The following is a 114,967-nucleotide window of genomic DNA, read 5'->3' as shown; positions in this document are numbered from 1 at the left end:
CTTAAACCCCCTAAAAAAATAAACCAAATCTCAATGAACTAAACAAAACAATACCCCGTTTTGCGGGTGCAAATATAGAACCCTTTTTCTTTATGACAACAAAAAAAATCAACTATTTTTTAAAAAAAAATATAATATTCTAGAAACATTGACGTTACGAAGCAAAAAAAATCCTCACTCACATAAATACATTGCTACTTTCTTTAAATAACATTATAATTTTTACGTTTTATTTTTATCCTTCTCGCGTGAGGGATAGTCGTAAAATCCCACAGCCTGAGTTTACGAAGTGCGAGGAATTGAAACAAATAGCCCGACCGAAGTGTAACGAAGGGGACGCCAAAAACAAAAAAGAGTCTTTATTAAATAATTACTGGCTATATCTTTTCTATTTTAACCACAATAGATTTACTTATTGGCGTATGACTTTTATCTGCAAAATGATTATACGGAACCAGAACATTGGTTTCTGGAAAATATGAAGCTAAGTTTCCTTGAGGAATATTATAAGGTATTACCAAAAAATTAATTGCTTTTCTTTCTTTATCATTATAATTACTTATCAAATTAACTATATCAAGTTTCTTCAATCCATACTTTTTCATATCCTCTTCATTCATAAGTACAATTCTTCTTTCATTATATATTCCTCTGTACCGATCATCTAAACCATAAATTGTAGTATTAAACTGATCATGAGAACGAATAGTCATTAATATAAACTCGTTTTCATCAATCTTATGTTTTGGCATGGCACAAACACTAAATTGTGCTTTACCATTGGGTAATTTACTAAAATCTAAATCTCTTACATTATTAGGAAGATAAAACCCTGACCCTTTGGATCGGTTATTTATATCATCAAATCCATTAAGAACTGCTTCAATTTTCTCCCTGATCAGTTCATAATGTTCGCTTAATTTTTTCCAATTTACCACATGTCCTTTATGAAAATAGGCATCTGCAATCCCTCCAATGATTTCGGGTTCGCTTTTTAGACTTTCAGAAGCTGGCTGCAACAATCCTTTTGATTGATGTACCTTTCCCATACTATTCTCTACAGTGAAGTATCTTGGTTTTCCATCTTTACTATCTAACTCTGATCGCCCAAGTGTTGGTAGTATCACCCCTGTTTTACCAGTGACTAAATGTGTTCTATTTAATTTTGTACTTACAGACACTGTAAGATCACAATTCTGAAGCGCTTCTGCAGTATATTCTGTATCTGCGGCTGCAGACAAGAAATTACCTCCTAACGCAATAAACACCTTAGCTCTACCTTCATACATAGCCTCTATAGCATGTACCGTATCTAACCCTTCTTTATCTGGAGGCGTAAAACCAAAGGTATTTTCTATCGCCGTATTTAATGTCGGTGAAACATGGTGCATAATACCAACTGTTCTATCTCCTTGTACATTACTATGCCCTCTTACCGGACATGTTCCGGCCCCTGGCTTTCCTAAGCTTCCTTTAAGCAATAATAGATTTACACATTCTTTTATATTATCAACACCATTTTTGTGTTGCGTTAATCCCATAGCCCAACATATAATAATCTTATTATTATTAGCCAACAACTCCACTACTTCATCTATTTTACTTTCTTCTACTCCACATAATGCTAAAAGCTCTTCCTCAGAATATTTCTCTACATCTTTTATCAAGTTTTCATATCCCTGAGTATAGGTGTCTATAAATTTATGATCAAACACATCACCTCTTTCTTCATCTAATACTTTAAGTTTTTTAATGATTAGTTTTAAAAGAGAAACATCCTGATTTATTTTTACCTGGAGATGGATATCTGTCAATCTAGTTCCTGAAGATAAAACTCCTTTAATTTCTTGAGGGTTTTTAAATCGAATCAGACCGGCTTCTTCTAATGGATTAATACTAACAACCTTCCCTTTATTTTCTTTACATTTCTGTAAAGCAGACAACATTCTGGGATGGTTTGTCCCTGGATTCTGGCCTATAACTAGGATTACTTCTGCCTTATCAAAATCCTCGAGCTTGACTGATCCTTTTCCTATACCTAATGTTTCACTCAAGCCTACTCCACTTGATTCATGACACATATTTGAACAGTCTGGCATATTATTCGTTCCGAATGCTCTAATAAAAAGTCCATACAAAAAAGCCGCTTCGTTGCTAGATCTACCCGAAGTATAAAATACACCTTCGTCTGGCGAATCTAGTTTATGTAATTCATCTGCTATTAATCGATATGCTTCTTCCCAGGAAATGGGTTCATAATATACACTACCTGGTTTTAGAATCATTGGTTCTGTTAACCTTCCACTTTTACCAATTTGGTAGTCTGACCAATGTGATAATTCTTCTACTGAATATTTTTCAAAGAAACTTTTATCTACTCTTTTGTTTGTTGCTTCTTCTGCAATTGCTTTTGCTCCATTTTCGCAATATTCTCCCAATTTTGAAGGTGCATCTGGATCCGGCCAAGCACACCCAGGACAATCAAATCCGTCTTTTTGATTCATATGTGCCAGAGTATGTAGTGATTTTACCACCCCCATCTCTTTGAATGCGTGTTGAAGAGCGACTTTGACTGCTGGTATTCCTGCTGCATATTCTGCAGGTTCTTTAAGTTTAATCCCGGTGAATTCTGTGGGTCCGAGTATAGAAATATTTCTCTTTTTGATGGTGCTCATTGGTATATTTTAAAGTCAGCAATATTGGGTAATGCTGATCACTATCAAAGATACATCAAAATGTATAATCCTTATCAACAAGGATGCGTTCTACACTCTAAATTACGATTTTGGATTAGATTTTTAGCTATATGTTATACAAAGGGTAGTAGCTATAAAAGTATATAGCCTTCCTTAATGAAAGAGTTTCCTGAAAATTAGGTCGCAACTATATTGATTTTATTTATTTAGGCATAAACCTTGAAGGATCTTCCTTAACTTTTTCTTCTTCTGTGGAATAGTTTCTTCTATATTCTGGTTCTTTTTTCTGCAGTAAGGTTTCTTTGATATTGCTTTGCTCTTCTTTAAACAACAACATTTCCTTCTTCTTCTTAAATCTATAAATTATATAGCACAGCAATACACCTCCTCCAATAGACCATGTAAACACTGCTTCCTGGGTAAAAAAAGTAATTCCAAGAATAAGCAAAAGAAATCCCCAATACTCCATATTCATCCAAAATATAGTATGCTGATTTTGTAAAACTATTTGTTCTCCAGTTTTCGGGTCTATAGAAGGTTTTGGAGAACTATTCCATTTATGACCTAACACTATACTAAACAAACCTGACACGATTAGAGGCAAAGCAAAGCCATACTGAGCATAATCACTTGACAATGCAAAAAGCAAAATAAAAAAAGTAGCAGCTAAAACCAAAACCGTTAAAATCCCTCGTCCTTTCCAAATAAGAATCATAATTCAAAAATTAATTTCAACACAATTAGTATTTTAATTGACTAATTATACAATTACCTAAATATTAACACATATTACATTACTAATATAACAAATCCTAGAAGTCGATGGTTAATTTCTGAGTTTTAAAAAGACATTGCAACATTAAAAATTAAATAATGAATTACTTAATACCATGAATAGAATGTCTTTTAATTTTCTAAGGAATTGTTCCTATCTCTCTTAACTTCCAGTCTCCTTTTTTCTTTATAAATTGAAAACTATGCTGCCCTCCTTCATGCTCAGCACTGGGTTCTGTAGTAGTCACTAAAACTTCATACAATTCTACTTCTTCATTGTCATTTTTATAGAATATTGTCTTTTTCTCTTTGAGAATTGACACAAATTCTGGATTAAAAATCAAATCAAAATCTTCATTTATAAATCTATCTATTGGGATATATATATCTTTATCATATAGTTGATTATACCAATCTGGATCTGACTCTCTTTTAGCATCTAATTCTTTTTGATCTGCTAAAGTATTTTCTAAGCATAAATAACATCGTATTGTTTTACTTGATACCTCTTTAAATGCTGCTTTATCTTTTTCCTGAACTATTGTCAAAAAATTTTCCCAGGTTTTTTCTATTCCATTTTCAACCAAAGAGCTTTGATCTTCTTTTTTTAATTTCACACAAGAATAAAGTATAGTAACAAGAAGAAGTGTTGTAGTAATTTTCTTAATCTTCATAATCTTAAATACTAGTTAATACCATTTCTCATATGAAGTAACCGTATAAATTGTCTCTTTAGATCTCATGTTGTGTTGCAAAATTGATCGATAGCTATGGCTATCCATAAATTTTCTTCCTTACTTAAAATCAAAATAGTTCAATTTCGTATTTCAGTAATTTTATATAAGAATTGGTATAATTTCAAAACCTGAAATTATCGTATTCTATATTCTTATCCAAATTGGAAATATAATAGTATTGCCAAAATGATTTGATTAAAAATTGATTAAAGAAAGAAATTCCAAACAATACCAAAACGAAGTACAGCATCACGAGTTGCATATCCTGGTGTAGAAAACTCTTTATTTTGACTAAAGGCTTCTCCAAAATTTTCAACCTTGAAAAAAATGCGCGTCTGTCTCACTTTAGCATTAAAGAATAAGTCAACCTGTGGAAAATCTCCTATTTCCTGATCATTTTGAACATAAAATTCTGCCAGAACAGGATCGTAAGCATCTGCTGTATAACTGGTGAAATATTTAAAAGTGACTCCTGCCTGCAAGAAAAGTGCATTTTTCTTGAACCAATGATCTTGATAGTATAAACTATTTCTTGTAACGACCCTTGGGATGTTATATACCTGGTTTCCGCCTCCTACATTCTGATACATCACAGTATTGTCCAGACCAAGTTTCCATAATTTAATCCCTTGAGTAACTTTTACTTTTAGGATATCAAGAGTTTCTGAAGCTTGCAACGGAATAGTTGCCCCATCTGCATTTTTAGCAAAATATGTATAGTTATCTATCGTAGAGAAACTCCCTTCTACTTCTGCAATTTTTTTTGCTTTAATATTTACCTGTATTTTCTTCGTTTCTATATTAGAAAAATTATCATTTTGCCAGTTGTAATTTACATAATCACTTTGATAAAGAAGAAAGTTATAATTTGGAGCAACCTCACTAGCGCTTATCTTTGCCTGAATACCATATTTTTCATTCAGCTCATATCCTGCGCCTGCATTAAAATAGTTCCCTTTAAAACCTTCGTTATTACGTCCTTCGGCATTTTGAGATACAATTGTTTTTCCGTCTGCAAATATTTGAAAACCTTTATATGTATTATGATACTCACCACCAACAGTGAATATATCTCCTTTTATACGATTGGTAATATTAATTTGATTATTCGCGTCATCTACCTGATTTAAAATCGTATTATATCCATAATTATAATTAGAGTTTCCTCCCAGTACACGCAAATTACCCAACCAATCGTTTGTAAAATCAACAAACACATTATTTGTAAAATCTTCTAAAGCTACATTATCTGCAATAGCTCCTGACACATATGCCTCTCCTAGGAGGTTATTAGGTGCAATTGCAGCCTGATCAAAACGAAACCTTTTATCTGTAATATCTAAAATATGACCAAAAGACAATCCCGTAGATGTACTATCTGTTTTTTTAATTATTGCATACTCATGATTTAAGTAAAATCTTTTACCAAGAAGGATATTTTCTGCATCTTCATAATTGACACTTATTGAGCCTCGGTCTGCAAATTCACTTTCCTCACCTACAAATTCTCCTCGAGCTAAATATTGATCTAGCCCTTCTTCAGACAATCCTCCATTTTCTTCATTCAGTAAATCCTGAGTTACAAAATGTGTACGCACTTTATATCTATCATTCTTTGTAACATAACTTGCCGTTGCCCTAAAATTACCTGTACTGGTTAACGCATGTTGGTATTTCCCTAACGAACGCACTCCTTTATAAGCAATAGAAAGATTTAACCTAGGTGAAGTATTTACTGTAAAAAAAGCATCTAATTGTTGTCCTTGTTCAAAAGTAGTATTAAAATATAGTTCTGTAAGTGGCGTAGCTACCTGATAATATTTTATATCATCAGCTTCCATAAAATTAAAATGTCTTGATCTGGCTCCAAAGAGTGGCAATAAATGATCTCTCTCTTCTCGTTTTATAAGACTATTATAAGATTGGCCAATATTATGAATGGGTAACAATCCAAAATCATCTCTTCTAAGGTAATTAAATTTATAATCCTTTTGTATCGTCAAAGTAGTATCCACTAAGGTGGTATCATTATCTATTGTAATGATTTTGTATGATGTTATAGGCGGTTTCTCCTTTTCCTTCTTTGGTGCGAATTTCCTCTCAAGCCCATTAGAATTTTGATTTGGATCTTCTTCTTGATTCCTATCCTGTGCCCAAATCACTGAAACTGATAGTACTAAAAATATAAGTAGTATGTTTTTTCTCATTAGAATGCTGAACTGTGGCAAAAATATACTTTTTTAACGAAAGTAAATCATACTCATTGTTTGTTTAAGTTAACTTTTTCTTCAATTTTATCTGTTTACATTTATTGTTTTGATGTATCAGACAGAATTCGCTAATAATCATTTTGATTACTCATAAATACTTTATATTAATTCATTTCCAAAAATAGTTTTTAGGTATTCTATTCATACTGTATCTTCGCGTTATGCTTACTTTAAAACTAAATCCTGATATACTCGAGTGCGGAACAGATGAAGCCGGACGTGGATGCCTGGCAGGGCCTGTTACTGCAGCTGCAATTATATTACCTGACGATTTTAACAATACCATTCTAAATGACTCCAAACAACTTAGTGAGTCCAAAAGAAAACAATTAAAACCGCTATTAGAAGACTGCGCTTTGACCTATGGTGTGACACATATTTTTATGGAAAAGATTGACGAGATCAATATTCTAAATGCTTCTATCCTTGCAATGCAACAGGCTATAGAACAATTACAACCTCAGCCAGAACATATCATCATAGATGGAAATAGATTTAAACCATATCATAATATACCTCATACTTGCGTTATTAAAGGAGACGGAAAATATTTAAATATTGCGGCTGCCTCGGTACTCGCAAAAACATATCGTGATGAGTTTATGGAAAAAATACATGAGGAATTCCCAATGTATAACTGGAAAAAGAACAAAGGATATCCTACGGTAGAACATAGAAATGCAATTCGTAAGTATGGAATTACCAAATATCACAGAACCAGTTTTAGGTTATTACCAGAACAACTCACACTAGATCTCAAATAATTATATCTTTGAGATCTAAACAATAAGGAAACTAAAATATATTTGGATTATATTTCAATTATTAAATTTGGACTTTATATTTAACACATCAGAAAACTAAAAAATTTTATTTTGATCAATGAATTTAGGAACACAAAACTCACACATATAATGAAAAGAATAGTTGTCGTTCTTTTAGTTTTTATGGCTATTTCTTGTGATGATATTTCAAAAACATCAAATTCTTTAATCGATCACATTCCCAGAGATGCTCAGGTTATTATAAAGATTAATGATTTAGAAGGAGCTATGAGCAAGTTAAGAGATAATAATTTTATTAAAAACAACAATCAAATAGCTTTTTTTGAGTATTTCAAAAAACTCTCTATTCTAGATGAAACTAATCAGTCAGAAGGGCTCTTATGTTTTTCTCCTCTGGGTAAAAATGATTTTGAATATACTTATATTTCAAAATTTAATCCTGCAACTATCAATCAAGATTCATTAAAAACCAAAACGATTGAGACTATAAATTATGCTGAAAATACTATTTACAAAATTACATCAAAAGGACAACCATTCTTTGCTACCAGACAAGATAGCCTGTTAATTGCTTCTTCTTCTCAGTTATTTATAGAGAATGCAATTCGAATGAAGGCCACTCCAATTCCTATTGATAAAGATTTACAAAAAGTATATGAAGTCTCGAGTACAGACAATACTATGTCTGTACTTATAAATGGTAAGAAATTACAAAATATTCACAACTCTTTTCTTCCGAGTGCAACTTTAGAAAGCTTACAGAATTTTAGTGGTTGGATATCTGTAGATGCTTCTGTAGATCAAAATGCCATACGTCTTGATGGTATTGCCATAGAAAAAGATTCTTTATCAAGTACTATTGGCATCTTTGACAATACAATAGCACAAGAAAACAGAATCTCAAGAGTTACCCCGGTGACTGCAAAAGGTTTTGTATCTTTTACTTATGATGATTTTGATATCCTGAAAAAAAACCTCTCTATGGCTCAGGACAGGGCATTGGAAGATATTCCTGAAGATCTTGATGAATTATTATCTGGAGTTACCGAAATAGGCACTATTTTTCTAGAGAAAGAAAAAGTACTAGTCTTAAATTCTTTAAATGGAGAAACTGCTAAAGAGAGTTTGGCAGGTGACCGAGTAGAGACTTATAGAAACACTACGATATATAGCTATAAAAACAGTGCTTCTTTTTCTCAAATCCTTACCCCTTTAGTTAAAGATTTTGAGGCTAAATTTTATACCATTCACGGAAATTTTGTCATTTTTAGTTCTTCTATCAATTCTCTTAGAGATGTTATTTCTAATATTTTGAATCAAACATTACTTCATGATCAAAATTATTACAAAAATACTATTAAAGATTTATCTGATCATGCATCAATACTAATCGCTGGAACTGTCAAAAATATAAAACAATACATTTCAGAAAATGCAGAAGAAGAATATAGTACGCAATTAAAAGAGATAAAAGACAAGGGATATCAGATTGGTTTAATACAGGTTATAAAAGAAAATGATTTTGCTCATATCCATAGTATCTTGCAAAAGAATATGGTTAAAGGTGCAGCAACATCGGTTACACAAACGGCCTCTACATCCTTAGAACATAATCTTCTTAACAAGCCTATTCTTGTCAAAAACCATAGAACAAAAGGTATGGATGTTGCCGTACAGGATATTCAAAATAATCTTTATCTCATCTCTGACAAAGGTTCTATATTCTGGAAAAAACAAATTGACGGTGAAATCCTTGGTGATATTCAGCAAATCGATATTTTTAAAAATGGCAGATATCAATTACTATTCAACACTGCTAACACATTATACCTGGTTGATCGTGATGGTAAAGATGTCAAACCATACCCTAAAAAGTTTGATGATGAAATCACACAACCTCTAGCCTTATTTGATTACGACAAAAGCAAACGCTATCGTATTATTATAACTCAAGGCAATCAGATAAAAATGTTTAATGCCGAAGCTGAAGTGGTCACAGGGTTTGGATTCAAAAATACCGAAACGGATCTTATCATGAAACCGAAGCATATTAGAATTGGAACAAAAGATTATATCTTACTTTCTGAAAAGAATGGAAAATTAACTATTCTTGATCGATTAGGTAAACCAAGAGTCAATGTAAAGGAGAAAGTTGATTTTTCTAAAAATGAATGGTATCAATATCTCGATAAATTCACCTCAACTACGAAGAACGGAAAACTGATTCAGATACAAAATGACGGAAACGCTGTAGAGCAAAATTTAGGTTTGCAGGAAGATAACAGAATGGTGTCTACCAACAAAACGCTAGTAACATTTTCAGAAAATAAATTAACCATAAAAGGAAAAACTCTAGAATTAGATTTTGGAGTATACACCGAACCTAAACTCTATTTTATCAATAACAAGATCTATATAACTATAACAGATATACAAGCAAAAAAAGTATATCTCTATGATAGTAATGCAGAATTGTTTCCTAATTTCCCTGTATACGGAAATTCAGTACTAAGTCTTGGCAATATGGATAAAGATCCTAATCTGGAGTTTGCAGTGCAAGGTGAAGAAAACAGTATTTTGATCTATCAGATAAATTAGATCATACCTAAAATTATTACTAAAAACCGAAGGTGAAACTTCGGTTTTTAACTTTAATAGAATCCTTGTTACTTCCTGTTGACTAACACTTTCCTTTGTCAAAAACCTTAAAACAATTACTAACAAAAATTAACACTACGTTAAGATTTCATTTAGATTTTAGGCTCGTTGCGTTAAAAACGGGCTCCTAAGTACTAAATTTTAAGATTTTGAGTTGTACAAATCAACTAACACAAATCAACTAAATCATGAAATCCAGTATTTTACACAAAATACTGATATTCACTTTTTTATTAGTGAATATTAGTGTTAATGCTCAATTATGGAACCCCATATCTCCCAGCACCGTACAAGCCAAATCTCAAGAGCTTAGAAAAACAACCCCTAATCAATATCAACTATTTAACCTAAACACTACTGCTTTAACTTCTATTCTTAAAAACACACCTTCCAGAGTACAGCAAAAAAGTTCAAATATCATAATGGAACTTCCTACTAAAGATGGTATATTGAAAAAATTCAGAGTCCTTGAAGCTTCCATTTTTGAAGATGGTCTTGCTAAAAAGTTCCCCAACATACGATCCTTTATTGGCTATGGAATAGATGATCCTACATCTGTAGCGAGATTTAGTTTTTCAAAAATCGGACTCCACGCTATGATAACTTCTGGAAATCATGGCACTATATATATTGATCCATATAGTAAAGACAAAGAAAATTATATCTGCTATGCTAAAGCAGATTTACCCTCAAACCCCAACAGTTTTAAATGTTTGGTAGAAGACAATGTCAAATCTAATTTCTCTAACCAAAAAATCAATAGTATAAAAAATGCTAATGACAGTAAATTAAGAACATTTAGGCTTGCTGTTGCCTGTACCGGGGAATACTCTCAATTTCATCTCAATAATCAAGGAATACCTGCAAGTGCTTCTGATCAGGTAAAAAAACAAGCTGTTCTTTCTGCTATAAACACTACCATGACCAGAGTTAATGGTATTTTTGAAAGAGACTTGGCCTTGACCATGGTACTCGTAAATAACAATGAAGATATTATCTTTCTAAATGCAAGCACAGACAATCTTAGTAACAGCAATGCTAATGCATTAATAAATGAAAGTCAAACCGTTTGTGACAATTTTATCGGTTTTAATAATTATGATATTGGACACGCCTTTAGTACAGGAGGAGGAGGATTAGCACAACTTAGATCTCCATGCACCAATTCTAAAGCTAGAGGTATTACGGGAAGTCAACGTCCAATAGGAGATCCATATGATGTAGATTATGTAGCACATGAAATGGGGCATCAATATGGTGGTAATCATACTCAAAATAATAGTTGCCAGAGATCGAATGCTTCTGTAGAGCCAGGAAGCGCTTCTACAATTATGGGCTACGCCGGTATTTGTTCTCCAAATGTACAGAATAATAGTGATGCATATTTTCATGCTATCAGTATCCAGGAAATGTGGCAAAATATTTCTCAAGGAAATAGTAGATGTGGCTCACAAAGTAATACAGGAAATGCCGCTCCTACTGCCAATGCAGGACAAAACTATACTATCCCAGCATCAACACCATTTGTATTAAAAGGTATTGGATCAGATTCTAACACTGGAAATAGTCTTACATATTGTTGGGAGCAAATGGATTCGCAACCTGCAACTATGCCCCCATTAGCTACTTCGACTGGTGGGCCAGCTTTTAGATCATTGAATCCTACATCTTCTCCCGATCGATATATGCCTGCAATATCGACAGTAATTGCAGGACAAACTTCATCCACATGGGAAGTTATTCCTTCTGTAAGCAGAACAATGAATTTTAGGCTTACTGTAAGAGATAATGCTTCTGGTGGAGGTAGTACTGCAAGTGATGATACTCGAATCACTGTTACTGACGCTGCCGGGCCATTTGTTGTAAGTACTCCTAATACAAATGTTAGCTGGGCTTCAGGATCAACACAAACTGTGACATGGAATGTAGCAGGAACAACAACCAATGGCGTAAACGCTGCTAATGTTGATATCCTACTATCTACTGATGGTGGAAACACATACCCAATCACTATTGCTACTGCTGTAGCTAATGATGGTTCTCAAAGTATTACGGTCCCAAATGCAGTAGGAACGCAAAACAGAATTATGGTTAGAGGATCAGGACATATTTTTTATGATATTTCTAACGCAAACTTTGAAATAACTCCGGGTAGTGGTGGAGATACTCAAGCTCCAACAATACCTGACGGACTCAACACTTCTAATATCACACAAAACTCTGTTGATCTTAATTGGAATGCCGCTACAGATAATGTTGGAGTTACAGGATACGATATATATCAAGGAAATACTGTAATCACAACAGTGTCAACTACCTCATATCAAGTAACCGGACTAACTGCCAATACTGCATATAGCTTTAGAATAAAAGCTAAGGATGCAGCAGGTAATATATCTGATTTTAGTGCTACAGCCAATGCTACAACACTTTCTCAACCAGATACTCAAGCACCAACAGCTCCTACTAATTTAACTGCTTCTAACACTACACAAACCACTACTGATCTAAACTGGAATGCAGCTACAGATAATATAGCTGTTAGTGGTTATGACGTATATAGAGGAACTACTGTGATTTCAACAGTAACTACAACATCATATCAAGCCACAGGATTATCTCCAAATACAACATATAGTTTTAGTATTAAAGCAAAAGATGCTGCAGGTAATGAATCCAATGCAAGTAATAGTATAAATATTACTACACTGCCATCTGGAGGTACTACTTCTTGTACAGGTGAAATTTCATCATTCCCATACACTGAAGGATTCGAAAACACCTTAGGAGCTTGGACACAAGGGACAGGAAATGATTTTAATTGGGTTACAAATGCTGGAGGAACCCCATCAAGAAATACTGGACCTTCTAGTGCAGTGCAAGGAACAAATTATATATATATGGAGTCATCTTCTCCTAATTATCCAAACAAAAGATCTATTCTTAACTCTCCTTGTTTTGATTTGAGCGCTCTTACAGCAGCAAACTTTACATTTCAATATCATATGTATGGTGCTTCTGGTATGGGAAGCTTAACATTAGAGGCTAGTTCTGATAATGGTATTACCTGGAATTCGGTTTGGTCTAAATCAGGGAATCAAGGAAACTCATGGCAATCTGAGAATATTGATTTAACATCATATCTAGGCTCTACAGTACAATTAAGATTTAATGGTATTACAGGTAACACATGGCAGGGAGATATGGCAATAGATAATATAAACCTTACTGAAGGAGGTGGGCAAACAACTTGTACTGACGTACTTATCACTCTTAATTTTGACGATTATCCTCAGGAAACAAGTTGGCAAATCACCGATAGTAATAATCAAGTTGTCGCTTCTGGAGGAACATACGCTTCTCAGCCTGATGGTTCTACACTAACAATTACTGAATGCTTAGATCCTGGAACATATACTTTTACACTTAATGATAGTTATGGAGATGGTATTTGTTGTGCTTACGGTAGTGGTTCATACACCCTTACATCACAAGGAACAACAATAGCCTCGGGCGGATCTTTTGGAACTTCTGAATCAACTACATTTACCATTGGTAATCCTTCTGCCAGAACACTAGTTACTATTGATAATACAACAACTACAGATCCTTTAGAAGTTTTTGTATTTCCTAATCCCGTAGGAGACCAGAGCGTATTAAATGTTATCGTTTCTAAGAAAGATACAAAATATGAGATTGTTAATATTCTTGGAAAAATTGTAATGAGAGGCGCATTAATTAAAAAGACAATTAACACAAAATCATTACCGTCTGGAGTATATATCTTAAAGCTCAATCCAGGAGGAGAAGGTAAATACAAATCGATTCAATTTGTACAGGAATAGGATAGGTTTAGTAAAAAAACGAATTAAGCGATGTATTGAAAAATGCATCGCTTTTTTTAGCTTCACAGAAACTATGTTATGCGACACTCCCTAGACTTCTGTATTTTGTGATATGAATTGCGCTTCAAACAAAATGGCAAAATGTTTTAGTAGTTTTTCTTTTACTTCTTCTTCGTTTACTTTTTCCTGTCCAAGTTCAACATTAAGGGATGTAACTGCTTTACCTTTTATCCCACACGGAATAATATTATCAAAATATCCAAGATCAGCATTCACATTAAGCGCAAAACCATGCATGGTAACCCAACGACTAGCTCGAACTCCCATTGCGCAAATCTTACGTGCAAATGGCGTTCCTACATCTAACCACACTCCTGTTTCCCCTTCACTGCGAGTTGCATTAACGTCATATTCTTTTAGCGTAAGGATGACCATTTCTTCAAGAAAACGAAGGTATTTATGAATATCAGTAAAGAAATTATCAAGATCAAGAATAGGGTATCCTACGATTTGACCAGGCCCATGATATGTTATATCCCCTCCTCGATTAATTTTATAAAATGTAGCTCCTTTTTCTTTAAGCTGCTGTTCTGATAAGAGTAGGTTACTTATATCTCCGCTTTTACCTAAAGTGTATACATGCGGATGCTCTACAAAAATGAAGTAATTCGGCGTATCTAATCCAGCATCTTCTCTTCGGTTTTTTACTTTGATATCTAAAATTCCTTTAAAAAGATTTTCCTGATATTCCCAGGTTGCTTTAAAATCTCTGCTTCCGATATCCTGTATTTTAACTTTTTTATTCATAGTTATAAAAGAAAAGCAAAGATACGACGATAAAAAAGAGTGAAAAGAGAATCGACTACTTTTCTAACTCTACTTCTACGTCTAGTATTTTAGGATTTTCCATAAATTCAATGAATCCAACTTCGAGAGTAAAGCTCTTTGCATCTAGACTAAAAGTAGCTTTGTCTGATGACATTTTTATTATTTTTCTCGGAAAACTATATTTCAATTTATATTTAGAACTTGCCAAAAACATTCTCATTTGTTCTAAACTATCAACATTTTTTTTCACCTTCTCGGCATCAATAATCTCAGTAATTCTACTAAACTTATTATTCTTGAAGCTATATTTTACTCTAGTACCATCATCTTCTGATATTGTCATTCCTGCAGGAGTCTGAGCATTATTTTTCCCCAACTCTTTACCACTCATTGTCATTGCAATTTTAAGATCCCTGAGTACATCTCCTAATTCTGAAACATCCCCAAAATCTTTATACATATCCATATTCATCTTCCCTAACTCAGAGTTCACCACCATATGCATTTCAAAGTCTTTTAATCTGTGTAGTTTTTCTTGTTGATCTGTTGGTAATTTAGAAATACTATCTTTATGTTTTTCTAAAAAGTCTTTAAAAACTAATATCGAATCTATTTCCTCCTTTTTTCCTTCAGAAACTTTATCTCCTCCCATTTTCATCAATTCTGAACCATCAAAATTTATCGAAATTTTTCCGGTTCCGTCTTCATTTAAATCTAAATTCTCAGAAAAATGACATCCTACCAAAAGTAAGGCAGAAACCATAGTTAAAATACCGTAATAAAATCTTTTCATATTATATTCATATTTATTCAGGTTTCTAAATCGTATCAAAATTATGATCATCCTTGTCAAGAGATTTCTTAAAACCCTTAGCCATTTTCTTTGTTTATGAGTAGTTTGTTTATACTTACAAAAGCTCAACTAATATACAACGATTAAAAAAAGTGAACAACGAACCTTATTTTATTCTTAGGTAACACGATACAAAAACTTAAAAAAACACTAGTTAGATTCTTGTATATCTCTAATTACCCAATCCATTTTATTATCTTTTTCCTTTGAGATTTTTTCAATGTAAACATCAGGCTTAATTCCAAAACCATCGGGTTGGATAGTATGAGGAGCATTTATTTTCATCAGCCCTACTCTCATATTTATTTTTGAATTTGGAAGTTCAATTATCGCAAAAAAACCTGCAATAGTACCGTTGTAGGCTCCACCGGTTTCTTTTCCTACAAAAGTAGCACGTTTTGTAGCTTTTAAATGAGTCGATAATATACTACTTGCTGAAAAACTTTCTCCATCAATTAAAACATAAATTTTACCATCAAAAGAATTAGGTTTTGGTTCTCTAAGTCTACTATATTTAAAATTAAAATATGGATCTCCATTTTCTTTTTTAACTTTAAACATTTGATACACAGACAGCACAGGTAACAACAACGTTGTCCCTGTTTTTTGCAACCATGATTTACTATGAAATAATGGATATAGAAAGCTCATACGTTGTGTCATTTTTGCTTTTTCGATAAACACATATTTTTTATTGGTCAAATACGAATAAAGTTCATCTATCTCTGCAAGCCTTCCGCCTAAATTCCCTCTTAAGTCAATAACTAAGTTCTTACAATTTGCTGAATCAATTTTTGAAAAACTTTCCTTGTAAAAATCTTTATAATTGCCTTTGGTAAAGCGTCTGATTTTCATATACGCAATGCTAGAAGCAGTATCAGAAGCTATAAACCTAAAATTTCTATTGTATTCTTTTTTATACTTATCAAAACCATATTTATTATAATGCTTCCGTAATCTCTTATTCTCTTTTTTAATTATTTTTTTTTCTGATTTACTAATTTTTACAGCTGGGACTACCACTGTATCCTTGTTTAAAACCTTTTTCTCTTTACTATAATTGGCATACAAATAACGTGAATAAATACTATCATTAGTTTTTAATCTCATTAACACACTGTCTTTTTGTTGATGTGTTCGGGTATAAAGAAAGCCAAACCCTCTACTCGTATATTGAGGAATAAAAGTAGTATTATACCCATCTCCTGTATGTAACTTCTGAAAAGAATCTAATAAATCACTTATTTTTTCATTATCCACACTCAATAGCTCAGAACCTACCACAACAGTGCTGTCTTTACCATAAATCTTATTTACAAATAGCTTATTATCAATCCCACGAAATGCTAAAGATCTAAAAGGAGAACTTCTTTTTCCTCTAACTTTTTTTTCTTTTCTGGTTTGCTTAGTTCTTGGAGAATAAATAGCCGTATGCCCTTGCCTAATACTAGCCACTACCGGTGCAAATTGCTTATAAAACTCTAAACTGGATATAGGTTGTTGTACACTAGCTTTTAATTCATTTATTTTTTGATCTAATGAATCTTTACTAATATACCAATATAAATCAGGATGTAACCTTTGCAACTTATGATATGCAAAATCAATATCGCTACGTACTTGTTCTGGGCTATGTAATGTACTAATCTGTTGATTGTATTTTTTTACTGAAGAACAACTTGCCAATAGCACAATTAGCAAACATATAAGTACTTTTTTTATCATAAATCTTTGGTTTTTTATTTTATTCAGCGAAATGTGTGCCACATTTTAAGTCAATTAACTTAACTGCCACTGGTCATCCAAAGCTATGAAAGATTTATGGATTATTTTGGATTATTAAGTATTACCAATGCGGCAATTACACCAGGAACCCAACCGCAAATGGTTAATAATAAAACTATTAAAACTGACCCGCAACCTTTATCCAATATTGCTAAAGGAGGAAAAAAAATAGCCAACAAAACTCTCCAAATACTCATAATTAGTAGTCTAAATAAATTAAATGTTATAATTATATGTATTCAAGAATTTTATTATGTTACAATATTATTGTAAAATTAATCTCTATATTTTCAACTAGTTTTATGATTAACATGAAATTTCAATACCTTATTCTCTACTTTATTCTATTCGCGAGTCCCAAAATGCTATTCGCACAATACGAATTTTCTGGATATGTTGATAAGCAAAATTGGTCTGGAGATATCTATCTATCATTAATCGAAGATTACCGACAATTATCAGGAATATACCCTGAGCAAATTATTCAAAAAGTAACTAGTGACTCTTTGGGGTATTTTAGTTTTTCTGGTGACAATCTCCCATCAGAAAACCGTATGTATAGAATACACATGGAAAATTGCTCTGAGCATGAAAAAAAAGCAGTGCATTTTAATGGATTTTGTTCAGATAGTAAAGAAATCCTATTCATTGCTAACAATAATGATACGCTCACACTACCTTTTTCTTTTGACAAAGAAATGTTTTGTAAAATTATTTCGAATAATCAAAAGAGCAATGCTTTTATAAAAGTAGATTCGATTATTGGTGAAATGCGTTTTGCCTTTGCTTCCTATAGGAGTGAAACTAATCGAAAAATAAATACAAAAAAATGGTTCTCTACTTTACAACGTTATGCACGAGATCAAGGCGAACCACTTACAGAACTTTATATATATGCTTTTCTATCTGATAAGGCAAATAATTTACACGCTTACTATCTTGATGACCTAAAGCATAATTTGTACTATGATCAATTGTTAGAGCGACTTGAGGAAAAATACTCCAATAATACATATACAACTCAATATAAAGCAGAATTAGCTTCGGATAAGTTCTTAATTAGTTCTGGAAAAACTGCTCCTAAAAACTATTGGCTATGGTTAGTATTGATTCTATTAATTTCTTCGGTAACACTTAATATTTTTCAATTTGTAAAATCTCGAAGGAAAAATAATGTATATCCAAGCTTTGGAAAAAATCTTACACAGCAGGAGCAAAAAGTATTAGATTTCATTCTTGAAGATAAGACCAATAAGGAAATTGCCGCCTCTATGTTTGTAAGCATAAGTACAATAAAAACCCATATCAATAATTTATACAAAAAACTAGATGTTCGCTCCAGAGAAGAAGTTAAATCACTGTATATCAACAAATAAGTAAAATTCCACCCGGGATCTAGTCCCTATTTCAAACCCAGTTTTATTGATTTTACTCTCCCTTATCTTGAATTTTGATCACATATCTATTTATGAATTAAAAACAAGAATAATGAAAAGAGTCCTTTTAATTTTATCTGTAATTTCTATTAGTGTACTTACATCCTGTACCAATAATGCCTCTAGTAAAGTAAAACCTGAAAATGTGGCTGTGGCTAATGTTAGAGATGCAAAAGCCAAACTGTTACCGGTAATGACTTTTGATAAAACCAATCATGATTTTGGAATTATTGATGAAGGTGATATTGTAGAACATAAATTTACTTTTACTAATACCGGTAATGCTCCTTTGGTAATCATAAGTGCAAAAGGTAGCTGTGGATGTACTGTTTCTAAATGGTCAAAAGAACCTATTGCTCCGGGAGCAACAGGAGATATGCTGGTAACCTTCAATTCTAATGGTAAGCCTAATCTACAGAATAAGAAAGTTACCATAACTGCTAATACCACAACTGGTAAAGAAACTCTAAAAATTAAAGCCATGGTTACTCCTAAGAAAAAATCAGTTGCCAGTGGTATTCCTTTAAGCAAATAAAGGATTTAGAATCTTATACAAAGAAACCCTTCTGAATGGAAAGGGTTTCTTTAGATTAACAACCATAGTTTACAACCACTTAAACTTACTATAAATGAAAGCATTAGTATATTTTATTATATTCTTAATCTTATCCGCAAAAACACTCACAGCACAATCTTTTAATCGTGAAGTTAACATAGAAGAAAATTCCCCAATGCTCCTTGGTAAAATCAGCAATCATGGGCTTAATCAAAATCCATATAACCACTGGTTTTCAAAAAACTATACTGCATACACACCTAATCAGAATAGCATAGATTCATTAAAAACAGAGCTTCAACAGTATACCATCAAACTTTTTATGGGTACCTGGTGCGGAGATAGTAAGCGTGAGGTACCTCGTTTTTATAAAATATTAGAAAACAGCAATTTCCCTCTTGATCGTCTTACTACTATTGCTGTTGACCGAAGTCGAGAAGCCTACAAACAGAGTCCTGGCGGAGAACACGAAGGTCTTAATATACATAGAGTACCTACCTTTATTTTTTATAAAGATGGTAAAGAAATTAACCGAATTGTAGAATCTCCCATTGACACTTTGGAAGAAGATATGCTAGCCATAGTATCAGGCAACTACATTTCAAAATACAAATCTGTCCTATTATTAAATGATATTCTTGAAAAAAAGGGAGCTTTATACATATCCAAAAATGGAAAAAAGATAGCAAAACAATTTAAAGACAACGTCGAGAATCTATATGAATTAAACACCTATGCCAATGTTTTATTCTTTGCTAATAAAAAAAATGAGGCCATAACAATATTAAGCTTTAATACCATATTGTTTCCAAAAGAGAGTTATGTTTATGTTAGTCTTGCAAATAAGCATGTTCAAATGAAGAATAAAGCCAGTGCAATCAAGTATTATGAAAAATCATTAGAGTTTGATAATAACGAAGAAATACAAAACAAAATTAAAGAATTAAGAACGACTGTGAATCAGGGGTAAAAGTTTTTAAGCAGACTTTTCTTTAAATTCTTCAAATAGGCTACTTTTGTGCCTTTAAAATGAAGAATCCATGCAATTATCAGAACAAGAACTTGTAAGAAGAGAGAAATTAAACGCATTGCGTAATCTAGGTATTGATCCTTATCCGGCGCCATTATACCCGGTAGACCATACCTCTAAACAGATAAAGAACAAGTTCGAAGAGGGTAAAAAGGTAATTATTGCAGGTAGATTAATGTCCAGAAGGATTCAGGGAAAAGCTTCTTTTGCAGAATTACAAGATACAGATGGGCGAATTCAGGTCTATTTTAACAGAGATGAGATTTGCACAGGTGATGATAAAACCAAATACAATGAAGTCTATAAAAAGTTATTAGATATAGGTGATTTTATCGGTATCGAAGGAGAACTTTTTACTACTCAGGTAGGAGAGAAAACTGTATTGGTTAAAGATTTTACGTTATTAAGTAAATCTTTAAAACCTCTTCCTCTGCCTAAAACTGATAAAGACGGAAATATTTTCGATGAATTTAATGATCCTGAGTTACGATATCGTCAACGTTATGCTGATTTGGTTGTTAACCCTAAGGTTAGAGATACTTTTGTAAAGCGTACACAGATTGTAAATACCATTCGGGATTTTTATAATGAAATGGGGTTTTTGGAAGTTGAAACCCCTATTCTTCAGCCTATCCCTGGAGGAGCAGCTGCTCGGCCCTTTATGACGCATCACAATGCATTGGATATACCGCTTTACTTGCGTATCGCTAATGAACTATACTTAAAACGTCTTATTGTAGGAGGATTTGATGGAGTATATGAGTTTGCAAAAGATTTTCGTAATGAAGGTATGGATCGTACACACAATCCAGAATTTACGGTTATGGAAATGTATGCAGCTTACAAAGACTACCATTGGATGATGGATACCACAGAAAAATTACTGGAAAAAGTAGCCATCAAACTGCACGGAACTACTGAAGTACAGTTTGGAGAAAATGTAATTAATTATAAAGCTCCTTATAAGCGTATTGGTATTTTGGATGCCATAAAAGAGCATACTGGATATGATCTTTATCAAAAAAGCGAAACCGAAATTCGCGAAGCAGCAAAAGCTTTAGGCCTTGAGGTTGATGAAACTATGGGGATTGGAAAAATGATAGACGAAATTTTTGGTGAAAAATGTGAAGGAAATTATATCCAACCTACATTTATTATTGACTATCCTGTTGAGATGAGTCCTCTAACCAAAAAGCATAGATCTAAAGAAGGACTTACTGAGCGTTTCGAATTAATGGTTAATGGTAAGGAATTGGCAAATGCATATACAGAGCTTAATGATCCTATTGATCAACGTGAGCGTTTTGAAGATCAACTTCAACTCTCAGAAAAAGGAGATGATGAAGCTATGTTTATAGATCAGGATTTCTTACGTGCCTTAGAATATGGTATGCCTCCTACCTCTGGTATAGGTATAGGTATTGATCGATTGGCTATGTTTATGACTAATAATCAATCTATTCAGGAAGTACTATTCTTCCCGCAGATGCGTCCAGAGAAAAAGCAGGTAGAACTTAATGATAATGAAAAGGCAATCTTTGATATTCTTAAAAAAGAACAACGCATGGCCTTAACAGACCTTAAAAACGCTGCAGGTTTAAGTAATAAAGGCTGGGACAAAGGCTTAAAAGGACTTTCTAAATTAGGCTTAACAAAAGTCACAAAAACTGATGACAGCCTAATTATAGAAGTGACAGAATAAACAAAAACAACTAATTAAAGTGATAAAAAAACGCAACCTTACCGGTTGCGTTTTTCCCCCTATTAAAAACAAATTCTAAATATACGAAGCTGTATTCCCTACAGTTTCGTTATATCCTTCTTGAGCAATTGTGCTAATAATATTCCATTGTGCATTAGCCTCTCCTGCTGTAAATGTCACTTTTAGATACCCTCTACTAGATACATCTGTATATTGTAGATCATTAATTAACACTTCCAAAGACTGTTCAAAACCAGCCACTGCTGCTGTATCCAATCCTATATATTGTTCTAATCCAGGAGAAGTTACAGAGGATGTTGCAAACTCAACACCAACCTCATCTCCATTTATATCTTTTAAAACACTGTACCAGGCATTATGTGTATCTCCCGCCAGACATACCGTTTTCTTTCCTCCAAGTGCAGCAAAAAGCTGCTCTCTTTCTACAGAGTATCCATCCCACGCATCAAGGTTATACGGAACAACAGTATTTACTCTAGCCATTTCTGCTGTCGTAACCGTAGTATCTCCAGCTAATACCCTTCCCTTAATTGTTGTTAGTTCTGTTAATGCTGTCTGAAACGCTACTGATGTTGCACTAGATACAGTTCCTGTAGCGCTTACTTCTCCAATAATCCTACCTAATAGAATTAGTAATTCTGCAGGCATAAACATTTTGCCCATTAACACTTGTTGACCCAATACTTGCCAGGTAGCACTACTACCAGATATCACTCCCGATAACCAGGTTAACTGATCAGATCCTAATAAACTTCTGGTTGGATCTTGTAATGCAGCTTGAAAAGCCAAACCATCTAATTGTCCTGTAGTAGCATCAAAAAAGTCATTATATGATAATTGTTTATCTCTTCCTATAATCCTTGTATCCAACATATGAAGACTCACTATAGATCCAAAATCAAAAGACCTATATATTCTTGCCGGGTCTGTAGATATTATAGGTAAATATTCACTATAAACCTTTATTGCAGTCTGTTTTCTTGTTTCATATACCCCTTCATTATCCTGGTGATTTTCTGCTCCATCTTTATATGCATCATTTGTGATTTCATGATCATCCCATACACAAATAAAAGGTTTCTTCTGATGTGCTAACTGTAATTGCTTATCTCCCCTATATTGCTTGTATCGATTTCTATAATCCTCTAAGGTTATAATTTCATTTTTCGGACTATGTACTCTATCTAATGCTACTGTATTTTCATTTGTTCCGTATTCTCCTTCTCCATATTCATAAATATAATCTCCAAGGTGTACAATCACATCAACATCAGAATTTGCCATGGCTTCGTAAACATTAAAAAGTCCTGCTGCATAATTCGCGCATGAACATACTGCCAGTTTAACATCTGAAACAGCATCTCCTTTTGCTGGTAATGTTATCGTTTCTCCTGTAACTGATACTGTTTCTGTGGACAAATCAAAGAATCTATAATAAAACTTACTGTTTGATGTTAACTCCTGTACGTCAATAGCAATCGTATAATCCCGATCTGCAGAAGTCGAAAATTCACCACTTCTTATTACGTTTTCAAAATTTGCATTAGTAGCGACTTGCCAATTAATCTTAATCTCTGTTGATTGAGAAGCTTTAGGCGTAAATCTAGACCAAATAATAATACTAGTACTTTTGGGATCAAAACTCGCCACTCCTTCAAAGAAATTATCTGTAGTTAAATCTGGTATTTCAATATTGGGTTGATCATCATCATCATTGCAACTAATATATATTGATGCCAGCATCAAACCTCCAGTTGCCAAAAGTGATTTTTCAAAAAATTTTCTTCTATTCATTTTTACCTTTTTTGCTTTTCAAAGATATTTTTGCTTTCATATGTAAACGTTATCCTTGGATTAAATAAACCTTACTTTTATTATGTTTAAGTACTTATGGTTTTCTTGAAATAGGAATAAAAGGTTATCTAAGATTTATAAAATCTTAAAGTTTTATAAGAATCCACTATATTTGAGTCTCTAAATACGAATCAGATGCCTTTTATAACCGACGAAGAACTACAACAGTATAAAGATCAGATAGAAAATGCTGAAGAAGCTAAACGCTCTGCTGACTATACGCGTAATAAAGCTGTAAAAGACGAGCAGGAAAAATCTCAAAAATTTAAAATTGCAACAATCATACTTGGTATTATTGCATTACTCGGCGTTGCTGGAACCGTATATTTTATGAAGTTTAATACTCCTGCAAATATGGTATCTCAAAAAGAGCATAAATCAAAAATTACTCTTCAGGAGACCAAAATTGCTGAGTTACAAGAAACGATTCAAAATCTTTCTATGAACCAGGAATTGAATGGTTCTGATGGTGAAAATGCTAGTCAGGGTTCTATATCCGGTGAATTAATCTATGCTGTCCAGATTGGTGCTTTTGAGAGTAAAGATCTTTCTTTGTATTCTGATAATTTTGTGAATTTTAGAGAAATCAAGAGCGGAGGGTTTAACAAATACGCTTTAGGGAACTTTGAAACCCTTAATGAGGCTAAAAAATTTAGAAGAGAATTGGTTGGATTAGGATTTAGAAATGCTTTTATAGCTTCCTATCGAAACGGAGAGCGTATAAAGATAGAGGAGGCTTGGTAAACTGTAGTTTTGGCATCCTTTTCAAAAAGAAATAATGATACGAAGTCTATTTTTCATGATTACATTAATGACAATTACCTCTACTTGTCAAGATAAAAATGATTTTGATAAGAATTTTGTGCATACTGTCTATTTCTGGTTAAATAATCCTGGCAGTAAAGAGGATCGAATGGCTTTTGAAACGTCATTAAAAAAATTCCTGAATACTTCTAAATATGCCAAAACCAATTTTATTGGCACTCCTCCAAGTGCATCCAGAGATGTTGTAGATGGTTCTTTTACATATTCTTTACTTGTGACATTCTCTTCGGCAGAGGCACAAGAGCAATATCAAAAAGAAGAAGCTCATTTATTATTTATCAAGGAATCTTCAAATCTATGGAAGAAAGTAATTGTTTACGATTCTCAACCTTCAGAATAAAACTTCACTATACTTTTAACCTGTATCTCAAAACAAAAATCTCAGGACTCCATTGAACCCTGAGATTTATCAATCAATTAACTAACCAACTCAATTCAACTAAACGTTAACAACAATATACCTTTTACCAGATCTCTTATAGTATACTCCACCACACTTATAATACTGTACTCCTCTTACTCTTACTACTCTATACCCTCTTGGTAACGTAGTTACTCTAACTCCAACGGGAGCTGTAACCCTTCTATATGATCTGTTCTTTTTAACATACCACACACCATTACTTCTATAATAACGTACATTTTTATGCATTATAATTTTTGGATTGTGCACCTTCGTAACTACAACTCCACGTGTTGGACGAGTTGCTGCGGTAGTAGCACATGATGTCATTAAAAATCCAAATAATAAAACAGGTACAATAATTTTTAATATCCTTTTCATATTCATAGTATTTTGGTTTCTTACTACTTAAGACTTTATTATTAAAAAAAGGTTTAATTAAAAATCCAAAAAAAGTATAAAATTATTCTACATATTCCTGTATTGGCATATTATCAATAATCAAATTATCAAGAACCGATTGACCATTTTTAATATATACTAAGGCATACACATTATCGATTACACCATCCCTATTCGCCTTGGCATATGCTTTTTCTGCATCATAAGCTTTGGTCTCCTCCATATAAAATCTATTAAAAGGTAATTCGAAAGTTACACGGTCTGGATATACATAGGTAACCTGAGCCTTAACATAATCATTCTTGATATCTAGAGGTTCTTTACTTATTTGATAAATTTTGGCAAAACCATCTTCATCATTCTCAATATATACTCGTATTTTATCCCCTTTTACATAGGTAGAATCTGAGGTTGCAAAAGAATTTATTTGGAATTGAAGTGTGACATATTTCCCTCTAAATGGATCTGTAGGATCAATCGGACGAGTCTTGAACTTGTATACTGTGCCAGAAGTCAAAATATCTTCGTTATCATAAATCATCTTTAGCGGAGCAAAAATCTGCACTAATGCCAATGCTATAAACCCTATAAATATATATGTTGTTTTCATTTGTTTTTGTTTACTGTTTTTTAACCTTTTGTTTTTTTAACATGATATAATTCGTTAAAAAGAATCCTGCTCCTACCAAAACGAACAAAATTCCTCTAATCACAAAACTCATTCCTGTATCAAAAAATCTGCAAATGATAAGTATAGAGATAATAAGAAGTCCGTAATTAAGAATTCCGAAATTAAATTTATTTGCTCCAATTCTAATTGCAGACATTCCTAAAGCAAATACCAATAGATTCATGAGTATGACAGGTATAATCCCTGTAGAAGAAAGTAAAAAAAATACCAACCCAAAGATGATAAAAGCTATCTGAAAAAGATTAATTGAGCGTATTCCTTTTTTAAAAGTAGCATATCCCAAAACCGATAACGTTACTATTGCCAAAACGATCGTTGTATAAACTTCTTGTGCATCATAATTAAATTGATCAGGAACGTCTTCCCATATCCAACGGAATGTAAAGATCATAAGACATATAACCGATCCTAATGAACCAATAATTAGAAATCCGTTTCTAAGGGTTCTTAATTCTTTAAATACTGAAAGTCTTCCAATATTATACAGCAGTCCGAACATAATAATATACATCACAAATCCCAAAACATCTCCATTACCTACAAATGCACTCAATGCTACAACTACACTTATCGGTAATATCCAATTAAAAATAGTTACAGCATTACCCGACACATTTCTTTTTAAAACATTCCAATAATGAGGAATTACCCCCAAAAGGAAGATTAAATACAACCAAGGCGTTTTATGACTTCTGAAATCCCATACTCCAACTTGTACAGCATAATACGTACTTGTCACTATCACTAATAGTGTCACTGCATGTGACCGTAAAAGATATATTAAGGGTAAGCAAAGCACGACCCAGGTAAACAGGAAAGACCCTAATTCTCCTGGGATATTATAAATTTGACTTACCAAGGAGATACTTGCTCCCACAGAGAAAAACAGAAATGTACCTGACGCCTCTTTCCATGTGTTACTTTTATTTTTAAGAATAGAAAAACCTGCCATGACCTGACCTATTACCAGAGGAACAAACGCCAGAATGGTTTTTGTTAATCTGGAGAAATCATCCCAATTGTGTGCTAGCATTAAAATAATACCAGAACCTACCAATAATGCTCCAAAAACTCCAAAAACCATAAACAACGAATTTGGTTTTCCTTCAGCTTTATTCGCATAATATTTTTCAATCTTACTTGAAATCTCAGGAGAAATTACATTATCCCTGACTAAAATTTGCAGCTCTTTATTAAATTTTGAACTCATAATATAATATCATTTAGTTATGAAAATAACCTATAGTTTTAAATTGCGTTTTATCTATGACATATTATTACTATTTCTTTTTTGGCATCATAATACCATCACTTACATTTTCCTTTTTAATATTCACCAGAATTTCATGTAACGTCTCTGCTGCCAAGCCATGTAACACTAAGTTATACGCAGCAGAATATGTACTTCTAGGCACCATTGGATGTTTGTTATTCACTAATCCCAAATGTCCTGGGGTGCCTAATATTTGAGAAACATAAACCGCAATAGTTTCATCTAATTGTAAAGAATTAGAAGCTCTTACAAAATCATTTGCCGTTAGAAAAAGTTGATAAAATGGTGTAAAAAGTTCTATAGCAGATCTTAAATCCAAAATATTTGTCCATTTATTCGGAAACTTAATATGATCAAATTGATCTTCAGAAATCATTGAGGTATTCAACTTTTCTACAAAACCAATAGTTACATTCTTATCTTTTAATTCACTATTTAAATTAATAACAAAGTTGAATAAGTTTAAATCATGATTAAGAAACAGATCATCTTTCACATCATTAAAATCTTTTGGTTTTAACGGACTTGTTTTCACTTCCACACCTTCAATGTTACCTGCTATAAACTCTAAAATCTCACTCCCTACATGAAAATGTCTAAATATCAACAAATTAGCACTTGGACTCACAAAACGCTTAAGTCCCCAAGCCAAAATAATGTGCAAAAACCTTGATGAGTTAAACAATTTTGGAAAGAAAAACTTTAAGACATGGATAAAAAACATGGTGATTTTTGACCAAAATACAAGCAAGGGCCTTAAGTATCTTGCAGATCTAGAGTCATTATCAGACATCAATGCTCTTTTTGTTGTATCATTTATGGGGATACTATTATCCAGATATAGTGCTAACCATGGGTTAGGATCTCTGCTATCGTGTTCTGCGATTTCGAATATATCTTTTTTCATCGGTTTGTATTATTAATTAATAATTACCTAATTCGTTTAATTGCATTTCATACAAAAGTGCCGTTGTCTTAGCTGTCTTTACAATTTTTTTAGCTAGGCCAATATGCATCAAAGGATGATTTAAAGCTTTTTCCAAATTTTCAAAATGTTTTTCGTCTGCCACACCGTGGTAGGTAAAAAAAGAAACTTGATTGTCTTTAAGGTCAAGTTGATCTTTTATCATTGTTCCCCAATGCGCTGCCAATCTTTTGCCAATACCTTCTATGATAAACATAGCTCCTAAAAGATCTATCGGATTAGGTTTACTGGCTTGCTGAAACATAAAAGAAGATAGTCCTATACTCCCAATATTTTTTTCTCCAGAATGAATTTTGGTAACAGATTCTCCCAGGTTTTCAAAATTTAGTTCTAACATTTGATAATCCTTATGCTCTGCAGCGGTATGTTTTATAAAAGCAGAACGAAGATCAAATAATTCGACACCAATATTAGAAGCTGCTCTAGATATCCATTGCGAACCATCTATCACTTGCTGTCTTAAATCCATTAACAACAACTTATAATCGTCTATACTTAACGTTTTATTATGTATTTTTTGAACAATTGGCACTTTTAATAAATTAGCTTCAAAATCAATCCAAATCTGAGAAAGGTTTCTCACTAACCATTGTGATACATCATCAGAATTAAGGTTTAACTCTGGCGCTTCTATTTCTCTAATCGGGTAACTTTTCTGTGTCACATCATTATGCCCTACAACCGTAAGTTTCATAAATGAGGTGATAAAGCGACCGCTTTCGGGTACCATACACAATATAGATTGTCCTTCTTTTAACTTACCAGAATACATCAACTCTTCTAACATAATAAATATTGATGCTGCCCCGGTATTTCCTTTACTTACCAGGTTACTAAACCATTTCTCTTCTGCAATCTCCCCTCCGCCTTTTTCCATAAGATCCTTTATCGGTTTTTTAAAATATTCTGATGAATAATGACAGCATAACCAATCTATATCTTTGGGAGTAATCATCCCTTTATCGATAAGTTCAAAATAGTGACTCACTCCTGTTTGTACTACTTTATTAAGTAGTCGAACATCCTGTTTAAGATTTATTGCTCCATCTTTTGATGCCGATTCATAGTCAGCATAATCCAACCATGTTTTCTCTGCTTCGTTTTGGTTACTATTTTTCCCGGTATACATGCATACAGGAAAGGTATGTGCATGTGATTTTAAATCTATCCATTCGATCTTTAAGGATATTCCTTTTATACTTTTCTTATTCTCTAACACCAATGCGCCAGCTCCGTCTGAAAGCATCCATCTTAAAAATTCTGTATCAAAAGGAACTGATTTCATTTTTTGAGCTTCAAATCTGGAAGCTTTAAAAAGTCTGCTTGCAAATTCACTTCCCACACAAACTGCATTTTGTTTCTCTTCACTTTTTATTTGCACATAAGCATTCTTTAAAGCCATCATGCTACTTGCACATACACTTTGAAAACTTGCTACCTCACAAGCAGCTGAATTTAATCCTCCATGCACCATACTTGCAAATCCAGGAACAGGTAAATCTCCTTGTGTTGTTCCGGTTGACAAAAGCTCTATTTCTTTTTGACTCAAACTACTTTTCGCAATGGCTTGTTCTATTGCGTTTACTGCCAGTTGAGCATTAGAATGTGTACTTTCTTGTTTTGTATTTAGTGCAAAATATCGTTGTTTAATTCCGTTTTGCTTTAATATACGGTCTTTTACTGCGCTCTTTTCTCCATTAATTTCACCTAAATAATGTTCTATTTCATCATTTGAAATAGGCTTATTTGGTAAATAGACACCAGAACTTGTTATATATACATTTTTCATACGTTTAAATCTTTTTATTTTTTTGATTGCCTTAACCGGCTTATTTTATGATTTAATTGATCTAAGATATTAGATGCAAATCCGTAGTTTTTCCTGAATTCACTGTGATGTGCATTGTGTCTGGTTCCAAACAATTTCCAACCAGTTCCTTTTCCTGTTCCGAATCTGTAATTACAATGCCCAGAATAATTTAATAATATACTGGCTAAAGGATATAGAAAAACAGCAACTGGAGAAAATGGAATGAATGGAAGCAATGTAATAGGAACTGTACTTAGCAACAAAGCTTCAAACCAATGAAAGCTATACACAGAATACACAGTTGGTATTATAGATTTATGATGCACTTTATGCACATGTTTCATAAAAAAAGGAATGTGCATTATACGATGAATCACAAAAAAATGAATCTCATTCCATATCGTGAGCAATGCAACACCTAATATAATATTCAAAAATGTATCAGGTAGTAAGACTATCGTATTTGTTCTTATACAATACACCACAGGAAGTACAGAAAATCCAAAAACAAAAATTGATTTCAGAGCATGCAACTTCTCGACATTCTTTTGTCTTTTTGTGGCTTCTTTTTTTAGAATTCTATGGACAACTTTTTTACTTTCTAACCATAGACATGCCTTTTCAAATATGGGAGCAATCCCAAAATAAAGAAAAAAGAAATACAAAAACGTAAGTCCGTAAAGCCATATATAGGAATACTCATAAATTATTGTATGGATTAATTCTTTAGCCATGTCACACTCTTTTTTGTCTCATTCTCTCAGGAATTAATAGATAGAATATCAGCTATTTTATTTTTAATATTAAAAAATGTAATCGCTGTAAAATATGCTGCAATACTCATAGGCATAACTCCAAAAAGAATTACATCATCTATAGATCCTTGTATGCCTATAAAAAAGTATGCTACAACGATTCCCCAATATATAAGTAATCCTCTTCTGACTCTAAGACTATGTTTTTCCCATCTTATGAAGAAACCTAATCCCATTACAATTTGAATTACCCCCAAACAAAACTGAGATATTAATCCATACAACTCATATTTCATTGTTCCAAAACCGGATAACATATGTCCAATTAAAGTAATTGCAAAAGCTAATATGTTAATTATAAATACTACTTTTTTCATCTTTATGGCATTAAAAAATTATTATAATAGACCTTAATCTTTAAAAATTATTACAAAAAGGCAACCGTGCCTGCACGGCTGCCCTTTCTAATCATCAAAACAAGAAGCCCCAAGCCCCCCTAAGGCTCCTTCTTTTGATTCCTCTTTTTTGATTACTTCCCGCTGGTTTCGATAAATTTCTTATCTCGAGTATTCTTTTGCACTGCAATGGCCGCAAATAAACTCAAGGTAAAAGACATTCCATAAAATCCTTTTTCACTAAGTTCCAAGTCAGCGTTCCATAATCCGATAACCAATAGCAGAATAGAGGTTATTGTCGTAAACCAACTGATCCCATAATACATATCAGTTACAGGAATTCCCTCTAATCTATCCCTAACACTTTTTTGCACTGATACTGCAGAAAACAATCCAAATAATAGAATTGTAAAATAGTACCCCTTTTCATTAAGCGCCATGCTTGTTGCATTCCATAATCCAATGCAGTAGGAAACCATTCCTATAAATACTGCAGACCAAGATGCCGAAATAAATGCCGGAGTCGGCTTTTGATCATATACTTTTGTTTCTTTCTTTTCAACTTTTTCATTTACAGTATCCTCAGATACTTCATTACTAAATTTATACTCCATGATTATTGATTTTGATGATTAATTTAATGTTCAATTGTTTATTCGAACAGGACAAATGTGCGATGATTCGATCTAGAATAAAATTCAATTTTCAATAAAAACTTACGATATATATTATATTAAAATTTAATTTTATCATTATTTACAGTACTTTTATTAAAAATATACTTACTATATAATGAATACTATTTCTTCTATAATTCGTACTTTATCTAATGAAGAAAAGCGAAGTTTTATCTCATTACTCCGGCAAAAGAATAAGAGAAATGATACCAAAAACATTAAGTTATTTAAACTATTAGATAATACATCACCTCATCAGGATCTTGATATTCAGATTTATGGAAAAAGAGCTAAAGGTGCTTATCATGCATTAAGTAAAAGGTTACATGATACACTTATTGATTTTATTGCTTCCAAGAGCTTTGAAGGAGAAACCTCTGAAGAAATGGAAATTCTAAAGTTACTTACCGTAAGTAGAATTTTCTTCGAACAAAAACAATACAAAATTGCATTTAAGACTATTCATAAAGCAGAACAAAAGGCAAAAACTTATGACCTTTTCAGTATCTTAAATGAAATATATTATACACAGGTTCAATATGCTCATCTCAATTCTGGAATAGTAATAGAAGACTTATTCTCTAAGTTTAGAAATAACAAAAAATCACTTCAACAAGAAGAAAATTTAAATCTATTCTATGCTACTGTGCAGCATGAACTTCTAAAAAACCGAAGAGATGCCGTTCCTATTATAAAAAATACATTAACCAAATTTGGGCTATCTATAACACAAGATCTTACTTTTAGATCCTTATTTAAGATTCTTGAGATTACGAATCAAACTGCTCATATCACCCGAGATTATTATTCTATACTTCCTTTTGTAGAAGAAACTTATAATCAGATTGATGCCAAAGAAAATTTAATAGATAAACACTCCTTCTACCATATTCAGATTTTATATTATGTAGCCAATTCATACTTTCGGAATAAAAACTTTAAAACTTCTCAGGAGTATCTTTCTTTAATGCATCTTCAGATGGAAAAGCATCAAAAAAAATATTTCAGACGATTTTTCCCCCAGTATACTTTACTAGAAACCTTTAATCTTAATTATTTAAATCAAGCAGAACGCGCAATTCAAATCCTTGAAACCTTTGATTATGAAAAGCACAAAGATCAAATCACATATCTTTTAGACTTAAAATTGAGTCTTATTGTATGCTACTTCCAACAGCAACGATTCAAAGAAGCGTTGAGTACTCTTAATGATTTTTATCATAGTGATCATTGGTATACCGAAAAAGCGGGGATTTCGTGGGTAATCAAAAAAAACCTTATCGAAATCCTATTACACATAGAACTTGATCATATAGATGTAGTAGAATCTCGAGTAAATAGTTTTAAGAAGAAACATGGGGCACATCTTAAAAAAAATAATGAAAATCAAGTTCTAGAGTTTTTAAAACTTGCAACACTATGTTATCATACTCCAGAGGTATTGACTAATGAAGAGTTTAAATATAAAGTTCAAAATTCTCTAATTTCATCCACTAACCCAGAACAGGAAGATATTTTTGATATGAGTTTTTATGCCTGGATAAAATCAAAGGTAAACCATACTAATCTTTATGAAACGACATTGAATCTATTAAGATAGTAATATTCTCTTCATCTTTTTTTAATATTAACTATTAATCAAACATTGATTATATAGAAACTAATAAAGATGTCATGATTTTTTATAGTTTTTCATATCCCTAAGGCAATTAGGTAATTTGTTATACACTTTAGAACAATTACTCTCTAAACTAGATAATATGGCACTTCTTTTTTGACAAAATAAAAGTATCTTGATTGATCACACATTTAGTGTAAACCAACAATTAAATATATTATAAAGCATCATGAAAAATAAGTGCATCTTTATTTTTGCAGGGCTAATATCTCTATGTACATTTTCGCAAGTAAAAGTGTATGAAGGAACAGAAATTATTCCTACATATAAAATTCATGAAAAAGAACGTAGTCCAATTTTTTTTACAGGGAGAAGCGTACAAGGTGCAGAAGGACGAATGTATCCTTATCCTTCACAATCAAATTTGGGAGATTCTCTTGTAGATATGGATTACAACATGGTGTATTTAGAAAATGAATATATCAAAGTAAAGATATTACCTGAATTTGGAGGAAGGTTGTTTTCTGCAATAGACAAAACGAACGGGCATGAATTATTTCATACTAACAGCGTTATAAAGCCAAGTCTCATTGGTACTCTTGGCGCCTGGGTTTCTGGTGGTATTGAGTGGTGTTTTCCTCATCACCACAGAACTACCTCTATGCTGCCCAGTGATTATACAATAGTAAAAAATAAAGATGGAAGCGTTACCGTTTGGATTGGAGAAACTGAAAAAACCATGCGTCTTAGGGGCATTGTTGGGATTACTCTTCGTCCAGGGTGCTCTTTTATAGAAACCGATTATCGGATAAATAATACCAATACATTAACAAAGACATTTCTTTTCTGGGCTAATGTTGCAATAACAGCTAATGAAGATTTTCGCACATTCTGGCCTCCTAGTCAGGAAATAGGCGTGTATCACAACAATACAAGTTTTACAAGATGGCCTATATCTAACGAAAAATATCATCACACAGATTATACCGCTGGTGTTGACCTTACCTGGTGGAAAAACCATCCCAATCCAGAATCGTTCTTTTTCTGGAATGGTACAGAAGGTTTTATTGGTGGTTATGATTATAGTCAAAAAGCAGGAACAGTGCATGTTGGAGATCCTTATGAGAATAAAACTTCAAAATTATGGCAATTCGGACCTGGTCTTGCTGGTCAAAATGCTAGGCGCAAATTAACCGATGATAACAAAGCATATGTAGAACTTATGACAGGAACATTCTCTAACAATCAACCTGATTATAGTTGGATTGCTCCGCACTCAGTAAAAGACGCCAAAAATTACTGGTATCCTTTACGAGATATCGAAATTTCAAAAAACTCAACAGTTGATGCTTCTGTAACCCTTCAATTAAAAGGCCCAAAGACAGTATTTTATGGTTTTAATACCACCAAAGCTTTTCAACAAGCTTTAGTAACCTTAAAATATAATGATGAGATTATTATCAAAAAGGATATTGATATAGATCCTGCTACTCCTTTTACAACAAGCTATACAACCCAAAAAGAAATAGATGAACATAAATTATATGTAGAATTAAAAGATAAGGATGGGAATATTCTGGTTTCTTACGCACCATACAAATCAAAAAAAACTAAATTACCCAAGCCACAAGAAAAAACTAAAAGACCAGAAGACATAGAATCTGTTGAAGATTTATATTTAACAGGTAGGTTCGTTGAACAATTTTTTCGTCCTGGTCATAACCCTGATGATTATTACGTAAAAGGATTAAAAAAAGATCCTGAGAATTACAGGATAAATATTGCTATGGGTATACGCCGACTACATCAGTATAGATATCAGGAAGCCTTGCAATATTTACAAAAAGCAGCTAATAAACTACAAATACAATATTATCAACCCAAAGAAGGTGAACTTTACTATTATATGGCTATTGCTCAAAAAGAGCTTGGCAAAACTGATGAAGCCTATCGTAATTTCTCTCAAGCGACTTGGTACTATCAATGGTATTCAGCAGGATATTATCAATTAGCCTTGATGGAGAGTACTAAAAAAAACTATAAAAAAGCACTTGAATATATTCATAATGCATACACTACCAATATTATGGACGGGAGAATAGTTGTACTATATAGTGCTTTACTACGAAAACTCAATGCTCCTGAAAAAGCTTCCGAATTGATAGATAAATTAATCACATATGATCCCCTTAACTTTTCTGCTTACTACGAAAAAAGTCAATTACAAGGTGCTCCTTCATTGGCAAAATGGCATAAAAACATGCAAGATGTAAATAACAACTATTTAGAAGTTGCTACAAATTATATGAATGCTGGCTTAATCGATGATGGTATAACCCTTTTATCCTCATTAAAGAAACCACAAAATCCATTAATTTATTACTATCTGGCATGGTTTTATACTCAAGCTGATAAACTATCAGAGGCAAATACCATGTTGAAACTTGCCAAAAACACTTCTTTATCATACTGTTTTCCCTACCGACAAGAAACTGAAATTGTACTTAAAAATGCAATTAAAATTGATCCACTCAATGCTTCTGCTCATTATTTACTGGGAAATCTACTCTATGACAATCGACCAGATGATGCAATTTTGGCTTGGCAAAAGGCAAGCAAAATAGAAAATAAAATCCCTATGGTATGGCGTAACTTAGCATTTGCAGCATTTTATCATCAACATAGTACTGATAATGCAATTTCTTATATAACCAAAGCTATCAAGGCAGAGAGTGATATTCCTCTTTGGTTTACAGAATTAGCAAAATATTACGATGTCTCTAATATCGATTCTAGAGAATGTCTCGATATTCTTCAAAAGCATTTAGACATCGTTAAAAAAGATGTTTCTGGTTCTAAAACACTTATCAAACTCTACAACTTAAATGGGAATTATGATGAGGCCATACAATTACTTAAAAACCATCATTTTAGAACATGGGAAGGCGGTCGAGGCATTTATCATCACTATGTAGACACATATACACTAAAAGCTATTCAGCTCGCTAATAATCAAAAATTTAAAGAAGCTATTACTCATTTAGAAACTGCTTTGGTATACCCCAAAAACTTAGAAGTGGGAAAATCTTCTACTGATGAAAAAAATGCGCTCATTTATTATTATATGGGCTTAGCGTATGATAAGTTATCAATGAATGAAAAGGCAAAGGTGAATTATCAAAAAAGCACCGAATCCAAAAATGCGAGGTACATGTATGATTTACTTTATTTTCAGGCTAAATCTTTTGAAAAACTTGGCAACATTGATAAAGCAAACGAATTATTTAATAGCCTGTTAGACAAAGGTGAAGAACTTATAGAAAAAGGAACGCACATTACAGGTGTTGCAATCGAAGATGCTTCTTCAAGAAATAACAAATTACGATCTTCTGCTTACTATCTTAAAGCTTTAGGGAATAAAGGACTAAAAAACACCACTAAAGCTCAACAATTCTTTGAGCTTGCTATAAAAGAATATAAAAACAATTTATGGGCAAGAACTCTCATGAATCAATAATACCAAATAAGTCATTAATCAAACTTATAATTTCTAATTCAAACCTCTAACCTCATCAAAATAAAGCTTTAACCATACTTTCACATACCCGTTATGGTTATTTTACTACCTTCCGCGGATTAAAAAAATTGACACAATGCGCAAAAATACACTCAGGCTACTATTTTGTATAGTAGCTGTTATTACTACAGGTTGTTCTGTTCTTCAACCTCAAAAAGGAAAAACGGCTTCTACCGAAACCAAAAAGCCCTCTAAAAGCAAAGAATCTATTAAACCTTATAATGAGGTCATTACCAAAAAAGCTAAGACCGATGAAGGTCTATTTGCTGTACATAGTTTAGATGATAAATACTATTATGAAATTCCTGATTCTTTGCTAAACCGGGAGATGCTTATGGTCACTCGTATTGCCAAAACAGCTACCGGAATTGGATTTGGTGGTGGAAAACAAAATACACAGGTATTACGATGGCAACGAAAAAATAAGCAAATATTATTAAGAGTAGTTTCTCATCAAATCTTTGCTTCTGACTCTTTGCCGATTCATGAAGCCGTTGAGAATTCTAATTTCGAACCTGTATTATATGCTTTCCCGATTAAGGCCTTTCATAAAGATTCTTTGGATACATCAAAAAATGCTACCGTTATCGATGTCACTAATCTATACAAAAAAGATGTAAAAGCTCTTGGACTTCCTGACAGTCGACGCAAACAATTTAAAATCTCAAAATTAGATGATAGCAGATCATATATTGATACGCTTAGAAGTTACCCATTAAATATAGAGGCACGTCATGTAAAAACATATAATGCCGCTAACCCGCCATCTAATACAAGTACAGGTTCTATCTCTTTAGAAATGAGTAATTCTATGATTCTACTACCCAAAACCCCTATGAAGCGTAGATATTTTGATCAGCGTGTAGGATGGTTTGCTCGTGGACAAGTAGATTATGGGTTAGAAGCACAAGAAAGTAAGACGTTGCGCTATCTGGATCGATGGAGGCTTGAGGTGCGTGATGAAGATATGGATAAGTTTAAACGCGGAGAATTGGTAGTTCCGAAAAAACAAATCGTATATTATATTGACCGTGCTACACCAAAAAAATGGAGAACGTATATCAAACAGGGGATCGAAGACTGGCAAATAGCTTTTGAAGAAGCTGGGTTTAAAGATGCAATTATCGCCAAAGATCCTCCTACAGAAGAAGAAGATCCTGATTGGAGTCCGGAAGATGTGCGCTATTCTGTTGTGCGTTATCTCGCTTCTCCTATTCCAAATGCAAATGGGCCGCATGTAAGTGATCCAAGATCTGGTGAAATACTAGAAAGTGATATTAATTGGTATCACAATGTGATGAGCTTATTACGTAATTGGTTTTTTGTACAAACCGCTGCAATTAATCCAGAAGCGCAAGATGTCGCTTTTAAGGATGAAGTGATGGGGAGATTAATTCGATTTGTATCTGCTCATGAAGTGGGTCATACTTTGGGATTACCTCATAATATGGGTAGTAGTGTAGCTTATCCCGTGGAATCCTTAAGAAATCCTGAATTCACCAAGAAGTATGGTACTGCACCTTCTATTATGGACTATGCTCGTTTTAACTATGTAGCACAACCAGGAGATGGTGATGTGGCTTTAATGCCAAATATCGGAATATATGATAAACATGCCATACGATGGGGGTACAGACCAATACATGATCAAACTGCAGAAGGAGAAAAGAAAACACTAGACAGCTGGATCCTCAAACATCAAAACGATCCAATGTATCGATTTGGAAGACAGCAATTTGGTGTAATTGATCCAAGTTCACAAACTGAAGATCTTGGTGACGATGCTGTAAACGCAAGTACTTATGGAATCAAAAATTTAAAACGCATTGTTCCTAATCTTATCAAATGGACCGCAGAAGATGGTAAAAACTATGATGATCTTGGCACCATGTACAGACAAGTATTAGGGCAGTACAATCGTTATATGGGACATGTATCTTCTAATATTGGAGGAGTCTATGAGTATTTCAAAACTTATGATCAAGAAGGTGCTGTATATTCTCATGTAACAAAAACAAATCAGAAACGTGCTATGAAATTTTTACATGAGCAACTCTTTACTACTCCAAGTTGGTTACTAGATAAAAATATCTTTGATAAAATTGAATCTGCTGGTAATGTCGAGCGTATTCGTAATTTCCAGGTGAGAACTTTAAACAACCTATTAGATCATGGTAGAATGGCTCGATTAATCGAGAATGAAGCCTTAAATAATAGAGAAGCTTATACCCTACTGGATATGATGACCGAACTACGAACGGGATTATGGACAGAGCTACGTAATGGTAGAACTATTGATGTATATCGTCGCAATCTACAGCGAGCATATATAGATAGAATGGAGTTTTTAATGACAAAAGAACAACCTAAAATTCCTGAGAATATCAGACGTTTTGTAAAACGCACCAATGTCAATGCATCACAGAGTGACATTAGAGCAGTTGTACGTGCAGAACTAAACACGCTACGTAGAAATGTTAGAAATGCTATCGGTAGAAGTTCCAACACAATGACAAGATATCATTTGCAAGATATTGTAGAACGTATCACAACAATTTTGGATCCTAAAAAATAAAATCTCGGTTATATATAGTGTTAAACCTCTTATTTGATATTTCAAATAGGAGGTTTTCTTTTTTTATTAATACCCTCTTCTTTCTTATTAACTAAAATTTCCTGATAGTTTACAATATTTTCTACTTACAAAGGAAGGTTTTACCTTACCAATAAACCACAACCCCTTGTAAATCAAATAAAAAACAATCACAAACACTTCTTTTAATTGTAAATAATACATTTTATTTTATTTCGAATTCTAACCCAATCACTACGAATACTTTTTATATCCTACGAATACTAAACTCATTTATAGAATTCTATTGGTCGTGACTAATTTTATGGTTCATTTATGAATTTTAATTCAACTAAAACCTAAACTCAAGTCAACAACAAACACAAACACTAATCATGAAAAAATTCACTTATCTTTTATGTACATTGCTATTCTGCCTTGTATTTCAAAAGTCATTCGCACAGCCCGCTCCTCCTAATGGAAAAAAGTGGGAAAAAATTGAAGCCATGTCTGATGAATTTAATGGCAATTCACTTAACACTACTAAATGGGATGATCAAGATCCTCAATGGCAAGGAAGACGGCCCGCCAGATTCGAAAAATCTTCTGTAAAAGTAGGAAACGGAAATCTGCAGGTTACTGCCTCAAAAAAATCAAGTCCTTCTAATGGATGGACACATAACGGAGGTCTGGTAAGATCTAAAACCAAAAACACTTATGGGTACTATGAAGCCCGAATGAAAGCAAACAAAACTTTTATGTCTTCAACGTTTTGGTTATTTAACAAAAGAAATGAACATACAGGTTGTGATGTAAGAACAACTGAACTTGATGTTACCGAAAATGTAGGTCTTAATACTGGAGGGCAATCCTGGATTAATAGAAATATTGTCACCATCAATTCCAATACTCATAGTAGAGGGACTACTTGTAATAGTACCCCTGTTGGTATTAAAGGTGCTAAATCGGATATTGGCGAACCTGCTTATGCAGATTATCATACCTATGGTGTTTGGTGGAAAGGTCCAAAAGAGCTTTTATTTTATCTAGATGGTAAATTAGTTCATCAGATAACTCCGGTTGCCAATTTTAATCTTGGGATGTATTTACGAATGGTCGTGGAAACTTATGATTGGAATCCTCCAAAAGCAGGAAAAGATGGAATGAATGATTCTCAAGCTAACAGAACCACCTTTTACGATTGGGTAAGATCGTACAAATTAGTAGATTGTAATTCTAACTGTGGTAATCCAGACCCTGATCCAACTCCTAATACAGTATCTATAGATTGTAATAGTTTACCTTCTTCTTTAACTACAAGTACTTCTATTGAGGTACCCGTTAAGTATACCTCCGATCAAAATAGAGATGTAGTCGTAGAGTTATGGAATTCTGGATGGTTAGGACAAGGTAAAAAGACCGTTAGTGCAGGATCTGGCACTACAACAGTTACAATCAACTTAAATAACGCCCCTGCTTCAGGCACTAATTATGTACTGAAAGCTAGTGTTAGACCGGTTGGAGGAACATGGCAACAGAACATTAAAGCGTGTTCTAAAAATGATGTAACACTTTCGGTTGTAACACCAGATCCTGACCCTGATCCTAACCCTACTAATCCACAAACAGTTTCATTATCAGCTATTGATGATGCTTATTTACAAGGAAGCACTCGATTTAACACTACTTCTTTACGAACAGAAAATGGAAGAAGAGTTTCCTACCTTAAATTTAATGTCTCAGACATTAAGGGTACTATTACTGATGCAAACCTAAAATTGACGGTCAGCAATGACGCTGGTAGTGGTAATATTAATGTTAATGCTGGTAATAGTAATACCTGGACCGAAAATAACCTAAGCACTTCTAATGCTCCTGGAGTTGGCTTATTATTAGGTAGTTTAAACAAAACCTATAGCTTAAATCAAACACAAAATTTCGCATTAAGTAACGTTGTTCTAAACGGTAACTTCTTAACACTTGTAGTCACTCAAACTGGGGGTAATGATGTAAGTTTTGCTTCAGATGAAAGTCAAAATGGTAAACCAGTATTAACGATTACATATAATCCTTCATCAGATCCAAACCCCAATCAGGATCCTAGTGCGGTATCTGTAGATTGTAATAGTTTACCTTCTTCTTTAACCACAGGTACTTCTATTGAGGTTCCTGTTACCTATACTGCTGATCAAAATAGAGATGTGGTGGTAGAATTATGGAACTCTGGGTGGTTAGGACAAGGTAGGAAGACTGTAGAGGCAGGCTCAGGAACAACTATAGTAACTATTAACCTAAATAATGCTCCGGCAACAGGTTCTAATTATTTATTGAAAGCTAGTGTTAGACCAGTAGGTGCAGGATGGCAACAAAACATCAAATCATGTTCTAAAAACAATATCACACTTTCGACTACTACTCCAGATCCTGATCCAGTTATCGTATCTATAGATTGTAGTAGTTTACCTTCTTCATTAAATACGGGTACTTCTATTGAGGTTCCTGTTAAGTATAGTGCCGATCAAAATAGAGATGTGGTAATAGAATTATGGAATTCTGGATGGTTAGGACAAGGTAGGAAAACTGTTGGTGTAGGTTCAGGGACTACTACAGTAACCATCAACTTAAATAATGCTCCAGCAGCAGGTTCTAATTACTTATTAAAAGCTAGTGTTAGACCAGTTGGTGCAGGGTGGCAACAAAACATCAAATCATGCTCTAAGAACAATATAACTCTTTCGGCTAATAATCCAGGTCCAAATCCAAGTAGAAAAAATGTACTATTTGTTAGAGGAGGAAATGGAAGCGGAGGCTTTCTAGAAGGAGGTTCTAATGAACAATTAGCCGATATCACTAACTTCCAAACTTTTAACGGTAACCATGGCTGGGGTACTTTTGCAGAAGTATTACGTAACAATGGATATACTCTAACTCAAGTTACCGAAGGTGGCGGAGGAAATGCTGCGGTAAATTTTGCTAATATGAACCTAGCACAATACGATATCATAGTATTAGGCTCTAACAATGCTTTTTATAACAATACCCAAGTGAATGCTATAGATAACTGGGTACGGAACGGTGGAGGGCTTCTTACTATTAGTGATGCAAATTTTGGTTCTTCCTGGTGTGATGCTCCTAATTCTGATCAAAACTTTCTTTCTCGATATGGGATCATCGTTAATCAAGATCAAGGAACATATGCTCTAAGGAGAACGAGTGGAGATTTTGTAAATGGTAGTCATCCTATTCTTAATGGAGTTAATGTTTTTGACGGAGAAGGAGTTTCTCCTTTTACAGTTGAAAATACTATACCTGCGGGAGTAACAGTTCAACGATTAGTAAAAGTAAAAGGTAATCTTAGGCAGAATAATCGTACAGGAGGTAATTGTCAGGGAACATCAAGAGGATCAGGAAATAAAGACGCTGTCCTAGTTGTTGCTTCGGCAGGAAACGGAAGAGTTGTTGGACATTATGACAGAAACACTTTCTTTAATCAAAATGGAGCGGGAACTAATATTAATCGATTTGATAATAAAAAATATGCTCTTAATATCTTTAATTGGTTAATGGGGAATGCTAATGCAAGATCATTTAGTATTAATAGCGAAGAGACTATAGAAAATTCGATAACCGTTTACCCTAATCCTTCTATAGATATTACGACTATAAATGGTCTTAAAAAAGGAGATCATATTCAAGTATATAGTTCTTTAGGAAAAGAAGTTCTTAATATACATGCAAGTTCAGAACGAGAATCAATTGAGATGTCTGCCTTGCCTTCGGGAGTTTATATCATTTCGATTGCAGGAAAAAATAAAATAAGACTCTTAAAACAATAATCATTTTTAACACTCACCCTCAACTTAAAAACCGCCAAGTAAAACTAAACTTGGCGGTTTTTTTATATGTTCAATTCTTTTATTTTTTTAGAACTTATATTCCTTTTCGGGCGACTCATCTATTGGCATTCCTTCCTCTTCGGTCTCCTCCTCCTGTAATACTTCTTCTTCAGTTTCTTTTACAATTTCTTCTGTTAGTGTTTCTTCTGCTACAGGTTTCTCTTCCTCTACTATTTCTTCTGCAGGAGCACCGGAGTCTTTTATAGTCTTGAAACGTTCTACCTGTGACAATTCTCCTTCTTCACCCGAAAAATACGGAAAAACATCCATAATAGGAGATTCTGCAATTGCAGGTATTGTATAATCCCCCATAGTATCTTTCATTGCAGTATTTGTATTATCAAATGCTTCCTTTACATCATTTGCCTGTATCAACAAATACATATTTGATTTCCTTTCTTTGCCACTCTCTTCATCATAAGCGATTAAAGAAACTTTAGATTTAAACCAACGATCAGAATTTTCAAATGGGTGAATCTCTGCAAAATTGGCCACTTTTATATTCATGATTTTAAACTCTTCACTAACATATGCAGACATTTCTTCGTTAATTCTGGTTTCTGCTTCTGTATAGGAGATAGCATCGACCAAATAAGGTTCAGTGACCATTTTCTGCACTCCAGATTCATTTATCTTTCTATACTTTACTTTACATTCATACCAAGTTGCACTCATATTTTTCTTTTTTAGGGTGCCAAATATAAATTTTAAAAAAAGGGATTTCTATAAATATGAATAATAGATATTCACAATCTTTCAAATTACATTCTCCTCTCTATTCTCATTAGAATTATCTAGATGATCACAAAATTATAGCTATAATTAAAAAAATAACTGATTGCAAAAAAAATGAAACTAGGATCGTATTCTGGTATCATAAATAATAACCAATCATTTAATTGAAATGAGAAATAAAAACTTATCTTGAAAATTTAGATTTACAATCTTCAAAACAATACACCAATTTACCTATAAACCTAAAAAATGAGTAAACCTATTATAATATTATCGATTTGTTTTTCGATTTCTTGTGGTGCCCAAAGTAATATTGATAAAATAAAAGATAATATCTCTAGCTCTTATTCTATAGAAGCTATTGACCAACAAAAAATAATTAGTTTAATTAAACCTGCAATCGGAGTCAAAACTAAATCGGAAATAGATAAAAATATAACAATCGGAGAATCAAAGATTGGCGGAAAACCCGATTTGCCAGAAAAGTTTGATTGGCCAACGTATAACAATGAACCTCTAGCCTTTTGTGCTCAATACAATTGTAAAGATTTGACAATATTTGATTCAGAAGATAAATTACCTAATGAAGGGATGTTATATATTTTTGTCTATATCGATAAAGAATGGCCAGGTTTCTTAAATAAAAAAGGAAGTTATAAAGTTATTTACATTAGAGATCAGAAAAATCTTAGACGAACAGAATTTCCTGATACTTTTTTTGAAGAAGGAAGATTCAAATCTGCATCAATAGAGTTTTTTGAATACTTTACACTACCTGATCTTAAAAGTTCTAAACTTCATAATTTAAGCAAAAAGTATGGCAATTTTAATTCATTTCATCAGAGCACTTCAGATTTTATAGATAAAATATGTGGACAATCGGTAGACAACTATCATCAATTACTTGGAGAAGACAGACCTGTACAAGGTTGTGTAGGTTATGATTTTGCATCAAATGAGTTAAATATTAGAACAATGGAAGCATATCTATCTAAACAGGGAGAGATATTTCAACTTGCCGAAACATTTGAAATTTTAATTCAACTTGACTGCAATGACAGTAATACTGATTTAAATAAATTTGGTGGAAGCTCGGTTATCTATTTCGGCATAAAATCTGAAATCATAAAGGATCGAGATTATGAAAATTCGGTTATGGTATTTCAAGGAACATAACAAATCTTATAGAATAATTTCAAGATAATTTTTCATAACTCTATATACTATGGAATAACAATAAAGCTTAATTTTTCCGCTTTTCCGTTCTTAAAAGAAAGTATAATATTGTAATAATCTAAAAATGGCAAATCATATTTATTAGGATATCTGCCATTATAATATACCCATCGCGAAGCTAGCTTTACAAATTCTTCTTCTGTAGTATCCTTGTCAATCGAAGTACCATTAATGACAAAAGTATTTCCTTTTCCTTTAAAATCTATCCAGACTACTTCTGCTAAGTTCTTTTTTTTATCCACTACAAACTCAGCACTATCATAATAATACCTTAGATTACCACTATAGCAACAATCAATTTCTTCTTCTATTATCTTTATAGGTTTGCCTAATACTTCAAGCATTTCAGAATATGTAACCTCTGTGTAATTCGGAAATTGTATACCATTAATTTTTATGTACGTCTCTTCTGATCTACCTATTGCTTCTAGTTCTTTATAATCCAATGTCTGAGTTAAACCTTTTGCAATTTGTATTTGTAATTTGGTATACTCAATCTTTTTTTTGTCTCCGAATTGTTCTGCCACGCTCAGGAATCGTTCTAATGCAGGAACCTTAGAACCCGATGTGTTCCAGGCAAATTCTACCAGCCGCTCTGCAATTTTTTTTCTACCTTTTATATTGGCAATAGGTATAGTATCAAATTGATGATATAAATTTTCTAATTTGGGTCTTGCCCCAAGATATTTTTGCTGTACAAATCCTTTATTCACCTTAACCCATGCATTAGGATCATATGGGTAAAAATCTATTCCTGTTACTTCTCCCATTGTGAAATATGACACTATTTTAGCATCAGGATTAGGGAGTTCTCTTATTCTTAATGATGCCACTTGCACAAACATATGCGGTGAACCATAATGTCCATCATTTTCTATGACAGGCGGGGGTGATAAAGAATATAAATCACTTATATGTAGTCCTTCTTTTATCAATGCACTATCTACAAAACCAATCATACCATTATCGACCTTTACTTTAATCCATGGCTGTTGTTCTTCAGACAACACTTCTACTCCTGCTCCTCTGAGCAATACTCCAATTGCTTTTTTATTGGTATCATATGCCGTGTAAAGTTCTGTAGGAGACACAATCCATTGTTTTTGTCCAAACCCTAAGTAGCCAAATAGAAAAAGTGCAAAGAAAACTATTGTTGTTGTTTCTTTAACAAAGGAATCATCTTTAATCATAGTATAAAGCTACAATTTTTAAATAAGATTATTCTTAGACTTCATCTGTAGACATGAGACTATTCTTTTGAAAAGATATTGAGAATTAGATATTAGGCATGGTTTTATAACCCCTCATATTTTCCGTCTTCATCCACCAAATACACTTCATCCAAAATCCATTTTGAATCAGTTTTTATATATCTATATTCATAATTATATTCCATAAAATCAAACTCCCTGTCTTTAAATGTAGTTTTGACAATGGCTACTTCATCATCAATTATTTCTTCCGTAATTTTTTCTTGTTCATCACAATGATCCGCCTCGCTGCCATAAACAATACCTTGATATTTTTTATCAGGACTACAATATTTTAAAATTAAATCGTGATACGCCTTCTCAATCTTTTCATCAGCACTTTCATCATCACTATTACTTAATATATACGCAAGATCATTCCATTCTTTATAATCTACAATAAACTCTTCTGTCAATTGAGTAGGTGATTTTACGTTCATTCCTGAGTTTTCCTTCGCCTTAGTATCCATACAGCTGTAAAATACCAAAGTCAATAGTATTACAATAGCTCTCTTCATAAATAAGTATATGCAGCAATACCTGCATAAGAGTATTTTATTTCTTTTTCCTTTTTTCTTATTATCTCACAAATGATCTATATCATTTCTTAAATAAAGAAATACACACCTCTTTTTGATAAAGATCAGATGACAAGTATAATTATATCCCAAAACAAATTTAGATCCAAAGTACTATTCACAACACACTGTTTTCAGTGAAATAGCAATAACTATATTCCATCAACATCAAAAAAACATGTTACTTATTCAAAATAAAATTACTTTAGCAAACACATACTTTTTATATTGTAGTAAAACTTTTATCATGCTTATATCTGTTTCAGATATCATTATTGCTTTACAAGATCCTTTTCTTTTTTGGGGACTGTTATTGGGTTCTAACGTAATTATGTTTTTGGGTACAGTCTTGATAAGTTATTGTTGGTCCTCGTTCTATCGTCATGAAAAATTACCGCTAACAAAAAAGGACATTAGGTTATCAGTATTTATTATGATAATCAACACAATTGTAGCTGTACCTGGATATATTCTTTTTACCTATTCGAAGATTGTTTTTAGTGATATCAATTTTATAAGAGATTTCCTATTACTATTCTTTATTGTTGACTTTATGATGTATGTATTCCACTACATTTCTCATTATGTTCGACCATTTTCTCTTATACATAAAGAGCATCATGAACATTACAATTTTAATGAGATCAGTTTATATGTAATGCATCCTGCAGAAGCACTTCTTTTTGGTTTTATATTAACCATAATTCCTCTGTTTATTACACTTAACTTATATAGTTTCATATTTTTTCTATTTTTTAACTGGATAGCAGGTGTGATATCACACTTAAACACCTCTTCTGATCAAAGAATATCGTTATTTGGAAATAATATCTTTCATAAAAACCATCATCAATATCCGAAGTATAATTTTGGTTTTTACACTACTATTTGGGATAAAATTTTCAGAACTTACTATACAAAAACTATGAACAAAAACTAGAATTCAATACTTAAAAACAACTATCTAAAGACAAACTGTATGAATTATGTTCAAACCTAATTCTTGTATTTTTTTCACAAACATTAATTCAATTTTTTAAGACTATTTCTAGAATAAAAGTATCTTGTTACCATAACCACAATTATAGGCTATAAAATAAATTCACATAATGATCTACAAAACCTACATCATATCGTCAATTATTATTTCCATTTTTTTGATTTCCTGCAAGTCTAATGATAAAAACCAAGTTGATTCGAATACTGAGAATGTAACAAAGAAACCTCCTTCTCTAACAGAACAAGATAATAATGCAGTATTACAAGAAAATGAGGATACCAACACAGCATCAACAAAAGATGAAACAGGCAACGGCATAGTGCATCATTTTATATGCTATACTAGTGACGATAATCCAGACCTTGCCATTTCTATTAGCTTTGATGAAAATGCTAATGCATTACAAGTACAATATAAAGGGCAAAAAGAATCTATGACTTTGTCCTATATAAAAGAAGATTTTGATAAAGGCGGAGCTTATCCCACTACAAGAACATATTATACCGAATTATATAATGGAAAAGAAAATGGTGTTTATAAATTAACCCATGCAGGTTTATGGGACTACGCTGAATACACCCGAAATAAAGACGGTAAAAAATTTAATTTCACTATTAATCATGAGCTATCCATACAAAATGATGATTATCGAACTTCACCGTGCTTTTAAAGCTCACCGATAAAAACTGAATAATTGCTTGCTATCAATTCATAAAAATTACATTACTATTTATACATCTAGATGAAAAAAATAATAACTTGCCTCGTGACTGTACTCTTTTTTTTAACCAATAGCAGAGCGCAAGACTGGAAAACAACTCCAATTCCCGAAGATGTGAAGAATGCTCATCAGTGGATATTAGACACTCAACATTCTGATGATTTTAATTATGAAGGAAAGAATGCTCAATTTTACAAAATCTGGAAAGACAGTTATGTTAATGATTGGAAAGGCCCTGGCTTGACTTATTTTTCTTCTGATCATAGTGTAATCAAGAATGGAAATCTAGAAATAAAGGCTGAAAGAAAAGACCCTGGCAACGTGTATTGCGGAGTTATAAGTGCTAAAACTCCAATAATTTATCCTATTTTCACAGAAGTTCGTATGAAGATTAGCGGCCTTAAACTTTCTTCTAACTTTTGGTACATTAGTAAAGATCAGGTAAATGAAATTGATATTAATGAAACTTATGGCGCCGAACCTAAAGGAGGTAAAACCATGGGGACAAATTATCATATTTTTCAACGAGAACCTTTTAAAGATCTTTCTAAAGAGCCAAAACATTTTGAAGCAGAAGGAGGACCTATGTTAAAAGATGATTTCCATCGTTTTGGTTGTTACTGGAAAGACCCATTTACCTTTTATTTTTATCTTGACGGTAAATTAGTTCGTGAAATGAACATCAAGGATCCTCGTACACCAAGTGTTGGTTTTAATCAATCCCTGCTTATGATTTTAGATACCGAAGATCACCAATGGCGCTCTGACAAAGGTATTATAGCTACAGATGAGGAATTAAAAAACCCTTCACAAAATACAATGTATGTAGATTGGGTACGAGTATACATCCCTAAAAAATAGCTCCTTGAAAAACTCTATTATTGAAATACAAGTACAGCTTTTCCATCAACACATTCAACATCTATTGGGGTTGCTGGAACAAAACAATCAGACACTATCCCCCATTTTTTATTAAATGCTTTCATTGCTGTCTTATGTGTTTCAACCTTCTTTAAAAAATCATCAGTATCTATAGTAAGAGAGTAGGCTATAAATCCAGACGGGCCACCACAAGCTTTACTTCCTATTGAGGTAAAAGACCAATCATCTGGATTTGTACAGTCAACACTTTCTGCTATTTTAGTAATTTCTTCAAGCATTGTTTTTAAGTTAGTATTATCCTGCTCCTGAGACAATGATGAATTATCATCATTACCGCATCCGACTAAAATTGTTAAAAACAATATTATTAAAACCTGTATCCCTTTTCCCTTTGATTTCATGATTGAAGTTTATTTTTGAATAAGATGAAAAAACAAATAAAAGGTTGCGCATTGGCACACAAACTTAAGCATCGAAAAAACAATTTAGGTTCGATTTCAAATCAATTTATATAAAGCTAAAAGAATTACTATAAGACATTTTTAACAAAACTACTTACAACAAAATCTATATGTAATACGTTAAATGTTCACACACTATCATGCTCTAGAATTAATGAATATATTACCTAAATACGGGTTGTTACAATTTAGAAACGCTGCAAGGATATATAGTAAACCTATCATTGAAAGCCTGAAACTTTTTAAAGAAGAAACAAAGTTTTTAAAAGTCACTCTATTTTTTTCTCACAAGCATGATGAACTAGAAGAACTAGATAGTGCAATTAATTTTTTAAAAGGATTTGGAGTACTCATTTATGCCGATCATATTACCGAGGAAGAAAATGAAGAAGATAACGGCGATATCCATGCCAAGCGTATACAACAAGAAACAGAAGAAAAAATAAAACAGAATACAAAATTTATTTTTCTGGCAACCGAAAATGCAATCAACTCAAAACGTTGTAAATGGGAACTACGGTATGCTAATACTCAAAAAAAACTAGATCAGATTGCTATCTTGCCTATAAGAGAGGATTTTACTGACTATGGCGGTGAAGAATATCTACAGAAATATCCATATATTCAAAAAAGTGATACCGATCCAGATGGATATGATGTAAAATACCCAAACGGAGATGCTATTCCCTTAGGAATATGGCTGGCATCATAATTTCAAAACCTCATATAAAATACTTTAACCAATTTTATTTGTCCTATCAACCTTATTAGACAAATTTATCCCTATATATAGTTTTTACTCTTCATCCAAAAAAGATTCAATAAAAAAGTAGGGTATTCTATTTCTCATTTGTTTTTATACATAGAATCATTTGGAAATATTTTCTAATGTGAAGCAACCTTTTGGTTTTTAATTTGTCATTTATTTCTACAATACATTAGAATTAGATACTAACATTGATTCGACATTTTTTGATGTGATCAATGAGACAAAACTTAAAAAAATTAATTTTTACACATATGAAAAAGGAATATTTAATACTCGTTTTAATCATGTTAGGCTTTATGAGTCATGCACAAGAAATAGCACCTCTTGTAACAGGTCAAAACCCTAATTACAAAATAGCTATGAATAAAGTAATAAACAATAATAATAAATACATATTACAGCAGGGAACGACTGTACAACAAACATATAAAGCCATTGACCCCTTGGAGGAAAAAAGAGAATTACGTTCGAGAAAAAAGCAATATCGATCACAACGAGCATATTGGAGACACCAAAGAAAGTTAAAACGTATTGAGAACACTCAATATTATGATTATGGGTATTATGATAGATTTTACTACAGAAATACTTGGTTATCATTAGGACTTTGGGGAGCATGTACTGTGTGGTAATCTTATAACAAAAAATAAAATTTAGAATACATATAATAACATCATAAAATGAAAAAAACAACAATAGCAATAGTTGCAATAATGTCAATATTTTTAACCTTTTCATGTGCAAGAAAGATTACGCGAGTAGCTCCTGATACACAAATTGATATTAGTGGTAGATGGAATGATACAGATTCTCGTTATGCGGCAGAAGAACTAACTGACGAGGCAATTACATCAAATTGGATAACAGATCATATTCAGAAAAAAGGTAAAAAGCCTGTAGTCATCGTTGGTTTGGTTCGTAACAAATCCCACGAACATATAGAAAGTGAAACTTTTATTAAGGATATGGAAAAAGCATTCATTAAGCAACAAAAAGTTAGCGTTGTACAAGGTGGTAAAATGCGTGAAGAATTGAGAGCAGAACGTGCTGAACAACAAAACAATTCATCTTTATCTACAGTCAAAAAATTTGGATTAGAGATGGGAGCAGATTATATGCTACAGGGTAATATCAATTCTATAGTAGACGCACATAAAAATCAAAAAGTTGTGTATTATCAGATTGATCTTGAACTCACAAATCTTGAAACTAACGAGAAAGTATGGATAGGAGATAAAAAAATAAAAAAATTCGTTAAAAACTGATAATTTCTCATCTCTGAATCAAAAAAAGTAACAAGCTTTCCCAGGAAAGCTTGTTTGACAATTGCCATGATCAATATAAAAAAGACCTTACGCATAACAATTCTATGTGCTCTTCTAATAGCATTTTGCAATTGTGGAAGCTATCATACCAAGAGTATGCTTTTTCAAGCAAAAGTGCAACAGGGAGATATGCAAGGTGCACTATCTATTATTGATAATAATAAATTTTTGGCAAAGCCCAGGAATCAACTCTTATATCTATTCGAAAAAGGAAAATTAGCTTATTTGGCTGGTGACTATGAACTAAGCAATGAATTATTTAATAAAGCTGATCTAATTATAGAATCTAATAAAAAAGCTATTGGCAACCAATTATTAGGGGTGGTTCTAAATCCTGAAAAAGAAACCTATACAGGAGAAGACTCAGAAAAAGTAGCTATTCACTATTACAAAGCATTAAACTATACTTTTTTGGGCAAGTATGATGATGCTCTCGTAGAAGCCAAACGGGTTAGACTACAACTACAAAAATTAAATGACAAATATCCTTCTGGAAAGAAAAATCGTTACAAAGACGATGCTTTTTCTCATATAGTACAAGGTTTACTATATGAAGCGTCTGGAGATATAAATAATGCATTTATCGCGTATCGTAACGCTGTTGATTTATATCTGGAAAATGAAGGGATCTATATTGGAGTGCATATTCCTGATCAACTTGGCAAAGATTTACTAAGAACAGCAAATGCCATTGGGTTTATGGATCAGGTAAAACATTATGAGCAATTGTTAGGTATTACATTCGTTCCTCAAAAAATTCCTGAAGGAGGAGAAGCAATACTATTTTGGGAAAATGGGCTTTCACCTTATAAAGAAGAAACCTACTATACATTTACAATTTTACCAGGTAATGATATTGGTTTTTTAACCATTATAAATGAAGATCTTTCTTTAAACCTACCTCTACCCATACCTACTGGAGGAGACAATCATGCTGATTTTTCTGATTTAGATATATTTAATATTGCCTACCCTAAGTATGTAAGTCAACCCTCTTTATACCACAGTGCAGAAGTTTATATTGACAGTACTTCTTATCAATTTCAACTAGCTCAGAATTATGAAGAAATTGCATTTAAAACATTACGAGACCGAACATTACGAGAGATAGGAAAAACCGCTTTACGACTAGGAACAAAGAAAGTTTCTGAATATATTGTAAAAAATCAAAACAAAGATTTAGGTGCGTTATTAGGTATATTTAATGCCTTTACAGAAGGTGCGGATACGCGTAATTGGCAAAGTTTACCAAACAAGGTATTTTACACACGGGTCCCTTTAAAAAAGGGAGAAAACATTTTGAGTATTCAACTAAACTCAAATCACGAAAACCTTAATTTTAGAAAAATTAAAATTAAGGGAACAGGAGGAATTCAATTTCAAAGTATTGCTACTCCAGAGGTTATTTCTGCTCTACTTCGTTAAGGACTCTAAACACATCACACCAAAGATTAGTATAGAGGTTTTATACCTGTACTAATTTCTTTATAATGTTTTTACTACCTTACCAACTGCTTCTATTGTTTCATCCAAATCCTTATAGGTAAGTGCATCGGTAATAAACCATGTTTCAAAAGCACTTGGAGCGATATAGATTCCGTTGTCCAACATCCTATGAAAGAATTTTTTAAATGTTTCATTATTACCTTGGGCTGCAGATTCAAAATCTAGGATGGCATCTTCTGTAAAATGCACCGAAATCATTGATCCCAATCTATTAATGGTATGTATTATATTATGTGCTTTAAGTTCCTTGGCAATACCTTTATGAAGGTATTCTGTTTTATCCGCCAGGCTCTTAAAAATTTCAGAATTAGAATTTAATTCAGTAAGCATAGCTAAACCAGCTGCCATAGCTAGTGGATTACCACTTAATGTTCCTGCTTGATATACGGGTCCAAGCGGAGCGAGGTAATTCATAATTTCTTCTCGAGCTGCGAAAGCTCCAACAGGGAGTCCTCCCCCTATTACTTTCCCAAAAGTGATAATATCTGCATCTATCCCAAGAAGTTCTTGTGCTCCTCCTTTTGCTAGTCTAAAGCCAGTCATAACTTCATCAAAGATCAAAAGGATATCATGGGCACTGCAAAGTGCCCTAAGGCCTTCTAAAAACCCTTTTACAGGAGGAATACATCCCATATTCCCTGCAACAGGCTCAATGATAATACAGGCAATCTCTCCTTTATTTGAAGTAATAATATGCTCTACATGATCGAGATCATTATATCTCGCTAATAATGTATCTTGTGCTGTACCTTTGGTGACACCCGGGCTATTTGGACTTCCAAAAGTAACAGCTCCACTTCCTGCCTGAATCAGGAAGGAATCGCTATGTCCATGATAACATCCTGCAAATTTGATGATTTTGTCTTTACCAGTATACCCACGTGCTAGTCGCACTGCGCTCATACAAGCCTCTGTACCAGAGTTTACAAATCGTATCTTATCTACATTAGGAACCATTGCAACCGCTAACTCTGCTATCTGAGTTTCGATCTCTGTTGGCATTCCAAAACTAGTTCCTTTTTTTGCTTTATCAATAACGGCTTCTACAACCCGAGGATGCGCATGCCCTAAAATCATTGGGCCCCAAGAATTTATATAGTCTATTAAACGATTACCATCTTCATCATATAAATATGCACCTTTAGCCTCTTTAACAAATATTGGATCACCTCCTACAGCTTTAAAAGCTCGTACAGGTGAATTTACTCCTCCCGGAATCACTTTTTGCGCTTCTGCAAATAATGCGCTGCTTCTTTTATATATCATGTTTAGTTGAAATCTTCTTCCTCTTCTTCGGCAGTTATTTTAAGAATCTGTCCGATTTTGATATTATTACTTGCTAGATTATTATATGACTTAAGCTCCTGCACAGAAATCTTGTATCTGCGAGAAATTGAGTATAATGTATCTCCTTTTCGTACAATATGTCCTCCGCTTGGATTCGGGGTTGGAGTTGATACTGGCGCAGGTGTCATTACCACAACAGCTTCTGCTTTGTTTTCTCTTCGACGGTTTGTTCTACCCAATACATCATTATCATATTCATATAAATGATAACGTTCTATAATAGAGATAAGTTTTTGTGGATATTTTTTATCTGTAGCATATCCTGCTTCTCTTAAACCTCTTGCCCAGGATTTATAGTCTTTTTGATTAAATGTAAATAATTTTGAGTATCGTTTTCTGTCTTTTAGAAACAGAGAATGATCTCTAAAAGAATCACTTGCCTGATCATATTTTCTAAAACATTCCTGAGAACGATCATCATCGTGATATACTCGATCTCCTTCCCAATCGTGACACTTAATTCCGAAATGGTTTTTTGCTTTTTGAGTCAATTCACCATGTCCTGCTCCAGATTCTAAAATCCCTTGTGCTAAAGTAATACTGGCCGGGACTCCATAGGTTTTCATTTCATTTTTTGCGATATCAGAAAATTCGAAGATATATCGCTTTACTTTATCATTATATGATGCCGCTGGAAGTGGTTTTCTTTCTTCTCTAGAAGGTTCTTTGGGAGTGGTCTCTTTTGTAGTTCGCTCAATCTTAGTAACAGTAGTACGTCTAGGAACAGTTCTTTCTGTTCTTGTAGAAGTCACTTTTTTACTTCCTCCACAGGAGATTAAGAATCCTGTAATACATAACAACGCAATTAATTTCCTCATTTTAAGATCCAATTGTAATAAGGGGTAGTTTCTTTTTATTCAATTTTTTATTCATCCCAGCAATACCTTGTAGCCCTCCTGTATGAATCGCTAAAATACGAGTATTTTTCTTAAAAACACTTCTTTCTGCCATGTCAAAAATCCCAAAAATCATCTTCATTGTATAGACTGGATCTAAGAGAATATGTTGCTGTTCCCTAAATGTATTTATAAACTCAACCCCTTCTTGATTTATTTTTCCATACCCCCCAAAATGATAATTATGAATTAGCTCCCAATTGGTTTTTGAGGTATATTTTTTGATTTCATCTGAAAGAAAATCTCCTTTCAAAGCAGGGAAACCTAATATCTTTTGGTGACTCTCTGAACTATTAATGATACCTGAGATCGTTCCTCCTGTTCCCACAGCACAAGAAATGATATCATACATTGCATCTTCTGGGGTGAGAATTTCTTCACATCCTTTAATCGCCAATGAGTTGGTGCCTCCTTCAGGTATAACATAACAAGAACCGAACTCATTTTTTAACTCCTGTAAAAACGCAGGATTCGTTTTATCTCTATATACCCCTCTGCTAACGAATTTAAGATGCATTCCTGAATCAGAAGCTAAACGCAGGGTATCATTTTCGAATAAGGTTTTTTCTAAATCCTTCATCAATTCTTCCCCTCTAATAATTCCGATAGTTTGTAATCCTATTATTTTTCCTGCAGCTGCAGTAGCTGCTATATGATTACTATAGGCTCCTCCAAAAGTAAGGACCGTTGTAAAACCGTTTCTTTGGGCTTCAATAAGGTTATACTTTAATTTTCTGAATTTATTTCCAGATACTTCTTTATGAATTTCATCTTCCCTTTTTATATCTAGAAAAACTTCTGCTTCATCTAAAATGGGATGTATTATCGATTGATTTTCTGAATGTACTGTTTCTGAAGAAAAAATATGCATTTACCAATATTTAATAAAACTCCAAGGTTTTCTCTTTTTTAGATACTGGAGATCATCTTCATTTCTATACGCTTCTCGTTCAAAAGAAATATTTCGATATGCCTGTTGTGAATTTCGATATTGTAGTAGTCGAATAAGATATTCTGTAAAATAAAAAATATAAAAAGGTAAAACCAAAAGTTCTGCCTGTTGTCTAAGATGAATCTTCTCGTGATTAATAAAAACCTCATCCTCTTTAAGGAAAGAATTATTTACCACAATAAAAGGCCAAAGGGCGATGCCTACAAAATGACGACCTATCAAATATTTGTTAACAACAATGGGCATATCAATGCAAGATACTATTTTTGTAAATCATGAACAATCCTAAAAAGGTATTAACTCCAAAAGAAGGAGATTATTATATCACCCCGGAAGGGTATCGATGTTTTACAGAACAATATCATCTAAGGAGAGGATATTGTTGTGAGAGTGGTTGCAGACATTGCCCCTATGGCTACGATAAAAAAACAAATAGTTATTCTAAAAAATAACTAAGCTACCTGTTTCATGGTACGATTGTTGTGGCTAAACAAATATAAAAAGCTATTGTTAAATCTTTAAAACACAGGGATTATGAAATATTTTTCACTTTTATCATTAATCCTTATCATAACTCTAAGTTCTTGCTCTACGGTACGTGTTGCTTCGGATTATGATAAGGAGGCAAACTTTGAATCTTATAGAAGTTTTGCTTTTTACAAGCCAGGAATTGATAAGGCAGAAATTAGTGACCTTGACAAGAAACGAATATTACGTGCTATCGAAGCTGATATGACTTCAAAAGGATTTTTGAAATCTAACAATCCTGATATGCTGGTTAGTATTTTTACGAAGACCAAAGAAAATGTAAATATCTATCAAAATAACTTTGGATGGGGTTATGGCTGGGGATGGAATCCTTGGTTCTGGGGGAATGGTTATAATACCGTTACCACAACTACAGAAGGCACGTTATATATAGATCTAATAGACGCTTCTAAAAAAGAATTAGTTTGGCAAGGAATGGGATCATCTGCATTAACTAAGGATGTGGATAAAAAACAAGGCAAAATGAATGAAATCGTTGCAGCGATTTTAGAAAAATACCCTCCCCAGAATAATTAAGAACTGTATATTAAGCTTATATCGATATAGCCTTTCTACATAGAAAGGCTATTTTTTATGTACATTTATACCAAACTTGAACCTATAAATGTATGCGTAACTTTCTACTTGGTGCACTTTTAGCAGCATTAATAGCCTTTGCAATCAAACATTTTATTGATCAATCTAATACACAAAAAATAGAAATAGAATCTTCTGGTCTTATTTTGGATCAAATTAAAAATGTAGGTAAACTTGTTGTTACAGAAGGGCATTTTTCTGATATAATTACTTACAAGGATGACAAAACTTACTTTAAAGTACTTTCTTCAAAGAAAAAAATAATTGTTATGGTAAATGCAAATGTTCAGGTATCATATGATTTAAGAAAAATTGAGCATACTATAGATCAGGAAACAAAGACCCTTACTATTACCAATATTCCTAAAGCCGAGATTAATATTAATCCCGAAATAAAATACCACGATATCAATGAAGGACTTATCAACAAATTCGAAGCAGAAGATCATAATGTTATACGAAAAATAGTGGTTGAAAAATTAAACAGAAGAGTGCAAAAATCTTCACTGGTTACTAATTCTCAAAATCGCCTTATTAGCGAATTACAAAAAATATACATCCTCACTAATTCACTTGGTTGGACATTAAAATATAAAGATACTGCTATTGATAGTCAAATTAGTTTTGAAGAATTAATTGCACTATAGTTTTATGCTAATTTTGAAAAAAAAATGGAAAGAGATCATATCTCTTCCCATCTTTGAATTTAAAAAATCTTAATCACAGAATTCGTTTTGTCCCTTAAACTCTAGTGTTATACAGATTTATAAATTGTTTACGTATATAAAACGTTTTACATAAACATTACCCCACCCCCTATTTATTTATTTTTTTAGTTTATAAAATATCTGTTCATGTGTAAAAAAATGGGAAGAAAAACTCTCCCCATTTTATTGTTAAATCTATGTCCATAAAAAATGCCTGCCCCCAAACTCTATTATGAAGCATTGATTAACCTATTTATATACCTAAAACAAAATAGAATATAAATACCCTACCTTTTTTTTAAAAAAAATACAATTCATAATTTTAATTTGTAATAGTCACAAATCAATATAGAAGTGCGGAAGCTTTTAAATACACCTAAAAGAAGAGTTTATTTAAGTAATTGTATACCTTAACTCTACAACACCTGTAGTATGCTTTTTTGTTTCTATCAAAGTCAAAAACGTTTCATTAGGAATCGATTCAAAAAGTTCTATCCCGTCAGAAAGAACAATAGGCATTATAAAAACCAGAATTTCATCAATCAATTTTTCATTAAGCAACATTGTATTTATCTGACCTCCACCAACAAGCCATATATCTTTTCCTTTTTGCTTTTTTAATTCTTTAATATATTCGATATGGTTCTCAGATATAAACTCTACATCTTTAGTAGATTCTGCTCCCTTTTTTCTGGTTAATACATAATTTTTTTTCTCTGAATATGGAAAATCAATACCCCAATCTATGATCTGTTCATATGTCTTATTGCCTTGAATTGTTGTATCAATAGTTTCATAAAAATCATAATAACCATAATCTAGTTGATCAGGGTTGGGGATAGAATCTAACCAATCTACATTACCATCTGCTTTAGCTATTTTTCCATTTATACTCATAGCTATATATAATTTAATTTTTCTCATTTCAATATCGATTTTTTAGAATTGAACATTGTTTTACACTAAAAAACAATTTATTGATTAAGGATACTATTTTCTTGATTAAGTATATATTTCAGTTCAACACCATTCTCTTCTGAATAGAATTCTTTTACATACTTCATTTCTTTTTCTAAAATATGTACTGAACCTATATTATCTTTACTAACATACGCTGTTAATTGTTCTAGTTTCATTTTATTAAAACAATACGCTATCAATCCTTTTGCGATTTCTCTTCCAAACCCTTTACCCCAGAAACATTCTCTTAATCGATATGCAATTTCATATTCAAACGTTTCATTTTTATACACACCACATAAACCCACAAACTCATTACTATTATTATCTACTACCGCCCATATATTATAGAATATCTCATCATCTTGATAATACTTCATAAAACGTTCTAGCTCCTGTTTACTTTCTTCAAAACTCATATGTTTTTTGATATAACGCATCACATTAAGATTACTTTGCATATCAAAAAAAGGAATTAAATCTTCTTTTTTAAGATATCGAATAGACAATCTTTTGGTTTCAAATAGTTTCATATTACTAACTCTATTTCTCTATGTTTTTAACGAATCCAAACATAATATTTTAATACTTTTTTATTTGATTAATGTATTTAAGAAAGGGGAAAACACATTCTTTCCATACCTTTCAACTCTTCTTTAAAGTGGGTAATTTCTAATCGTGTTTTGCTATGAAATTGAAATCCTAGTTTTTTATAAAAAGCTATGGCATCTACATTCGTATCAATCACACACAAGAATAATAATTTTTTATCTTTTTCAACTGCTTTTTTTATCACTTCGCTCATTGCCTTTTTTCCAATTCCCATTCCGCTAAACTTTGGAAGAATATAAATTTTCTCTAATTCACAATTATCTAATTTTGATAGTTTAGATGATGAGTTATAATTGATTTTAAGGAACCCAATATTTTCATTATTGTATGTAACAAAATAATACTCAACAGATGTATCCTGCAGCTCAATTGTTAACCTAGCATTCCCAAATTGTTCCTCGAGATATAACACTAAGCCATTTTCGTTCCAATGACTGGCAAAAACCTGAGTATAAGAATCAAAACAAACTGTTTGTAATGTCGAAATATCTTTTACTGTGGCCTTTTGTAATTGCATTGTGATGTAGATCTAATCTTAACAATTTATTTAATTTTTTCCTGATAAATAATAATTTGTAATCCGTCTGGATCTCTTAAATAGAGATAATATGATCCCCAAGGTCGAAGTACGGGACCTTTCACCTTCCATTTATCTCTTAAGCGAGTTGCCCAATATTCAATATTGTTAGTTTTTATTTGTATATCAATTTTATCATTTTCGATGGATTTATCGAATGAGTTCTGATGGTAATAATGGTTGCTTGCTATTTCTGAAATCTCTAAAAATGCATTATTATCCTCATGACCAAATTGTAGTATTACTCCTTTTGAACCATCACCATCATTGTATTCTTCAGTTATTTTTAGGTTAAGAATTTGAGTATAAAATAATTTTGAATCCTCAAAATTCTTAGTTCTTATGACCGTTTTCAAACTTAATAAAATTCGATCCAGAGCATGTTCTTTTTTCTTATCCATACTTTTGATAAACTACTTTGATTTGATATGATCAATTACAGGAAATATGATGTCACTTTCTAATACTACTAAAGGTAATTAATGTCTTTGAATTTTTGATAATAAAATCTGGTCACATTCGTTTTACCATCTTCCTTTTTCATATAAATCTAAAAATGATGCAGCCGATAGGCTGAAAAAATCAACTAAAAAATGCGCTAATATAACCCATCTCAAACTTCCTGTTTTCTTATAGACTATTCCCCAAATTAAACCCATGATAAAAGTTGAAATCACAATTGTCAATCCGCTATTAAGTTCAGAATTTACTCCAAAAACTGCATGGTTTATAGCAAACACAAAACTTGTAAAAAGTATAGCCAGAGCATTCGGCCATCTTTTGGTATAATCCAAAAGGAGTCCACGCCAATAAAACTCTTCTATCCAGGGATTGATTAATGCAAGTAAAATCCAGGGAATCCATACTTGCCAAGAAGATAACGTATCATAATGCAAAACAAATAATGGAAGAGGAAGCAATCCTATAAATAAAGCTAAGATATTCCACCCAATAGCTCCTCTTGATTTTATCATCCATTTTTTTATCGACTCTTTCTCGGCATATCTGAATATTACATAGAGAAAAAGACACCATTCGATCAATATTATTGGAATAAATGCCCATTTACCGATAAGCTGTCCAAATGAATATGCAACCGCAAAATTGATGGCAATGATCAAAAATGGTGAGACTAATACAATATTTCTTTTTGTTGAACTCATTAGGTGGTTAACTAATTCTTATAACATTTTCTTTATCAAAGTAATCTGACCCAAATGATAATAACTATGCTCTATCATCCCATCTATATTTCTCTGATAAGTTCCATATTTTTTATCTACAAATACCTCATCCAGTTTTTGATCTGGCATTAATTCGATCGCATTCGCAAATTTTTCTGCATTACTCCACATCGTATTTAATAATTCTTCCCAATCCTTTTGTGATTCGATACCAGAGCAATCAAAACTATACTTATCTCTTATTTCGAGTGCTCCCCCTTCTAATACTTTTAATACTCCGGCTATATAATAATTGATATGAAACGTAAGCATGAATATTGTATTTAAAGACCCTATTTTTTTTGAAGCTTGCTCCCAGGTAACATCTGATAATTGATCTTTATAATTTGTGTTAGCAACCCATACCCCATTCAAAATAACTTCTCTAAATCGATTCGCAATTTCTTTTGTTCGTTTCATCTATTATTTTGTTTTTTTTGAATAAGAAAGCTGTTGATTACCCTACTAAGGCAATACGAATAGCGCATTAAATTTGCTGCTTTTTAGGGTATACAATGTACTAAATTTAAAATAAAATCGATCAAAGATACGCGCACAAACCAACATCCTTTTTCTCTTTTCTTACCCTCTTTTTTAATATTGAAACCGTTTTACCTTAGTAGCAATGAATCTTAAAATAAAAACTTGAAGAATAGCAAAAAGGACACCCTAAATGATTGTGGAAATATATTTTAATTGGGAGATTTTAAAAAAAAGGTTCAGTTAATAATAAAGTCTCAGCTATGGTTTTTGTAAAATGTCACACAATTGTGATTCTGATTATATATCTAAGATTGTATCACTAGTAGCATCCTGTTAGCGATTCACATCACAACTGACCGATAATCATTCTTGACAAGAGTTTTTTATATAAAATAATTATCAGGTTTTTTTGTTTCCCTGATTTGAAGAAGTAAAACCTAATGTGATTTTAATTTGAATATGCAGATCTAAAGTTTCCAAAAATTAATCCAATAAGTAACATTCCGATTCCAATTCCTGTTAATGAACCTCTAGTCAAATCAGATATCCCTATATATTGTGAAATAATTTGTGTAGATGCAATTGCAAACATTCCGATTGACAACAGGATTCGTGATTTTCTTTTTGTAATTCTATTCATTGTCTAGTTCTTTTATCTAATAAGTATTTCGTTTCTCATCTTCGTTACACTTTTTTCAAGTTTAAAAATCTCTCACAAAACGAACATTAGTAATTAGTCCATTTTCAACTTTATAAATAGAAACATATGTAGTCTCTTTACCATCATTAGTGACCAATTCATGATTGATGACATAGGGACCATTATTCATTTGATTAACAATCTTAACGGTTACCAATTTATTTTCGAAATCAGATTTAAAAATGGGAGCCAACCTATCTGACCCTTTTCCCAGTAACTTATCTGGATATGTATACACTTTTAAATCTTCATGATATAGTTTTATAAAATTATCGTAATCGTGTTGATTGAAGAAATTCATTCTTTTATTCACTACTTCTAGAGGCGTTAAATCGGAGGTTTGTTTTGATAATCCTGAAACCTTATTTTTGGTCATCTCATGTTGTTCTGTGCACGCTATTGCAAATAGCATTAAACATATAAGTGTTATTTTTCTCATCATTTTGGTGTTTTAATTCTTTGAGTTTTTTGTTCATATTACTGCTTGTTCTTCTATTGTATATATAGAAGTATGTAATAATGATATGAGACAATATTCAGTAATAAAGGATTAAAACACTTTAGAAAACATGTTTCCTTTGACAAAAAACATGTGTTTTAATCCTTTTTTATAAGCAGAAGGTGTTACGCCATTTTTTTTCTTAAAGGCAGTATTAAAAGAAGTGACATTACCAAAACCAGAATCATAAGCAATTGTAGCAATTTTCTCATTTGCATATTTTGAATCCTTTAATAAAACCTCGGCTTTTTCAATACGATATTGATTTACAAAATCATAAAAATTTTGTTGTGCGTTTTCATTAATAACCTGTGAGACTTCTCGAGCTTTGATTTTTAATTTTTTAGAGACCATATTTAACGTAAGATTATTATCCAAAAAAATATGTTCGGTTTCAAAGAGTTCTTTAACTTCTAGAAACAGCATCTTTGAAAGCTTTTTATTTAAGTTAGAACTGTTATACTTCTGTAGGTTAAACTTATGATGACTAAGGAATAAGTAGCTAAAAACATAAATCAAAAAAGAATAAAATATAGGTCCTCTAATGTAGTACATCGTAAAATCAAAAAGGTTTACAACATAATGAAGCCAAATGAGTGTGGCTCCAATTAAGATATTTCGATACCAGTGCACTACATTTTTGGGGATTTTTAAACGATTTCTATATAGATTAGACCAGGATAATATTAAATATAAAAGTAAATGAAAAACTACAATTCCATAGTTCCAAAAAGATTCGAAATTTCCATTTCTAGGCACAAGAGGAATTAAAAAAAGAAACGAAATAAAGGGAACAAAATGGAGATACTCTTTTATTGAGAATGATTTACTCTTCTCAAAAAGTGTAATTCCATAAAACCATAAAGAGGGGGCTGCAAACAAAATTCCTGAAATACCAATATTGTTCTGCCAATTCTCTAAAGACATATAATAGTTTAGCACAGATTTACCGACCCTTATGGTTAGCCCTAGTATAAAAAGCGCTAAAAAAATATTAGATTTATTGTTGCCCTTTTTAAGCCTTAATAAATAGAAACTTAAAAATAACCCTTGAGCCAAACCAAGAGATGCAAGAATAAGAATGAGACCTGTTGTCAACATTTAGTAAATTTAAAACTTTCTCAAATTATGATAATGGAGCGATGCAATTTATTCCACTCAAAATTCAATATTATACCCATAAAGTACTTTAAAGAACATGTTTATTTGAATCAATGTTGTTACTTTTCTAAATCAAATAAAGCGCTATATATATTTGGGTAAAGCAAATTTGTCTTAATCAATCCAATAATTCTACACTTGTTTTTGCTACCCTAATATACTTATAAAACATTCGCCTATATACGTTATTAGCTATCTTTAGATTTAAAATTTTATTTTTAATAGAAAAAACAAAATCCAAAAAAAGAACATAAACCACTACATATCAGCGTTTTTAATCAATTTCAAACGACTACAAACGATTACAAACGAAACTAAACACTTCCTAACCGAATCCTATTTGCCATCTGATTTAGGTTTGCATTGTCGAATTGAATTATTACAAAACAATGTATGTCTCATTTTCGATACGAATTAAAATTTCCTGAAAATCAATTCAGGATATAGTATTAACTGTTTAACACGAAAAATTTAAATTTATGAACACGCTAAAAAACAAAGTACAGTTGATTGGAAACTTAGGACAAGAACCAGAAATCGTAAACCTCGATTCTGATAGAAAACTAGCAAAATTTTCTATTGCAACAAATGACTATTACTACAATAAACAAGGGGACAAAATTACCGATACCCAATGGCATAATGTAATAGCATGGGGTAAAATTGCTGATATCATAGAAAAGTATGTAAATAAAGGGCAGGAAATTGCTATTGAAGGTAAACTTACTTCCAGAAGTTATGATGATAATGAAGGTCAAAAACGTTATATCACAGAGATTGTTTGTAATGAATTATTGATGCTAGGAAAATAAATTCATTTTCATATTTACACAAAAAAGTCCTCAAATGAGGGCTTTTTTTAATTTTGAAAAAGAAGTGTAGTTGTTTCAAAAAAACAAAAGACGATTTCAAAACATTCATTTTCAAGCCCTCTTACAGCCCTAGATTTAAAACATTGAAAACCAACAAAATCACAAGATTGTCGTCCAAAGTAACTTTCCAAAATTAATTCTGCATTGATATAGTCAAAATTCTGTACTTTTAACAATACCAATTCATAAACCTCACCCTCTTGAATACATATACCAAATATTGGTTTCTAGAAGGATTTAATCTTTTTAATAAACTTGGTAGAATTACAATGATGCGTATGTGCGAAATTCTTGAAATGGAAAATATCGACAAAGGCACTACAATTCAATTACTTAATAGTGAAGAAAAAAGTGTTTTTTTTCTAAAAAGAGGAACTATCAAAATTGTTGATACTTCTAGTGATACGGTAAAGTATATTGTAAAGAAAGGAAATATTTTTGGTGAACTCTCTCTATTTGATCGTCAAGCTGCAAACGAAGAAAAAGCTATAGCACTAGAAGATTGTATTATATGTTATATAGAAGCAGATAGAATGGAAAAAATTATGGAGCAGCATACATCCTTAAAAAACGGAGTTCTTAAAGTATACGGCTTACGAATAAAGAAGTTAGAACGTAGATTAAGAGATTTACTTTATAAAGATAGTGCTGCTAGAATTAAAGAATTTATAATCGACTATATTAAAGAATTTGGTGAACTTGAGAACGATAGAGTTATAGCAAAAAACCTCTTGTCTCATAAAGACATATCTCATCTTACTAATACATCTAGACAAACCGTAAGTAACACAATGAGCATGTTCAGAAAGCAAGAAATTATTGATTATGATGCTCAATTTATTTCATTACCTAAAGAAATACAATGATTTTTTTTAAGAACATATATAGAAAGCTTGTTGTTAAACAGAGAATAACCACTAATACCCCCTGTTACTATATCACTACATACCGTATTGAAAGCTTTGCGCAAATTTTTCGTCAAATCAATCACCATAGCAACTAATTAATGAGTCCAACCATAAAAACAATCAAAATCTTAGATTATTTTAGTCTTACCGCTTTCTTCTTGGTTGGTTTAGGTGAATACTTTTTATATTATTTTACTGAAATTTCAGGTCATACTTAGAACGATGAGTTTATCAAATTTGCCCCCATTAGAAAGCTTAGTCTTAGAGTTTTTTTTAGCTTAACATTGTTAAAGATTTATCAACTAAAAATTGATAGAAAATAATTAAACCATTTTAAATGAAAATATTTAGTCACACAAAATATCTATATTTTCTTTGTTTACTCTTTCTTGCCATTCAAGGATATACTCAAGCAATAGAGAAGTCTATTTTTATCACTGCAAACCTCGGAGACGCGAAAAAAGAAAGTATGTTAAGCCAGATAACAAAACATGCTCAACAGCATGATGCAACAGCACTTTTAATCCTTGGTAATACAACAGGAAAAAATGGGTTTGATGGCTCAAATGTAGAGAATAATATAAATGCCCAACTTGATATTCTTTCTTCTTTTAAAGGAGATGTGATATTTACGCCGGGATATTATGAATGGGTTTCTAACGGACATAGAGGGGTTCGCAAATTAGAGAAATTTATACAAAAAAATAGTAAAGCAAAGTTCTATCCGGATGAAGGATGCCCAATAAAGAAAAAAGATGTAAGTGAAAATGTAGTTCTAATTACTATAGACTCACAGTGGTATCTAGAAAACTGGAATAATCATATTTATTTAAATGAAGACTGTGATATCAAGAACAGAACTTTATTTTTTCTTGAGTTCGAAAGCATGCTTAAAAAATCTCAGGATAAGATAAAGATTGTGGCTATTCACCATCCCATACATTCTAATTCTGCTCACGGTCTACTTGCAAATACTGCGGGGACATCTCTACATGATTTTGAAAACAGACAATATAGAAGTTTAAGAAATCGATTATTAACGACCGCAAGACGATCAGAAAATATAATTTTTGTATCTGGTCATGATAAAAACCTTCAGTACATTAATAAATATGGAATCCCACAAATCATTAGTGGAGCCGTTGGAAAAACTAAAAATCTGAGAAATAGTACTGAAGAAAATTTTGCTTCCACACAAAAAGGATATGCTAAACTTGATATTTATAAAAATGGAAAAGTAAACATAGATTTTTATACTGCAAATCAAATCAATACTTCCATTTTTTCAACCTCAGTTTTTAATGGAGAAAGAAAAGGAATAAACTACACTTTTAAACCAGAAAGTAGTTTTAATGCGACTCAAAGTGCTTCAGTATATTCTAAAGAAGAAACCAGAAAAAGTAAAATATACAAAGGCTTATGGGGAAATCACTATAGAGAATTTTACAGCAAACCTGTCGATGCTCCAGTCGCTTTTCTTGATACATTGAAGGGAGGGTTAACTCCCATAAGACGTGGTGGAGGTCATCAATCTTTATCCTTACGTCTTAAAGACAAAAATGGGAAACAATATGTAATGAGAGCTCTAAGGAAAAGTGCAGTTAAATTTATTCAATCAACAGCATTTCAGGATAAATATGTAGAAGACGATCTAGAAGACAGTTATGCAGATAGGTTTTTATTAGATTTTTATACTACTGCGCACCCTTATACTCCTTTTGCAATTGACAAGTTATCAGATGCTGTAGATATTTTTCATAGTAACCCTATACTGTATTATATTCCTAAACAAAGAGCATTAGGGCAATATAATGATGAATATGGTGATGAATTATATCTCGTTGAGGAAGCCGTAAATTCTAGTCATACAGATCTATCCAGTTTTGGAAAACCTAAAGATATTCTAAGTACCAATGATGTATTAAAAGAAATTCATAAAACAGGAAAATCTATTGTAGACGAACCTTCTTATATAAGGGCCCGATTGTTTGATATGCTAATTGGTGATTGGGACCGACATGAAGATCAATGGAGATGGGCCGTATTTCAAAATGAAGATGGCTCCGAAGTTTGTAAACCCATCCCAAGGGATCGTGATCAGGCATTTTCTGTATTTGATGGTAGTATTGTTTCATTTTTAACTTGGGCCATACCTAGTTTACGGAAAATGCAATCTTTTGATGAGGAATTGAAAAGCCCTAAATGGTTTGCCCTTTCCCCATATTCTATGGATTTGACTTTTCTCAATCAATCCGATTGGAATGAATGGGATAAACAAGCAAAATATATTCAAGAAAAATTAACCGATCTCGTTATCGATCAAGCATTTGATAAAATTCCTAATGAAATCAAAGGAAGATCTATTGATGAAATAAAAACAAAACTCAAAGGAAGGAGAAAGAACATAGTAGATATCGCTCGCAAATATTATAAATTCCTAAATAAATTCGTAGTACTTGCCGGTACTCAAAAAGACGATCTTTTCGAAATTACAAGATTACCTGACGGAAAAACAAAAATAAGTATCCAACGAAAAGATCTGGATATTTTTAATAGGATCTATACTAAACAGGAAACTAAAGAAATTTGGATCTATGGCCTTGATGGAAATGACACTTTTAAGATATACGGTAATGGTGACAATCCTATTAGTATCAAAATCATGGGAGGTAAGAAAAATGACACTTACGATTTTCAAAATACCCAGAAAGTTAAACTTTATGATTATAAAGGCAAAAACAATACAATTATAAATAAACGGTCAAAAAAATGGTTGGTTGATAACTATAAAATAAATAATTATGATCATAAGAAACGTAAATACAATTTCAATCAATTACTACCTTTAATCGCTTTTAATCCCGACGACGGATTACGTATAGGTGTTCTTGAGCATTTTACTCACTATGGTTTACAGCGTAATCCTTTTACCCAAAAACATTCAATAAGCGCATCTTATTATACTGGATCTTCTGGCTTTGACATATCATACAAAGGAGAGTTTTCTAATATCTTCCACAACTGGAATTTTGGTGTAGAAGGATTATATACTAGTCCTAATTTTGCTATTAACTTCTTTGGTGCTGGAAATGAAACTGAATATGACAAAGATGAAGTAGATTTAGATTTTAATAGAACAAGAATTAGAAAATGGAATACTGCAGTTTCCTTAATTTGGAGAGGAAGGGATGGAGGATATTTTCAGTTTAAACCTCTTATCGAATCTTTTGAAGTAGAAAATACAGAAGATCGTTTTGTAAATACTTTCTTTGATCCAAACAGCACTGTTTTTGATAAACAAACGTATGCAGGTGCAGAAGTTACTTATCAATTTAAAAACATGAATGACCTTGGCTTTCCTACTCTGGGTATGAGAATAGGAATAACTGCCGGATATAAAACTAATATCGATGGAGGTGATAACAACTTTGCTTATGTAGAGCCACATATTGCTATAGATCATAAACTAATTAAAAGTGGAAAACTAGTTCTCGCAACAAAGATTGGCGGAGAGGCTATTTTGGGAGATGATTTCGAATTTTATCATGCTGCACAATTAGGTGGAAATCGCAGTTTAAGAGGATTTAGAAATGAACGTTTTATTGGTAAATACGCTGCATATCACAATACAGATTTACGTTTACAAATGGGAAAATTCAAAACTAGTTTTATCCCTCTTAAATATGGTCTTTCCGGAGGGTTTGATTATGGAAGAGTATGGATAGAAGATGATGACTCAGACAAATGGCACAACAGTGTTGGTGGTACTTTATGGATAAGTGGCCTAGATACTTTTACTGCAAACCTAGGTTATTTTGGTAGTACTGATGGAGGCAGGTTAGTTTTTACACTTGGATTTGCTTTTTAAACATGATCATAAAACAATAAAAATATACTTATGAAAAAACCTGTCGCAATTGCACAACTAAGCAATTTAGAAAACAAAAAACCAGCTCATGCCTTGGTAAATGGATTAGATCTAGTTATTGTGAAATTTGACAAAGAAATTTCTGTATTATACGGGAGGTGCTTACACCGTGGCGCATTAATGGCAGATGGACATGTGGATGGACATAACCTTATCTGTGGAGTTCACGGTTGGGATTATCGTTACGATACTGGTGTTTCTGAGTATAATAATAATGAAGTTCTATATAAATTCAATACTAAAATAGAAGGTGATACACTTTATGTAGATGAAGTAGAAATTGACGCTTATCTTAAAAATGCGCCACAACCTTTTAATAGAGATGAATACCTTGGTGCTTATGCTGATACTCACCCAGAAGAAACAGAACCATATACAGGTTATATCAAAGAATTAGCCAAAAATGGTCTAAAAAACTTAGGACATCATGGTTTTTCGGCATCTATGGGAGTAGACCGAAATACGTTACCCAAATGGAATGATATTCAATTTTTACCAGCACAATTAGCGAGCAGACCTTTATTAGACCATGAAGATGTTGATACAAAAGTAGTGATTGGTCCTAATGCTAAAAAACCACTTTCTATTGACATACCATTGTTTGTAAGTGATATGAGCTTTGGAGCACTTTCTCGAGAAGCAAAAATTGCACTATCCAGAGGTGCTGAAATGGCAGGTACAGGCATTTGTTCTGGAGAAGGTGGAATGTTACCCCAGGAACAAGAAAACAACACTAAATACTTCTATGAACTCGCCTCTGCCCAATTTGGTTTTTCATGGGATAAACTCGATAAAGTACAAGCATTTCATTTTAAAGGGGGACAAGGAGCAAAAACCGGAACAGGTGGACATTTACCAGGAAACAAAGTAAGTAAAGAAATTGCAGAAGTTAGAGGATTACAGCAAGGAGAAACCGCAATTTCTCCTGCTACCTTTCCCAATTTTCATGGAGTAAAAGATTTTAAAGCTTTTGCAGATGAAGTACGCGAACGGACTGGTGGTATCCCTATTGGTTTTAAGATTGCTGCCAGCCATATCGAAAAAGACATTCAATTTGCTTTAGATGTTGGTGTCGATTACATTATTCTGGATGGTCGTGGTGGTGGAACAGGTTCTGCCCCTACCATTCTAAGGGACAATATAAATGTTCCCACCATTCCTGCCTTAGCAAGAGCAAGAAAATACCTAGATAAAGTAGGAGTTACAAATATTACCCTAATCATAACAGGTGGTTTACGAATTGCAGAAGATTTTGCAAAAGCAATGATGTTAGGTGCAGATGCAATTGCAGTATCTAATTCTGCGTTACAAGCTATCGGTTGTTTAGGAATGAGAGCCTGTGGTAGTAATAATTGTCCGGTAGGTATTGCTACGCAAAAAGAATCTTTGAGAAGTAGGTTGATCATAGAGTCATCTGCTAAACAACTACATAATTATTTTGATGCGACCAATGACCTTATAAAGGTAATTGCTAGAGCTTGCGGATATGATGATATTTCAAAATTCAATCCTGATGACCTTTCTACTTTTGATTATGATATGTATAGGTTAACAGGGATTAATTATGCAGGTGTTCTTTAAATCAATCCAAAAACAAAATACTGACTTAAAAAAACAAGATATGACTACTCAAATGCATTTGGCTGCTCAATATTTAGCAGCCGCCGGAATAAGTTTTTTAGAAAAGAAAGATGATGATAGCCATACAAATCTAGGGTTTTCTGCAGAAGAAGGGAGTATGTTTACACATCCTTTAAACTCAGAAGGCGACTCTTTATCTCTTAGTTATCAAAATTTTAGTTTGGATTGGAATTCTAATATTTCAAAAACTTCATTAAAATTAGATGGCACTACTCATGACGAAATTGTACAATGGATTACACAAAAAGCTGTAGAAGCGAACATTAAACAACCATTTAAGTATGATCTCCATTATGAATTACCCTACCCCACTATTACCAATGATTTTACTTTCAAATTAACCAATGTAAGTAGGCTAAGAGAATTGACAGGCTTTCGAGTATTAGCACAACTTACTTTAGAAACATTCTTAGAAAATCAGCAATTGCAATCAGACATTAGGATTTGGCCTCATCATTTTGATATTGGCACCTTTGCTTCATTAAAAGATAAAGCAGGATTTGCCATAGGTATAGGCTTAGCAATTCCTGACACAATGATTGATGACTATTATTTCTATATCAGTGCATACAAAGGTCATGATGGAGTGAATACTTTAGGCTTAAAAACATTAACTCATGGCGAGTGGAGAAATGATGATTTTAAAGGAGCTACCTTACCCATAACTGGTGTTGATGAAATAACAGTTTCTACATTTTTTGATGAAGCTATCAACGCATTCAAAAGATAAACACTATGGATCATTGGTATATCCCAGCTACTATAATACCTGGTATTGGACTTCTGATTTTATCTACTTCCAATCTTTTAGTGAACCTCAGCACCGAGATTAAAACATTGATTGCAGAAGTAACTAATAATAAAGAAATTTTAATTAAACGAAAGCTTAAGCAACTTAAATTATTAAATAACGCTATGGTTTTTCTCTATGTTGCTGTTGCTTTTTTTGTTATCTCGGCATTAGTATCAGGAGTATACAAAAGTACAGGGACTAGTTTTGACTCGGCAATCTATATTACTATTTCTGGTATTATTAGTGCCTTGTTGGCTTTGACAACTCTAATTATCTATTCATTTAGAGCTGTAAAAATCAGACAAGATCAATTTCACAACAAATGTTAACACAAAAAATAACAGATCATGACTTCAAAAAAAGAAACTGTATGGTACAAAGTATTGGACAATAAAGATAGACTTCCCGAGGGAAGAGTCCAAACTGTTACCGCAGGCCATCAAGGTGTTTGCTTAACTCATTTCGAAGGGAAATTTTCTGCATTAGATAATCGATGTCCACATCAGGGTGGTCCTTTGGGAGAAGGGTCTATAGAAAATGGATTGTTACGTTGTCCTTGGCACGGATGGGATTTTCATCCTTGCACAGGATTACCTCCTGGTGGTTATGATGATGGTGTTAAGACCTTTGAAGTCAAAGAAGAAGATCATGCTATTTATGTCGGAATCCCTGAAGAGCCCGCTCACGAAGACACTGTATCTGATGTTATGATTCAAACAATGGTAAATTGGGGCATCAATACTGTTTTTGGAATGGTTGGTCACAGTAATCTTGGTGTTGCAGATGCCATGCGAAGATTGGAGAAACAAGGAAAATTAAAATATTTTGGAATTCGACATGAAGGAGCAGCAGCATTTGCAGCCTCTGGTTATGCTAAACTTACAGGAAAACCAGCTGCATGCTTTGGTATTGCAGGACCCGGAGCAACCAATATGTATACGGGTATGTGGGATGCCAAAGTAGATCGTGCTCCTTTATTAGCACTTTCTGGACAAGTAAATACCCAAGTCGTTGGCACAGGTGCTTTTCAAGAGGTAGATCTGGCCAAAGCCTTTGATTCTGTAGCAGAATTTAATCATGCCGTACATCAAAACTCTAATCATAGCGAGCTAATGTCATTGGCAGTTAAAAGTGCACTGATAAAACGAGATGTATCTCATCTTACTTTTCCTGACGAAGTAGCATTCAGTAAAAAATCAAAAAAAGATCAGCCACAAACTCCAGAAAATCGAATCACCTCCTTTCATATTTCGCCACCAAAAGAAATGATTCGTAAGGCTAACAATATGATATTATCCTCTAAAAGACCCGTAATTATTGTTGGACACGGGGCAAGGTTTAATATGGAAAGTATTATTGCATATGCAGAAACTCTTAACTGTCCTGTAATTACTACCTTTAAAGGAAAAGGGTTGATCCCTGATCATCACCCTCTTGGATGCGGTGTTTTAGGAAGAAGTGGTACTCCTATCGCGTCATGGTTTATGAATGAGAGTGATGTATTAATCGTATTTGGAGCGTCTTTTTCGAATCATACAGGGATTACACCAAAAAAGCCTATTATTCAGGTTGATTTTGATCCAATGGCATTGAGCAAATTTCATAAAGTCGATGCTGCATTATGGGGAGAGATTTCAGAAACTTTAGGGGTATTAACAGAAAAAACGAAAGGAAAAACCAATACGATAGACCAAAAACCTGAAATACAGGAACGTTGGAACATCTGGAGAGAAGAAAAACAAAGTAGATTAGAAGATTCTAGCTCTATAGGATTAAGTTCTATTGCTCTTTTTGATGCGATGAATAAAGTAACTCCAGAAAATGCTGTAATAGCGGTTGACGTAGGAAACAATACGTATTCCTTTGGACGATATTTTGAACCAAAAAACCAATCCATTTTGATGTCAGGATATTTAGGTTCTATTGGATTTGCATTACCTGCTGCAATGGGTGCATGGGCTGCACAAGGTCATGAAAGACCTATTTGGTCTGTTTCTGGAGATGGCGGTTTAGGACAATACCTTACCGAAATTACAACTTTAGTAAAGTATAATATGAACATTAAACATATTGTACTCAACAATTCTGAATTAGGTAAGATTTCTAAAGAACAACGTGCCGCAGAATTAGACGTATGGCAAACTTCATTGCAAAATCCAAGTTTTGCTCAATTTGCAGAAAATTGCGGAGCACTAGGGGTAAGAGTTGAAAAATTAGAAGATTTGGTTCCTGCTATGGAAAAAGTTCGTGATCATAATGGCCCTGCTTTACTTGAAGTAATAACCGATGTAAGTTTGATTTAATAGTTCAGGAATTAAAAATTCATGGGTAATACCTAAATAAGAATCATTGTTCAGTTAGAAGATTCGTATCAATTACGAATTGATACTAAAAACATCAAAGATCTAAATATCCCTTCAAAAATATACTAATGTAAAACCTTAGAAAACATGTTACAATCCTTTAGCATTATTTTTGCCATAGCCGCTTTCTTTAATTTTGTGAATTATAAATGGCTTAAACTACCAACTACAATTGGTTTAATGTTGATGAGTCTGGCAACAGTTGTAATTATAACGTTGAGTAAAAGTATTGTTCCAGGATTTTATATGTTCTTTTGTGATATTGTAACAAACTCTGATTTTAGGTCATTACTCCTTGATGGAATTTTGAGTTTCCTTCTTTTTGCAGGAGCACTACATGTTAATATTGATGAACTAACTAAAGAAAAATGGCCTATTCTTTTATTTGCTACACTTGGAGTATTAATATCTACTTTTATTGTTGGAGGCTTAACATACGGCATTGCACAACTGATTAGCGTAGATTTACCTTTTTTACATGCTTTACTTTTTGGAGCATTGATTTCCCCAACCGATCCAATTGCAGTAATGGCGATTCTTAAAAAAGCAAATATTGCCAAAAGCCTAAGTATTAAAATTGAAGGAGAATCATTATTTAATGATGGAATCGGAGTTGTTGTTTTCTCAGGGATTTTAATTCTAACAGGAATGGAAGGACATCATGAAGAAGGTTCGGTTGGTCTTGAAATTGGGAAATTGTTTCTTGAAGAAGCTATAGGTGGAATTCTTTATGGAGGATTACTCGGTTTTATTGGATATCATTCCATCAAATCAGTAAAAGAAAATCCCCAGCTAGCCGTAATGATAAGTTTAGCGATTGTGTTAGGAGGATATGCGTTTGCATCCCTAATTCATGTTTCTGGACCTTTGGCAATGGTCATTGCCGGTATGATCATCGGAAACAAATTAAATATTGCTAACAACAAAGGTGCTACAAGAAAAATGATTAATGAAATTTGGGAGGTGCTCGATGATGTTTTTAATGGTATTTTGTTTGTACTAATAGGACTAGCCATACATCTTTTAAAATTCGATGCTAATCATTTGATTCTTGGTGTTCTGGCAATCTTAATTGTACTAATTTCGAGATTTATATCTGTTTTTGTCCCTTATTCTTTATTAAAACATGTTGAGAGTAGCCCACTAAAGACAGTTACAATATTAACTTGGGGAGGATTACGAGGAGGAATTTCTATAGCATTAGCATTAAGTCTAACAGATAATGCATCTTCAGAAGTAATTCTGTATATTACCTATGTTGTTGTTTTGTTTTCTATAATTATACAAGGACTTAGTATAGGAAAATTGGTTGAGAAAATTTATACTTAAAAAACATATTTCTTTACCTAAAAATAACTTAAATCTAATTTTGGGTTTCATCATTTATGAAAGTATGATGTTACATTGTTTCGAAAATAGAATTCAATTACTTCTTTTTTTCAAGTGTAGGGTCGGTTTAAAATTTTAAATATAAAAAATGTCATTAATATCAAAGAAATACTACAATAGGGATCTTTCCTGGTTGCGTTTTAATCATAGGGTATTACAAGAAGCAGAAGACAAGAATAATCCTTTATATGAACGTATTAAATTCCTTGCTATTTTTTCTTCAAACCTGGATGAATTCTTTAAAGTACGAGTTTCAGATATTAGAAAAATAAAAAAACTCGATAAATCATTACGTAAAAAACTAATTACAAAACCCAATAAACTTTTAAAGCAAATCAAAAAACAGGTTCACATTCAGCAAGAAGAATTTGGAAACCTATTTACCAATCATATTCTTCCTGAACTCAAAAAAGAAGGAATTGAATTAATACGCTACGAAGATTTCACATCATCCCAGAAAGAATTTGCTGAGCACTATTATCAAGAGAATCTTAAGAATAAACTTACTCTGAATATCAATACAGAACGAGAAGATAAAAAGGTTTTTATTGAAAACGAACAACTGTATTTAACTGCGTTATTAGAGAATAAAGAACTAATCATTGTCAAAATTCCTTCAGACACTTCAAGATTTGTTACGTTTCCAAATCAGAATAATACTCATTACATCGCTTTTGTGGATGATATTTTAAAGTATAGTCTTGCCAAATTTTATATCCAAAAAGAAATTTCTGCTTTTCATTTAATAAAAATCTCTCGCGACGCAGAGTTATATATTGACAACGAATACTCTGGAAATTTATTAACTAAAATTAAAGATTCCCTTGGCAACAGAGATACGGGGCAAGTCACTAGACTTTTAATAGATGATACCATGCCTATAGAACTATTAAATCTCATCAAGGATGTTTTGGATGTTAATGAAACTGATATTCTATATGGAGGAAGATATCATAATTTCAAAGATTTTTTTGGTTTTCCTAACCCTACTCAAAAAAATCTTTCAGAAAATGAATTAATTCCGGTACAGAATCATGAGCTTCAAAAAATTCCAAATATATTTGATGCTATCACAAAAAAAGATAGGGTATTTTATTATCCTTATGAATCTTTTGATGATGTTCTACGTTTAGCACAACAAGCTTCTCTCGATGAAAATGTTACTAAAATCAAGGTGACTTTATACAGAATTGCCAAACAATCCGGACTCGCTGATGCTTTACTTACTGCAGCAAAAAATGGAAAAGATGTTTTTGTTTTTATAGAAACAAAAGCGCGGTTTGATGAAGAAAATAACATACGTTGGGGACAAGTTTTAGAAGATCACGGAGCAAAAGTAATGTATAGCTATCCGGGAATTAAAGTCCATTCAAAAATACTATTGATAGAACGCTTAGAAAATGAGGTTCAAAAAACTTATGGCTATATTAGCACAGGTAATTTTAATGAAAAAACTGCCAAAATATATACCGATTTTGGGTTAATGACTGCAAATCCAAGTTTAACCTTAGAATTAAATCAGGTATTTCAATTATTGGAAGGGAAAGTCATCATTCCTAAGACAAAAAAACTACTAGTTTCTCCTTTTACAACAAGAAGTACATTTGAAAAATTAATAGAAACCGAAATAAAAAATGCAAAGGAAGGGAAAGAAGCTTATATCATATTAAAGCTAAACAGTCTTCAGGATCATAAAATGATAGACTTATTGTATGAAGCTAATAACGCTGGAGTTAGGATAAGACTTATTGTACGAGGAATTTGCTGTCTGGTTTCTGGGATTGAAGGGCAAAGTGAACATATATATATTACCAGTATTGTAGATCGTTTTCTGGAACATGGAAGAGTATACATATTTGCAAATGACGGGAATGAGAAAATGTATATGGGTTCTGCCGATTGGATGACTCGCAATTTGGATCACAGAATCGAAGTCATAACACCAATACTCGATAAAGATGTATATTCAAGAATAAGAAAAATGATTCAGTTTCAATTGGATGATACAATAAAAGCTAGAATTATAGATCAAGATCAGAAGAACAATTATGTAACTTCATCTACAAATCACAGAGCACAATTGGAAACAATATCAGGAATTTAAGTCATACAAAAATGAGCCAAAAAAGAAGAAAGGATAAAAAAACAAAATTCTTGGTCAGGAGTTAAACATTGATAAAGACGAATCAAAAGGTTTGAAAGAAAATTATCCAAATCGCTTCCTTTTTTTGAAGAATATTTTGAGTAACTTTTATTACACTCTTATTGTGTTTATATAACATTAATTATTGCAATTAATTTTTTCATGTTTTTAACCGTTATTGTACTTTCCTTAATTTCAATCGCTTCTTCTTCTTTTAAGTCATGTAAAACTCTAACTAAAGATTCGATCGATGTTCCTACAATATTACTATGATCTCTTCTAGATAATTTAAAACTATTATTATCATCAAAGAATTCTTCCAACTTTATAATGGACAATGCTGTTCTTTCTCTAACATTATACTGAGCCATAATTTTAGAATTATTTACAAATACTCCAAACTCATGGCTAATATTTTTTAATAAACAATCCATCATATGACGATTATCCTTTATGATAGAAAGAAAAATGTTTTTAGGAATCAAAAAGAAGGAACAATCTGTCAAACAACCTGCAGAATGAGAATACATCTCTTCACATAACAAATTATGATGACCTAAAATTCCATTTTCTTTAACCAAATGAAAAATATGTTCTTTTCCATTTAATCCTGTAGCATATTTTTTTACTTTACCTGTTTTTAGAATATATACTCCTGTAGGAATTGAGGCCTCGTGGAATAAAACCTGACCCTTTTTAAGATTAAGAACAGTTTTACTTTCTTCAAACTTAGCCATCACTTCGTCTGGAAAATTTTGTAAAAAAGATTCATTAACAAAAGAATATCGCTTATGGGGGAAAAGGATATTGATCATGGGGTAAAGCAATTAAAACATGTCTGTACGTTAACGTACTATATTTAAATAAATTTTAATGTTCTCTTAAAATTAAGGAATTATTATGATAAATTAACTTAAACAATTAACTTTTCTTTGATATTACCCTTTAAAACAATCAATTTAACAATTGATATTTATCAACTAGTCTATTGATTAATTTAGGATATCAGATCATAATAAGTAAATATCTTTGAGCAAACTAACCATCCTAAATTATAGCCTCTTCGCATTGACACACTTCTACAACTCCTAAACATTAAAACATAGTATTTAAGAACTAAAAAAATCTTGTTTGAGATTAACTATGATACACTTCTAAAATTAAGATTAGTTAATATCAAATCCAGCAAAAATATTCAGATTTTTTTTATATTTAATTTTATTAACCAGCACACAAACCAATGACGCAATCATCTAACCTACAACAAAAAATAATTACGATTTTAAAAGCATCTACTTTCTTAATTTTCTTAGGAAGAGCATATCAACATATGGTATGGGATCCTCCTTATCGAACATTTTTGTGGGATGAAGCCATCTTAAAAGGCTTTGTCGAAAGTGTTTTTGGAGTATCATGGAATGAGTATGTTACCAGTCTTTCGGTGGCAAGTTCTATTTCTTTATCCATAAAGATCATAGGAGTCTTTTACCTCCTATGTGCTGTCGTTACCCTACTAATAAAACCAGGCATGAAAAAAGTTGGTAAACTTTTTTTATTAGGAGGTAGTATAGGTCTTTTTATTTTGGCTGTATTGTATTGTAAAGAGAAATTTTTTCATGTTGGTCAATTGTTTGAATATACAATTCAATTTTTGAGTCCGGTATTACTTTATATGGCAGTGTTTACTTCTATAGAGGTTAAAAAAATACGTATGATCGCACTTATTGCAATAGCACTTACATTTAGTTGTCATGGATTGTATGCCATAGGATATTACCCCAGACCAGGGAGTTTTGTTGATATGACAATTAATACATTACCTATTAGTGAACCCAGTGCTCATGCAATGCTTAAAATTGCTGGTATTATTGACTTTCTAATTGCTATTACTATTTTCATCCCAAGATTATCCTATCCTTCATTGTTGTATGCTTTTATATGGGGAGGGTTAACCGCTATAGCTCGTTTGACCGGACATTTTCATGTTGATTTTCTAGGGAATACTTTTAGTCAATGGACATGGGAAGTGATTATCAGGCTACCTCATGCATTAATTCCATTGTTTGTAATCGTAGTAGATCGACCTAATTCGCGTTTTTTTAAATACCTAAAGATGATACATTATAGAAAAAAACCTCAAACTGCTGTATAAAATCTGCTTTAATATCTTCATTTAAAGAATAAAGCAAATGGCTTATATAAAAACGGTCTGAAATTATTTTTAGGCTGCTTTTTCACATACTAAAACAACAAGACTATTTTTTTACAAATTCCATAGTATTCTTTATTTTAAAATATTATAAATTCCTAATTGTTACTTTTTGTTGGTTGTGTTTCTTTTATTTATATCCTTAAGTACCCAATCCATAACCTCATCTACTCCATTTTTATAGTTGTTCCATTTAGGAGTGAATAACACATCTGGTTGTACTCCAGCAGTATTTTTTTCCTGAAAACGAAATAGATGCTTTGAATATGTAACTATCAAATTAGAATTAGGAAGTTTAAATTGACCCAAATCCTGATAGCTATATGGGTTACCACCAGTAGGTTCTCCTACAATTTTGGCATTCAGAATTTGTCTAAACTGCACTGCATTGGCCATTGCTGCAGAATATGTAAATCGATCAGTCAAAGTATAAACACCAGATGTCCAATTAATAGGTTCTGCTATGATTAAATACTCTGCAAGTTTTAACCCAAGAAAAGTATTTCCGCCATAATTCTCTCTTACATCAATAATTAAATTTTCAGCAGAACTACTATTTATAAAGTCCAATATATTTTCTGAAAATGCCTGCATTTCATCATAAGGTGGATATCTTCTGAATTTTATATACACTGTTTTTTTATCTTCCAAAAGAGTAAACCAAAGATTTTCCATTTTGGCAGAAGTAGGTCGATTCACCTTAGGATTCTTAAAAGATATTACCTCTGTAAGTGCTTCTGTCATCTTTTCACTAGGAATAACTTCTATATCTATTGTTTCAAGTTTATCAATATCATCAGCAAACACAAATGATGCTTTTTTAAGATCTTTTGTGACGTTAAATGCATGAAGAATTTCTGAAACCATAATATAACTACAGGTTCTCTGCATTAAGGATTGTTTGTTTTCTACAAATGGAGCTATTGCAGAAGTTTTCTTTACAACCTCTTCTATATCAGTTTTATTTATGCGTATGAGTTTCTTTCCCAATAAATGTTGATATTTTTTGCTTGTCTTTAGCACTCTTAATTCATTTCCAAAGTCAAATAATTCTAGAGGGTATTTATGTCGTTTAGTATCCCAAAGTGGCATAGCCGTATGCCCATCACTTTGACCATTTCCAATTCTTCGAGTCAATTTCATAAGTTCAACAATTACTTGAAAATGTGTCAAATCAGAAATTTGATCTTTGATTTTTTGTATTTCGATATCAAAATCTTCTTTGCTTATTGTATGATATATATCAATATGTTTTTCCTGCAATGTTTTTTGATAGAAATCAATATCTTCTATCCATTCTTTAACATTAGCTTTTTGTGAATAGGAAATAAATACAAAACCAAAACTTAGAATAATCGTTGTTAATAACCTCATAGAAATATTTTTTATTACATCTACAGATGTAAAGATGATAAATTCATCAAGGTGTTACACTTATTTAACATTTATTCAAAATTAAAAGTTTGCCTAACCGCTTTAGTTGATAATAGTTTTTTTACACTTAGTACATCTGTTGGTGTTTTCAAAAAAGGGTGTTCTTGATATATTTTTTGATATTCAGAGACAACTTCATCTTTATAACGTTCGACTTTTTTTTCGACTATTTTGTTGATACTGTTAATTGTATTTTTCTGAAAATGCAGGTTAACCGGATCAACAAATCCCATTTTTATAAACCCTGCTGTTTTTCTCGCACATCGGCAAGGGTTATTTTTATTGATCAATCCGCATTTATTATTCATAAAATTATATAATTGTTCTTTTGCACGATGTAACTTCACTCTAAAATTCACTTTAGATATTTCCATAATTTCACTTCCAACTCTATCTGAAAATTCAAACAACTCTCCAATAATAAAAATCATTCGTTGTTCACGGTCCAGACAGAGAAGCATGCCTTTCATACAGCTTATTTTTGCTTCTTTTATTAGTAGTTTATTTTCTGTAGCATAAGAGTAATTATTTAATGATTCATCAGATAAATTGTCAATCCCTTGTCCGAATTGTTCAAAAGTCAATGTATTTCTCTCATGTTTTCCTCTTTTCATATTAAGAAAATGATTCTTAGTTATTCTAAAAAGCCAAGTTCTAAACGCACTTTTTCTCTGAAAAGATGAAAGATTTGTAATTACTTTTATCAAAACTTCCTGCATTATATCTAAAGCTTCTTCTCTATCTCCAATAAAAGTCAAAGCAACATTGTAAATCCAATCCTGATGCTTCTTGATGAGTTTTTCTAAAGCCATTTTATCTCCATTGATAGATTTTTCAATAAGGAAGTAATCTTGATCATGCTTTTTGTTATCATTCATAATATTTGTTTTTCAATAAAGGGATATAGCCTAAGATGAATCACTTAGGCTATAATATAATCATTAAAACTTTATTTTTTATTCATTAGAAACTGTCCATGAGGATTATCAAAAACCATTAACCAATCTCCATTAGGTTGTTTTCTTAATACCGCTACAGATAAACCAGTTTGTACAACTTCTTTCCCATCAGGTGTTCTTCCCTTCATCTCCCACGGAGAAAAATGAATAGCAGTATCTCCATTAATAAATACTTCATGTCCATCATATTCAAATTTGGGATTCAATGTAAATGCCCCTTGAAACATCTGTCTAATAACCGAGGGGTCCGAAACAGGCTGTTCTGGCTCAAAAACAATTAGAGCTTCTGATTCATAACTAGACATCACACCTTCTATATCTTTATTATGAAATGCAGCTGTCATGTTTTTGATTGCATTTAATACATTTTTTTGTTCTACAGTAAAATTTGTTTGTTCCATGTCATTTTTGTTTTGAGCTTTAGTAATTATAGTCATAGAAATTGCTATGACCATTGTTAGAATTAATCTTGTTTTACACATAGTGTCTTTGTTTTTTTGGTTTAGACACATCTCATAAATGACTGTTACAGTAAATTAGATATTTTTAAAATTTTAGCTCAAAGAAAAATACAAAACATGATATTATATATAACAAAACTTTATGATAGTCAACGTTAAAGCAGAAATACAGCGCATTAGTTTATTATCTATATTTACTTATTCAAATAAATTCAACATTCTCAATCAATGAAATCGCACATCTTTCTTAGAGTTACTTCTCTATTTCTATTTTTAAGCACTTTTATCGGCATTTCTCAAAACAAAAAAAAAGAAAAGGATACTATAAAAAAGGCTACTAAAGAACTTCCTTTAGAACCTACCCGTACCATATCATTTACCACAGACAAGGGAACATGGATTTCTTTAGATGTGAGTCCCGATGGAAAAACTATCGTATTTGATCTTATGGGTGATATTTACACCATTCCCATTACCGGTGGTAAAGCAAACCAAGTTACTAGTGGGATGTCCTATGACGTGCATCCCAGATATAGTCCTGATGGTAAATCATTAGTTTTCATCTCTGACAAAAGTGGTTCTGATAATATTTGGACTTTAGATCTTACGTCCAAAGAAGATAAACAGATCACTAAAGAAGAAAAGCATAATTTCTTTTCTGCAGAATGGACTCCAGATGGAGAGTATATTGTAGGCGGTAAAGGGCGAAGAAATATTAAACTTCATATTTACCATAAAGAAGGTGGCTCCGGAAGTCAATTGTTTGAAAAACCAAAAGATATAAAAGCTATTGATCCTGCCTTTAGCGCAGATGGAAAATTGCTTTATTTTTCTAGACGTAAAGGTTCCTGGAACTATAATGCCCAGTTACCACAATATCAAATTGGAACTTACGACATGGAAGATGGTGATATGGCGGTAGTAACCTCCAGATATGGTTCTGCTTTTACTCCCACTTTATCTAATGATGGAAATTGGTTAGTATATGGTACACGTTTTGAGCAGGAAACTGGATTGGTATTACGCAATTTAAAAACAGGAGAAGAACGCTGGTTAGCATACCCCGTTCAACGTGATGAACAAGAATCCATAGCTCCATTAGGAGTGTTACCTGCAATGTCTTTTACTCCTGACAATAAAAATCTCGTTACTTCATATGGCGGAAAAATATACTCTATCTCTTTGGCTAATAATACAGCCAAAGAAATTCCTTTTCAAGTTGATGTCAAACTTGACTTAGGACCTCAGTTAGCTTTCAAATATCCTATTAAAGATAACAAAAGTGCCTTAGTTACTCAAATACGTGACGCTAAGCCTTCTCCAGATGGTTCCAGACTTGCATTTACTGCTTTAAATAGATTGTATGTAATGAATTTACCCAATGGTACTCCCAGACGTTTGACCACAAATAATTATACAGAAGCACAGCCTACATGGTCTCCAGACGGGAAACACATTGTTTTCACTACTTGGAAAAAAGGAGGAGGTCATTTATTCAAAATTAATGTTGATGGTCGTGCGCAACCTACTCAATTGACAAGAGAGCCTGGTATTTATACCAACCCTTCCTGGTCATATTCTGCAAACCGAATTGCATTTCACAGGGGATCAGCACAAACTTATGATGATGCATTTAATCCATTTTCAAGTCGGGCTCAGGAAGATTTAGTATGGATAGATAGTAATGGAGGTGTTATTAATTTTATTGATAAAACCAAAGGAAGGCAAGATCCTCATTTTACCAAAATAGATAACCGCATATATTTAAATCATAATGAAAAAGGGTTAATCTCTATTCGTTGGGACGGATCTGATGAAAAAGAACATTTAAAATTAACCGGAATCACCACATATGGCTCTCAGGATATTTTTGGGAAAGATCATCACGATGCTATGAGTGCAAATGCATTACCTTCATCAGAAGAAGGATGGCGTGATAAAAGTAAAGCTTCTAAACCATCAGAAATACAAATTTCGCCTGACGGAAAAACTGCACTGGCACTAATTAATAACGACATCTATACTGTGCTTATTCCTCGATATGGGAAAACACCTTCAATTTCATTAGCAAAAGCAGATGGTGCTGCATTCCCTGCGATGAAACTAACAATAATAGGAGGAGAATTTCCTGTTTGGTCCTCAGACAGTAAAAAAGTACACTGGTCTTTAGGGGCTAGTCATTTTAGATATGATGTTGAAGCAGGAAAAAAGTTCAATGATAGCTTGGTGGCTGCCAAAAAAAAGGAAGAAGAACTTAAAAAAGCCGAAAAAAAATCAGATTCTACAAAAATTGATAAAAAAGAAGATAAAGACAAAAAGAAGGACCCAAAATTTGAAGCAAAAGAATTTAAAATAAAAGTAAACTATGAGAAGGATATTCCAAAAGGCACCTTACTTTTAAAAGGAGGGCGTATCATAACTATGAACGGAAATGAAGTCATTGATAACGGAGATATTCTTATAGAAAACAACAGAATTAAAGCTATTGGCACGTCTGGAAGTTTAACCGTATCAGGGGATACCAAAATCATTGATGTTTCTGGCAAAACACTAATGCCAGGATTTATAGATACCCATGCACATATGTGGCCATATTGGGGTGTACATAAAAATCAAGTCTGGATGTACTCTGCTAATCTAGCCTATGGTGTAACTACAACAAGGGACCCTCAGACAGGTACAACAGATGTACTCACGTATTCGGACATGATAGAATCAGGGATGATTCACGGCCCTCGAGTATATAGCACTGGTCCTGGTGTTGGGTTTTGGAAATATAAAATAGAAAGTTTGGACCATGCCAAGGAGGTACTAAAGCAATACAGTGAATACTATAATACCAAAAGTATTAAAATGTACCTAGTAGGTAATCGCAAACAAAGACAATGGATTATGATGGCTGCCAAAGAATTAAAGTTAATGCCAACTACCGAAGGAGGTTTAGACTTTAAGTTAAATATGACTCAATTATTAGATGGATATCCTGGCCATGAACACTCATTACCCATTTATCCGATTTATAAAGACGTAGTAAAAACAATTGCAGATTCAAAAATGGCAGTCACACCAACATTATTAGTATCCTATGGTGGACCTTGGGCAGAAAATTATTATTACTCTCGTGAAAATGTTTGGGGAGATCAAAAAATACAATATTTTACTCCATACGAAGAATTAGCGCAAAAGTCTAGAAGAAGACCCGGTTGGTTCATGGACGAAGAACATATTTTTAAAAAACACGCAGAATTCATGAAAGATCTGGTCGAAGCTGGTGGATTGGCTGGTGTAGGGAGTCATGGACAACTCCAAGGTCTAGGTTTTCATTGGGAGTTATGGTCTGTCCAGAGTGGAGGAATGAAAAATCATGATGCTCTTAAGGTAGCCACGGCACTCGGTGCCGAAGCTTTAGGATTAGATACCGATTTAGGAAGTCTGGAAAAAGGAAAACTAGCTGACATCCTGATTCTTTCAAAGAATCCATTAGAAAACATACGAAATACGAATACACTTACTCATGTAATTAAAAATGGTAGGGTATACAATGCTGACACTCTGGATGAAGTTTGGCCAAAAGAACAAAAAGCAGAAATTTTTCATTGGCAAACCAAAAAACCTAAAGGAATACCAGGTATCAAAAAGTAAATAACTCCAATTCAATAAGATATAGATTTAAAAAAAGCGTTCAATTTCTTGAACGCTTTTTTTATACTTTTTTTAGGAATCTCACTCATTAACATCTTGTCTTTTACTTTTTTTAATTCCAAAATAAACAGCAATACCTCCTGTGAAGAACATTAACAAACTATATACTGCAGGGGCAATGGCAAATGAAGTATTCTCTAATAAAACTATGGCTATAGTAATTGCCAGGGTTCCGTTTTGAATTCCCGATTCAATTGAAATTGAAATGGCACTTTTATTTTTAATCTTAAATAGCCTGGCAGAATAATACCCAACTACCATGGTTAAAACATTTAAACATAATGCCACAGTACCTGCTTGATCAAAATAAGAAACGAAATTATCTTTTTCTTTAATAGTAATTCCAACAATAACCAATGCTAATACAACGCCAGAAGCAATCCGTACAGGTTTTGCCATCCTTAAAGCAAACCCCTCATTGTATTTTCTAATAATCATACCAATACTAACCGGAATAATGGTTATGACCAAAATCTGAATGATAGTATTAATAATATCCAGTTTAATCATTTGTCCTTCATCCAGAAAATGTAGTAATGCAAAATTTATAATAAAAGGTATCGTTAAAATAGTAACAAAACTACTTATTGCCGTTAATGTAACTGATAATGCAATATCTCCTTTGGCTAAGTGAGATATTAAATTTGATGTAGGACCGCCAGGACAAGCTGCCAAAATCATAATTCCTATAGCAACCTCTGGCTGTAAAGGAAATAAAGATGCCAAAGCAAACCCCAAGATAGGAAGAAGAATAATTTGATTCGTTAGCCCTACTGCAATAGCTTTAGGATAGGTAAAAATTCTTTTAAAATCATCAACCACTAGAGATAAACCCATTCCAAGCATTATAATAATCAATGATGATGCTAAAACAATTGTTGATATACTATCCATAATGTATCGGTTCTTATTGAGTAACCAATATAAAAATTTATACTGATATTAAGATGAGTAGATATTACTTTATAGTGCGTATCAATTACGTGGAGATACTTATAGGCATTCTTTTAAAAAATTTATAAATTTAAAACCACAAAAAAATAACAACTTTACTAAAGCCTTACCATGGACTTTAACCAAAGATGCTCTGCCTTATAGCTTTTAATACAAACCACTCTTAACCTAACATATATGAAAACTCTCTCTATCATAAACAGTATCTTAATACTATTCTTTTTTTCCTATACGACTACCAATAAAAATACCCCTTGTAACTCTGAAAATGAAAGGCTTGAAAAAAATCCATCTATTTTGGGTATGGATATTTCTCATTTTCAAAATGATATAGATTGGGATGACATTAAAGAAGATGGAGTTAATTTTGTGTATATTAAAGCTTCTGAAGGCGCACACTTTAAAGATCCAAAATTTAAGAAAAATCACGCTGCTGCAATTAACAACTGTATCTATCGAGGTGCATATCATTTTTATGAAACTGGCACTAACCCAGAGCAGCAAGCTCAAAATTTCATAGCAGCTGTAGATAAACTAGTTTCTGGTGACTTACCTCCTGTCTTAGATCTTGAGCAAGGTGGTATTAAAACTTCGGTAACCAAAGAAACGTATCAAAAAAACACGTTGAAATGGTTAACAATTGTAGAAGAGAAATTAGGCATTATTCCTATTATATATTGTGACCCTTCTTTTGGAGATACATATCTTAATCATCCTGATTTTGCCAAATATAAATTGTGGGTAGCAGAATACACTAAAAAATCTCCGAAGGTTCCTGAAACATGGAAAAATAAAGGATGGACTTTTTGGCAAAGAACGGATAGTGAAAAAATAGAAGGTATTAAAGGCAGTGTAGATTACGATATTTTTCAAGGAAAGGCCGATGAGTTCAGAAAATTGTTAAAAAAATAGACCAAAGCAATTCTCTAAAAGTCAAATACATATAAAAATCACCCCATGTATATTTCACATTAATAGTTTTTTTAGTTAAATTTGATAGTCTATGCTATTCTACTCTATTTTTGTTTTAAGTAGATATTATCTTTTTGATCATTCTAACTAATTTATAAGTTCATCTTCATGCTCGCTGTTACTACCTTTATACTTTTTACACTACTCGTTGCTTATGTTTCTTATCGAAAAACAAAAGGTGAAGCACTCAATACCTCAGATGGATACTTTCTGGGAGGGAGGAGTCTAGGATGGTTTGTAATTGGGGGGTCTCTTTTTCTAACTAACATGAGTGCCAATAATTTTATTGGTGAAAATGAGCAGGTATATATTGATAGTGTAGCAGTAATGGCATGGGGAATGACTTCTATCCTATCACTTATTATTGTTTCTGAATTCATTTTACCTATTTATCTTCGTAATGGGTCTGTAACCACTCCAGATTTTTTAGAAGATCGATTTGACCCAAGTATAAAAAAATGGATATCCATTATATTTCTTGTAGGATATGTTATAAATATGATGCCTCCTGTATTATATGCAGGAGCAGTTGCTTTTAATGGTATGTTTGATCTATCCGGGGTTTTTGGTTTAAGCAATTGGGCTACCATATGGATTTTGGTATGGTCTATTGGGATTGTAGGAAGTATTTATGCAATTTTTGGGGGATTGAAGGCAATTGCAGTCTCAGATGCCATTAATGGAATAGGATTAGTAATTGGGGGGTTACTCGTACCTTTTTTTGGTTTACTATATATTGGAGATGGTAGTTTTTCTGTAGGGCTTGATATGATTTTAACACAAAACACAGAACATCTTAATGCCATAGGAAAACCAGATTCTCCTGTTCCTTTTAGCACATTATTTACAGGAATGCTATTAGTAAACCTTAATTATTGGGGTACCGAACAATATATCATGCAACGTGTCTTGGGAGCAAAAAACCTCGCTGCAGGTCAAAAAGGTATTGCCTTAGCCAGTGTACTAAAAGTAATCTCCCCTATTTTGCTTAATATCCCTGGATTAATCGCTCTACATATCTATTTTAACATAGAAAATACCGCAGAAATATATCCCAGATTAATTGGCGATGTTATGCCAGAATATTTAACCGGATTTATGGCAGCTATTATTTTTGGGGCAGCATTAACCACTTTTAATTCTGGACTTAATAGTTCAAGTACATTATTTATGCTTAATATATACAAACCTTATTTAAAGCATAAAAACAAAGAGATTGCCGATGTCAGTTTAATAAAAAAAAGTAAATATTTACAAGTATTTTTAGCAATGACAGCTATGTTTATCGCTCCTTTTATTGCTTTTGTTGATGGTGGTTTTTTCGATTATATCCAGAAAGTTGCAGGTTTTTTTAGTGTACCTATTTTCACTATTCTTTTTGTAGGATTTATAACTAAAAAAGTACCTCCTATCGGAGCAAAAGTAGCTTTGATATTTTTTATTACCTGTTATGCCCTTACTCAATTAATATTTGATACTGGTTTACATTTCTTGCATATCATGGCAATTCTCTTTGTAACCAGCACTATAATTATGTTGCTCTTTGGGAAATTCTATCCTATGAAAGTACCATACCAACCTATTGACAAAAAATTAGTAGACATCAGACCTTGGAAATACAGACATATTGTTTCTTTTATTTTGGTATTGATTGTAATTGCAGCGTATATTTTCTTTTCCCCTTTAGGTGTTGCTTCTTAATCTCAATACATAAACTTATAATAACAATCCTATATGGCTAACTTAACAACAAAAGGATGGGATTTTCTCCAGGACATTGGTAAAGATCAACTTCCATATAATGGTATATCTATATATACCAAAACAACACCCTTTGTTTTTGAATTATCAAATCAAGTTCAGAAATTAGAAAAGGGGTTATTTAAAGTCACAATAAAATTACAAGCTTCAACTCTTAAAAATACAAAACCAGTAAAACTAGTCTGGAAAATTCCTGCCATTAATTTAAAAGGAACATGGCTATCTAATTATGAAAGTGACAGACGTATATATGCTGAATTTGATGCCGAGCGTATGCTCGTTTCTCGCGCAGCATATGAGGCTCCCGTTATTTCTCTTTTTGGGCATAATGACGAAAACCTACACACGTTTGCCTGTTCAGATGCTATACATACATTATCGTTAGGTGCTGGACTTCGAGAAGAAGATGGTTGGATATATTGTAATGTGATTCTATTCAAAGATCCCGTTCCTGATTTCGACATATACGAACTAAGTATTTTACTTGATTATAGAAAACAACGTTATGAAAATTCACTAAGAAAAGTCAGCTCGTGGTGGGCTTCCATGACCGAGTACACCCCCATGTTTGTGCCAGATATTGCCAAATTACCTATGTACTCTACTTGGTATTCTTATCATCAGGATATTACAACCAAAAGTTTATTAGAAGAGTGCAGGACAGCATCTTTATTAGGATATAAAACAATTATTGTAGATGATGGATGGCAAACTAATGATAGTAATCGTGGTTACGCATTTACGGGGGACTGGTTACCAGAACGTTTTCCCGATATGTCCAATTTTGTGAAGGAAGTTCATGATTTGAATATGAAAATAATGCTTTGGTATTCGGTACCTTTTTTCGGTAAACATTCCACAGCTTTTCAGCAGTTTAAAGGTAAATTTCTTCATTTCTCTGAAGAATTTCAAGCTGCTATTCTTGACCCCAGGTATCCCGAAATTAGAGACTATCTGGTGAATACTTATGCACAAGCACTTAAAAATTGGGATTTGGACGGCTTTAAATTAGACTTTATTGACCATTTTATTCCCTATAAAGATACTGTTTTAACTACCGAAAACGGAAGAGATTATGCAGCTATTGGTCCAGCTGTTGACCGATTGATGACAGATGTAATGAAAGCCTTAACAGCTATAAAACCCGATATTTTAATAGAGTACAGACAACATTATATTGGTCCGGTATTACGAAAATGTGGTAACATGTTTAGAGCACATGATTGCCCTAATGATGCCGTAACCAACAGACGACGAGTCATTGATTTACGATTATTATCAGGTAATACAGCCGTACATTCAGATATGTTTATGTGGAACTATGAAGAATCTGTAGAACTGGCTGCCTTACAATTTCTGAATATATTATTTTCAGTTCCGCAAATATCTGTTAGATTAAATGAAATTTCAGCAACTCATCAACAAATGGTCAACTTTTACACCGAGTATTGGATCAAAAATAGAGATACATTGCTGGACAGTTATCTCACAGCAAATGGGCCTTCAGAGAATTATCCATTGATTAAAGCTTCTTCAAAAGAAAAACAAATTATTACTGTACATGCCAATTTGATCATAGAAATATCAGGTGAACATAATATGATTGACATTATTAATGCGAAAACCTCAGAAGATATTATACTACAACATATTCATGATCACATCACATATGATGCTAAAATTTTTGATTGTCTAGGAAACCTTATTGGAAATGCTACAAATACTTTTAAAAAAGGTATGGCATCAATAAAAGTCCCCATTTCTGGAATGATAACCTTATCTGCAATATAAAATGAAAATAGGAATTAATTTTGATAGTAGCCATTTCTGGGAAAACCCTGAAGTTTTTAATATTGGTCAGGAAACACCTCATACCAACTTTATACCTTATCATGATCCAAAATTTTTATTTCAAAATATAAAAGAACAATCCTCATGCTATTTATCTCTCAATGGAGCGTGGAAATTTAAATATGTGGATACTCCCGATAATCGTCCAATAGGTTTTTATGAAGAAACATATGACACCTCTGCATGGGCAGAGATTAAAGTGCCTGCAAATTGGGAATTAGAAGGATATGGGGTTCCTATTTATGTTAACGATCGCTATCCATTTCCTAAAAACCCTCCTCATATTCCTCATAATAATAATCCTGTAGGTTCTTATAAAAAGACATTTATAATACCTAGTGAATGGAAAGATAGACAAGTATTTATTCATTTTGGGTCTGTAAAATCAGCAGCTCACTTTTGGATTAATGGAGAATGGTTAGGATATAATCAGGATTCTATGACTCCGATTGAATTTAATATCACCAAGCACCTTAAAGCAGGAGAAAATAACATTGCTGTAGAAGTATATCGTTGGTGTGATGGCTCATATCTGGAGTGTCAGGACTTTTGGCGTTTAAGTGGTATTCAGCGAGACGTATATCTGTTTTCAAGAGATCAGGTTTATATCCAGGATTTTTTTGCCATCGGAAACCTAACTTCAGGTTATAATGATGGAGTTTTGGATCTTAAGATTTCACTTCAGAATTTGACACAACACATTTGGAATGGAACCATACAATGTGAGTTATATTCTGAAAATAGAGAAATCCTACTTTCCAAAAATATTTCATGTACTTCGGTATCAGAAAACGCATCTTTTACCATTCAGGAATTTCTTCATTGTCCAAAAAAATGGACTGCAGAAACTCCTAATCTATATCAATTGTCATTGACCCTGCTAGATCAAGATAATGAAATACTGGAGATTGTAGGATGCAAAGTAGGATTTCGAAAAATAGAAATTAAAAATGCACAACTACTCATTAACGGAAAAGCAATTACAGTACGAGGAGTTAATCGCCATGAGCATGATGAAGTAACTGGTCGTATCGTTTCTGAAGAAAGTATGATACAGGATATCAAACTAATGAAACAATATAACATCAATGCTGTGCGTAATAGTCATTATCCCAATGATGCTCGATGGTATGAATTATGTGATGAATATGGACTATATGTTGTAGATGAAGCTAATATAGAAACTCATGGTATGGGTTCTAATTATTCTACCCCTTATGACGAATCCATACATCCTTGCAATTTACCAGAATGGAAAACAGCACACATGGATAGAGTACGTCGAATGTTTGAACGTACCAAAAACCATCCCTCGATTATTATATGGTCTTTGGGTAATGAAGCTGGAAATGGTTCAAATTTTAAAGCAGCATATCAATGGCTTAAATCAAAGGATGATTCCAGACCAACACAATTCGAACAGGCTGGTGAAGAAGAAAATACTGATATTGTTTGTCCGATGTATCCATCTATTAAGCAGGTCGAAACATATGCTCAAAAAAAAACAAAAAGACCATATATCATGTGTGAATATGCTCATGCTATGGGAAATAGCGTAGGCAACCTAAAGGAGTATTGGGATTTAATCAATAAATATAAAGCCCTACAAGGTGGTTTCATCTGGGATTGGGTAGATCAAGGAATTGAAGGGTATACTGATGATGGCCAAAAATATTGGAAATTTGGCGGTGATTTTGGGCCTTCTAATACACCGAGTGACGGTAATTTTTGTATTAATGGGTTACTATTTCCTGATCGTCAACCTCATCCTGCTATTTGGGAAGTAAAAAAATGTTACCAACCCATTAATTTTAAAGCTATTGATCTTGAAAAAGGTAATATCCAAATCAGTAATGATTTTGATTTTATTTCACTTTCTGATATTAAAATTCGATGGGAGGTTTGGACTCAGGACAAAATATTAAAATCTGGTGTTTTTGAAAAGTTAGATATACTCCCCGGAAAGTCAAAACAATTTCATGTAGAGTACAATACAATTAATGACTCTACAAATACAACCTGTTTTCTAAACTTAGCAGCATTGTACTATGGTAATGACAGCTCTATCTCCATAGGTCACGAAATTGCAAAAGAGCAATTTTTATTATTTGATGATCCTAAAATAGAACATCTGGAAAAACCAAATTATGGTGGTCTTTCTGTTCTAAAAAACAAACAAGAATATGTAATCACAGGAGATAATTTCAAGACCTCTATACACACTCTTACGGGGCTCATAAATTCTTATAACTACAAGGGAACCGAATGTATTACTGAAGCAATACGACCTAATTTCTGGAGAGCTCCTAATGATAATGATTTTGGGAATCAGATGCCAGAACGAACTAAAATATGGAGATATGCAGGAATGCACACAATATTAAAACACCTTGAAATCCTACATCAATCATCAACACAAATAATTATTAAAACTGAGCTCTACCTACAAGATGTACAATGTAATTTTGAAATGATATATACTATAGATTCCGAAGGTACTATTCAAATACATTGTGATTTTAAAACAAGGGATCTCAAATTACCAGAATTGCCACGACTTGGGTTGTATTTTAAAGCGCCACAGGCTTTTGATCATGTACAGTGGTATGGTCGAGGTCCTTTTGAAAATTATGTAGATCGTAAATATGCTGCTCATATCGGGCTATATGAGAAAAAAATAACAGATATGGCACATCAATATATCAGTCCGCAAGAAACTGGAAATAGAGAAGATACAAAGAGATTAATATTACAAAATATCAACAAAGTTCAGCTACAAATCTTGGGAGAATCTTCTTTTAGCTTTAGTATTTTACCTTATAGTCCTGAAGCACTGACACAGAAACAACGAGGAAGTATGCACCAATATGATCTAAAAAAAGAAGATGACATTTCTATTTGTCTGGATCATTTACAAATGGGTGTTGGTGGTATTAATTCATGGGGAGCATATCCTTTGGACAAATATCGTTACCAGACTGATGATTATAGTTTTACGTTTCGTTTAAGAGGGCTATTCAATTAATTATCCTCATATGAATATATATTCTTAATCCTTTAAAAACATCTTATCACCATCTAGAAAATAATACTATTTAAGATTTTAAATAGTATCTAAAGTAAATATATAGTTCCCTTTTGTAACTTTATAAATTATTTTGCACCACTATAAATTGTATAAGAAACGACTAATAAATTTAGTTCCTGCAAAATGGATAAGTAAAGATGTTACCTGACAAAAACCAACCTAAAAACCAAACCAATAATGAAGAATACGACGATAAAAGTATTAATAATATCAAGTATGATATTATGTATCTGTTGTCAATCAAAAACAAAGAATAATCATTTTCAAAATCAAACAACAAAAGTTCATGAGCTTCTAAATAAAATGCCCAATGAAGAAAAGATTGCTCAACTACAAGGAGCATGGCTTAGAGATTTATTAAATGGAAAAACTCTATCTCTGGATTCATGTCGAAAGAAAATACCTCATGGCATAGGACATTTTGCTCAGTTTTCCTCGTCAACCGATCTTGATCCTGATGAACTTAAAAAAGTGATTCAGGACTTGCAGCAATATTTGATCAACGAAACCCCAAATGGGATACCTGCAATATTTCATGAAGAAGCAATTTCGGGATTTGCAGCAAAAGGAGCTACAACCCTACCTCAACAGATAGGAATGGGCTGTACATGGAATCCCGATCTTTTAAGAAAAAATACAGCGATGTCTGCAAAACTCATGCGACAAGTAGGCGCTACTCAAGCACTTTCTCCAATGCTTGATATCTGTAGAAATTCACATTGGGGTAGAATAGAAGAAAGCTTTGGTGAAGAACCTTACTTTATTGCCCGAATGGGCCTCGCCTTTGTCAAAGGATTACAAGGAGATGATCTTACTAAAGGAGTTGCGGCGACAACCAAACATTTTGCAGGATATGCAGGAGGCACAGATGATGAAAAGGTGTTTTATGAAGAAACATTATTGCCGCATGAAGCAACGATAAGGTTAGGAAATGCCCAGAGTGCTATGGCAGGTTACCATGCATTTAAAGGAATACCTTGTTCAGCAAACAAAGAATTATTAGTTGATATATTACGTACAAAACTTGGGTTTAATGGTGTAGCAATATCAGATTTTTGGTCTGTAAAACAGGTTTTTACAAAATACAAATATGCAAAAGATGACAAAGATGCAGGAGTAAAAAGTATTAATGCCGGATTAGATGTTGAATTACCTTTTGGGATGAGTTTTCCCTACTTAAAAGAAGCGCTGGAAGATGGTACTGTATCACAAGAAACACTTAATACATCGGTAGAACGAGTACTATTATTAAAAGAACGGCTAGGCTTACTTGACAAAAATAGTGTATTAGAAAAAGGAAAGAAATTAGATTTTGATCCACCCGAAAATAGAAAGAGAGCATATGAATCGGCTTGTCAATCGATTGTGATGTTAAAAAACAATGGGGTTTTACCTATCTCTACTAAATTAAAAAACATCGCTGTCGTAGGTCCAAATGCGGCAGCTGTACAATCATTGCTTGGTGATTACACATACCAATCCTTAGCAGCTTACTGGTGGAAATATCCTATCGATCCCAACAATCCTAAACTAGTTACACTTCTTGATGGACTGAAAAGTAATTTGGATAAAGAAATACATATTGCTTATGAAAGAGGGTGTGATTGGACTAAATCTATGAGTGACGAAATAGAAAAAGTTGATGGTGCTCTGGGTGATGAACGAAGCAAAAATTTAGAGTATTTGAATATTAAAGATCTACCCACTCCTAATACTGCTAAAGCTATAGATATTGCTAGAGAGAGTGACATTATAATAGCTGCAATGGGAGAAAATCTTTACTTGGTAGGAGAAGGCCGAGATCGAAAAGATATTCGATTACCAGGAGAGCAGGAAAATTTTGTGAAACAGTTAATTGAAACCGGAAAACCTGTTGTATTGATTTTATTTGGTGGGCGCCCACAAATTATTACTGCTATAGAACCAGGATGTGCAGCAATTTTACAAGCGTGGTTTCCAGGAGAAGAAGGAGGAAACGCATTAGCTGATATACTACAAGGCAAGGTTAGCCCTTCAGGAAAATTAACCCTTACCTATCCTCGTACTAATGAACAAACATCGATATGGTATAGCAAAGGTTACGACTCTTCAGATACCCCCATGTATCCTTTCGGATATGGTTTAAGCTATTCTTCTTTTTCTTATGATAACCTTTCCCTACCCAAAAATGTAGATATAAACGATGAGCGGATACCTATCTCTTTTGAAATTGAAAATACTGGTAAATATGATGCTGCGGAAATTGTTCAACTTTATGTAAGTCCTCCTCCTAATATCAAAGAACTTGAACCTATTGAATTAAAGGGGTTTGTTAGAACCAATATTAAAAAAGGAAAAAAGAGAAAAATAACTATTTTGGTTTCTCCAGAACAACTAGCCTATTATACCAATGATAACTGGGTGATTGAGCCTGGGATTTATGATTTTAAAATTGGAGCATCATCTATTGATATCAGATTATCCGGAAAAATAGAACTATCTGGAAACAAAAAAGAGCTGAGGCAACGCAATGTGCTTTTCTCTAAAAATAGTATTGAATAATATAAATCAAAAAATAATATCCAAGAAACAAATCATATATGAATCAATCCCAAGAAAATGCATATTGGACACAACGATATACCGAAAATCGTACAGGTTGGGATATTGGATATGTTGCGACTCCTCTAAAAAATTATATTGATCAATTAACCGACAAAACTATTAACATCCTTATTCCTGGAGCGGGGAACGCCTATGAAGCAGAGTATTTATTTCAAAATGGGTTTCATAATGTGTATGTCTTAGATATTTCTCAAACTCCTCTTGATACATTTGCCCAACGGGTTCCTGATTTCCCCAAATCGCAGTTGATATTAGGTGATTTTTTTACTTTAAAAGGGAGTTATGATCTCATTATTGAACAAACCTTTTTTTGTTCATTTGTTCCTACTCCAGAAAACCGATCAACATATGTTCTCCAAATGTCAAACCTTCTTAATCCCGACGGGAAATTAGTAGGCCTATGGTTTGATATTCCGCTTACAGACGATATGGAAAAGCGCCCTTTTGGTGGAGATAAAAAAGAGTATTTATCATACCTGGAAACACATTTTGAAACCATTATTTTCGAAAAATGCTATAACTCTATTCCCGAACGACAAGGAAATGAGCTTTTTGGTATTTTTAGGAAAAAATAAAGCCCTAATATTTCAACAATTCATTAATTTTAGCTTTTACTTTCGCTGTAGAAGGAATCATTGTTTGTTCTAATGTACTATTCAATGGAATAGCAGGCATATTTTCTGACCCTATAGTCATAACCGGTGCATCTAAGGATTTAAAACATTCTTCCTGAATTTTTCCTGCTAAAGCTCTGGCAAACGAATTATTACTTGGCTCTTCAGTAACCACAAGACATTTTTTAGTCTTTTTAACCGATTCTATAATCGTTTCTTCGTCTAACGGAAACAGTGTTCGTAAATCAATAATTTCAACAGTATCTTTTATACTTTTTGTAGCATTCAATGCCCAATGAACTCCCATACCATAAGTAACCACAGTCAATGTTTCTTTTTCATCCTGTGGCCAAATACGTTGTACAATATTAGCTTTCCCAAAGGGCAACACATACTCTTCTGACGGTTCTATAGTTCTTGCTGCTTCCGTTCCTTTAACTTTAGACCAATACAATCCTTTATGTTCTAAAATCACTACTGGATTAGGGTCATAATATGCAGCTTTCATAAGTCCTTTAAGATCAGCACCATTACTTGGATATGCAATCTTGATTCCACGAATATTAGTAACCACTGATTCTACAGAAGAAGAATGATAGGGTCCACCACTACCATATGCTCCAATAGGCACTCTTAAAATCATAGATACAGGCCATTTTCCGTTAGATAAGTAACAAGATCTACTCACCTCTGTAAACAACTGATTTAATCCTGGCCATATATAATCTGCAAATTGTACCTCTACAATCGGTTTTAAACCTACGGCAGACATCCCCACTGTTGATCCAACGATAAAGGCCTCCTGGATTGGTGTGTTAAATACACGTTCGTCTCCAAATTTTTGAGCTAATGTTGCTGCTTCTCTAAAAACTCCTCCTAATCGTCCCCCTACATCTTGTCCATACAATAAACATTCTGTGTGTTCCTTCATTAATTCTTCAACCGCAAATAAAGCACAGTCTACCATCACCACTTCTTCCTTATCTGAAGGAGATCGTTCTCCCTTTTCTTCTGTAATAGGTGTTGGCGCAAAATCGTGAGTAAACAGATCCTCTGGTTTGGGATCTTCAGCTTTCATAGCTTCCTGTAAATCCTTAGATACAGTAACTTTTGCATCAGCTTCGATTGTATCTACTTCTTTTTCTGTAAATCCATTCTCAAGCAATTGATTCCTCAATACGGGATATGGATCACGAGAACGAGCCTCCTCTAAGTCATCTCGATACCACTCCATTCTTACTCCAGATGTATGGTGGTTTAATAATGGTACTTTTGCATGTACAAGTATTGGTCTACGTTCTTCCCGTATTGTTTTAATCGCCTCTTGTATCGCCAGATAGCTTTCTGTAAAATTTGCTCCATCAATAGAAATGGCTTCAAGGCCATTAAATCCTGCTGCATATTCAAAAGCGTTTTGCGCTCGGGTTTCGGCTTCATTAGCCGAAATATCCCACCCATTATCCTGCACTAAATATAAAATCGGTAATTGCTTTAGGGCAGCCATCTGAAATGCTTCTGCAATTTCTCCTTCAGTGACCGAAGCATCTCCCAAAGAACACACGACCAGAGGTCTCTTGGATATCTCACTCGTACCTGACTCGTTTTCTGTACTATGATCAATACCTATTAATTCTTTATACTGCATCCCCATAGCCACTCCCGTTGCTGGAATTGCCTGCATCCCTGTCGCCGAGGATTGATGTGGTATTTTAGGTTTATCATCATCCCTTAAACTTGGGTGTGAATAATAAGTTCTTCCTCCAGAAAAAGGATCATCTTTTTTAGCCAATAATTGTAGCATCAGGTCGTATGGGCGCATTCCGATACCTAACAACATCGAATCATCTCTATAATATGGAAACGCATAATCCTGAGGTAATAGTTGCATCGCAGTAGCAATCTGAATAGCTTCATGTCCTCTGGACGTGGCATGTACATATTTAGAAACCGTTTTAAAATTCTCTTCATAGAGTTCGGTCATACTTTTTGCGGTGCATAACGTAGAAAATGCTTTTTGTAATACTTCTTTTGCTATTGTTTTTTGGGCTAACATAATTTTCAAATTTTTGAAATACAGATTGCTTTTTCAAGCATCTAAACATTTATCCTACTTTTTCTTCTACATTTACTGGTATAATCCAGCCATGTTTATCTTCTCTCTTCTGCATCTTTATTTCATCAAGAGTATTTTTCATATCCTGACTTACCGGGTTATTTTCTGGCAATGTAATTACTTCATCCATATATCCTATTGCTTCTATCATTGCTATAGCAACTGCTGTACCAGTACCAAAAGCTTCCTCTAGCTTTCCTTCTTTTGAAAATGCAATCACTTCATCTATAGTAATCGGGCGTTCCTCCACTTCGAAACCTTTATCATTTAACAAAGTAATTACACTATCTCTGGTAATTCCTTTTAGAATGGATCCATTTGTACTTGGAGTAATAAATCGACCATCGACTTTGAAAAAGATATTCATTGTTCCCACTTCCTGAATATATTTATGCTCATTGGCATCTAACCATAACACTTGATCGTATCCTTTTGCTTTTGCTTTTTCGGTAGGTAAGATGGCTGCAGCATAGTTTCCTGCTGCTTTTGCTTCTCCTGTTCCCCCGTCAGCTGCTCTTATATATTCTGTTTCTGCATATAGTCTTATTTTTTTTGTAAAAAATGGTCCCGCAGGAGAACAGATTACAATGAATTTATAGCTTGTCGCTGCACGCATTCCTATAAAAGGCTCATCTGCATACATGAACGGACGTAAATACAATGCACTACCTTCTTGTGGTGGAATCCAATTTTGCTCAACACCGACAATTTGTTTCACAGCTTCTACAAAAAGGGTTTCAGGAACAGCAGGCATTCCCATTCTGGCAGCACTGTGATTAAATCGTTTTGCGTTCTCTTCAGGCCTAAACAACAATGGTATATTGTTGTTACCAACGGTAGCTTTCATGCCTTCAAAAATTGCTTGACCATAGTGTAAAGCCATCGCAGCCGGGTGTGTTGGAATCAATTCCAGAGGCTCTATTCGAGGGTTTTTCCAAGCTCCGTCTTCATATTCACATACAAACATATGATCAGTAAAAGTTCTTCCCAAAGGAATATTATCAAAATCAATATCCTTTAATTTCGAATTTGAGGTCCTTCTAATTTTGATTTGTTCTTCCATTTTTTTTATATTTTTAATGACTTCGGGTATATACCAACAATCCTCTATCCCTTCATAAAAGGGAATTTTGTTAACTCTAATTTTTTAAATCTCTCTATTACTATCAAAAGCTTCTAATTCATCACCAACTTTACGTAGAAATGACCCTCCTAGAAATCCATCTACCACTCTATGGTCAAAGGATAAGGATAAATACATCATACTTCGTATTGCAATTTCATCTCCTTTTTCTGTGGTAATTACTTCAGGCCTTTTCTTTATGATTCCTAAAGCCAGAATTGCCACTTCTGGTTGGTTTATAATTGGTGTTCCCATTAGGCTACCAAATGTTCCTACATTAGAAATTGTAAACGTACTTCCTTTAACCTCATCTGGTTTTAAATCATTATTCCTTGCATTATTTGCCAGATGATTCACTCTCTTAGCTAATCCAAGGAGATTCTTCTCGTCTGCGTTTTTCACCACAGGAACAATGAGGTTTCCATTGGGTAATGCTGTTGCCATACCAATGTTAATATCACTATGGACTACAATATTTTTATCATCCACAGAAACATTAATCATTGGATACTCTTGAATTGCTTTTGCAACTGCTTCTACAAAAATTGGTGTAAACGTTAGTTTCTCTCCATGTTTTTCCTGAAATGCTATTTTCACTTTATTTCTCCAATTCACAATATTGGTTACATCAACTTCGATATAACTCGTCACATGAGGAGATGTATGTTTAGAGTACACCATATGATCTGCGATCATTTTACGCATACGATCCATTTCTACAATACGGTCTTTACCCTCTACAAATGCAACAGGTGGAGCATTATAGCTCGATTTGGGAGCTTCTAACTGCGGCGGTCTGCTTGGCAAAGGATACTTTCTGTTTTTTATATAGTGCATCACATCGCTTTTGCGAATTCGACCCTCTGTTCCTGTTCCCTGAATGCTTTGTACTTCTTCTAATGTTAAGTTTTCTTTTTGGGCTATGCTAAGTACTAATGGAGATAAAAATGCATCTGGATTAGACACCAGTTTTTGAGTTGTATATTCTCTTTTTGGGTTTGAGTCAGATATTTCTTTATTTTTTATCGAAAGAGTCTCTTTAGTAACAGAAACATTTTCTTTGGTTATTGTCTTCTTAGTTCCTTGAATAGTATCTTCATTAATAATAGCAATCACTTTTCCTATTTCGACTACTTCGTTAGATTGAAACAATATTTCTGTAATTACTCCTGCACAAGGAGAAGGAACTTCAGAATCTACCTTATCTGTAGCTACTTCTAAAATGGTTTCATCTTCTTCTACTGTATCGCCTACATTCTTTAACCAATTAAGAATGGTAGCTTCTGATATACTCTCGCCCATTTTGGGCATTTTTAATTCAATTATTGCCATTTTGGTTAACTAATGTTTGTTAGTTTAATGTTTATACTATGTTATTTATCATTAACTTTTTTGTCATTCCAGCATAAGCTGGAATCCATCACTTCATTTTCTGTTATTATAGATCCCAGATCAAGTCTGGGATGACAAATTTTATGGTCTATTTATTCTTAAACTCTTCTAATGTTTTATAAAACGCATCTTGCATTGGTCGATCCTTTGGCACTTCCCGCAAAGGTTCGACCTCCTGTAATGATTCAAAACAATCTCCAGGTAACTCCTGATACAATCGTGTTCCTTTTGTTTTCCAAGCGATCATATCATCACTTACCTCCTTGATCACTTTGGCTGGATTTCCTATAATTAAACTTCGTTTTGGAAATATTGTATTTGCTTTTACAAAAGACATTGCTCCCACGATACATTCATCTCCTATCTCTGCATCGTCCATAATTACCGTATTCATTCCTATCAAACAATTTCTGCCTAAATTTGCACCGTGAATCACTGCTCCGTGTCCAATATGTGCACTTTCTTTAAGTACAATTGATTTTCCTGGAAACATATGTACCGTACAGTTTTCTTGTACATTAACTCCATCTTCAAGGATAATTTCACCCCAATCACCACGTATTGCAGCTCCAGGACCGATATAGCAATTTTTTCCTATAATTACATTCCCCGTTACTGCTGCTAATGGATGCACAAAACTACTTTCGTGTACTACAGGTATATATCCTTTGAAGCTATAAATCATTGTTAAATATCAAATTATAAATGTGAAATCTAAAAATCTAAAGTAAGCAGTAATCATATTTAATAACTTTTCCATTTAGTATTTTACATTTTTCGGTTTTATATTTTAAAATCACTTACATTAAGAATAATACTTGCTGAAAATTTCATAAGCCTTTCTTGTAAATCATATTTTTGATTCATCCCATTTTATAATTTACACTTTCAACCCTATTTAAACCTTTTTAAAGTTTCTTTGGTAAAATCGCTTAGTACCAATCGTCCACTAATTACAGCTCTATCAGCCAATAGTGTATCCCAATCTTCTGTTCCTGTCCAGAATGCTTTTTTCATATCTGCCATTGCTTCTGGATTATATGTACATAAATGTTCTGCAAAAACTTTTACTTCTGCATCTAAAGTTTCTATATCTTCAAAAACCTTGGTGAACAATCCTTTATCTTTGGCCCATTCTGCATCATAAAATGAATTTGCATCAATTGCAATCTGTGTCATTGCAGATAACCCTATTTTACGTTCTACAGCTGGCCCTACGACAAATGGTCCTATCCCAACATTAAGTTCGCTTAGCTTTATTGATGCATACTTGGTTGCCATACAGTAATCGGTTGCTGAAGCAAGTCCTACTCCCCCACCTACAGTTTTACCCTGTACACGTCCAATAATGAATTTTGGGCATTTTCGCATAGCGTTAATCACATTAGCAAAACCAGAGAAAAATACTTTTCCAGTTTCGGCATCATTAATATTGATCAATTCTTTAAAACTCGCTCCGGCACAAAAGGTTCTATCTCTGCCACTTTTTAATACTATTACTTTGATCTCATCATTAGTTCCAGCTTCTGTAATAGTTTGTGCTAGTTTTGCCAGAATATCTCCGGGTAACGAATTATGAGCAGGATGAAAAAATTCTATAATCCCAACTTGATTTTCTATATTTATATTTACGTATGGTTGTGTCAATTTAAATATCAAATTTTAAATGTAAAAGTGTAAAGTCTTAAGTAATGATATGTTACTTTTTTATTTAACATTTTACATTTTTCGGTTTTACATTCTTTATATATCACATTTCCTTTGACAGGCTCAGGATGACATTTATTTTTATTTAATCAAAAAGTCCAAATTGTTCAAAGTGATGATTCAAATGTTTTACGTTTAATAGGTCCCATTCAAATTTATTCATCTCTCCAAATACTGCATTTTTGGTTATAGCATTTGGATTTTCTTTAAAATACACTTCAAACTCATTAAGAGCCTCTATCAGCTTTAACTTTGCAGCGGTCAAATCTGGATGCATTAACTCTTCCAATTCACCTTCTTTCATCAAAGGATGTTGATGTCCTTTTGGCATTGGTTTATGATTATATACCATCTCCTGTACTTTCTCGAGATATTTCTCTGGCGTAGCAATCTCAAAATCCTGAATTTCGCCAGATCCAATTCTAATCGTCTTCTCGATATGTTCAACCATGTGCTGTGGTGATAATATGCCCCACTTAGGTTTAGTATCTTCTGCTAATTTTGCTAAATATCCTTCGATATTTGATCTGTCAACTTGTATAAATGGAGATTTCTTTTGTACCATTGTTAGAATAGTAGCTATTGCTGCTAATTCATCTTCCTGATCAAATACTTCTACAAACCATTTTACAATTCCGCTAGGGAGTTCTTTGCCTCTATGATCCCGATCTACCTTTTGTTTACATGTTAATCTTACGTAAACAGTATCATTATGATAAATAGGTCTTAGAAACCTGCATTCTTCTAGTCCATAGTTCGCAGCTACCGGGCCTTTATTAGGATACACAAATAAACCAGCTGCAGCGGCAAGGATAAAATATCCATGAGCAGTTCGTTTTTCAAAGATACTTCCTTCTAAGGATGTAATATCGGTATGTGCATAGAAGTGATCCCATGTAAGGTTTCCAAAATTAATAATATCAGTATCGGTTACTGTACGTTTATGAGTTTTGATAGACATTCCTGGCTCTATATCTTCCCAATGATATGAAAATGGATGTTTTTCAGACACTTTATATTTAGAATTTGCCTGGTAAATGCCTGTTACTTCTGTTAGTGTTGTTGGTGTACCTTGTATAGCACATCGTTGCATAAAATGCTTGATACCACGCATTCCTCCCATTTCTTCTCCTCCTCCAGCTCTTCCCGGACCTCCATGAGTTAGTAACGGCAATGGAGATCCATGACCTGTGCTCTGCTTTGCATTTTCTCTATTTCCTACCAAAATACGTCCATGATGCGAAGCCGCTCCTACGATATAATCTCTTGCGATCTTATCATCATATGTAAAAATAGAAGATACTAATGATCCTTTACCCATTTGAGATAACGTAATCGCATCCTCCAAAGTATCATAAGGCATGATTGTAGATACTGGTCCAAAAGCTTCAATTTCATGAACATTGGTATTTTTAAATGGCTCATCTTCTCTTAGTAAAATCGGAGAGACAAAAGCTCCCTTTTGAGCATCTGCTCCAATGGTTTCTATTTTATCCAAATCACCATATACCAGCTGTGCTGTTTTAGCAATTTCTGTAACATTATTTCTAAAACTTTCTACCTGCTTTTTACTAGCTAAGGCTCCCATTCGTACTTCTTTCAACCTTGGATCTCCTATAGTAACTTTATCTAACTGTTTACCTAAAGCTATTTGTACATCTTCAACCAAAGTAGCTGGTACAATAATCCTACGAATAGCAGTACATTTCTGACCAGATTTTACTGTCATTTCTTTTCTGACTTCTTTAATAAACAGGTCAAATTCTGGTGTTCCCGGCACTGCATCTTTTCCTAGCACAGAGGCATTTAAAGAATCTGCTTCCATTGTAAAAGGAACGGATTCTTCTATTAACCTTGGATGTGCTTTGAGTATTCTTCCTGTATGTGCAGAACCTGTAAACGTCACTACATCTTGAGAAGATACCGTATCCAATATTGACTTTGTCATTCCGCTAAGCAATTGCAAAGCGCCTTCTGGTAATATTCCTGAATCTATAATTACCCGTACTACTGCTTCGGTCAAATATGCGGTTTGTGGTGCTGGTAAAACTACCGCAGGTACTCCAGCCATCCAGTTTGTAGCACACTTTTCTAACATTCCCCATATAGGGAAATTAAATGCATTAATATGCACTGCTACTCCTCTTTTAGGCACTAAAATATGATGTGCCATAAACCTTCCTCCTCGGGAGAGATCTATTGGATCACCTTCTACATGATAAGACTGATTTGGAAAAAGTTTTCTTAGAGATGCATTGGCAAACAGGTTTCCAAAGCCTCCCTCGATATCTATCCAGCTATCAATTCGGGTAGCTCCAGAACGGTAACTTAATTCATAAAATTCTTCTTTTCGCTTGGTAAGAAATAATGCTAAGGTTTTAAGCATATTTCCACGCTCTTGAAAGGTCATTTTTCTAAGAATTTCTCCTCCTTTAGTTCTACCATATTGTAATACTTCCGGAATATCTAATCCATCAGTCGTAGAATGACCAATAACTTCACCTGTAACAGCATCGTGCATTACCATTCCGTCTCCGGAACCGGCAACCCATTTCCCATTTATGTAGCTTTCTAGTTTTTTCATAAGTCAACCCTTTAACCCCAAAAGGGGAATTCTTAGGTGGGTGTTTTTTTTATTATACTTTATATTATAATTTCATTCTTACATCCCTCATACCAATTCTTGCGTCTTCTAATTCTACTCCTGCATTCCTAAGACCTATAAGTGCATTTCTAAGGTCTATTCTTGCATTTCTTAAGTTCATTTTTGTACTATTTGAGTCTATTCTAACATTTCTAAAATTCGTTCTTGCATTCCTCAAATCAATTCTTGCATTACTTAAGTTAATCTTAGCCTTCCTTAAGTTCATTCTTGCGTTTCTCAGATTCATCTTATTCTTTTTTAAAATGGATTCAGCCTACGCTGGAATTATAATCTAATTCCCTTTATGGTTATACTTAATTTACAAACTTGTATTTTCTATTACACAAGCATATCCTTGACCTACTCCAACACACATTGTGATTAAAGCATATCGTTTATTTTGTTCTTTTAATTCTAAAGCTGCCGAATATGCTATTCTGGCGCCCGTTACTCCTAATGGATGTCCTATTGCTATTGATCCGCCATTAGGGTTTATTCTTGGATCATTATCTGCTAATCCCCATTCTCTTATACACGCTAACGCCTGAGAAGCAAAAGCTTCATTAAGTTCGATAACATCTACATCATCCATTGTAATCCCTGCTTTTTCTAATGCCTTATTAGATGCTTGAACGGGGCCTATTCCCATAATTCTTGGTTCTACTCCAACCACAGCAGAACTTACGATTCTTGCAATGGGGTTTAGGTTATATTTCTTTACAGCATCTTCAGATGCAATTATAGTTGCTGCTGCACCATCATTAAGTCCTGAGGAGTTCCCTGCAGTTACGCTTCCATCTTTTTTGAAGGCTGCACGAAGCTTACCTAATACTTCTTTAGTGGTGTTTGCTTTTATAAACTCATCATTGGAAAAAAGAATTGGTTCTTTTTTACGTTGAGGGATTTCTACTGTCACTATCTCTTTAGCTAACCTTCCTGATTTTTGTGCTGCGGCAGCTTTCATCTGACTCCAATATGCAAATGCATCCTGATCTTCGCGAGAAATGTTATATTTTTCTACTAAGTTTTCCGCAGTATTTCCCATACCATCTGTTCCATAAAGTTCATGCATTTTATGATTTACAAAACGCCATCCAAAGCTAGAATCATACATTTTGGAATCATTACCAAAAGCTGATGATGGCTTAGCTATTACATAAGGTCCACGTGTCATATTTTCTACTCCTCCAGAAATAAAAAGATCTCCGTCTCCAGTTTTAATTGCACGATTTGCATGAACTATTGCAGATAACCCAGAACTACATAAACGATTTATCGTTTCTCCCGGAACGTTAAAAGGAAGACCTGCTAATAATGCAGACATTCTTGCAACATTACGATTATCTTCACCTGCCTGATTAGCGCATCCCATAATTACATCATCATAAGCTTCTTTTGGAATATTTGGATTCTTTTCTATTAATTTTTCAATTACCAAAGCTCCTAAATCATCTGTTCTCACAGCCGACAATGTTCCTTTATAACTTCCTATCGGAGTTCGCACTCCATCTATGATATATGCTTCTTTCAAAATTTTAAATTTTAAATGTAAAATTGAAAAATCAAAAGTTTCATCTTCAATTTTTACAATTTCACCTTTTTAGTTTTATATTTTATTTTGTATTTGATGTTTTAATACTAGTGGTAAAAATTGCTACTAGTTCCTTACATTCTTGTATAATCTTATCAAGCTTATCATAATCGTTAATTAATTTTGCCTCACTTAAAATCTGTAGATTTACTTGTGACTCTCTTAACTCCTTAAGACATATTTTCATTTTATGAATAAAATCCCTTCTCGATTCTGCACTTTGAGCTTCTCCATAATTTAATGCAGCCGAAGTAACAGAGCGAATTAATTGCTTAGTCAAATGTTCAGATGCAAAAGACTTGTTTAATGCATTTACATTAAGAATAATACTTGCTGAAAACTTTACTAGCCTCAACTGAAGATCATATTTCTGAACAGTTTTCACTTTTAAATTTTATATTTTTCAGTTTTACATTTATTCTTCCCAGTCTTTACTGGTTCTATATACTACTCCTTTAAACAACGCTACAATATCATTTCCTCTCTTTACTTCCACAATATTGAAACCAACCTTGGTTTTAGCAATATCTGTTACTGCTTCTGCGGTTAAATAGTCCCCTTCTTCTAATGCTTCAATATGATTGATAGAAGTCTCTATAGAGACTGCATATTTTCCATGAGTATTAGCCGAAAAGCCAAAAGCAGTATCAGCTAATGAATAGCTAATTCCACCATGTGCTTTTCCCATGCTATTAAGCATTTCCTTTCGTACCATCATTCCTACTTTACACCTCCCTTTTACAACTTCGAGCACCTCGATTCCTAACCATTGACTGAAAGCGTCCTGAGACAGCATCTTATGAGGAATAGTTTCTGATTTTATCATTCTTATTATACTAGTTATCTGAAACTAATTTCTTGCTGAAAAAAGTTTTTTTCTCCCTATTCATTCTTCTTAACAATGGGCTACATCGATATCTATCCTCATGATACTCATCGTATAAACTGTCTAATGTGTTAACACACCAGTCAATTCCTTTTTCATCTGCCCAGGTTAATAATCCTTTTGGATAATTCACCCCTTTGGTCATTGCATTATCAATATCTTCTGCAGAAGCAATATTCCAGAAAAGTGCATCTGCAGCTTCATTTATCAACATTACTAATACTCTATCAAAAATATATTTTGCTAGTGCTGCATCTTCTTTTGGAAATGGTTTTACGACATTAGTACCATAATCATAATACCCTTTGCCTGATTTTCTTCCTAAATATCCTGCTTCAGATAATCTTTTTTGGGTAAAAGAGGGTTTATATCTAGCATCATAATAAAAGGCCTTAAAAACGGTTTCTGTCACTGTATAATTAATATCATTACCAATAAAATCCATCAATTCGAAAGGTCCCATTCTAAACCCTCCCAAAGTTTTTAGACTCCAATCTATAGTCGCTACATCAGCTAACCCTTCTTCATAAATTCGTAACGATTCTCCATAAAAAGGTCTTGCAACTCTATTTACAATAAATCCAGGGGTATCTTTTGCTATTGCAACTACTTTCTTCCAATCCTTAATTATGCTCACAACCTTATCCATAACTTTAGCAGAAGTCTGTACCGCTGGTATTACTTCAACTAATTTCATTAAAGGTGCCGGGTTAAAAAAATGAATCCCTATACATCGTTCTGGTTTTTGCAATGAAGAAGCTATGGAAGCAATGGATAAAGAAGATGTGTTTGAAGCAATAATTGTATCTTCTGAAACATAACTTTCTAATTCTGAAAACACTTTCTTTTTAATATCAATATCTTCAATAATAGCCTCAATGGTTAGATCTGCATCTTTAAGCTCTTTTAAAGTATTTACATATGAAATATTGGATTGTATACGAGTTTTTTCAGTTTCATCTATTCTTCCTTTTTCTATTAAACGAGAAAGAACTTTCTCCAGAGCTGCTTTACTTTTATCTAAAGCTTCTTGTTTTGTATCAAATACTTTTACATTACAATCAGCCGTGGCAGCTACCTGAGCAATACCACTTCCCATTGTTCCTGATCCTATTACTCCTACTTTATAAATCATAAATTTTAAATGTAAAATATAAAAGTCTAAAGTTTCCTTCTATTTCTAATCACTTTTACCTTTATCATTTTTCTGTTTTATATTTTTAATTTACTTGCCTTTAAATATTGGTTTTCTTTTTTCTATAAATGAATTTACACCCTCTGTATAATCTTCACTTTCTGCAGCTTCTATCTGTAAATCTGATTCCATTGCCAATTGTTCTTTAAGCGTATTGACCATAGATTGATTTAATAACCTTTTGGTTAGTCCCAGAGCTTTTGTTGGCATTTTTGCCAGTTTTGAAACTAGTTTAGTCACTTCTTCTTCAAAAGTTTCAATAGAAAACACTTTATACAGCATCCCTAATTCTTCAGCTTGGTTTGCGGATACTTTATCTCCTAACATCATTAATGCTGATGCTTTTTGAAAGCCAATTAATCTAGGCAGGAAGAAAGTTCCTGCACTATCAGGAATTAATCCAATTTTACTAAAGGCCTGAATAAAACTAGCAGCTTCAGAAGCGACAACAATATCACAAGCCAAAACTATATTTGCTCCTGCTCCAGCAGCTACGCCATTTACTGCAGCAATAATTGGTTTTTCTATTGTTCTTATCCTTTCTACAATTGGATTATAATGTTCTTCAAGTATTTTTCTAAAACCCGGATTTAATTCGGGTGAGGTAACTTCATTGAGATCCTGGCCTGCACAAAATGCTTTTCCATTACCGGTAAGAACTATTGCTCTTACTTCTTCATTTGTATTGCATTCGTCTAATGTTTTTTGCAACAATAAAGCCATTTCTCTATTAAAACTATTAAATGTTTCTGGACGGTTTAACGTTACCCGTGCTACTCCATTTTCAATTTGCAATTGGATTGAAGACATATTTTTAATTCTCTATTTTAAATTCTGGGTTATAAATAATTCCTATAATATTATTCCAAGGACACTTTACAGAGGCCACCATTATTTCTCCTCCAACATTTGTTGGTTTTTCATGTTCGACAGCTCCCAATTGGAGTAATTTTTGATATGTTGAATGTATATCCTCAACACCCCAATATGATAATACTCCTCCAGTTTTTTTGTCTTCTAGAGTTTGTTCTGGTAATAATCCTAGTTCATATCCTGCGATATTAAATCCAACATAAAAAGGTTCATCAAAATATGGTGTTTTATTAAAAGCCTCAGAATACCATTTCTTAGCCTTATCCAAATCATCAACTTTATATATTGTTGTCCTTAATCCTAACATTATTCTAATTTTACTTTTGAGACTCTACTGTTCTACTTTCAATCATCGGGGTAATGGAGTTGTCATTTTAAACATTTGAAATAATCAAAAGGTTCGAGGCAATCCTCACACTGAAAAAGTGCTTTACAGGCAGTCGAGCCAAATTGACTTACTAATTTTGTATGTATTGAACCACATTGAGTACATTTTACAATCTTCTTATTGCCCAATAATGCTTCTTTATCAGCTTCTTCAGAAAGAGGTGCTGCAATTCCGTATGCTTCTAATGCTTTTCTACCTCTTGACGTAATCCAATCTGTAGTCCACGCTGGTGATAACACCAAGGAAACCTCGGCTTTGATATTTACTTTTGTAAAAGCATCAATAATATCATCCCCAATAACATCCATTGCCGGACAACCACTATATGTTGGAGTGATTTTAATCTTAGCAATATTCTCTTGCATTTGCGCATAACGAACAACTCCCATATCCATAATGGACAATACCGGAATTTCTGGATCATGAACTCCTTCCAGAATTGGAATTAACTTTGGATCAATATGTTGTTCTAATTGTACAGTCATTATTTTATCGAATACTAATCTTAAAACAAGTTAAGGATGACAATACTATCCAAGTTGATTACCATTTCATATTTGGATATGCACGTTGCATATATTGCAAATCAGAAAGTAAATACCCCATATGTTCGCTATGTACTCCTTGCTTACCTCCTTTTTGAAACCATTTTGTTTCGGGTATTGTAAGTGTAGCTTCATCAAACACTTCTTTTACCATTTGTACATATCTTTCTTTAAGAGCAATAGTATTTACCCCAATATTATCTTGCAAAGCCATATCATCATCATCTGTCATATGGAATAACTCATCTGTAAATCTCCAAAGGTCATCAATTGCCTCTTGAACTTTTTGATGACTTTCTTCTGTACCATCTCCCAATCTTTTTATCCAATCTGATGAAAATCGTTGATGATAACTTACTTCTTTAATTCCTTTTTTGGCTATAGCTGAAAGGGTTTCATCACTACTATTCTGTAATTCCTGTAAAAGAAGTAAATGAAAAACATCATAAA

General features: G+C 33.0%; 95 protein-coding genes (1 of these 95 running past the window's edge). 41 read left to right on the top strand and 54 right to left on the bottom strand.

All coding sequences use genetic code 11. The annotated features are described in order from the left end of the window. Positions 1-377: 377 nt before the first annotated feature. From PQF96_RS26285 to PQF96_RS26270, 4 genes are all read right to left on the bottom strand, one after another. Complete coding sequence (locus PQF96_RS26285; protein WP_271769882.1) at positions 378-2,675, bottom strand: FdhF/YdeP family oxidoreductase; 2,298 nt, start codon at positions 2,673-2,675, stop codon at positions 378-380. 223 nt (positions 2,676-2,898) lie between these two features. Continuing rightward, entirely contained in the window at positions 2,899-3,411 is a 513-nt protein-coding gene (locus PQF96_RS26280; RefSeq protein ID WP_271769879.1) for a hypothetical protein, read from the bottom strand. A 199-nt stretch (positions 3,412-3,610) separates the two neighbouring features. Next, on the bottom strand, positions 3,611-4,144 hold the full coding sequence (locus tag PQF96_RS26275; RefSeq protein WP_271769877.1) for a hypothetical protein: 534 nt from the start codon (positions 4,142-4,144) through the stop codon (positions 3,611-3,613). Positions 4,145-4,413: 269 nt separating this feature from the next. Next, positions 4,414-6,414 carry a putative porin gene (locus PQF96_RS26270; RefSeq protein WP_143918918.1) on the bottom strand — a complete coding sequence of 667 codons (2,001 nt, stop codon included), beginning with the start codon at positions 6,412-6,414 and terminating at the stop codon, positions 4,414-4,416. 224 nt (positions 6,415-6,638) lie between these two features. On the opposite strand from PQF96_RS26270, the gene PQF96_RS26265 reads away from it, so the two are divergent. The 3 genes from PQF96_RS26265 (at position 6,639) to PQF96_RS26255 (ending at position 13,765) form a co-directional block, all read left to right on the top strand. Continuing rightward, entirely contained in the window at positions 6,639-7,241 is a 603-nt protein-coding gene (locus PQF96_RS26265) for a ribonuclease HII (RefSeq protein WP_271769876.1), read from the top strand. Positions 7,242-7,391: 150 nt separating this feature from the next. Then, entirely contained in the window at positions 7,392-9,860 is a 2,469-nt protein-coding gene (locus PQF96_RS26260; protein WP_271769874.1) for a hypothetical protein, read from the top strand. 248 nt (positions 9,861-10,108) lie between these two features. After that, a complete protein-coding gene (locus PQF96_RS26255) occupies positions 10,109-13,765 on the top strand; it encodes a reprolysin-like metallopeptidase (RefSeq protein WP_271769872.1) in 3,657 nt (1,218 codons plus the stop codon). Between the two features lie 90 nt (positions 13,766-13,855). On the opposite strand, the gene lipB is transcribed toward PQF96_RS26255, so the two are convergent. The 4 genes from lipB to PQF96_RS26235 all read right to left on the bottom strand — a co-directional run bounded on the left by lipB (position 13,856) and on the right by PQF96_RS26235 (position 17,428). Further along, on the bottom strand, positions 13,856-14,572 hold the full coding sequence (gene lipB / locus PQF96_RS26250; RefSeq protein ID WP_271769870.1) for a lipoyl(octanoyl) transferase LipB: 717 nt from the start codon (positions 14,570-14,572) through the stop codon (positions 13,856-13,858). 55 nt (positions 14,573-14,627) lie between these two features. After that, the gene (locus tag PQF96_RS26245; protein WP_271769868.1) at positions 14,628-15,386 is read right to left on the bottom strand and encodes a hypothetical protein; all 759 of its coding nucleotides are present in this window, start codon (positions 15,384-15,386) and stop codon (positions 14,628-14,630) included. Between the two features lie 210 nt (positions 15,387-15,596). Further along, the gene (locus tag PQF96_RS26240; protein ID WP_271769866.1) at positions 15,597-17,171 is read right to left on the bottom strand and encodes a S41 family peptidase; all 1,575 of its coding nucleotides are present in this window, start codon (positions 17,169-17,171) and stop codon (positions 15,597-15,599) included. A 101-nt stretch (positions 17,172-17,272) separates the two neighbouring features. Beyond that, the gene (locus tag PQF96_RS26235; RefSeq protein WP_109433798.1) at positions 17,273-17,428 is read right to left on the bottom strand and encodes a YqaE/Pmp3 family membrane protein; all 156 of its coding nucleotides are present in this window, start codon (positions 17,426-17,428) and stop codon (positions 17,273-17,275) included. 105 nt (positions 17,429-17,533) lie between these two features. Here PQF96_RS26235 and PQF96_RS26230 point away from each other — a divergent pair, with 105 nt between their 5' ends. From PQF96_RS26230 to lysS, 4 genes are all read left to right on the top strand, one after another. After that, the gene (locus PQF96_RS26230; protein WP_109433799.1) at positions 17,534-18,607 is read left to right on the top strand and encodes a helix-turn-helix domain-containing protein; all 1,074 of its coding nucleotides are present in this window, start codon (positions 17,534-17,536) and stop codon (positions 18,605-18,607) included. Between the two features lie 112 nt (positions 18,608-18,719). Beyond that, a complete protein-coding gene (locus PQF96_RS26225; RefSeq protein WP_109433800.1) occupies positions 18,720-19,202 on the top strand; it encodes a DUF1573 domain-containing protein in 483 nt (160 codons plus the stop codon). A 94-nt stretch (positions 19,203-19,296) separates the two neighbouring features. Continuing rightward, positions 19,297-20,193, top strand: a complete 897-nt coding sequence (locus PQF96_RS26220; RefSeq protein WP_271769857.1) for a hypothetical protein — start codon at positions 19,297-19,299, stop codon at positions 20,191-20,193. 70 nt (positions 20,194-20,263) lie between these two features. Then, a complete protein-coding gene (gene lysS / locus PQF96_RS26215) occupies positions 20,264-21,955 on the top strand; it encodes a lysine--tRNA ligase (RefSeq protein WP_109433801.1) in 1,692 nt (563 codons plus the stop codon). A 75-nt stretch (positions 21,956-22,030) separates the two neighbouring features. Here the strand turns inward: lysS and PQF96_RS26210 are convergent, their stop codons facing one another. Then, complete coding sequence (locus tag PQF96_RS26210) at positions 22,031-23,770, bottom strand: alkaline phosphatase D family protein (RefSeq protein WP_271769856.1); 1,740 nt, start codon at positions 23,768-23,770, stop codon at positions 22,031-22,033. Between the two features lie 195 nt (positions 23,771-23,965). Between PQF96_RS26210 and PQF96_RS26205 the strand changes: the two genes are divergently transcribed. Both PQF96_RS26205 and PQF96_RS26200 read left to right on the top strand, forming a co-directional pair. Continuing rightward, a complete protein-coding gene (locus PQF96_RS26205; RefSeq protein ID WP_271769853.1) occupies positions 23,966-24,574 on the top strand; it encodes an SPOR domain-containing protein in 609 nt (202 codons plus the stop codon). Positions 24,575-24,629: 55 nt separating this feature from the next. Beyond that, positions 24,630-24,995, top strand: coding sequence for a Dabb family protein (locus PQF96_RS26200; protein WP_271769889.1), 366 nt, complete (start codon positions 24,630-24,632; stop codon positions 24,993-24,995). A gap of 99 nt (positions 24,996-25,094) precedes the next feature. On the opposite strand, the gene PQF96_RS26195 is transcribed toward PQF96_RS26200, so the two are convergent. The 8 genes from PQF96_RS26195 to yiaA all read right to left on the bottom strand — a co-directional run bounded on the left by PQF96_RS26195 (position 25,095) and on the right by yiaA (position 31,983). After that, positions 25,095-25,439 carry a DUF6515 family protein gene (locus PQF96_RS26195; protein ID WP_143918479.1) on the bottom strand — a complete coding sequence of 115 codons (345 nt, stop codon included), beginning with the start codon at positions 25,437-25,439 and terminating at the stop codon, positions 25,095-25,097. Positions 25,440-25,521: 82 nt separating this feature from the next. Then, entirely contained in the window at positions 25,522-26,070 is a 549-nt protein-coding gene (locus PQF96_RS26190; protein WP_143918480.1) for a GDYXXLXY domain-containing protein, read from the bottom strand. A gap of 10 nt (positions 26,071-26,080) precedes the next feature. Then, positions 26,081-27,361: a DUF2157 domain-containing protein gene (locus PQF96_RS26185; RefSeq protein ID WP_271769852.1), complete on the bottom strand. Its 1,281-nt coding sequence runs from the start codon at positions 27,359-27,361 to the stop codon at positions 26,081-26,083. A gap of 70 nt (positions 27,362-27,431) precedes the next feature. Beyond that, the gene (locus PQF96_RS26180; RefSeq protein WP_271769851.1) at positions 27,432-28,331 is read right to left on the bottom strand and encodes a DUF6999 family protein; all 900 of its coding nucleotides are present in this window, start codon (positions 28,329-28,331) and stop codon (positions 27,432-27,434) included. 16 nt (positions 28,332-28,347) lie between these two features. Further along, positions 28,348-30,198: a beta-ketoacyl-ACP synthase III gene (locus PQF96_RS26175; RefSeq protein WP_271769849.1), complete on the bottom strand. Its 1,851-nt coding sequence runs from the start codon at positions 30,196-30,198 to the stop codon at positions 28,348-28,350. 14 nt (positions 30,199-30,212) lie between these two features. Further along, complete coding sequence (locus tag PQF96_RS26170) at positions 30,213-30,953, bottom strand: sterol desaturase family protein (protein WP_109433810.1); 741 nt, start codon at positions 30,951-30,953, stop codon at positions 30,213-30,215. A gap of 26 nt (positions 30,954-30,979) precedes the next feature. After that, entirely contained in the window at positions 30,980-31,351 is a 372-nt protein-coding gene (locus tag PQF96_RS26165) for a hypothetical protein (RefSeq protein ID WP_271769846.1), read from the bottom strand. A 152-nt stretch (positions 31,352-31,503) separates the two neighbouring features. Continuing rightward, positions 31,504-31,983, bottom strand: a complete 480-nt coding sequence (gene yiaA / locus PQF96_RS26160; RefSeq protein ID WP_271769844.1) for an inner membrane protein YiaA — start codon at positions 31,981-31,983, stop codon at positions 31,504-31,506. A gap of 178 nt (positions 31,984-32,161) precedes the next feature. Between yiaA and PQF96_RS26155 the strand changes: the two genes are divergently transcribed. From PQF96_RS26155 to PQF96_RS26140, 4 genes are all read left to right on the top strand, one after another. After that, entirely contained in the window at positions 32,162-33,646 is a 1,485-nt protein-coding gene (locus PQF96_RS26155) for a hypothetical protein (RefSeq protein ID WP_271769842.1), read from the top strand. Between the two features lie 247 nt (positions 33,647-33,893). After that, positions 33,894-37,181, top strand: coding sequence for a DUF5107 domain-containing protein (locus PQF96_RS26150; RefSeq protein WP_271769839.1), 3,288 nt, complete (start codon positions 33,894-33,896; stop codon positions 37,179-37,181). A gap of 136 nt (positions 37,182-37,317) precedes the next feature. Then, positions 37,318-39,816 carry a zinc-dependent metalloprotease gene (locus tag PQF96_RS26145; RefSeq protein WP_271769837.1) on the top strand — a complete coding sequence of 833 codons (2,499 nt, stop codon included), beginning with the start codon at positions 37,318-37,320 and terminating at the stop codon, positions 39,814-39,816. Between the two features lie 392 nt (positions 39,817-40,208). Next, a complete protein-coding gene (locus PQF96_RS26140) occupies positions 40,209-43,649 on the top strand; it encodes a family 16 glycosylhydrolase (RefSeq protein ID WP_271769835.1) in 3,441 nt (1,146 codons plus the stop codon). A gap of 87 nt (positions 43,650-43,736) precedes the next feature. Here the strand turns inward: PQF96_RS26140 and PQF96_RS26135 are convergent, their stop codons facing one another. After that, entirely contained in the window at positions 43,737-44,384 is a 648-nt protein-coding gene (locus PQF96_RS26135) for a DUF4494 domain-containing protein (protein ID WP_271769832.1), read from the bottom strand. Between the two features lie 309 nt (positions 44,385-44,693). Here PQF96_RS26135 and PQF96_RS26130 point away from each other — a divergent pair, with 309 nt between their 5' ends. Further along, complete coding sequence (locus PQF96_RS26130) at positions 44,694-45,620, top strand: DUF1963 domain-containing protein (RefSeq protein WP_271769830.1); 927 nt, start codon at positions 44,694-44,696, stop codon at positions 45,618-45,620. Positions 45,621-45,667: 47 nt separating this feature from the next. On the opposite strand, the gene PQF96_RS26125 is transcribed toward PQF96_RS26130, so the two are convergent. Then, positions 45,668-46,870 (bottom strand): SH3 domain-containing protein, encoded by a 1,203-nt coding sequence (locus PQF96_RS26125; protein WP_271769827.1) that lies wholly within the window; start codon positions 46,868-46,870, stop codon positions 45,668-45,670. A 104-nt stretch (positions 46,871-46,974) separates the two neighbouring features. Further along, positions 46,975-47,448: a hypothetical protein gene (locus PQF96_RS26120; protein WP_271769825.1), complete on the bottom strand. Its 474-nt coding sequence runs from the start codon at positions 47,446-47,448 to the stop codon at positions 46,975-46,977. A gap of 307 nt (positions 47,449-47,755) precedes the next feature. Between PQF96_RS26120 and PQF96_RS26115 the strand changes: the two genes are divergently transcribed. The 3 genes from PQF96_RS26115 (at position 47,756) to PQF96_RS26105 (ending at position 50,090) form a co-directional block, all read left to right on the top strand. Beyond that, positions 47,756-48,448: a sterol desaturase family protein gene (locus PQF96_RS26115; RefSeq protein ID WP_271769823.1), complete on the top strand. Its 693-nt coding sequence runs from the start codon at positions 47,756-47,758 to the stop codon at positions 48,446-48,448. A gap of 169 nt (positions 48,449-48,617) precedes the next feature. Then, positions 48,618-49,178: a hypothetical protein gene (locus PQF96_RS26110; protein WP_271769821.1), complete on the top strand. Its 561-nt coding sequence runs from the start codon at positions 48,618-48,620 to the stop codon at positions 49,176-49,178. Between the two features lie 72 nt (positions 49,179-49,250). Beyond that, positions 49,251-50,090, top strand: a complete 840-nt coding sequence (locus PQF96_RS26105) for a LamG domain-containing protein (protein ID WP_271769819.1) — start codon at positions 49,251-49,253, stop codon at positions 50,088-50,090. Positions 50,091-50,107: 17 nt separating this feature from the next. Here the strand turns inward: PQF96_RS26105 and PQF96_RS26100 are convergent, their stop codons facing one another. Next, positions 50,108-50,512 carry a hypothetical protein gene (locus PQF96_RS26100; RefSeq protein WP_271769817.1) on the bottom strand — a complete coding sequence of 135 codons (405 nt, stop codon included), beginning with the start codon at positions 50,510-50,512 and terminating at the stop codon, positions 50,108-50,110. 214 nt (positions 50,513-50,726) lie between these two features. Between PQF96_RS26100 and PQF96_RS26095 the strand changes: the two genes are divergently transcribed. From PQF96_RS26095 to PQF96_RS26080, 4 genes are all read left to right on the top strand, one after another. Then, complete coding sequence (locus PQF96_RS26095; RefSeq protein WP_271769815.1) at positions 50,727-51,284, top strand: TIR domain-containing protein; 558 nt, start codon at positions 50,727-50,729, stop codon at positions 51,282-51,284. A 308-nt stretch (positions 51,285-51,592) separates the two neighbouring features. Further along, positions 51,593-51,973 carry a hypothetical protein gene (locus PQF96_RS26090; RefSeq protein ID WP_271769813.1) on the top strand — a complete coding sequence of 127 codons (381 nt, stop codon included), beginning with the start codon at positions 51,593-51,595 and terminating at the stop codon, positions 51,971-51,973. A 48-nt stretch (positions 51,974-52,021) separates the two neighbouring features. Then, positions 52,022-52,606, top strand: a complete 585-nt coding sequence (locus PQF96_RS26085; protein ID WP_109433826.1) for a penicillin-binding protein activator LpoB — start codon at positions 52,022-52,024, stop codon at positions 52,604-52,606. 156 nt (positions 52,607-52,762) lie between these two features. Next, entirely contained in the window at positions 52,763-54,091 is a 1,329-nt protein-coding gene (locus PQF96_RS26080) for a COG3014 family protein (protein ID WP_271769811.1), read from the top strand. 60 nt (positions 54,092-54,151) lie between these two features. On the opposite strand, the gene hemL is transcribed toward PQF96_RS26080, so the two are convergent. Genes hemL through PQF96_RS26060 form a run of 4 tightly spaced genes read right to left on the bottom strand, consistent with a single transcriptional unit; the run spans position 54,152 to position 57,613 of the window. Beyond that, positions 54,152-55,438 carry a glutamate-1-semialdehyde 2,1-aminomutase gene (gene hemL, locus PQF96_RS26075; protein ID WP_271769807.1) on the bottom strand — a complete coding sequence of 429 codons (1,287 nt, stop codon included), beginning with the start codon at positions 55,436-55,438 and terminating at the stop codon, positions 54,152-54,154. A gap of 2 nt (positions 55,439-55,440) precedes the next feature. Continuing rightward, positions 55,441-56,337 carry a glucosaminidase domain-containing protein gene (locus tag PQF96_RS26070; protein ID WP_271769804.1) on the bottom strand — a complete coding sequence of 299 codons (897 nt, stop codon included), beginning with the start codon at positions 56,335-56,337 and terminating at the stop codon, positions 55,441-55,443. A gap of 1 nt (position 56,338) precedes the next feature. Further along, a complete protein-coding gene (locus PQF96_RS26065; RefSeq protein WP_271769801.1) occupies positions 56,339-57,286 on the bottom strand; it encodes a 1-aminocyclopropane-1-carboxylate deaminase/D-cysteine desulfhydrase in 948 nt (315 codons plus the stop codon). Beyond that, positions 57,287-57,613 carry a hypothetical protein gene (locus PQF96_RS26060; protein ID WP_109433831.1) on the bottom strand — a complete coding sequence of 109 codons (327 nt, stop codon included), beginning with the start codon at positions 57,611-57,613 and terminating at the stop codon, positions 57,287-57,289. It lies immediately after the preceding gene. A gap of 29 nt (positions 57,614-57,642) precedes the next feature. Here PQF96_RS26060 and PQF96_RS26055 point away from each other — a divergent pair, with 29 nt between their 5' ends. The 3 genes from PQF96_RS26055 to PQF96_RS26045 all read left to right on the top strand — a co-directional run bounded on the left by PQF96_RS26055 (position 57,643) and on the right by PQF96_RS26045 (position 59,139). Continuing rightward, positions 57,643-57,819: a DUF5522 domain-containing protein gene (locus tag PQF96_RS26055; RefSeq protein ID WP_271769798.1), complete on the top strand. Its 177-nt coding sequence runs from the start codon at positions 57,643-57,645 to the stop codon at positions 57,817-57,819. Positions 57,820-57,901: 82 nt separating this feature from the next. Further along, positions 57,902-58,432, top strand: a complete 531-nt coding sequence (locus tag PQF96_RS26050) for a DUF4136 domain-containing protein (protein ID WP_109433832.1) — start codon at positions 57,902-57,904, stop codon at positions 58,430-58,432. Between the two features lie 92 nt (positions 58,433-58,524). Further along, a complete protein-coding gene (locus PQF96_RS26045; protein WP_109433833.1) occupies positions 58,525-59,139 on the top strand; it encodes a DUF4230 domain-containing protein in 615 nt (204 codons plus the stop codon). Positions 59,140-59,592: 453 nt separating this feature from the next. Here PQF96_RS26045 and PQF96_RS26040 read toward each other — a convergent pair whose 3' ends face one another. The 9 genes from PQF96_RS26040 to PQF96_RS26000 form a co-directional block, all read right to left on the bottom strand. Then, positions 59,593-60,123: a dihydrofolate reductase family protein gene (locus PQF96_RS26040; RefSeq protein WP_271769794.1), complete on the bottom strand. Its 531-nt coding sequence runs from the start codon at positions 60,121-60,123 to the stop codon at positions 59,593-59,595. Positions 60,124-60,173: 50 nt separating this feature from the next. Then, on the bottom strand, positions 60,174-60,692 hold the full coding sequence (locus tag PQF96_RS26035; protein WP_109433835.1) for a GNAT family N-acetyltransferase: 519 nt from the start codon (positions 60,690-60,692) through the stop codon (positions 60,174-60,176). A gap of 77 nt (positions 60,693-60,769) precedes the next feature. Next, positions 60,770-61,288, bottom strand: a complete 519-nt coding sequence (locus PQF96_RS26030; RefSeq protein WP_271769791.1) for a GNAT family N-acetyltransferase — start codon at positions 61,286-61,288, stop codon at positions 60,770-60,772. Between the two features lie 26 nt (positions 61,289-61,314). Beyond that, a complete protein-coding gene (locus PQF96_RS26025; RefSeq protein ID WP_271769790.1) occupies positions 61,315-61,749 on the bottom strand; it encodes a VOC family protein in 435 nt (144 codons plus the stop codon). A 123-nt stretch (positions 61,750-61,872) separates the two neighbouring features. After that, positions 61,873-62,511: a CPBP family intramembrane glutamic endopeptidase gene (locus PQF96_RS26020; RefSeq protein ID WP_143917509.1), complete on the bottom strand. Its 639-nt coding sequence runs from the start codon at positions 62,509-62,511 to the stop codon at positions 61,873-61,875. 18 nt (positions 62,512-62,529) lie between these two features. Continuing rightward, complete coding sequence (locus PQF96_RS26015) at positions 62,530-62,991, bottom strand: mRNA-capping enzyme subunit alpha (protein WP_109433839.1); 462 nt, start codon at positions 62,989-62,991, stop codon at positions 62,530-62,532. Between the two features lie 511 nt (positions 62,992-63,502). Continuing rightward, positions 63,503-63,694, bottom strand: coding sequence for a hypothetical protein (locus tag PQF96_RS26010; protein ID WP_271769787.1), 192 nt, complete (start codon positions 63,692-63,694; stop codon positions 63,503-63,505). 61 nt (positions 63,695-63,755) lie between these two features. After that, positions 63,756-64,193 carry a nuclear transport factor 2 family protein gene (locus PQF96_RS26005; RefSeq protein WP_271769784.1) on the bottom strand — a complete coding sequence of 146 codons (438 nt, stop codon included), beginning with the start codon at positions 64,191-64,193 and terminating at the stop codon, positions 63,756-63,758. Positions 64,194-64,304: 111 nt separating this feature from the next. Then, positions 64,305-65,180 carry a helix-turn-helix domain-containing protein gene (locus PQF96_RS26000; RefSeq protein WP_271769781.1) on the bottom strand — a complete coding sequence of 292 codons (876 nt, stop codon included), beginning with the start codon at positions 65,178-65,180 and terminating at the stop codon, positions 64,305-64,307. 713 nt (positions 65,181-65,893) lie between these two features. Between PQF96_RS26000 and PQF96_RS25995 the strand changes: the two genes are divergently transcribed. From PQF96_RS25995 to ppk1, 9 genes are all read left to right on the top strand, one after another. Beyond that, positions 65,894-66,226 carry a single-stranded DNA-binding protein gene (locus PQF96_RS25995; protein WP_271769778.1) on the top strand — a complete coding sequence of 111 codons (333 nt, stop codon included), beginning with the start codon at positions 65,894-65,896 and terminating at the stop codon, positions 66,224-66,226. A gap of 260 nt (positions 66,227-66,486) precedes the next feature. Further along, positions 66,487-67,152: a Crp/Fnr family transcriptional regulator gene (locus tag PQF96_RS25990; protein WP_109433843.1), complete on the top strand. Its 666-nt coding sequence runs from the start codon at positions 66,487-66,489 to the stop codon at positions 67,150-67,152. Between the two features lie 379 nt (positions 67,153-67,531). Next, positions 67,532-71,062, top strand: coding sequence for a metallophosphatase (locus PQF96_RS25985; RefSeq protein ID WP_271769774.1), 3,531 nt, complete (start codon positions 67,532-67,534; stop codon positions 71,060-71,062). A gap of 30 nt (positions 71,063-71,092) precedes the next feature. Beyond that, positions 71,093-72,703 carry a glutamate synthase-related protein gene (locus tag PQF96_RS25980; protein WP_271769772.1) on the top strand — a complete coding sequence of 537 codons (1,611 nt, stop codon included), beginning with the start codon at positions 71,093-71,095 and terminating at the stop codon, positions 72,701-72,703. A 40-nt stretch (positions 72,704-72,743) separates the two neighbouring features. Continuing rightward, positions 72,744-73,493, top strand: coding sequence for a hypothetical protein (locus PQF96_RS25975; protein WP_271769769.1), 750 nt, complete (start codon positions 72,744-72,746; stop codon positions 73,491-73,493). Between the two features lie 5 nt (positions 73,494-73,498). Then, positions 73,499-73,885 carry a DUF2721 domain-containing protein gene (locus tag PQF96_RS25970; RefSeq protein ID WP_271769766.1) on the top strand — a complete coding sequence of 129 codons (387 nt, stop codon included), beginning with the start codon at positions 73,499-73,501 and terminating at the stop codon, positions 73,883-73,885. An 18-nt stretch (positions 73,886-73,903) separates the two neighbouring features. Next, positions 73,904-75,859 (top strand): thiamine pyrophosphate-binding protein, encoded by a 1,956-nt coding sequence (locus PQF96_RS25965; protein ID WP_271769764.1) that lies wholly within the window; start codon positions 73,904-73,906, stop codon positions 75,857-75,859. 147 nt (positions 75,860-76,006) lie between these two features. Next, entirely contained in the window at positions 76,007-77,248 is a 1,242-nt protein-coding gene (locus PQF96_RS25960; RefSeq protein ID WP_271769761.1) for a cation:proton antiporter, read from the top strand. Positions 77,249-77,396: 148 nt separating this feature from the next. Further along, on the top strand, positions 77,397-79,412 hold the full coding sequence (gene ppk1, locus PQF96_RS25955) for a polyphosphate kinase 1 (protein WP_271769758.1): 2,016 nt from the start codon (positions 77,397-77,399) through the stop codon (positions 79,410-79,412). A gap of 167 nt (positions 79,413-79,579) precedes the next feature. Here the strand turns inward: ppk1 and PQF96_RS25950 are convergent, their stop codons facing one another. Continuing rightward, positions 79,580-80,266 carry a Crp/Fnr family transcriptional regulator gene (locus PQF96_RS25950; RefSeq protein ID WP_271769755.1) on the bottom strand — a complete coding sequence of 229 codons (687 nt, stop codon included), beginning with the start codon at positions 80,264-80,266 and terminating at the stop codon, positions 79,580-79,582. A 425-nt stretch (positions 80,267-80,691) separates the two neighbouring features. Between PQF96_RS25950 and PQF96_RS25945 the strand changes: the two genes are divergently transcribed. Beyond that, positions 80,692-81,603: a hypothetical protein gene (locus tag PQF96_RS25945; RefSeq protein WP_271769754.1), complete on the top strand. Its 912-nt coding sequence runs from the start codon at positions 80,692-80,694 to the stop codon at positions 81,601-81,603. Between the two features lie 162 nt (positions 81,604-81,765). Here PQF96_RS25945 and PQF96_RS25940 read toward each other — a convergent pair whose 3' ends face one another. The 3 genes from PQF96_RS25940 to PQF96_RS25930 all read right to left on the bottom strand — a co-directional run bounded on the left by PQF96_RS25940 (position 81,766) and on the right by PQF96_RS25930 (position 84,535). Continuing rightward, positions 81,766-83,034, bottom strand: a complete 1,269-nt coding sequence (locus PQF96_RS25940; protein WP_271769752.1) for a S41 family peptidase — start codon at positions 83,032-83,034, stop codon at positions 81,766-81,768. 71 nt (positions 83,035-83,105) lie between these two features. After that, positions 83,106-83,972 (bottom strand): RNA polymerase sigma factor, encoded by an 867-nt coding sequence (locus PQF96_RS25935; RefSeq protein WP_271769749.1) that lies wholly within the window; start codon positions 83,970-83,972, stop codon positions 83,106-83,108. A 71-nt stretch (positions 83,973-84,043) separates the two neighbouring features. Beyond that, positions 84,044-84,535 (bottom strand): YybH family protein, encoded by a 492-nt coding sequence (locus PQF96_RS25930; RefSeq protein ID WP_160113993.1) that lies wholly within the window; start codon positions 84,533-84,535, stop codon positions 84,044-84,046. Between the two features lie 207 nt (positions 84,536-84,742). Between PQF96_RS25930 and PQF96_RS25925 the strand changes: the two genes are divergently transcribed. Continuing rightward, positions 84,743-88,156: an amidohydrolase family protein gene (locus tag PQF96_RS25925; RefSeq protein WP_271769747.1), complete on the top strand. Its 3,414-nt coding sequence runs from the start codon at positions 84,743-84,745 to the stop codon at positions 88,154-88,156. Positions 88,157-88,237: 81 nt separating this feature from the next. On the opposite strand, the gene PQF96_RS25920 is transcribed toward PQF96_RS25925, so the two are convergent. Further along, positions 88,238-89,110: a bile acid:sodium symporter family protein gene (locus PQF96_RS25920; RefSeq protein WP_143917522.1), complete on the bottom strand. Its 873-nt coding sequence runs from the start codon at positions 89,108-89,110 to the stop codon at positions 88,238-88,240. Positions 89,111-89,347: 237 nt separating this feature from the next. On the opposite strand from PQF96_RS25920, the gene PQF96_RS25915 reads away from it, so the two are divergent. The 6 genes from PQF96_RS25915 (at position 89,348) to PQF96_RS25890 (ending at position 100,021) form a co-directional block, all read left to right on the top strand. Continuing rightward, positions 89,348-90,082 (top strand): glycoside hydrolase family 25 protein, encoded by a 735-nt coding sequence (locus tag PQF96_RS25915; RefSeq protein ID WP_271769745.1) that lies wholly within the window; start codon positions 89,348-89,350, stop codon positions 90,080-90,082. Between the two features lie 168 nt (positions 90,083-90,250). Continuing rightward, complete coding sequence (locus PQF96_RS25910; protein WP_109433857.1) at positions 90,251-91,843, top strand: solute:sodium symporter family transporter; 1,593 nt, start codon at positions 90,251-90,253, stop codon at positions 91,841-91,843. Between the two features lie 33 nt (positions 91,844-91,876). Further along, positions 91,877-93,694 carry a glycoside hydrolase family 36 protein gene (locus PQF96_RS25905; protein WP_271769742.1) on the top strand — a complete coding sequence of 606 codons (1,818 nt, stop codon included), beginning with the start codon at positions 91,877-91,879 and terminating at the stop codon, positions 93,692-93,694. 1 nt (position 93,695) lies between these two features. Then, on the top strand, positions 93,696-96,779 hold the full coding sequence (locus PQF96_RS25900) for a glycoside hydrolase family 2 TIM barrel-domain containing protein (RefSeq protein WP_271769739.1): 3,084 nt from the start codon (positions 93,696-93,698) through the stop codon (positions 96,777-96,779). Positions 96,780-97,019: 240 nt separating this feature from the next. Beyond that, on the top strand, positions 97,020-99,383 hold the full coding sequence (locus PQF96_RS25895; protein ID WP_271769737.1) for a glycoside hydrolase family 3 N-terminal domain-containing protein: 2,364 nt from the start codon (positions 97,020-97,022) through the stop codon (positions 99,381-99,383). Between the two features lie 38 nt (positions 99,384-99,421). Beyond that, entirely contained in the window at positions 99,422-100,021 is a 600-nt protein-coding gene (locus PQF96_RS25890) for a methyltransferase domain-containing protein (protein ID WP_271769734.1), read from the top strand. A gap of 4 nt (positions 100,022-100,025) precedes the next feature. Here the strand turns inward: PQF96_RS25890 and PQF96_RS25885 are convergent, their stop codons facing one another. From PQF96_RS25885 to paaC, 15 genes are all read right to left on the bottom strand, one after another. Then, the gene (locus tag PQF96_RS25885) at positions 100,026-102,113 is read right to left on the bottom strand and encodes an alpha-ketoacid dehydrogenase subunit alpha/beta (protein WP_271769732.1); all 2,088 of its coding nucleotides are present in this window, start codon (positions 102,111-102,113) and stop codon (positions 100,026-100,028) included. Positions 102,114-102,162: 49 nt separating this feature from the next. Continuing rightward, positions 102,163-103,236 (bottom strand): branched-chain amino acid aminotransferase, encoded by a 1,074-nt coding sequence (locus tag PQF96_RS25880; RefSeq protein ID WP_271769730.1) that lies wholly within the window; start codon positions 103,234-103,236, stop codon positions 102,163-102,165. Between the two features lie 84 nt (positions 103,237-103,320). Beyond that, entirely contained in the window at positions 103,321-104,598 is a 1,278-nt protein-coding gene (locus PQF96_RS25875) for a dihydrolipoamide acetyltransferase family protein (RefSeq protein WP_408629617.1), read from the bottom strand. 178 nt (positions 104,599-104,776) lie between these two features. After that, the gene (locus PQF96_RS25870) at positions 104,777-105,373 is read right to left on the bottom strand and encodes an acyltransferase (protein WP_109433865.1); all 597 of its coding nucleotides are present in this window, start codon (positions 105,371-105,373) and stop codon (positions 104,777-104,779) included. Between the two features lie 209 nt (positions 105,374-105,582). Beyond that, the gene (locus tag PQF96_RS25865; RefSeq protein WP_143917530.1) at positions 105,583-106,335 is read right to left on the bottom strand and encodes an enoyl-CoA hydratase/isomerase family protein; all 753 of its coding nucleotides are present in this window, start codon (positions 106,333-106,335) and stop codon (positions 105,583-105,585) included. Positions 106,336-106,480: 145 nt separating this feature from the next. Next, positions 106,481-108,979 (bottom strand): phenylacetic acid degradation bifunctional protein PaaZ, encoded by a 2,499-nt coding sequence (gene paaZ, locus PQF96_RS25860; protein ID WP_271769725.1) that lies wholly within the window; start codon positions 108,977-108,979, stop codon positions 106,481-106,483. Between the two features lie 64 nt (positions 108,980-109,043). Then, a complete protein-coding gene (locus tag PQF96_RS25855) occupies positions 109,044-109,265 on the bottom strand; it encodes an RND family efflux transporter (RefSeq protein WP_143915720.1) in 222 nt (73 codons plus the stop codon). A 93-nt stretch (positions 109,266-109,358) separates the two neighbouring features. Further along, positions 109,359-110,570, bottom strand: a complete 1,212-nt coding sequence (gene pcaF, locus PQF96_RS25850) for a 3-oxoadipyl-CoA thiolase (RefSeq protein WP_271769723.1) — start codon at positions 110,568-110,570, stop codon at positions 109,359-109,361. A gap of 82 nt (positions 110,571-110,652) precedes the next feature. Then, positions 110,653-111,015 (bottom strand): four helix bundle protein, encoded by a 363-nt coding sequence (locus tag PQF96_RS25845; RefSeq protein ID WP_271769720.1) that lies wholly within the window; start codon positions 111,013-111,015, stop codon positions 110,653-110,655. A 30-nt stretch (positions 111,016-111,045) separates the two neighbouring features. Next, positions 111,046-111,456 (bottom strand): PaaI family thioesterase, encoded by a 411-nt coding sequence (locus PQF96_RS25840; RefSeq protein ID WP_271769717.1) that lies wholly within the window; start codon positions 111,454-111,456, stop codon positions 111,046-111,048. 10 nt (positions 111,457-111,466) lie between these two features. Then, positions 111,467-112,651: a 3-hydroxyacyl-CoA dehydrogenase NAD-binding domain-containing protein gene (locus tag PQF96_RS25835; protein WP_271769714.1), complete on the bottom strand. Its 1,185-nt coding sequence runs from the start codon at positions 112,649-112,651 to the stop codon at positions 111,467-111,469. A gap of 90 nt (positions 112,652-112,741) precedes the next feature. Continuing rightward, on the bottom strand, positions 112,742-113,521 hold the full coding sequence (locus tag PQF96_RS25830; RefSeq protein WP_271769712.1) for an enoyl-CoA hydratase-related protein: 780 nt from the start codon (positions 113,519-113,521) through the stop codon (positions 112,742-112,744). Between the two features lie 4 nt (positions 113,522-113,525). Then, positions 113,526-113,891 (bottom strand): VOC family protein, encoded by a 366-nt coding sequence (locus PQF96_RS25825; protein WP_271769710.1) that lies wholly within the window; start codon positions 113,889-113,891, stop codon positions 113,526-113,528. Between the two features lie 62 nt (positions 113,892-113,953). Continuing rightward, the gene (gene paaD, locus PQF96_RS25820; protein ID WP_271769707.1) at positions 113,954-114,457 is read right to left on the bottom strand and encodes a 1,2-phenylacetyl-CoA epoxidase subunit PaaD; all 504 of its coding nucleotides are present in this window, start codon (positions 114,455-114,457) and stop codon (positions 113,954-113,956) included. A 58-nt stretch (positions 114,458-114,515) separates the two neighbouring features. Further along, positions 114,516-114,967, bottom strand: the 3' portion of a protein-coding gene (gene paaC / locus PQF96_RS25815) for a 1,2-phenylacetyl-CoA epoxidase subunit PaaC (protein ID WP_143915715.1). 304 nt of this gene lie beyond the right edge of the window; the window shows 452 of its 756 coding nt (coding positions 305-756); its start codon lies beyond the right edge, outside the window; the stop codon is at positions 114,516-114,518.

The organism is Aquimarina algiphila (genome assembly GCF_947494415.1).
GTDB classification, from domain to species: domain Bacteria; phylum Bacteroidota; class Bacteroidia; order Flavobacteriales; family Flavobacteriaceae; genus Aquimarina; species Aquimarina algiphila.
Note: the sequence above shows the minus strand (reverse complement) of the source record. Positions and strands in the feature narration are given on the sequence as shown.

Excerpts from the sequence above, each read along its gene's own strand:
- PQF96_RS26145 (WP_271769837.1), top strand. The coding sequence starts at position 37,318 with ATGCGCAAAAATACACTCAGGCTACTATTTTGTATAGTAGCTGTTATT.
- PQF96_RS26190 (WP_143918480.1), bottom strand. The coding sequence starts at position 26,070 with ATGAAAACAACATATATATTTATAGGGTTTATAGCATTGGCATTAGTG.
- PQF96_RS26010 (WP_271769787.1), bottom strand. The coding sequence starts at position 63,694 with ATGAATAGAATTACAAAAAGAAAATCACGAATCCTGTTGTCAATCGGA.
- PQF96_RS26125 (WP_271769827.1), bottom strand. The coding sequence starts at position 46,870 with ATGATTAAAGATGATTCCTTTGTTAAAGAAACAACAACAATAGTTTTC.
- PQF96_RS26085 (WP_109433826.1), top strand. The coding sequence starts at position 52,022 with ATGAAAAAAACAACAATAGCAATAGTTGCAATAATGTCAATATTTTTA.
- PQF96_RS26025 (WP_271769790.1), bottom strand. The coding sequence starts at position 61,749 with ATGGATAAGAAAAAAGAACATGCTCTGGATCGAATTTTATTAAGTTTG.
- PQF96_RS25995 (WP_271769778.1), top strand. The coding sequence starts at position 65,894 with ATGAACACGCTAAAAAACAAAGTACAGTTGATTGGAAACTTAGGACAA.
- PQF96_RS26100 (WP_271769817.1), bottom strand. The coding sequence starts at position 50,512 with ATGAAATCAAAGGGAAAAGGGATACAGGTTTTAATAATATTGTTTTTA.
- yiaA (WP_271769844.1), bottom strand. The coding sequence starts at position 31,983 with ATGGAGTATAAATTTAGTAATGAAGTATCTGAGGATACTGTAAATGAA.
- paaZ (WP_271769725.1), bottom strand. The coding sequence starts at position 108,979 with ATGAAAAAACTAGAAAGCTACATAAATGGGAAATGGGTTGCCGGTTCC.
- PQF96_RS25925 (WP_271769747.1), top strand. The coding sequence starts at position 84,743 with ATGAAATCGCACATCTTTCTTAGAGTTACTTCTCTATTTCTATTTTTA.
- PQF96_RS25900 (WP_271769739.1), top strand. The coding sequence starts at position 93,696 with ATGAAAATAGGAATTAATTTTGATAGTAGCCATTTCTGGGAAAACCCT.
- PQF96_RS25920 (WP_143917522.1), bottom strand. The coding sequence starts at position 89,110 with ATGGATAGTATATCAACAATTGTTTTAGCATCATCATTGATTATTATA.
- PQF96_RS26055 (WP_271769798.1), top strand. The coding sequence starts at position 57,643 with ATGAACAATCCTAAAAAGGTATTAACTCCAAAAGAAGGAGATTATTAT.
- PQF96_RS26150 (WP_271769839.1), top strand. The coding sequence starts at position 33,894 with ATGAAAAATAAGTGCATCTTTATTTTTGCAGGGCTAATATCTCTATGT.
- PQF96_RS26115 (WP_271769823.1), top strand. The coding sequence starts at position 47,756 with ATGCTTATATCTGTTTCAGATATCATTATTGCTTTACAAGATCCTTTT.
- PQF96_RS25980 (WP_271769772.1), top strand. The coding sequence starts at position 71,093 with ATGAAAAAACCTGTCGCAATTGCACAACTAAGCAATTTAGAAAACAAA.
- PQF96_RS25880 (WP_271769730.1), bottom strand. The coding sequence starts at position 103,236 with ATGGAAGAACAAATCAAAATTAGAAGGACCTCAAATTCGAAATTAAAG.
- PQF96_RS26265 (WP_271769876.1), top strand. The coding sequence starts at position 6,639 with ATGCTTACTTTAAAACTAAATCCTGATATACTCGAGTGCGGAACAGAT.
- PQF96_RS25835 (WP_271769714.1), bottom strand. The coding sequence starts at position 112,651 with ATGATTTATAAAGTAGGAGTAATAGGATCAGGAACAATGGGAAGTGGT.
- PQF96_RS25915 (WP_271769745.1), top strand. The coding sequence starts at position 89,348 with ATGAAAACTCTCTCTATCATAAACAGTATCTTAATACTATTCTTTTTT.
- PQF96_RS26285 (WP_271769882.1), bottom strand. The coding sequence starts at position 2,675 with ATGAGCACCATCAAAAAGAGAAATATTTCTATACTCGGACCCACAGAA.
- PQF96_RS25890 (WP_271769734.1), top strand. The coding sequence starts at position 99,422 with ATGAATCAATCCCAAGAAAATGCATATTGGACACAACGATATACCGAA.
- PQF96_RS25840 (WP_271769717.1), bottom strand. The coding sequence starts at position 111,456 with ATGATAAAATCAGAAACTATTCCTCATAAGATGCTGTCTCAGGACGCT.
- PQF96_RS25830 (WP_271769712.1), bottom strand. The coding sequence starts at position 113,521 with ATGTCTTCAATCCAATTGCAAATTGAAAATGGAGTAGCACGGGTAACG.
- PQF96_RS26275 (WP_271769877.1), bottom strand. The coding sequence starts at position 4,144 with ATGAAGATTAAGAAAATTACTACAACACTTCTTCTTGTTACTATACTT.
- PQF96_RS26185 (WP_271769852.1), bottom strand. The coding sequence starts at position 27,361 with ATGAGTTCAAAATTTAATAAAGAGCTGCAAATTTTAGTCAGGGATAAT.
- PQF96_RS26070 (WP_271769804.1), bottom strand. The coding sequence starts at position 56,337 with ATGAGGAAATTAATTGCGTTGTTATGTATTACAGGATTCTTAATCTCC.
- PQF96_RS26035 (WP_109433835.1), bottom strand. The coding sequence starts at position 60,692 with ATGAAACTATTTGAAACCAAAAGATTGTCTATTCGATATCTTAAAAAA.
- PQF96_RS25930 (WP_160113993.1), bottom strand. The coding sequence starts at position 84,535 with ATGTGTAAAACAAGATTAATTCTAACAATGGTCATAGCAATTTCTATG.
- PQF96_RS26165 (WP_271769846.1), bottom strand. The coding sequence starts at position 31,351 with ATGAAAAAAGTAGTATTTATAATTAACATATTAGCTTTTGCAATTACT.
- PQF96_RS26050 (WP_109433832.1), top strand. The coding sequence starts at position 57,902 with ATGAAATATTTTTCACTTTTATCATTAATCCTTATCATAACTCTAAGT.
- PQF96_RS26140 (WP_271769835.1), top strand. The coding sequence starts at position 40,209 with ATGAAAAAATTCACTTATCTTTTATGTACATTGCTATTCTGCCTTGTA.
- paaD (WP_271769707.1), bottom strand. The coding sequence starts at position 114,457 with ATGACTGTACAATTAGAACAACATATTGATCCAAAGTTAATTCCAATT.
- PQF96_RS26120 (WP_271769825.1), bottom strand. The coding sequence starts at position 47,448 with ATGAAGAGAGCTATTGTAATACTATTGACTTTGGTATTTTACAGCTGT.
- PQF96_RS26210 (WP_271769856.1), bottom strand. The coding sequence starts at position 23,770 with ATGAATAGAAGAAAATTTTTTGAAAAATCACTTTTGGCAACTGGAGGT.
- PQF96_RS25970 (WP_271769766.1), top strand. The coding sequence starts at position 73,499 with ATGGATCATTGGTATATCCCAGCTACTATAATACCTGGTATTGGACTT.
- PQF96_RS25965 (WP_271769764.1), top strand. The coding sequence starts at position 73,904 with ATGACTTCAAAAAAAGAAACTGTATGGTACAAAGTATTGGACAATAAA.
- PQF96_RS25885 (WP_271769732.1), bottom strand. The coding sequence starts at position 102,113 with ATGTTAGCCCAAAAAACAATAGCAAAAGAAGTATTACAAAAAGCATTT.
- PQF96_RS26060 (WP_109433831.1), bottom strand. The coding sequence starts at position 57,613 with ATGCCCATTGTTGTTAACAAATATTTGATAGGTCGTCATTTTGTAGGC.
- lipB (WP_271769870.1), bottom strand. The coding sequence starts at position 14,572 with ATGAATAAAAAAGTTAAAATACAGGATATCGGAAGCAGAGATTTTAAA.
- PQF96_RS25985 (WP_271769774.1), top strand. The coding sequence starts at position 67,532 with ATGAAAATATTTAGTCACACAAAATATCTATATTTTCTTTGTTTACTC.
- PQF96_RS26205 (WP_271769853.1), top strand. The coding sequence starts at position 23,966 with ATGCCTTTTATAACCGACGAAGAACTACAACAGTATAAAGATCAGATA.
- PQF96_RS26095 (WP_271769815.1), top strand. The coding sequence starts at position 50,727 with ATGAATATATTACCTAAATACGGGTTGTTACAATTTAGAAACGCTGCA.
- PQF96_RS26020 (WP_143917509.1), bottom strand. The coding sequence starts at position 62,511 with ATGAGTTCAACAAAAAGAAATATTGTATTAGTCTCACCATTTTTGATC.
- PQF96_RS26260 (WP_271769874.1), top strand. The coding sequence starts at position 7,392 with ATGAAAAGAATAGTTGTCGTTCTTTTAGTTTTTATGGCTATTTCTTGT.
- PQF96_RS25950 (WP_271769755.1), bottom strand. The coding sequence starts at position 80,266 with ATGATCAATATCCTTTTCCCCCATAAGCGATATTCTTTTGTTAATGAA.
- PQF96_RS26135 (WP_271769832.1), bottom strand. The coding sequence starts at position 44,384 with ATGAGTGCAACTTGGTATGAATGTAAAGTAAAGTATAGAAAGATAAAT.
- PQF96_RS25960 (WP_271769761.1), top strand. The coding sequence starts at position 76,007 with ATGTTACAATCCTTTAGCATTATTTTTGCCATAGCCGCTTTCTTTAAT.
- PQF96_RS26030 (WP_271769791.1), bottom strand. The coding sequence starts at position 61,288 with ATGCAATTACAAAAGGCCACAGTAAAAGATATTTCGACATTACAAACA.
- PQF96_RS26090 (WP_271769813.1), top strand. The coding sequence starts at position 51,593 with ATGAAAAAGGAATATTTAATACTCGTTTTAATCATGTTAGGCTTTATG.
- PQF96_RS26230 (WP_109433799.1), top strand. The coding sequence starts at position 17,534 with ATGATTAACATGAAATTTCAATACCTTATTCTCTACTTTATTCTATTC.
- PQF96_RS25905 (WP_271769742.1), top strand. The coding sequence starts at position 91,877 with ATGGCTAACTTAACAACAAAAGGATGGGATTTTCTCCAGGACATTGGT.
- PQF96_RS25975 (WP_271769769.1), top strand. The coding sequence starts at position 72,744 with ATGACTACTCAAATGCATTTGGCTGCTCAATATTTAGCAGCCGCCGGA.
- PQF96_RS26240 (WP_271769866.1), bottom strand. The coding sequence starts at position 17,171 with ATGATAAAAAAAGTACTTATATGTTTGCTAATTGTGCTATTGGCAAGT.
- PQF96_RS25825 (WP_271769710.1), bottom strand. The coding sequence starts at position 113,891 with ATGTTAGGATTAAGGACAACAATATATAAAGTTGATGATTTGGATAAG.
- PQF96_RS26220 (WP_271769857.1), top strand. The coding sequence starts at position 19,297 with ATGAAAGCATTAGTATATTTTATTATATTCTTAATCTTATCCGCAAAA.
- PQF96_RS26105 (WP_271769819.1), top strand. The coding sequence starts at position 49,251 with ATGAAAAAAATAATAACTTGCCTCGTGACTGTACTCTTTTTTTTAACC.
- PQF96_RS26255 (WP_271769872.1), top strand. The coding sequence starts at position 10,109 with ATGAAATCCAGTATTTTACACAAAATACTGATATTCACTTTTTTATTA.
- PQF96_RS26080 (WP_271769811.1), top strand. The coding sequence starts at position 52,763 with ATGCTTTTTCAAGCAAAAGTGCAACAGGGAGATATGCAAGGTGCACTA.
- PQF96_RS26225 (WP_109433800.1), top strand. The coding sequence starts at position 18,720 with ATGAAAAGAGTCCTTTTAATTTTATCTGTAATTTCTATTAGTGTACTT.
- PQF96_RS26130 (WP_271769830.1), top strand. The coding sequence starts at position 44,694 with ATGAGTAAACCTATTATAATATTATCGATTTGTTTTTCGATTTCTTGT.
- PQF96_RS26280 (WP_271769879.1), bottom strand. The coding sequence starts at position 3,411 with ATGATTCTTATTTGGAAAGGACGAGGGATTTTAACGGTTTTGGTTTTA.
- PQF96_RS25910 (WP_109433857.1), top strand. The coding sequence starts at position 90,251 with ATGCTCGCTGTTACTACCTTTATACTTTTTACACTACTCGTTGCTTAT.
- PQF96_RS26000 (WP_271769781.1), bottom strand. The coding sequence starts at position 65,180 with ATGTCTTTAGAGAATTGGCAGAACAATATTGGTATTTCAGGAATTTTG.
- PQF96_RS25935 (WP_271769749.1), bottom strand. The coding sequence starts at position 83,972 with ATGAATGATAACAAAAAGCATGATCAAGATTACTTCCTTATTGAAAAA.
- PQF96_RS26175 (WP_271769849.1), bottom strand. The coding sequence starts at position 30,198 with ATGAAAAATGTATATATAACAAGTTCTGGTGTCTATTTACCAAATAAG.
- PQF96_RS25945 (WP_271769754.1), top strand. The coding sequence starts at position 80,692 with ATGACGCAATCATCTAACCTACAACAAAAAATAATTACGATTTTAAAA.
- PQF96_RS26110 (WP_271769821.1), top strand. The coding sequence starts at position 48,618 with ATGATCTACAAAACCTACATCATATCGTCAATTATTATTTCCATTTTT.
- ppk1 (WP_271769758.1), top strand. The coding sequence starts at position 77,397 with ATGTCATTAATATCAAAGAAATACTACAATAGGGATCTTTCCTGGTTG.
- PQF96_RS25875 (WP_408629617.1), bottom strand. The coding sequence starts at position 104,598 with ATGGGCGAGAGTATATCAGAAGCTACCATTCTTAATTGGTTAAAGAAT.
- PQF96_RS26040 (WP_271769794.1), bottom strand. The coding sequence starts at position 60,123 with ATGAGAAAAATTAAATTATATATAGCTATGAGTATAAATGGAAAAATA.
- PQF96_RS26195 (WP_143918479.1), bottom strand. The coding sequence starts at position 25,439 with ATGAAAAGGATATTAAAAATTATTGTACCTGTTTTATTATTTGGATTT.
- PQF96_RS26045 (WP_109433833.1), top strand. The coding sequence starts at position 58,525 with ATGCGTAACTTTCTACTTGGTGCACTTTTAGCAGCATTAATAGCCTTT.
- PQF96_RS25855 (WP_143915720.1), bottom strand. The coding sequence starts at position 109,265 with ATGAACTTAAGGAAGGCTAAGATTAACTTAAGTAATGCAAGAATTGAT.
- lysS (WP_109433801.1), top strand. The coding sequence starts at position 20,264 with ATGCAATTATCAGAACAAGAACTTGTAAGAAGAGAGAAATTAAACGCA.
- PQF96_RS26170 (WP_109433810.1), bottom strand. The coding sequence starts at position 30,953 with ATGGCTAAAGAATTAATCCATACAATAATTTATGAGTATTCCTATATA.
- hemL (WP_271769807.1), bottom strand. The coding sequence starts at position 55,438 with ATGATATATAAAAGAAGCAGCGCATTATTTGCAGAAGCGCAAAAAGTG.
- PQF96_RS25895 (WP_271769737.1), top strand. The coding sequence starts at position 97,020 with ATGAAGAATACGACGATAAAAGTATTAATAATATCAAGTATGATATTA.
- PQF96_RS25870 (WP_109433865.1), bottom strand. The coding sequence starts at position 105,373 with ATGATTTATAGCTTCAAAGGATATATACCTGTAGTACACGAAAGTAGT.
- PQF96_RS26155 (WP_271769842.1), top strand. The coding sequence starts at position 32,162 with ATGAATACTATTTCTTCTATAATTCGTACTTTATCTAATGAAGAAAAG.
- PQF96_RS26270 (WP_143918918.1), bottom strand. The coding sequence starts at position 6,414 with ATGAGAAAAAACATACTACTTATATTTTTAGTACTATCAGTTTCAGTG.
- PQF96_RS26180 (WP_271769851.1), bottom strand. The coding sequence starts at position 28,331 with ATGAAAAAAGATATATTCGAAATCGCAGAACACGATAGCAGAGATCCT.
- PQF96_RS25940 (WP_271769752.1), bottom strand. The coding sequence starts at position 83,034 with ATGAGGTTATTAACAACGATTATTCTAAGTTTTGGTTTTGTATTTATT.
- PQF96_RS26235 (WP_109433798.1), bottom strand. The coding sequence starts at position 17,428 with ATGAGTATTTGGAGAGTTTTGTTGGCTATTTTTTTTCCTCCTTTAGCA.
- PQF96_RS26245 (WP_271769868.1), bottom strand. The coding sequence starts at position 15,386 with ATGAAAAGATTTTATTACGGTATTTTAACTATGGTTTCTGCCTTACTT.
- PQF96_RS26065 (WP_271769801.1), bottom strand. The coding sequence starts at position 57,286 with ATGCATATTTTTTCTTCAGAAACAGTACATTCAGAAAATCAATCGATA.
- PQF96_RS26015 (WP_109433839.1), bottom strand. The coding sequence starts at position 62,991 with ATGAAACGAACAAAAGAAATTGCGAATCGATTTAGAGAAGTTATTTTG.
- PQF96_RS26005 (WP_271769784.1), bottom strand. The coding sequence starts at position 64,193 with ATGAGAAAAATAACACTTATATGTTTAATGCTATTTGCAATAGCGTGC.
- PQF96_RS26200 (WP_271769889.1), top strand. The coding sequence starts at position 24,630 with ATGATTACATTAATGACAATTACCTCTACTTGTCAAGATAAAAATGAT.